This window comes from Allorhizobium borbori (genome assembly GCF_014196535.1).
GTDB lineage: Bacteria > Pseudomonadota > Alphaproteobacteria > Rhizobiales > Rhizobiaceae > Ectorhizobium > Ectorhizobium borbori.
The window spans coordinates 56,951-138,160 of the sequence record NZ_JACIDU010000014.1 but is presented as its reverse complement, the minus strand read 5'-3'; the positions used below and the strand labels follow the sequence as shown (position 1 = coordinate 138,160).

Sequence of the window (81,210 nt, the reverse complement as noted above, 5' to 3'; positions counted from 1 at the left end):
ATAGCCCCCGCTGAAAACATGCGAGGGAAAGTTGGAACATGGGTCAATTCTCAATGGAAATATCAGGCAACGCCGGGTCAGTTCTCAGTGGCAATTAACAGGCATAATATTTCAATCCTATGAATTGAGCGTAATTCTGAATGATAAAATTGTAAATTCATGGCTCCAAGCAGCACTATGTGCTTTGACATGTTGCGCATGTTTGACCACCAAACTTACAGAAATCACAATCACAATTTGACTATCGCCAGCATGCATACTTCTTTTCGCGGAAACGAAATGGATGCACCGGAGCACTCGCATACTTTTCAATAATGACGATGTAAATTTTTATACGTTTCTTATGCAAGCTTCGGATTTTATTCTAGAGTTGCCATATTTTACAATATCATCGCTAAACGACCTGGAACGTCTCTCGTATTTTTCTTTATAGAATTTTGATCTTGGTCGCCTGTCCGACATAATACACGTTTGACACGATTGCGAATATGGCACGGCATTAAAGTTCGGTGTCACTCCGAGACGTGAGTTTATGTCTGGGAAAGCGCGAGCGAGGTGAAAATCGCAAGGGTGAAGCCGGTAAAGACGGCAATGAATTTGCGCATAAGACAGTCCCTTTGATCGCCATGCTCCTTTATGATCGCGACCGTCATTTTCGCTAGGCGGCGAAGATGACCGTGCAACCTTGTGGTTCGTCACGGACCGGCTTTGACAGTCAGCGGCCGAAGTCGGGGGCCGTGTCCACGCGCATTCACGGGCAATTGTGTTGTGCACCGCCGCAAAATACGCGATCGCATCGGCATGGACCATCGCTCCACTTCGAGGAAACCATGATCGTCAGCCGTCGCGGCCTTATCAAACTGGCAGGCGTCTCCTCGCTTGCCGCAGCATTCCAGTTCGCCCGCTCGGCGGAAGCGCTCGCTACCGGTCCGGTAGCTCTACCCTTCGCGCTTTCAACACCGGTTCATGTCGAGGCCGCAGCGCTCAAGGTGCGCGATCTCGATGCCATGATTGCCTATTACCGGCAGGTCCTTGGCCTTTCCGTCCTGATCCGCGACGCAGACGCCGCAACGCTGGGTGCAGGCAACACGGCGCTTTTACATCTGGAACGCAGGCCGGGCACCGCCCTTGAAGCACCGGGGGCAGCCGGTCTGTTCCACATTGCCTATCTCATGCCGACGCGGCAGGATCTCGCCCGCTGGCTGGTGCATGCCGCCATGATCCAGGTTCCCGTCGATGGCTTTGCCGACCACCACGTTAGCGAGGCCATTTACCTGACCGATCCGGAAGGCAATGGCATTGAGGTCTATTCCGACCGTCCGAAGGAGCGCTGGGAATGGCGCGATGGTTTGGTGACCATGGGCACCGCCGAGCTCGACATCGACGGCATCGTAGCGCTGGCCGACCGCACCCGCGACACCTACAGTCAGTCGCCCGAGGCCCTGCGCATCGGCCACATTCACCTGCGGGTCGGTGATGTCGCGACGGCGCGGGATTTCTACGGCACCCTCCTCGGCCTCGATTCCACCCGCGGAAACCGGCCGGACGCGGCTTTCCTGTCATCTGGCGGCTATCACCACCATGTTGCCGTGAATAGCTGGAACAGCCGTGGCGCTGAACGGCGTAATCCCGCGGAAACCGGCCTCGACTGGTTCTCGCTCACCGTGGCTGACACGGCCGTGTTCGATGCACAGACCACGCGGTTGAAGAGTGCTGGTATCGGCACGCTGGAAGCCAATACCTACACTGCCGATGACCCCTGGGGTACTCGTATTCGTCTCATTCACTCAGCATGAAAGCAGCTTGATCATTTCAAGCTGCTGAACGGCCTTCGCCGCACCCGAACGCATGAGGAAGGTGCCGAAAGCCCGGCCAGCAGAACCCGCGCAAGACTGCACACGCCTGCCATCAGCCCGAACCGCGAGCTGGAAAACCATGCCGCTGGCCGCATCCATTGGTGAATAAGCCTCCGGGTCGTGTCCATCCCGGCACACGAGGCAAAGAAGTCGAGCATGTAATTCGTCAAGGGCGCCCGTCGCGTTCGGCCAGATCGGCTGCCAATCCACGAAACCGAAGCAGGTCGCAAATCCCATCCTGCGGTAGGCGGCTAGCGTGCCGGCATCGGCACTCATGGCCTCCAGCAGCAACGCCGTGACGCCGGGCTCGGCAAGCAAGGTTCCGCTGCAGATCAGATAGGCGTCGCCCGCCCGCCGGCCACTCAGCCAGAAGGCCGTCACACCCGCGGGCAAAAGCGCAATGGACGAAACGTGGCACGAAAGAACGCTGCGCCGGCAGGTCTTCGAATTGCGCAAACGTCCATTGCCTCGGCAGGGCTTAATCGGTAAAGGCTGCGAGCATCCCCGGATGCAGGCTTGACGCGCGCAACTTCTCCGCACCTCACACGATCAAGCGGTCACGCATGCGGCCTCTCGCTTCTCCACCGGGGAAACAGGCATGAGCGAAGCCGTCAAACGCTCGCAACCACTGTCACTGTCGCCGCGCGGGCTACCGCGCGGTGGTGGATGACGTCGCCGAAACCGGATCGCTGGCCGGGAATGTATCCTCCAGCCCCTCATCCAGCTCTTCCTCCAGCATATCGACATCATGGGCCGTACGGGCGCTCGGCCGGGCCGCAAGTTCACTGGAGGAAAGAAGCAGGGTTTCCTGCGGTCGAGCGCGCGCGAAATCGACAAGCAGCGCCCGTGCCGCCGCCAACAGCCGGTTATCGGTGGCACCAGCGGGCGCCTGGAACTGCACGGTGGCCACAGCCCCGGTTTCGGAGATGAATTCAACGACGAGCCCTTCGGGCCTGTCGCGCAGGATGCGTGTATCGGTAATGAACATGGTTTTTCTCCCTGTCATCAGGAGAAACGCAAATGGGGGGCGAAAGGTTTCACCCCCCATGGAAGAAAACTGTCGGCAATTATTGCGCTATGGCGTAGGCGACATTCACCGTCACGCTATAGCTGTTTTCGCCAGCAGCCACCGGTACGGCTTCCGGCATGTCTTTTGCCATGGCGGCACGCATCATCATCTGGGGCGCCGGCATGGGCCGCATGAAACTTTCATTGATGCTGATGACGCGGCCGAGCTTGACCCCGGCAGCCTCCGCCAGCGTGCGGGCCTTGGCAACGGCTTCGGCCATGGCATTGCGCCGCGCCTCCTCGATGGCGGCATCGGGCTTGTCATTGGTAAAGCGGATGTTGCCGCCTTGATTGACGCCGAGCTTCACCGAACGATCGATGACGCCGCCAAGCTTGGCCAGATCACGCACCTTGACCGAAAGGCCGTTGGTCACCTGATAGCCGACAACAACGGGCGGTTCGAAGCTGCCATCCTTGCGAGCGTCCTGACGATATTGCGGTTCGACGGAAAAGCCGGACGTCTGCATGTCCTTCGCTTCAATCCCCTCCTGCGCAAGTGCCTGCAGCACGTCGGCCATCGCCTTGTTGTTGGCGGCAAGCGCCTCCGCTGCCGTCTTGGCCTGCTGCAACACGCCGAGATCCAGAACAGCCATATCCGGAGCAAGCGTGGCAGATCCTTCGCCGGAGACACTGATAACCGCCTCGCTCAAGGCCGCAGTCTCGGCGCTGGCCGGTAACGCTGCCATCCCAAGGCCACCAACGGTAACTGCTGCCAGCATGAAATGGCGAAATGTCCGTGAACGCATGCTTTCCTCCTTCATAGGTTGAACCGAATTCCTGCCCGGTGATTGTGTGTGCATTACGGCGCGCTTGAGCCATACGAAAATTTAGGCTAGAGCAACCCCGTCCGGCGACCATTGCGCCGGCCACCCGCGGTTTTCTCCGCCGGGCCTGTAGCTCAATGGTTAGAGCCGGCGGCTCATAACCGCTTGGTTGGGGGTTCGAGTCCCTCCGGGCCCACCACATCTCAAAAACCACATCATCCGCCCGCAGTTTGCCAAGGCGGTTTACGTTGGTCGGGCTTTCAACTGCCGGCGTGCGGGACGCAGGCTGTCTCGGCAGGGAGGCCGGCCTTGAGAAAGGCGCAGATGGCGTCCGGGAACATGGGGCGGGCATAGAAATAGCCCTGGGCGTAGCGAATGCCGGCGTTACGCAGCAGGTCGACCTGGGCCTGGGTCTCGATGCCTTCGCCCACCATCTCGACGCCGATCGCTTCCATCAGGCGGTTGAGACCATGGAGAATTCGGGCAGCCCGTTGTGATTCGCCGATCCCGGTGAGCAGAATCTTGTCGAGTTTGAGCAGATGGAATTCGATTTGCATCAGGCGGTGTACATTCGAATAGGCCTTGCCGAAATCATCGATCGCCAGCGGAATACCCGCCTGACGCAAGGCCTCGAGATTGGCGCTTACCGTGTCCGACCCCCTGTCATCGAGATCGGCATATTCCACCAGCTCGAAACAGATCGTGCCGGGCTTCATGGCCTCGCGGTTCAGTGCCGCAATCACGTCCCCGGCAAAATCCGGCTGAATCAGCATGGACGGTGTGAGATTGACGGCAATGGGTGTCGCATATCCTTCAGCCTCGATACGCTTGCTGAGCCGCATCGCCTGCTCAAGCATCGCAAAGGTCAGGTCACTGACAAGACCGGCGCGCTCGGCAATGGCAACGATTTGATCGGCGGGCACCGGCCCGAGTTCCGGCGGCGACCAGCGCACCAGCGCTTCCAGATAGGCGACGCCGCCGGCCTTGAGATCAATGATCGGTTGAAAGGCCGCCTCGAGTGCCCCTGCCCTGATGGCCGGTGGCAGCAATGTCTCCGTGCGGGTCTGCCGGTCATGACGCTCTTTGAGGTCGGGAGAGAAGACGACAAGACGATTTCGCCCGCCATGCTTGGCAGCATAAAGGGCGAGATCAGCGTTGCGCATCAGTCGACCGGACTGTTGCGGCTTGCTCTGCTCGATGCACTGGCTGGAATGACAGAGCCCGATGCTGCCGGACACAATCACACCGGGCTCCAGCATCGGGGCGAACCCGATCTGTTCCAGGACCTTCGCCATGAGATCGGTTGCCCTTTCGATCGGGCCGGGAAGAAGAGCGGCAAACTCATCGCCACCCAGCCGCGACACTGCATCACCTTCCCTCGCCGCCGCGCGCAGCACTTCGGCGATATAGCGCAGAAGGGCATCACCCGCTGCATGGCCCAGCGTATCATTGACCGTCTTGAAACCGTCGAGATCGAGATAGACGACGGTGAAGCCCTGCTCGGGCGCCGCATTGCAGAGTTCCAACAGATCCGCCTCAAAGGCGGAACGATTGGCAATGCCGGTCAGAAGATCCGTCCTGAGCAGCACCTGCTTTTCGGCGATCATCGTATTCAGGCTCCGGTTCGCCCGCCGCGCCGATAGCAGTTCGAACATCACATAAAGCAGAATGAACAGCGACAGCGCCGCAAAACCGATCTGGATATTGCGCAACACGGCAACATTGGCGAGATTGCGCTGGGTGAACTCCGCCACGACCTTGCGACGCGTCATCCAGGCAACTTCGTTGATGCGGTGCAGGCGCGGGCCATACAAATCCTTGAGCGCCATCAGAGCGGCAAGGCTGGCCGGCTGGCCGAGTACAAGGGCGTTCACCGCCGCCTCAAACCGGGGCAAGGCCTGAAACAGCTCCAGCGGCAGGTTGAGATCGACATTGGCCGCCCCCAGAACCGTCATGTAGCTTGGGGTTTTCGTGGCATCCACCCGCCCCCAGAAAATGTCGAGAAGCATCGTGAGGTCTTCACGGCTCACCCCGGCATCTCCCGCCACGAAACGGCTGGCCGCATCAAAAAGCTGCGTTGCTTCCAGGTCCATCTTGCTGACTTCATCGAGCCGGGCAGAGTAATAAAGGGGCTGGTCGACACCCCGCGCCAGCCGGTCGATGTTGAGTTCCATCAGCGCCAGCACAGGCAGGGTCAAGGTAAACAGCAGCGGTAACCGGAGCCTCTGCCAGGATGTGGCTCTGAACCAGCGCGATAACGTCATTTAACGATGATGTCCTTCACCTGCCAAACGCTGCGGGCCGCATAACCATCACCCTGGAATTCGGGAAATTCCACGGAAGGATAGGCAATCCAGGCCGGTCCGCGGTCGCGGCGGGTCAGGCGCTTGCCGTTCGTTTCGATAGCCAAGATGACATCGTTCTTCATATAGTCGTCACCGGGAATGTCCATCTCATAGCCATCGAATGCCTGCACCGTGACAGAACTGCCCTTGAAACCCGAGGCCGCAACGATATCGCGCAAAAGGGGGCCGCGCACGACATAGAAGGGCTCGTCGGTGGAAGGAAGGACCGATTTGAAGCTGGTCGTGCCCACTTTGTCGATGACTTCTTCCGTCACGGCAAATTGTTTCTGGCCGTCTGCGGACAGAACCACAAAAAGCGTTTCCGCCAACGCAGGCCGCAATCCCGCCACGCCAAGAACAAACAGGCAGAAAAAGACCGCTTTGTACAAACGGCGGGATATGCTCGGCATGGGATATCCTCCAGCGACCCGCCATCGGGTCTTTCGATTAAGTCATACCATCGAGAACGATAAAGATTACCACATGACAAAAACAGCGCCCGAAATCTGGCGTCGGGTGATATTTTTCGCGATCTTCGCCGGCCTGTCGCTTGAACGGATAATAAAATACATAGTCCATGTTTTTTATGTAGATATTCGCACTCCTTTCGGCTATGCTCGTTATCGACGCTGATGAACCGATATGGTGGGTCCGCACCGCGAAAGCCGCGGGTGCGGATGTTTTTGCGCTTGGCGCTTGCGATCGGGTGACATTTGCTCCTATTCCCCTGCGGGTAGGAACCCGTTTTCTGTCTTTCATCTCTCCGGCAAACGATACTGAGGCTCGATCAAGAAAGCCTGCCGCCCGCAATTTCCGGAGATGACCGATGCAGACCAGCCTTCCCGACGCGGAAGTCCATCATACGCAGACGACCAAGCCGCCGCTCGATCCGCATCTGAAGGCCCTTGAAAGCGAAGCGATCCATATTTTCCGCGAGGTGGCCGCCGAGTTTGAAAAGCCGGTCATGCTCTATTCGGTGGGCAAGGATTCCTCCGTTCTGTTGCACCTTGCCCGCAAGGCCTTCTTCCCCGGCCGCGTCCCGTTCCCGCTTCTGCATGTCGATACCGGCTGGAAGTTCAAGGAAATGATCGCCTTCCGCGACGAGATGGCGGCGAAATACGACCTTGACCTCGTGGTGCACACCAACCCGCGCGGCAAGGCCGAGAATGTCTCGCCTTTCACGCACGGTTCCTCCATCTATACCGACATCATGAAGACCGAAGCTCTGCGGCAGGCGCTAGACGCAGGCCAGTATGACGCGGCTTTTGGCGGTGCCCGCCGGGACGAGGAAGCCTCGCGCGCCAAGGAGCGCATCTATTCCTTCCGCACGCCCGATCACCGCTGGGACCCGCGCAACCAGCGCCCGGAACTGTGGAACATCTATAACGGCATGGTGAAGAAGGGCGAAAGCGTGCGCGCTTTCCCGCTCTCCAACTGGACGGAAGTCGACATCTGGCGCTACATCCAGCTCGAAAACATCCCGCTTGTTCCGCTCTATTTTGCCAAGCCGCGCCGCTATGTCGAACGCGATGGCATGATGATCCTTGCCGAAGATCCGCGCCTGCCGCTTCAGCCGGGCGAAGAGGTCAAGGAAGGCCTTATCCGCTTCCGCACGCTCGGCTGTTTCCCGCTGACCGGCGCCATCAACTCCGAGGCGACGACGCTCGATGAAGTCATCGCCGAACTCGAAATCGCCACCGTTTCCGAGCGTCAGGGCCGCGCCATAGATCGCGACCAGTCCGGCTCCATGGAAAAGAAGAAGCGCGAGGGTTATTTCTGATGAACGTCGCCACCGAAGCCGTGGGACACGGCACCGCCACCATCATTCCGTTCGCGGAACCGGGCCGTCCGGGCCGCGACACCCGCCCGTTGCGCCTCATCACCTGCGGCAGCGTCGATGACGGCAAGTCCACCCTCATCGGCCGTCTTCTCTGGGATACCAAGGCGGTGAAGGAAGACCAGGCTGCCTCGCTGAAGCGCGAAGGCTCGCGCCAGAACGATCTCGGCCTGCCGGATTTCGCGCTTCTGCTCGATGGCCTTCAGGCCGAGCGCGAACAGGGTATCACTATTGATGTCGCCTATCGCTATTTCGCCACGGACCGCCGGTCCTTCATCGTCGCCGATACCCCCGGTCATGAACAATATACCCGCAACATGGCCACCGGCGCCTCGACCGCCGATCTCGCCGTGCTTCTGATCGACGCCCGCGCCGGCCTGCTGGAACAGACACGCCGCCACGCCACCATCGCCTCGCTGATGGGCATCCGTCAGTTCGTGCTGGCTGTGAACAAGATCGACCTCGTGGGCTACAGCCAGTTCCGTTTCGACGAAATCTCGGCCGCCTTCCGCGAATTCGCCAAGAGCCTCGGACCGGTCAAGGTCACGGCCATTCCCATGTCGGCTCTCAAGGGCGAGAACGTTGTGCACAGCGCCAACGAAAACATGGCGTGGTATGAAGGCCCGACGCTGGTGGAAACGCTGGAACTCGCCCCTGCCCGCTCCGCCCAGGCCGGCGGCTTCCGTCTGCCGGTGCAGCGCGTGGCGCGTCCGGGTGAAAGCTTCCGCGGCTATCAGGGTACGGTCGCCGGCGGCTCGGTGAAGCCCGGCGACACCGTCACCATCCTGCCCTCCGGCGAGACGGCGAATGTCCGCCAGATCGTCACCTTCGACCAGATCCGTAACGCCGCCGTGGCCGGTGACGCCATCACGCTGGTTCTCGACCGCCAGGTGGATGTGGCACGCGGTGACATGATCGTCTCGCTCGAAAGCCCGCCGATGACCGGTCGTGCCTTCACCGCCAAGCTCGTGGCGCTGCAGCCCGATGGCATCGAGCCTGGCAAGCGCTACTGGTTGAAGTCCGGCAGCCGCCGCCAGCGGGTGACGGTGGAGCCGCAGAGCGCGCTCGACCTTTCGAGCGGCCAGTGGAACCCAGCCCTGCAATTGCCGATGAACGCCATCGGCAGCGTGCGGCTGGATTTCGAGGAACTGGCGATCTTCGACACCTATCATGATAACCGCTCGACCGGCGCGTTCATCCTGATCGATCCCGAGACGCACAACACCATTGCCGGCGGCATGATTTCTGCCCGCCTGGAAACCGACGCCCTTTCGGACGATGGCGACCGTGTGCTGCTGTCACTTCCGGCCGATCTCGCCGAGGAACTGCTGGCAAGCGATCTGCTCGCCGCCTACCGCGACCGCATCAAGGTGCGCAAGGTGAGCGCGGATGAAGCCAAGGCGGTATTCAGCACCGAAGAATGATCGTGACGGGCCGGATGTGACGCATCCGGCCCTCATGACCGAACAGGGTGTCACTCCGTCGGGAGCCCGCGTGCCGCGCGCTCGTCGCGGGTCAGTTTGTGATCGCCCAATCGGTAATTGAAGCCGGTCACCTGCATCTTTTCGACATTTACCGAGCAGCGGAAGGAAATGTCGAACCACTCGCCGGCCATGGTGCGATAGGCGCCGCCCGAGGCCGTCAGCGTATCGTTTTCAATCTTCCCGTCCTGATCGCCGAAGGGCACCATGCCGTGAAGCATCGTGCCCGGACGGGCCGCCATGATCTGCGACAGCGCTTCAACGGTGCAAAGCTGCACGATACGGCGCGGACGCGGCAATTGTCCCAGCGCCTCACGCATCATCGGGTCCGCCAGCCGGGCATTGGAAAGCAGCTTTTCGGCGGGCTTCAACGTTTCGGTCTGGCCGGTACCCGGCACCTTGCCCTTTGCGCCGGAAACTGGCGGCTGCGGCCTTGGCTCAGGCACTGGCGGGTGCTGCGGTGCCGCGGCGACCGCCTCGCCGGCATCGGCTGAATCAGAAGTCGAGGCCAGAATGTCCGGTGCAGCCGGCGCCTTCACCGTCCCCTCATCGACCTGATCGAGATTGTCCTTAGCCGTTTCTTCCGCCTGCGGAGGCGTCTCTGCCGGCACGGCAGCGTCGGGAACAGGATCGCCCATTGCCGGCGCAACATCCTGCCGCTCGCCGGCTTCCGCCTTCGGTCCGGTCTCGACCGGCGATGGCTGGTCTGGTGGTTTGGTGTCCCCCAACGCATCGTCCCGCTCCGGTGCATCCGAAACGGGCGGTGGCACGGCAAGCATGGTTGCGGCAGGCGCGGGCGGCGGCGGTTGCTCCTGCGCCTTTTCCGGCTCCGGCGGTTTCTCGGGTTCTGCGGGCTCGGCCGGCTTTTCGGGCTCGGCGGGTTTCTCGGGTTCGGGAACCACCTCCACGGAAATCGCCTCCTCCTTCGGCGGCTCGAAGGAAGGAACCGGCCAATGGATGAGCAGGAGCACGACAGGCAGAACATGCAGCACCACGGAGCCGATAAGGCCCCATGCCAGTCCCTGCCTGTCATGCTCCGTATGTTCCTGCATGCGCTGCATGTAAGACCACCACCCGGCGACATCCAATGGATAGGTCCGGAAAAAGTTGGCTACACCCCGATTCTTTTTGAGAGACCATACTCTGCGCCGCGAAGCGCCGATGAATTACGCAACGGCAAAATAAATAGGCACAACCAACCATTTTGACCGGAACCACCCTTGTCGAATGCTTCATAATCTTCGATCCTGCCGCTCGACGCGAAAGAGCCGCAAACGGCCACGCGTTTGCCGAGGTCCCGTGATGCGGGGCCGGTTGCGGTCCGTGCATGGGAGACGACCGCGCCCATAGCGGATATTCATCCGCCCAAGGAGAAAGACGTGAAAATCAGTCATTTGTTCACTGGCGCAGCCCTCGCCGCGCTTATCGCAGCATCGCCGGCGCGCGCCGATATTGTCATCGGCCTCATCGCGCCGACCACCGGCCCGGTTGCCGCCTATGGCGATCAGGTAAAGAACGGCGCCCAGACCGCGGTCGACGTGATCAACGCCGCCGGCGGCATCGCCGGTGAAAAGCTGGTTCTGAAGATTGCCGATGACGCCGGCGAACCCAAGCAGGGCGTTTCCGCCGCAAACCAGTTGGTCGGCGAAGGTATCAAGTACGTCGTCGGTCCCGTTACCTCCGGCGTTGCCGTGCCGGCCTCCGACGTACTGGCCGAAAACGGTGTGCTGATGGTGACACCGACAGCAACCGCACCGGCGCTCACGACACGCGGCCTTCCCAATGTTTTCCGCACCTGCGGCCGTGACGACCAGCAGGCCGAAGTTGCCGCCGCCTATGTGCTGAAGTCCTTCAAGGACAAGAAGGTCGCGATCATCGATGACAAGGGCACCTACGGCAAGGGTCTTGCCGGTGCCTTCAAGGCGGCCCTGAATGCCGGCGGCGTCAAGGAAGTGCTCGACGATTCGCTGACCTCGGGCGAACGCGATTTCTCCACCCTCGTCGCCCGCCTGAAGCAGGCCGGCGCGGAAATCGTCTATTTCGGCGGCTATCACCCGGAAGCCGGCCTTCTGGCCCGCCAGTTCGCCGATGCCGGCCTGAAGGCCACGATCATTGGCGGTGATGGCCTCTCGAACACCGAGTTCTGGACACTGGGCGACAAGAACGCCACCGGCACCGTCTTCACCAATGCAACCGACGCACTGAAGAACCCGGCCTCGCAGGCCGCCGTCGAAGCGCTCAAGGCCAAGAACATCCCGCCGGAAGCCTTCACGCTCAACGCCTATGCTGCCGTTGAGGTCATCAAGGCCGGCATCGAAAAGGCAGGCAGCGCTGAAGACCCGGAAGCCGTCGCACTGGCGCTCAAGAGCAAACTCGAAATCCCGACCGCCATTGGCACCCTGTCCTATGGTCAGACCGGCGATCTGGCCTCCCAGGCCTTCTCGCTGTTCAAGTGGGAGGACGGCAAGATCGTTCCGGTAGAGTAATCACCGCACAGCATTGAAAATACGAAAGGCCGGCATTTCTGCCGGCCTTTTTCAAATCGTGCCATGAGTTACAAAGCTTAGCTATCCAGGAACGAGCGCAGCTTGCGCGAGCGGCTCGGATGCTTCAGCTTGCGCAGCGCCTTCGCCTCGATCTGGCGAATACGTTCGCGCGTCACCGAGAACTGCTGACCGACTTCTTCCAGCGTGTGGTCGGTGTTCATGCCGATGCCGAAGCGCATGCGCAGCACGCGCTCTTCGCGCGGCGTGAGCGAGGCGAGAACGCGGGTCGTGGTTTCGCGCAGGTTTGCCTGAATGGCGGCGTCGATCGGCAGAAGCGCGTTCTTGTCCTCGATGAAGTCGCCGAGATGCGAATCCTCTTCGTCACCCACCGGGGTTTCGAGCGAAATCGGCTCCTTGGCGATTTTCAGAACCTTGCGCACCTTTTCAAGCGGCATGGCAAGCTTTTCTGCAAGCTCTTCCGGCGTCGGCTCGCGACCGATTTCATGCAGCATCTGGCGCGAAGTGCGGACGATCTTGTTGATCGTCTCGATCATGTGCACCGGAATACGAATGGTGCGGGCCTGGTCGGCGATCGAGCGGGTGATCGCCTGCCGGATCCACCAGGTGGCATAAGTCGAGAACTTGTAACCGCGGCGATACTCGAACTTGTCGACCGCCTTCATCAGGCCGATATTACCTTCCTGAATGAGGTCGAGGAACTGCAGGCCGCGGTTCGTGTACTTCTTGGCGATGGAAATCACGAGGCGCAGGTTGGCCTCGACCATTTCCTTCTTGGCGATGCGGGCTTCGCGTTCGCCCTTCTGCACCATGGATACGATACGGCGGAACTCGGCGATGGAAATGCCGGTTTCGGTCGCCAGATTCTGGATCTCCTGACGGATGTCACGGATCATCTGGTTTTCGGACTTGGCGAATTCCTTCCAGCCACGGGCCGACAGGTTGCCGATAGACTTCATCCAGTTCGGATCAAGTTCGGCGCCCTGATACTGCTCAAGGAACGAGTCACGCTTGACGCCGTAGGATTCGGCGAGGCGCAGCAGGCGGCCTTCGTTCTGCATCAGGCGCTTGGAAATGTCGTAGAGCTGCTCGACGAGCGAATCCACGCGGTTCTGGTTCAGCGACAGCGACTTGACCGCCGTGATGAGCTGATCCTTCAGTTCCTTGTAGCGGCGTTCCTGCGCGGAAGAGAGCGTACCGGTCGCGGCGAGACGCGCTTCCACCTGCTGATCCTGCAACTTGCGCAGCTTCTTGTAGGTGTCGGCGATGATGTCGAGCGTCTCCATCACCTGCGGACGCAGTTCCGCTTCCATCGCGGCGAGCGAGAGGTTGGATTCGTCCTCGTCCTCTTCCTCTTCTTCCGGCGGCAGGCCATCGCCGCCGACATTGGTGATGTCGTCGTCATTGGCAGCGGAAGGACGCGGCTTGCGGGTCTTTTCCTTTTCCTCGGCAGCCTTGCGGTCGGCCTCGATCTTTTCCGGGCTCTGGAACTGCGGGGCGGCCTTGGCTTCCGGACCGGAATAGGTGGTTTCGAGATCGATGATCTCGCGCAAAAGCGTCGTGCCTTCGTTCAGTTCATCACGCCAGATGATGAGCGCCTGGAAGGTCAGCGGGCTCTCACAGAGGCCCGAAATCATGGTTTCGCGGCCGGCCTCGATGCGCTTGGCGATGGCGATTTCGCCTTCGCGCGACAGAAGCTCCACCGACCCCATTTCGCGCAGATACATGCGCACCGGGTCGTCGGTCCGGTCGGTCGGCTCTTTCTTCTTCGCGGTGGCAAGCGCCGTGCCGGTGGCCGGCGCAATTTCTCCGCCGTCGCTTTCCTCGTCGTCGCTGTCGTCGTCGGGCGCTGCCGCTTCCTCGACGTCCTCATCCTCGATGACGTTGATGCCCATGTCGTTGAGCATCGCCATGATGTCCTCGATCCGGTCGGGATCGACCTGATCCGACGGCAGGACTTCATTCAGCTCGTCCATGGTCACATAGCCGCGCTTCTTGGCGGCCTTGATCATCTTTTTGACGGCGTCATCAGAAAGATCGAGAAGCGGACCATCGGGAGAACCTTCGCGTTCGTTCTCGGCTTCTTCGTTTTCTTTGACTTTGGTTGCCATTTCGTCGCTTTCCCTGACGCCTATGTTCTTCGCGGGTTCCGGGCCAAACCGGGCTTTCGGAACCGCTCCAACTGCATGCCGCAACTCGCAAATACAGGCCGTCGCATTGCGTTGCGCCGGCCTGCCTACCGAATCACGTGTCCGACACTATCGGATTGATCTTTAATTCCTGCTTAACCACCGCCGCCGTCCAACCCAAGTCCAGTTCTTCGCAAAGAGACTGACCGGTCATGATCCTGCGGCCTGCCCGGCCTCTGCATTTCTGACTCAAATCGTGATTCCCACAATTCACCGTCCCGTCAAGCCTTTCCGGTGGAAAACTTAACGAAAAATGAACAGATGCCCGAAAAGCGGCACTTCATCCGTCTTTCATGGCAATTCAGACCCTATATTTAGGGAGGACCTCGCCAAAAACAAGAGCAGGTCGATTCTTCACGAACTGGAGGTCGCCGGTCCCTTGATCCGGCCCGAAAGGACTCCGAACCCGTCGATGATCGCCTCCTGATTTTCCATGCGGCTGATTTCCAGATGTACCTCCTGCAGCGCCCGGTAAAGCGGCGTCAGCCGCTCCGCATCCTCGGCTTCGGTCGCCTCGGCAATGGAGCGTTCGAGCTCAATTTTCTGGCGCCTCAGATCGATCGCCCGCTTGTGCAGCGAATAGGCCTGCGTATAGCCCTCGCGTGCGTCCTCGAAGGCCGCATTGGTGGTTGCCGTCCACAGCCGCGCATTGCGCACCTGCTGGTCCATCGCCGCAATCAGAGGGCCGAAGCCCTCCGCCTCCAGCGCCTCGACCAGTGTTTCCGCCGAAAGCCGGTGGCCGAGCAGCGCCGCCGCCGACAGCAGGGCCGACCAGAAGCGCGTCAGTTCGCGGTTCTCGAATTCGATGCCGGCGATCTCGTCATAGGTTTCCTGCATCAGGGCCGGATGGTTGACGACGGTCAGCGCCAGCACGCTTTCGCGCAGCGATGGGTGCTCGTAAGCCCCCTTCACCAGCGCCGATCGGGTGAGCCGATCGGAAATCCCGCCGAGAAAACCCGAGGGCGAGGCCGGCGCACCGCCTCGACCACCGCCCTGCCCGCGGAAACCGCCGCGCCCGTTGCCGCCGCGCTGGAAGCCACCCTCGCCGCTCCGCTGCTGGCGGGCCGGCGCAAAGAAGGCATTCAGCCGGTCGCGCATGTCCTGCTGGTAGTGGCGGCGCACATTCTCGTCGGCGATGACAGACACGATCTGTTTCAGCCGCGCCTCAAGTTCCGCCCGCTTTTCCGGTGTGTCGAAGGAACCGGTGGCCTCACGGGTCCAGATCATTTCGGCAAGCGGCTTGGCTTCCGCCATCACCCGGTCGAAGGGCGCACGCCCGTCATGCTTGACGAGATCGTCGGGGTCCTTGCCATCGGGCAAAAGCGCAAAGCGCACGGTGCGACCGGGCTTGATATGCGGCAGCGCCAGATCGGCGGCGCGCGCGGCGGCGCGAAGCCCCGCACCATCGCCGTCGAAGCACAACACCGGTTCCGGCGTCATGCGCCACAGAAGTTCGAGCTGGTTTTCGGTGAGCGCCGTGCCAAGCGGCGCCACGGCATTCTCGATGCCCGCCTGCGCCAGCGCGATCACGTCCATATAGCCTTCGACGGCAATCACCGTGCCGGGTTCGGAACGTCCGCCAACCGCTTGCGAAGCCCGGCGCGCCCGGGCAAAATTGTAAAGCACGTTGCCCTTGTGGAAGAGTTCCGTCTCGTTGGAATTGAGGTATTTCGCCGGTGCGTCCGGCGACAGCGCGCGTCCACCGAAGGCGATCACCTTCTCCCGCGAAGAGAGAATGGGGAACATGATGCGGTCGCGGAACCGGTCATAGGAAACGGGAATCTCCGGCCCGTGCACCACGAGCCCGCAGGCCTCGATCTCTTCCTTGCCCACGCCCTTCTCTGCCAGGAAGCCTTTCAGCGCGTTGCGGCTGTCGGGTGCATAGCCAAGCCGGAAAGTGTCGATCGTGCGGCCGGAAAGCCCCCGCTCGCGCAGGTAGGCCCGCGCTTTCGCGCCCGCCGCCGTCTGCAACTGGTCCTGAAAGAACTGCGCCGCCATTTCCATGACGTCGATCAGCCCGGCGCGTTCCTTCTCGCGTTTTTCCGCCTGCACATCCGGCTGCGGCATCGGCACGCCAGCCAGATCGGCAATCTGCTGCACGGCTTCAGGGAAGTTCATGCCCTCGAGATCGGTCAGAAACCGGAAATGATCGCCGGAGACGCCGCAACCGAAGCAATGATAACGACCCTTCTTGTCCTCGCAATGGAAGCTCGGGCTCTTCTCGCCATGGAAAGGGCAGCAGGCCCAGTAATCCCCGCGCGAAACATTGGTCTTCTTGCGATCCCACGTCACGCGGCGGCCGATCACCTGGGAGATCGGCACGCGGTCGCGTATCTCGTCGAGAAAGGTCGGGGAAAAGCGCATGGGGTCCTCTGGGCTGACCTTGCTATATAGGTCATGCCGCCCTGACGCGCCAGCCGCACGTCAGGGCATACCCGCAATCCACAAGCGGGAAATTACTTCAACAGTTCCTTCACCACGCCGGAGGCCTTGGCGAAATCGAGCTGGCCGGGATAGCGCTCCTTGAGAACACCGATCACCTTGCCCATATCGCGCAGCCCCTGCGCGCCGGTCTCGGCAACGAGCGCCGTGATGATCGCGCGCACTTCATCGTCATCAAGCTGCTTCGGCATGAAACCGCGGATGACCTCGATTTCGGCGCGCTCCTGGGCGGCGAGTTCGGCGCGGGCACCCTCGTCATAGATCTTCGCCGATTCCTCGCGCTGCTTGATCATCTTGGTGAGGATCTGGAGAATGTCGTCATCGCTGACGGAATCCTTGCCGGCGCCGCGATTGGCGATATCGCGATCCTTGATGGCCGTCAGAATGAGGCGAACCGTTGAAAGCCGAAGGTTATCCTTCGCCTTCATCGCGTCCTTCATGGCGTTCGTGAGCGTTTCGCGGATCATTTCTTGCGTCTCCTCGAAAAGCCGGGTGCAGGGGATGAAATGTGGCTTTTCCTTGTCAAACTGGCCCGTCATATCCCAGGCACGGGGCGAGATGCAAATGCAATCCGGCAAGGCATTGAAAAGAAAAGATTCCTTTTCCGGGGAATCTGCCCTCCCGCAATTGACCCGGAAGGCCGCTTTGTCTATTTTCCCGCACCTAGCACGAAATCCGAAAATCCTGCTGCCGCCGGGGCAAATGCGCCCGCGCGCACGGCTGCATGAAAACAAGGTTTGCCGGGTATCCCGTTCGGGCAACCGGTAAAAACCGGAAAGGTGAGAGAACATGACCGCAACCCAAGGCTGGACCACAACCAAGGCCACCGCCCTTCTCGTTCTGGCCGATGGCACCGTCATCGAAGGCTTCGGCATCGGCGCCACCGGCAAGGTTCAGGCGGAAGTCTGCTTCAACACGGCGCTGACCGGCTATGAGGAAATCCTGACGGACCCCTCCTATCTCGGCCAGATCGTTACCTTCACCTTCCCCCACATCGGCAATGTCGGCACCAACGAGGAAGACATTGAAGACCTGACCCCCGCCGCCCGCCGCGGCGCCGTCGGCGTCATCTTCAAGGCCTCGATTACCGATCCCTCCAATTACCGCGCCCTCAAGCATCTCGACCAGTGGCTGAAGGCCCGCGGCGTGATTGGCCTTTGCGGCGTCGACACCCGCGCGCTCACCGCATGGATCCGCGAGAACGGTGCGCCGAACGGCGTCATCGCCCATGATCCGAACGGCGTGTTCGACATCGAGGCGCTGAAGAAGGAAGCCCGCGAGTGGAGCGGCCTCGTCGGCCTCGACCTCGCCATCGTCGCCACCTCCGGCCAGTCTTCGCAGTGGACCCAGAAGCCGTGGGTCTGGAACGAAGGCTACAGCGAACTCGACGCTGGCACCGCCAAGTATCACGTCGTCTGCGTGGATTACGGCGTCAAGCGCAACATCCTGCGGCTCTTCGCCGGGCTTGATTGCCGCGTCACGGTCGTTCCGGCCAAGACCGCCGCCGAAGACATTCTGGCGCTGAACCCGGATGGCATCTTCCTGTCGAACGGTCCTGGCGACCCGGCGGCCACCGGCGAATATTCCGTTCCGGTCATCAAGGCGCTGGTCGCAAGTGGCCTGCCGGTCTTCGGCATCTGCCTCGGCCACCAGATGCTGGCGCTGGCGCTCGGCGGCACCACGGTGAAGATGCACCAGGGCCACCACGGCGCCAACCACCCGGTGAAGGACTACACGACCAACAAGGTCGAGATCGTTTCGATGAACCACGGCTTCGCAGTCGACAAGAACAGCCTGCCGGAAGGCGTTGAGGAGACTCACGTTTCGCTCTTCGATGGCTCCAATTGCGGCCTGCGCCTCGTCGGCAAGCCGGTCTTCTCGGTCCAGCATCACCCGGAGGCATCGCCCGGCCCGCAGGACAGCCACTACCTCTTCCGCCGCTTCATCAACATGGTGCGCGAGAAGAAGGGTGAACCGGCGCTTGCAGAGCGTTGAGAAGACTCAAACAATCCAACATGCAAAAGGCCCGCGCGAAGCGGGCCTTTTCCGTTTCAGGCTCTGGCCAGAAGCACGAGCCGTTCGCGCCGCAAAAGCATGATGAAGCGCAGGCACAACATGGTCGAGGCGCCGATAAGGCCGAAAACGATACCCAGCCAGACCCCCAGCCCGCCGAAACCGAGCGGAAAGGCCAAAGCCCAGGCCATGGTGAACCCCACGGGCCAATAGGCGATCAGCGCCAGCACCATCGGCACCCGCGCATCCTTCAACCCGCGCAAAAGGCTCGCGAAGATCGCCTGCTGCCCGTCGAAGAGCTGGAACAGTCCGGCCGTTACGATCAGCGGCCCGGCATAGGTCAGAACCGCAGCGGCGTTCGGCGTTTCCGGGTTGAGGAACCACACGGCAAGCTTTTCCGGGATCGTCGCAAAGGCGATGCCGCCGGACAGCGAGATGATCGCAGCGAGGATGACCACGGTAATCGCCGCGCGGCGCACACCGACGAAATCGCCACGCCCGTGGGCGACACCGACCCTGACCGTCGCCCCCTGCCCCAGACCCAACGGGATCATGAAGGTGATCGAAGCCAGTTGCAGGGCAATGCCGTGCGCGGCCAGCTCCACCGTGCCGATTGCCCCCATCATCAGCGAGCAGGCCGAAAACAGCGAGACTTCCGCCAGAATGGTGATGCAGATCGGAAAACCGAGACGTAGCACTTCCTTCAGCGCCAGCCAGTCGGGCCGCCAGAAGCGAACGAACACCTGATAGGACCGTGTTTCCGGCACCCGCTGAATATAGGTTATCAGCACAGCCAGGCCGGCAAACTGCACCAGGACGGCAACGATGGCCGCGCCATCCATGCCCATCGCCGGCAGGCCGAAATGGCCGAGCACCAGCACATAGGCGAGTGCAGCATTGGTGACCAGCATGAACACGGTGGCCCACAGCACGACACCGGCCCGGTTGATGGCCGAGACCATGGAGCGCAGCGCGATGAAGAGCAGGCCCGGCAGAAGGCCGAACTCCGCCATTGCCACATAGCGCCCGGCAAGGGCTGCCGTTTCCGGCTGCTGACCCAGATGGATGAGAATGGCTTCAGCGCTGAAGAATACCGGCTGCATCAAAAGCCAGTAGCCGATGGCGACCCACAACCCCATGCGCAGCGACCGCCGCACGCTGGTCACATCACCGCGCCCATAGGCCTGTGCCACCATGGGCACCACGGCCATGGAAAACCCGGTGCCGAACACGAAAACCGTGAACAGGAACTGCCCGGCCAGCACGATGGCTGCCAGATATTGTGCGCCGAATTGGCCGAGAATGACGACGTCGGTGGTATGGATGCCAAGCTGCGCAAGCTGTGCGCCGATTAGCGGAATACCGATCGCGAATGTGCCGCGAATATGCGACCACCAGGAATTGTCGGGCGAAACAGCGTTCGTCTTCACCTGATCATGCATGTCTAATCTCCAGACGACAAAAGGCCGCTCCCTGAAAGGGTGAGCGGCCTCGGGGCTCTGGATATTCGACCGGCAATCGACTGGCAAGGCTTGAAAGGCATCAAGCAGAATTATTGATCGATACCACCATTCCGCGTGATGGGTCGCGAAACGTGTCCTTAGAGCCGTTCGTAGGGCGTATCGAACGTGTTGCAGGCCGTGACCTTGCCGTTATCGAACCCCTGCTTGAACCAGCGCATACGCTGGGCGGAAGTGCCGTGGTTGAAGCTGTCGGGCACGACATAACCCTGACTACGCTTCTGAAGCGTATCGTCGCCGATCTGTTTGGCGGCGTTCAGCGCCTCTTCCAGATCGCCATTTTCCAGAATGCCCTTCTGGTCGGTAAAGCGCCCCCAGATCCCGGCGAAGCAGTCGGCCTGAAGCTCGACCCGCACCGACATGCGATTGGCTTCGGCCTCGCTCATCGACTGGCGGGCGCGGTTGAACTTGGGCAGGATACCGGTGAGGTTCTGGATGTGATGCCCCACTTCATGGGCGATCACATAGGCCTGTGCGAAATCGCCGGAGGCGCCGAACTGCTGCTGGAGCTGGCGGAAGAAATCCGTGTCGAGATAGACCTTGCGGTCACCGGGGCAATAGAACGGACCGGTCGCAGCCGAAGCCAGACCGCAAGCCGAACTGACCCGGCCGCTAAACAGCACGAGTGTCGGTTCGGTGTAGTTTTCGCCGGCCGCCTTGAAGATGCCGTTCCACGTATCTTCGGTATCGGCCAGAACCGTGCGCACGAACTGCGTCATCTGGTCGTTGGCCGGCGGACCGGCGGGCGCAGAACTGTCGGCCTGCTGGCCGCCGCCGCCCAGATTGATGTCGCCGCCGGACAGCAGCGTCAGCGGATTGATGCCGAGCACCCATGAAATGATGAGAATGATGACGATGCCGCCGATGCCGAGACCACCGCCGCCCTTGCGACCCACGGGCACACGAAACCCGCTGCGACCGAAAGGATCGCCACCCTGCCCGGCCCGACCGACCGATTCATTGCGCCGGTCCTCGACATTGTCCGACTGCCTGCGACCTTCCCACTTCATGCGAGATTCCCCCGATGCGTCTGCGAATGTATCCGGTTAGATAGAGCATCTATCGCAGATAGCCAGCCCCTTTGCCATGCGTTGGTTGCAGGCACCGTTTGCCGGCGGTGGAAAAAGCCTATTTCCCGGCATTGACCACCTGCGGAAGGGATTGCAGAGCCTCGGCACCCCATCGGGCCGAAAACCTCGGAACGAACTGCGTCACAAACAGATAGGCCGCCGTAACGACGAGCGCCGACACATAACCGTCGATGGCATAATGCCAGCCAAGCAGGACCGAACTTGCCATGATGATCATGAGATAAAGCGCGCCGATAACGGCGTGGACCTTCGATAATCCGCCGAAGAAAAGCACATTCAGCGTCATCAGCCCGACATGCACGCTCGGAAAAGCCGAAATGCCGGACCCGAGGCCCGACATACCGTTCTCATAGAGGTTCCACAGATAGTTCTGGTAGATGGAGGGGGATTCCGGGCCCGTCATGCTGTCGACAAAGGCCCTGAGAGCCGCGAAACGCTCATCGTCGCCGGTGACATGCCTGTAATAGACCGGTCCCGCCGAAAGAAGCAGGCCCGCCAGCAGGTTGCCGCAAAACACCCAGACGAACATGAAAAGTCCGAGATACCGGGCGCGGATTGCAGCGGCTCTGGGCGAAACGACAACGAAAAAAAGCGCCCCGAAGCTCAGCATGAACCACATGACCGTGTAGTTCCACTGCAGGAAGCTGAGAACGGCGGGCGAGCCGATCACACTGTAGAGCAGCTTGAAGGGCTGATTGCCCATATGCAGCCAGCGATCGAAATCCGCCAGCGCCTTGTCGAACGGAAAACCACCTCCGATGATGGGCAGCACATTCTTGATCGAGGTGAAACTTCCCATGAACAGCATCATCGCCATCAGCAGCACGGTTCCGCTGAGCGCGTGGGCCACATGTCGGGGCGAGAAGACCCGCCTGTAGATGCCGGGGCGCCGGAACCCGATGCGGAAATAAATGCTCAGCGTCTCGAAAATGACGAGCATCACGGGCAGAACCAGCAGGAACAGGCTGAAACCCTGCATGAGATAATTGTCGAGGGTCGAGAGGTCGGGACGGCCCAAAGCCCTCAGCAGCCACACGGAAAAGGCTGCATACGCCAGAATGAAGGCATAGGCGCTGCGGTCTCCATGGAACCTGCGGACGCAATAGCCGATGCATTCCTGGAAATAGGTTCCGGACCTGATCGTCCCCGACATGCCATCCGCTCCGTTCGATTGTGCAGATTACTGCAACCGGGCGACAGCCATCAAGCGTCACCACGACCGTAAGGATCAGAAAAAGTCATTAAAACCCGATTAAACTGCCAATCAAATCGATGGCAGCCCGGCAAACCAGGCTGGTTCGCCCGCCCGGTCGGAAACGGAATGCGTCGATAGAAATGAAGAGGAGGATTTTTGTGTCGAAGGACGGAGATTCGGGGTTCCGTTCCCGAACACATTTGCCTATAAGCCCCTTCTAGCCTGAAATAGATAAGAGCCTGTGCCCGGCCCGTGCGAGAATGCGTCGCGCTGGCTGGTTTTCCGCACGGCATCAAGACGGGAAATAGGAAGCCATGCCCAAGCGCCAAGATATCAAGTCCATCCTCATCATCGGCGCAGGGCCGATCGTCATCGGCCAGGCATGCGAGTTCGACTATTCTGGCACCCAGGCCTGCAAGGCTCTGAAGGAAGAAGGCTACCGGGTCATTCTGGTGAACTCCAACCCGGCGACGATCATGACCGATCCGAACCTCGCGGACGCCACCTATATCGAGCCGATCACGCCGGAAGTGGTGGCTAAGATCATCGCCAAGGAACGCCCGGATGCGCTGCTTCCGACCATGGGCGGCCAGACGGCGCTGAACACCGCGCTCTCCCTGAAGCGCATGGGCGTTCTCGACCGCTATAATGTCGAAATGATCGGCGCCAAGCCGGAAGCCATCGACAAGGCGGAGGACCGCGCCCTCTTCCGCGAGGCCATGGCCAAGATCGGCCTTGAAACGCCGCGCTCGATGCTGGCCAACGCCACCGAGATCAAGGATGCCGACCGCAAGAAGCATGAGGCTGCCCGCAACGAGGTGAAGGCCCGCCTGTCCGGCGCCGAACTCGACAAGACGCTCGATGAACTTGAAAACCAGTGGAACCTTGGCGAGACCGACCGCAAGCAGCGCTATATCAGCCACGCCCTGGCGGTTGCCGCGCAGGCGATCGATGTGGTCGGCCTGCCCGCCATCATCCGCCCGTCCTTCACCATGGGCGGCACCGGTGGCGGCATTGCCTATAACCGCTCGGAATTCTTCGACATCATCGGCTACGGTCTCGACGCCTCGCCCACGACCGAAGTGCTGATCGAAGAATCGGTGCTCGGCTGGAAGGAGTACGAGATGGAAGTTGTTCGCGACCGCGCGGACAACTGCATCATCATCTGCTCCATCGAAAACATTGACCCGATGGGTGTTCACACCGGTGACTCGATCACCGTCGCGCCGGCGCTGACGCTGACCGACAAGGAATACCAGATGATGCGCAACGCCTCGATTGCGGTGCTGCGCGAGATCGGCGTCGAAACCGGCGGCTCGAACGTGCAGTTCGCCGTCAATCCGAAGGACGGCCGCCTCGTCGTCATTGAAATGAACCCGCGCGTCTCGCGCTCCTCGGCGCTGGCATCGAAGGCCACCGGCTTCCCGATCGCCAAGGTCGCGGCCAAGCTCGCCGTCGGCTACACGCTGGACGAACTGGAAAACGACATCACCGGCGGCGCAACGCCCGCCTCTTTCGAACCCTCAATCGACTACGTCGTCACCAAGATCCCGCGCTTCGCCTTCGAGAAGTTCCCGGGTGCCGATCACGTCCTGACCACCGCCATGAAGTCGGTCGGTGAAGTCATGGCCATTGGCCGCACCTTTGCCGAATCGCTGCAGAAGGCGCTGCGTGGTCTCGAAACCGGCCTGACCGGCCTTGATGAAATCGAAATTCCGGGTCTCGGCGAAGGCGATGATCACAACGCTATCCGCGCCGCCATCGGCACGCCGACGCCCGAACGTCTGCGCATGGTTGCCCAGGCGCTGCGCCTCGGCATGTCGGAAAAGGAAGTGCACGAAGGCTGCAAGATCGACCCGTGGTTCATCGCCCAGTTCAAGGCGATCGTCGACATGGAAGCCCGTGTTCGCGAGCATGGCCTGCCGACCGATGCCGAAAACCTGCGCATGCTCAAATCCATGGGCTTCTCCGACCAGCGCCTCGCCAGCCTCACGCACAAGCGTCCGAAGGAAGTGGCGGAACTGCGCAACAGCCTCAACGTTCGCCCGGTCTACAAACGTATCGACACCTGCGCCGCCGAATTCGCCTCGCCTACCGCCTATATGTATTCGACCTACGAGACGCCCTTCGTCGGCGCCGCCCGCTCCGAAGCCCAGATTTCCGACCGCAAGAAGGTCGTCATCCTCGGCGGCGGCCCGAACCGCATCGGCCAGGGCATCGAGTTCGACTATTGCTGCTGCCATGCCGCCTTCGCGCTGAAGGACGCCGGCTATGAAGCCATCATGGTCAACTGCAACCCGGAAACGGTTTCCACCGACTACGACACCTCCGACCGCCTCTATTTCGAGCCGCTGACGGCCGAAGACGTGATCGAGATCATGCGCGCCGAACAGGAAAACGGCACGCTCGTCGGCGTCATCGTGCAGTTTGGCGGCCAGACCCCGCTGAAGCTTGCCGAAGCGCTGGAAAAGAACGGTATCCCGATCCTCGGCACCGCGCCGGACATGATCGACCTGGCCGAAGACCGCGACCGCTTCCAGAAGCTTCTGATGAAGCTCGACCTCAACCAGCCGAACAACGGCATTGCCTACTCGGTCGAGCAGGCGCGCCTCGTGGCTTCCGAAATCGGCTTCCCGCTGGTGGTGCGCCCCTCCTACGTTCTGGGTGGCCGCGCCATGCAGATCATCCATTCCGAAGCCATGCTCCAGACCTACCTTCTGGACACGGTGCCGGAGCTGGTGCCGGAAGACATCAAGCAGCGTTATCCGAACGACAAGACCGGCCAGATCAACACGCTGCTCGGCAAGAATCCGCTTCTGTTCGATAGCTACCTGACCAACGCCATCGAAGTCGACGTCGATGCGCTGTGCGACGGCAAGGATGTCTTCGTCTGCGGTATCATGGAACACATCGAAGAGGCCGGCATCCACTCGGGCGACAGCGCCTGCTCGCTGCCGGTTCATTCGCTGTCGAAGGAAATCGTCGATGAACTGGAACGCCAGACGGTGGCGCTGGCCAAGGCGCTTCATGTCGGCGGCCTGATGAACGTGCAGTACGCCATCAAGGACGGCACGATCTACATTCTCGAAGTGAACCCGCGCGCCTCGCGCACCGTGCCCTTCGTCGCCAAGACCATCGGCGCGCCGATCGCCAAGATCGCCGCCCGCGTCATGGCTGGCGAAATGCTCGATCCCGCGATTGCCGCCTATGGCAGGAAGCCCGATCCGCGCAACCTCAAACACATCGCCGTCAAGGAAGCCGTGTTCCCCTTCGCCCGCTTCCCGGGCGTCGATACGCTGCTTGGCCCGGAAATGCGCTCGACCGGTGAAGTCATGGGTCTCGACACCGATTACGCACTGGCCTTCGCCAAGTCGCAGCTCGGCGCCGGCGTCGAACTGCCGCGCGATGGTTCGGTCTTCGTTTCGGTACGCGATGAGGACAAGGAACGCGTCCTGCCCGCCATCCGCCTTCTGTCCAGCATCGGCTTCAAGGTTCTCGCCACCGGCGGCACCCAGCGCTTCCTCGCCGAAAAGGGCATCGAGGCCGTCAAGATCAACAAGGTTCTGGAAGGCCGCCCGCATATCGAGGACGCCATCCGCAACCGTCAGGTCCAGCTCGTCATCAACACCACCGATGGCAACAAGGCTGTGTCGGACTCCAAGTCACTGCGCCGCGCCACGCTGATGCAGAAGGTGCCCTACTACACCACCATGGCCGGTGCACAGGCTGCCGCTGAAGCCATCGAGGCGCTGAAGAAAGGCCAGCTCGAAGTCCGCACGCTGCAGAGCTACTTCTGATCCTGACATCAAAGGCCGCCGGTCCGCCGGCGGCCTTTCTACTTCCACAGGGAGCCTGCCGATGACCGAAAAGATCGAGATCCTCAGCGAGCGGCTTTTCCCCGTCGATGCTCAAACGCTGTTTTCCACCTTTGCCGATCCCGCAAAGCTTGCCGAATGGTGGGGCCCGCACGGCTTTACCAACCGGATCGATACCTTCGATCTTCGCCCCGGCGGCACCTGGCGCGTCACCATGATCGCCTCAAACGGTACGGATTTCGACAACCACTCCACCTTCGAGATCGTTGAACCCTTCACACGCATCGCCTTCATCCACCACGGCCCCATCCATCTTTACCGCATGGACATGGCCTTCAAGCCGGAAGAACAGGGCACGCGCCTTGTCTGGCGCATGGAGTTCGATGCAAGCGAAGAACTGGCAATGCTTGAAAAGTTCATCGCCGCCGCCAACGAACAGAACTTCGACCGGCTGGAGGCGGCGCTGGGGCTGAACTCTGGAATAGAGGCGTAAGGCACCCCTCAGACTATGCGGCTTTCCTCGAAGCGGGCCGTTTCCTTGATCTGCCAATGCGACTGGTAGGCCGGACGGGGATGATCGGCCAGCACCAAGCCTTCCGCCGCTTTCTCGCGCGTCGGAATCGCCGTGCGGTCGATGCCCCCTTCTAGGGTCATCGCGAGATCGCGGGCGAAAACCCGGTCGCTGATATACCAGGAATGCGTCCAGGATCGTTCATCCCAACCCGCCGGCGGCTTCAGCGCGTTGAAGTAGGGGCCGCAATTGACATCGACCGCCTTGTGCGGCGCGTCCTTGGGTAGGCCGCTGCGACCGGCGCGAGGCGAGATGCCGAGCCGCTTCGCGTTCGAAACGGCCAACGCCGCATCATAGGGACTGTAGTAGTTGGTAAAGCGCATGATGCGCTTGAAAAACGGCCCGCTCCATTCACTCTTTTCCGAAAGGCTGGCAGTGGAAACATCACCGGCAATGAACACCACCTGACCGATGCGCCAGTCGGCCCTGAAAAGCTCCCCTTTCTTCTCAGCCTGCACGAAGGCTTCCATCGTGACATAGCCGCCCGCGGAATGGGCAATGATGTGAACGTTCGTCGGGCAGTTGCGCTTCTGCCCCTCGCTCAACAATCGGATGGCCTTGGTGACCAGTTCGCTGGCCACCGATGCGCCATCGTGCCGGTCCTCCAGATAGTTGAGCGTCTGGTTGGCGCTCGGCCAGTCGAACGCGACAACCTCACCGCGCCACCCTTCCGCCAGCAGGTTCTTGCGAAGCATGCGCATGCGTTCCAGCACATGCGAAATGGCGTTGTTGTAGCCGTGAACGAAAATCAGCACATCGCCGGAAGGGCTGATCGAATTCGGGTTTTCATTGCCGTCTGCCACATCACGAACCTCCGCTGCCCATTGCCCCGGTGAACCGACGACATGCCTCGCATCATAAAGCGTGGCGTCACGCGGCACCTTCACGAAACGCAGCGGGCCGGGCTCATTGGTAAAACCCCGCTCCTTTGAGAGGGTGCGGGCAGTCATGATATAATCAAACGGCATCGTTTCATCGCGGCAATCTTAAGATGAATTATGTCAATAGATAACCATAGATTGCATTTGTAAGTCAACATCACCTTGCCCGAGCCCGAGCCATTCATTCAAATTTGTGATTTGTTTATTCGGGAGCGAGACGGTTGATTGCCGTCCTCAATCGGAGTGACAGGCATGAACACAACAATCAGACAGACCGCCGGCCGTCGCGAATGGATCGGGCTGATCGTCCTGTCCATCGCCTGTCTCGTCTATTCCATGGACCTCTCGGTCCTTTTTCTCGCCATGCCCGCCATCGTCGCCGATCTCGATCCGAGCGCGGCGGAACTGCTGTGGATCAACGACATCTACGGCTTCATGGTCGCCGGCTTTCTGGTCACCATGGGCTCGCTCGGAGACCGTATCGGCCGCCGGCGGATTCTGTTGATCGGGAGCGCCGCCTTCGGCCTCGCGTCCATCCTGGCGGCTTTCGCCACCACCGCACAGCAGCTCATCATCGCCCGTGCGCTGCTCGGCATCGCCGGCGCCACCATCGCACCCTCGACACTGTCGCTTGTCGTGAACCTCTTTTCCGTCGAGGCCGAACGCAACCGCGCCATCGGTGTGTGGGGAACCGCCTTCGCTCTCGGCGGCCTTGTCGGCCCGCTGATCGGCGGCGTTCTGCTCGAATTCTTCCACTGGAGCTCGGTCTTCCTGATCAATGTGCCGGTCATGCTCGGCTTACTGATCCTCGGCCCCCTACTCCTGCCAGAGTTCAGGGCGGAACGGGCCGCTGCCATCGACCTGCCGAGCGTCGCCCTGTCGCTCGGTACTGTCCTGCCTGTCATTTACGGCCTGAAGCACATCGCCATGGACGGCTTCCTGCCCGTCTACCTGCTGCCCATCATCACTGGCCTGGCGCTCGGCTTCATCTTCATCACCCGACAGAAGCGGCTGACCGATCCGTTGATCGACCTTTCGCTTTTCGGGATTCCGGCCTTCACCGCATCGTTGCTCGTCAACCTGTTCGGAGTCTTCTTCGTGTTCGGCATCTTCCTGTTCCAGAACCAGTTCCTGCAACTGGTGCTGAACAAGACGCCGCTTGAAGCCGCCCTCTGGTCAGCGGCCCCCAGCCTGGTATTCACTGTCATGTCGCTGCAGGCCTATCGTGTCACGAACCGCTTCGGGCCGGTGCAAACAGTGCTTGGCGGCCTTGCCGTCAATGCGCTTGGCACGCTGGTCATGGCCTTCGCCGCCTATCAGCAGAGCCTTGCCGCCCTTCTGGTCGCAAGCGCCCTGATCGGTATCGGCTTCGTGCCCGTGGTTCTGACGACAACGGGCCTGATCGTCGGCTCCGCTCCGCCGGAACGTGCCGGCGCCGCTTCAGCCATTTCCGAAACCGGAGCGGAATTCGGCGGTGCCATGGGTGTGGCCCTGCTTGGCAGCCTTGGCACCGTCATCTATCGCTTCACCATGGTGGATGTAGATCTTTCGATGCTCCCGGCGCCCGTGGCACTAGCGGCGCGCGGCACGCTGGCGGCGGCGGTGGAAAACGCCAAGGCGCTCGACATGGAAGGGGAACCCTGGCTCGCCATCGCCCGCGAAGGTTTCGCACTCGGCTTTGTCGTCTCCAGCATTGCCGCTTCACTAACGCTCCTGCTCCTGGCGGCGCTCGCCCGACGGGTTTATGCGGGAAGCGGGCCCATATCGGTTTCCAACAGCCATTGAGCGTGTCTGCGGCATCATGCAGCGCACATACGAAAAAAGTGGCTTTTTGCGGCGGCAATCTGTTATAAGGTTCGGAACATTGATTTGAAACTGGTTCCGAGGCTCTGCTTCGGGACCTGTTTTCTTTTGTGTCCGCCGCTGCGCGACGAGAAGACAGAAGGACTAGGAAATGGTTGAAAAAGTGCCCATGACGCAGAGCGGCTTCGTCAAGCTGCAGGAGGAACTGCGCTGGCGGCAGCAGGAAGAGCGTCCTCGCATCATCGAAGCGATCGCCGAAGCGCGTGCCCATGGCGACCTCTCCGAAAATGCGGAATACCACGCTGCCAAGGAAGCGCAGAGTCACAACGAGGGTCGCATCGGCGAACTCGAGGACCTGACCGCGCGCGCCGAGGTGATCGACCTTTCCAAGATGTCCGGCTCCAAGATCAAGTTCGGCGCAACCGTCAAGCTGATGGACGAGGACAGCGAAGAGGAAAAGGTCTACCAGATCGTGGGCGATCAGGAAGCCGACGTGAAGGCCGGCCGCATCTCCATCTCCTCGCCCATCGCCCGCGCGCTGATCGGCAAGGAAGTGGGCGACTCGATCGAAGTCAACGCCCCCGGCGGCGCCCGCGGCTACGAAATCCTCTCCGTCAACTGGGGTTGATACGAGATGCTCCGCACGCGATAGGGCGGCAGGGTCATGCCGGACATGCCGTGCGGGGTTTCCCAAGGGCGTGTCCGGTCTTCCAAAGGTTGCGGCAATCATGACAACCATTCAGTCGTTGCGAATTCTCATCGTCGCGGATTTTGCGCGTTCGAAAGCGCAACGGACTTTTTTCAGCGTTGAACGAAAGCTGGCAAATGGCTTCATAAGGCTCGGGCACAACGTCGTCTGTTTTTCTGACCGTGATACGGCGCGCGAGTCGTCCTTCTTCGGCTCCAGCAAGCACGGTTCCGGCAAGATGAACACCAGGCTCATCGAAACGGCGGAACAATATCAACCACATATCATTCTCGTTGGGCACGCTGACCTGATCTCCGGCACGACCTATTCCGCCTTGCGGGACAAGGTGCGAGGTGTGCGGCTTGCACAATTTAATGTCGACCCCACCTTCCGTCCCGAAACAATGGCAACGTTTGCACAGCGAACAGCATGGGTCGACAAATCGTTCATCACAACGGCCGATTCCGAAGCCATCGCGGCTATTCAGCCTCCGGCTTCAAACGTGCATTTTTTTCCAAACCCGGTTGATTCTTCGGTCGAGACAGGCCGCGTCTTCGAAAAAGATCGTGAAAGCTTGGAACTTGATCTGTTGTTCCTAGGCACTGGAATTGGCACACGCAACGAACAATTGGATGCTCTTGATTCCCGTTTGCCTGAGAATGTGCGTCGCCGATTTTCAGGTGGTATTCACGGCTCTCCGCGCATTTCGGGTTGTGCTTTCCTGCGAGCACTCGAAACAGCCGCCCAGAATCTGAACACGCCCATCGATGACCGGCGTCCTGAAGCGTTTCTTTACAGCTCGGACCGTATCGCTCTTCTGCTCGGTCAAGGAACGCTCGTTCATACCAGCGCCGCAGCGCATCTGGAGACCCTCTACGAAGACGGTCTTGTGATTTTCTCCAGCCGGGAGGAACTGGCGGAGAATGTAATAGCCCTGACAAAAGACGACGAACGACGCAGGGCAATTGCCGCCAAGGGCTGGCAGATTGCCCACAGCCGGACGAATGGTACCCGCATTGCCAAATACATGCTGGAAACCCTGCTTGAGAAAACGCTCTCCGAAGACTACGGATGGCCGACGCGCGAACTCAGCAGCTCCCGTAAATAATTGACTTTCATGGAAGTGCGCCGGGGAAAAATCCGGAGCAGCCGTCACCAGACGCAGCCGATAGAATCACAATGGTTGAAGAACGACGCCACTCCGGCAGTCGCTTCAATGAACCTCGGAAATACAGTTTGAATGCTCTTACGATGACCGACACGCCCCTATCAGCAGCGAATGCAATCAAAGTCAAAGTCGTCAGCAGAAGCCTGCGATCCGACCCGCGAAGCCCGCTTGCCCGGCAAATGCTATCGGGCTGGGCCGAGAAGAGAGGACTTCACTTCATATTTGATGTGGACGCACCTGAATATGACTGGCTCGTTGTTTATGAGAACCTGCCTGCGGCGCGTGGCGAACGGCGACCGATGCGAATTGAGCAACTCGCTTGCCCTCGTGAAAACACGATCCTGCTGACAACCGAACCAAGTTCGATCAAGATCTACAGCCGCGCCTTCACACGCCAGTTTGGTTATGTGGTGACAAGTCAGGAGCCATTCGCCTTGCGGCACCCGCGGCGGATCTGGAGTCAGGCTGGCCTTCTGTGGTTCTATGGAATTGGTCAGGATCACAGCCTCACGGCAGACGAGATCGCCGCGACCTTTCCTGAAAAGACGCAGATGCTTGCGACGGTATGCTCGACCAAGCGGCAAGGTCACACATTGCACCGGCTTCGCTACGATTTCACACAATACGCCGCCAGCAAAGTTCCTGAAATGCAGATCTTCGGGCGCGGTCACCACCCCCTGGACGACAAAGCGGAAGCCATTGACAGTTTTCGCTACCACCTCGCCATCGAAAATCATGTGGCGCCACATCATTTCACCGAAAAGCTGGCGGATCCGTTTCTGGGGCTTTCCTTGCCGTTTTATTTTGGCGCCCCCAATGCCGCAGACTACTTCCCCCCCGACAGCTTTATTCCCATCGACATACGACAGCCGGAGAAAGCGATCGAAGTCATGCGGGAAGCGATGGCCAATAATGAGTACGAAAAACGGCTACCAGCTATAAAAGAAGCGCGCCGCAGGATTCTGGAGGAGCACAGCCTCTACCCGCTGCTGGAGCGCATAATTCTGGCACATCCACAAAGCCGGACAGAAACTGAGGTTAGCGGTGTGTTGAGAAGCCACAGGGCATCGCAGCGCTCCGCTCCGTTGAGCTCAGCCATGGATTTTCTTTTCCGCGAAGCGCTCCACCTGAAAAATCGAATAACGAACGCTTTTTAGTATGACCGTTGCATCGGGAAATTAGCGCCAGTGCTCGGTAATCCACGGCGTTGGCTTCACATGCTTGTAAAGTCGCTTCCACGGGGAACTGACCGGCCATTTGCCGATTTCCGCCTCATCCGGGTCGGGCTTCCCGGTAAAGGCAACGACCTTGGTGCCTTCGGGAAGCGGCACGGATTTGAAAAAGTTCATTGGCCATTTCGGCATGAGCGTGTGCTTGAAACTTACACACCATTCCGAAGGCCAGAACTGCATTTCATCCACAAGCGCCGATATGTATTGCTGCTCGATGCGGTAGTTCCTGAGAACCGTTTCCGGATCGGCATTGAACTGCTCGAAAATATTCGTGTGCTGACCGACATGCCAACGGTATATGGATGTGTTGCCTATTCCACTGCCCGGTTGGGTCCAGTTTTCTGCAACACAGAAACTTCCCGGTTTGTAATCGAAGAAGGGATCCAGAGATCCGGTGATGACAACATCCAGATCCAGATAAAGCACATCACCCGAAAGATCGGCGAGCGGCGCCTGCCACATGGAAAGTTTACGCCATGGAAGCCACATGACTCGCTCCGGCAGATTGATGGAAGGAAGCGGCTGAACGATCACGTCCTCCGAAATGCCATTACCATCGTCCGTAAAGCACACGAGACGCGTTGGGCGCGTGGTGTTCCGCTTGATCATCGACCACAACCGGTTGGTATATTCAGCCGGATAACGCGTTCCCCACTTCATGCAGACGATTGTTTGCATCTCGAACATTCCTTGTTTCGCGCATCGTGTACGCCGTTCGCTTCGTGCATAAACAATTGCCATCGCGAGAACAACGCCATATCGACAGGACAAGGCGACGCTTGCGAGTAACAGGCACAGTTGTTACAGCAGCCCGAGACAACCGCATGCCCGGCGCCGGGAACTCCATCCGGCGAAAGCGAAAAATCAGGCACAGCAAGCGGCAAGAGGGACGCAAATGCCTATGATACAGAAGCGTAACGTCCTGATCCTCACCCAGTGCTTTCCACCCGATGTGGGCGGCATCGAGAACATGATGGGAAGCCTTGCGCACGCGCTTGCCGAAGCCGGAACAAACCTGACCGTTCTGGCCGATGGCCCCAAGGACAGCAAGGACGACCAATTTCCCTTTCTCCTTCGCCGCTTCGACGGCTTCAAGCCACTGCGGCGCTGGCGCAAGGGGCGCGCCGCCACACACGTAATTCGCAGCGGTAATGCAGACGTAATCATCGCCGACAGTTGGAAAAGTCTGGAGTATCTGGACAAGGGCGCTGCCCGGCAAGCCGGCGCCAAGGTTATCGTTTTGGCCCACGGCATGGAGTTCCCGGCCAAGGTTTCCGGCAAGAAGGCAGCACGCATTCGTAGCGCTTTCGCCAAGGCCGATGAGATCGTTGCCAATTCGCACTACACCGCTGCGCAATGCGCGCCCTACCAGCAGCGCAACGTTCTGCGTGTCGCAACGCCTCCCATCCTTCCGCAACCAGCCCCTTCGCCGGAACGCCTTGATGCTCTGCGCTCCCGGTATGGCGACGCCTTGAACATCATGAGCCTGTGCAGGCTGGAACCGCGTAAGGGTATAGACAAGCTTATTGAAGCTGTAGCGGCACTGCGTCAGGATTTTCCGCAAATCAAACTGCATGTCGCGGGCAGCGGCCCGGACAGGGAGAGGCTGCAATCGCTGGCGCAGCGCCTGGAAGTCGGCGACGCGGTTGTGTTCCACGGACGTGTATCCGACGCGGAAAAGGCCGCGCTCTACGCCATTTCGGATATTTTCGCCATGCCGGCCCGCAGAGAGGGCTCTTCCGTCGAAGGATTCGGCATCGTCTATCTCGAAGCCGCCTGGTATGGTACGCCCTCGATTGCTGGAAGCGAGGGGGGCGCGTCCGACGCCGTTCATGATGGCGAAACCGGCATCATCTGCGACGGGCAGGAAGCGACGGCAGTCAGGCAAGCGCTGCAGACACTGCTCTCTTCTCCGGAACTTCGGGCTCGGCTCGGAGAAAATGCCCGACGAAGGGCACACGCTCAAATCTGGTCTGAACGCCTCGTCGATTATTTGCCGCCGCAAACAAACACGGCAAAGCCCCGCATTCTGCAACTCCTTCCCGCGCTTGGCGATGGCGGCGTTGAGCGCAGCGCCGTGGAAATGGCCGGCTATCTCTCCTCAAAAGGCATTGCCAATTGGATCGCCAGTGCCGGTGGACCGCTGGTGGCACAGACCGAGAAGCTGGGTGCTAGGCACGCGCAGATTGCCGTCGGCTCGAAATCACCCATCGGCATGTTCGCAGCCGCCCGCAAGATCGCCCGTCTGATCGATGAAGAGCAGATCGACATCGTTCACGCCCGCAGCCGCGCGCCGGCCTGGGTGGCCTTGATCGCGCTGAAACTTGCCCGCCGCAAAGCGCACTACATCACGACATTTCACGGCGTCTACAGTCACGGCAATGCGCTGAAGCGCTTTTATAACAGCGCCATGCTGCGCACGCCGGTCGTCATCGCCAACTCGCTGTTCATCCACGATCACATCATCTCGGTCTACGGTTATCCGGCAGCGCAAATTGTCGTTGCCCCGCGCGGCATCGAACCGGCGCTTTTCGACCCCGCGACGATTTCGGCGGAACAACGAGCGCGCGTGAGGGCCGAACTCGGTGGTTCCGAGCGTCCGCTGGTCGTCATGGTCGGCCGGATCACGGGCTGGAAGGGTCACACTGTTCTGGTCGACGCGATTGCACGGCTCACCCACAAGGATGTGGATTTCGCCTTTATCGGCAGCGGCATCGATAACGTGATTGCCGAGTTGAAGACCAAAGTCACAACCCTTGGCATTGCAGACCGGGTGCATTTCGCCGGAAGCCGGCGCGATATCCCAGCCGTCCTCGCCGCCGCCGATCTGGCCATATCGGCATCCACCCGCCCGGAAGCCTTCGGTCGCGCCGCCATCGAGGCACAGGCCATGGGCGTGCCCGTCATCGCCACCGATCACGGCGGCAGCCGCGAGACGGTCATTCCGGGGAAGACCGGCTGGCTCGTCACCCCCGGCGATGCCGACGCCATGGCCAGCGCCATCGATGAAGCACTGGCCGACCCCGCGCGCCGCGCCGAAATGGGCGCCAGCGGTCGCGCAAACGTACTCGCCCACTTCACCACGCAGGCCATGCTGGAGAAGGAGTTTTCCGGCTATACCCGCGTTCTCGCACGGACAGTGCCAAGATGAGTGATCGCCCAGTTCCCACCGTCTGGGTGCTGACCGACGGCAAGGCCGGCGACGAGCAGCCGCTGATCGGCGTGGCGGCGGCACTCGGTGCCGAACCCGAACTGCGGCGGGTTTCGCCCCGCCCGGCCTTCGCGTTTCTCATGCCGGGCGGGCCGATCGACTGGAAAGACCGCCCTTCCAGACCGGGTTCGCCGCTGGCCCCGCCCTTTCCGGATATCTGTCTTGCGACGGGCCGGCGCGCCATTGCCTATCTGCGCGCATTGAAGAAGGCCTCTCCGGAAACGCTGACGGTCTGCTTCAAGGACCCGCGCACCCAGCGGCACGGCGCGGACCTGATCGTGGCGCAGCAGCATGACCGGCTTTTCGGCAAACGGGTCATGAACGTCATCACCGCCCCCAACCGTATCGACCTCGAAAGGATAGCGGCGCTCCGAGACCTGCCGCCGGCTGAGCTGGCGGCCCTGCCCCATCCCCGCCTTGCCGTCCTCATCGGCGGCGATAGCCGACACCATCGCTTCACAGCAGACGACATCACGCGGTTGATGGAAGGGCTCGAAGCACGCCAGGCAGCCGGTGCCGCACTCATGATCACCGCTTCGCGCCGCACGCCGGCAGCGCTCAAATCCGCGCTCGAAGCGCTTGGCCGTCTTCCACACGTCACCGTCTGGAACGGCACCGGCGACAATCCCCTGCTGGCCTATTTGGCTCTGGCGGATGAAGTGATCGTGACGGCGGATTCCACCAACATGCTCGGCGAAGCCGCCTCCACCGGCAAACCGCTGCAGGTGTTCCACCCGAGCGGCGGTCACCGCAAGATCGACCGCTTTATTGCGGCCTTGTCGGAAATCGCGACGGTCGGGCGCTTTCCTGATGCCGAGGCCAAGGGCGACTATCCGCCGGTCAACACCACCCGTGAAATCGCCACCGCAATCCGTCGCGCACTGGAAGACCGTCGCAATCCGGCCTGATCAGATCTCCACGATCCCCAGACGCTTGACCTGACGGATGGTCAGCATCGTGCGCACGGTGTCGACATGCTCATTGGCGGTCAGAACCTCGATGACGAAATCCTGAAACCGGGTCAGGTTCTCGGCAACGCAATGAAGCAGGAAATCGCTGTCGCCCGACACCATCCACGCCTGGCGCACGATCTGCCACTGGGCCGTGACGGCCGCAAACGCCTTGAGATTGGCTTCGGACTGGTGCTTGAGGCCAACCATGCAGAAGGCAACGAGATCGTAGCCCAGCCGCGGTGCGTTCAACATTGCGTGATAGCCTTCGATCACGCCAGCCTCTTCCAGCTTGCGCACACGCCTCAGGCACGGCGGCGGCGAGATGCCGACGCGCTCGGCCAGCTCCACATTGGTCATGCGGCCATCGGCCTGCAGTTCCCGCAAAATCTTGAGATCAATGGCATCGAGTTCGGCGCGCAAGACATGGTTCCTCGTTCGGATGCCGCCAGAGTGAGCGAAATCGGCGGGATTCGCAAGAATATGACACGGTGACGGAATATAATGTCCCCACCGTGGAATAGTCGGTGGATTGCCTTGTTGGAAATGCAAGGCTGATCTTGAATAAACGCATGGAAAAACACTAAATGAAGGGTCAATACAGGCCCGGTCGAATGGCTGCTTCCCTCCCCGCAGCCCGCCTCTTTTGCCGTGCCTTGAAAGGAAGCGCAAATGTCTGCCCAGCATACCAAGGTTCTCATCATCGGCTCCGGCCCTGCGGGCTATACGGCCGCAATCTACGCCGCGCGCGCCATGCTGAAGCCTGTCCTCATTGCCGGCCTCGATCAGGGCGGGCAGCTCATGATCACCACTGATGTTGAAAACTATCCGGGCTTTGCCGATCCGATCCAGGGGCCCTGGCTGATGGAGCAGATGCTGGGTCAGGCCAGGCATGTCGGCGCCGAGATCGTCAACGATCTGGTGACGACGGTGGACGTTTCCAAACGTCCCTTCACCGTCACCTGCGATTCCGGCGCGGTTTGGACCGCTGACACGCTGATCATCGCCACCGGCGCCAAGGCCAAGTGGCTCGGCATCGAAAGCGAGCAGATCTTCCAGGGCTTCGGTGTCTCCGCCTGCGCCACCTGCGACGGCTTTTTCTACCGTAACCGCGATGTGATCGTAGTCGGCGGCGGCAACTCCGCTGTGGAAGAAGCGCTTTACCTGTCGAACATCGCAAAGAGCGTCACGGTCGTTCATCGTCGCGACACATTCCGTTCGGAAAAGATCCTGCAGGAACGCCTGTTTGCGAAGGAAAACGTGAAGGTTCTGTGGAACACCGAAGTTGCTGAGATTACCGGCTCCCCGGCAAAGCCGCCGATGCCCCCCTCCGTGACCGGTGCGAAGCTGCGCGACACGAAGACCGGTGAAATCCGCGACGTGGTGACGGACGGTGTCTTCGTCGCCATCGGCCATGCACCGGCCGTGGAACTCTTCAAGGACAGCCTGAAGCTCAAGGATAATGGCTACCTGTGGACCGCGCCGGATTCGACAGCGACCAATGTCGAAGGCGTGTTCGCCGCCGGCGACGTGACCGACGATACCTTCCGCCAGGCGATCACCGCGGCGGGCATGGGCTGCATGGCCGCGCTCGAAGCCGAGCGCTACCTGACCGCCCATTCGAGTTGATGCCGCAAGACGCCTGAACAATAAAAAGGGGAACGATAATGCCTTTGGACTGGGACAAGCTGCGTATCTTCCACGCCGCGGCGGAGGCTGGTTCGTTCACCCATGCGGCCGAAAAGCTGCATCTGTCGCAATCTGCCATAAGCCGCCAGGTCAGCGCGCTGGAACAGGATGTGGGCATCAAGCTCTTCCACCGCCATGCGCGCGGCCTGATCCTGACCGAACAGGGCGAATTGCTTTACCGCACGGCCCATGATGTGTTGCTGAAGCTCGAATCGGTTCGCGTGCAACTGACGGAAAACACCGAAAAGCCGAGCGGCCGCCTGCGCGTGACCACCACGGTCGGTCTCGGTCAGGGTTGGTTGACCGACAAGATTCAGGAGTTTCTCCAGCTTCATCCGGACATGCAGATCCAGCTCATCCTCGACAATGAGGAACTGGACGTGAACATGCGCCACGCCGATTGCGCCATCCGGCTGCGCCAGCCACTGCAATCGGACCTCATCCAGCGCAAGCTCTTCACCGTGCACATGCATGTTTATGCGGCCCCCTCCTATGTGAACCGCTACGGCGAACCGCAGTCGATCGAGGATCTCGACAATCACAAGATCATCACCTTCGGCGAACTCGCCCCCGGCTATCTGATGGACCTGAACTGGCTGGAAACCGCAGGCCGCACCTCCGACAATCCCCGCACGCCCATCCTGCAGATCAACAGCCTCACGTCCGTGAAGCGCGCCTGCCTTTTGGGAATCGGCATCGCCATGCTGCCGGACTACATTGTCGGTCGCGACCCCGGCCTTCTCCAGCTCTTCACCAGTGCTGACGTACCCTCGTTCGACACGTATTTCTGCTATCCGGACGAAATGAAGAATGCTGCCAAGTTGAAAGCCTTCCGGGACTTCATCGTGGCCAAGGCCCGCAACTGGAATTTTTAAACCTGATACAGCCGCTAAACCGAGAATTTCATTCGAAAATTCGAATAGATGGTGAAATAATCCAGAAGACATGCGAATTCCACATGGCAGGTTTGCGCTTTTAACTATTGTGAAAGCAGACCTGCGGCACCATATCCCCCATAGCTGATGCATCGCGTGGCGGCTTAGGCCGGTTCCACCGCAGCAGCTGTTCCCCTCTGGAGGTTATAGACCTTCAAAACTTGAAAAGGGCCCTGGTCTCCAGTGGCCCTCTTTTTTTGCCTATGATTTTGTCCAGTCGGTAAATAATTCGATTACGCATGGCAGACATGCACAAAAATGCATTGTGTTCTGCCCAAAAAACCATCATATCGCACCCAGCTGATGCACATGGCGACCTTCTCCCAATGTCGCCGCAGCAGCTGTTCCCCTCTGGAGGTCACAGACCTTCAAACTTGAAAAGGGCCCTGGTTTCCAGTGGCCCTCTTTTTTTGCCTTTTTCAGATTTCGGCGCTCTCCCTCTTGAAGACGCAATGCGGCCCCACCACATCGATCATCGTAAATTCAAATATCGTGAATTCTCGATATAGGAAAACCGATGGACCGCGACGAAATTCTCAAGGCACTCGCTCATCCCGCCCGGGTTGAAATGCTGAAGTGGCTGAAGGAGCCGAAGCTTCATTTCACCGGGCAGGAACACCCGCTGGAAATGGGTGTCTGCGCCCGCCAGTTCGAGCGCTGCGGCCTGTCGCAATCCACCGTCTCCACCCATCTGGCCCAACTCCAAAAGGCTGGCCTCGTGACCACCCGCAAGGTCGGCCAATGGGTTTTCTACAAGCGCAATGACGCCGTCATCGACGCTTTCCTGCAACGCATGTCGCAGGACATCTGATCCCGCTCCCAACTGCCTGTTCAAAAGGACATTCCCATGAGCACACTTTTCGAGCCCGTCACCATTGGCGATATCGCGCTGACCAACCGCATTGTCATGGCGCCGCTCACCCGCAACCGTTCGCCGAACGCCGTTCCGGGCGATTTGACGGCCACCTATTATACGCAACGCGCCAGCGCCGGCCTGCTTGTCTCGGAAGGGACGCCGATCACGCAGCAGGGGCAGGGTTATGCGGATGTGCCCGGCCTCTACAAGCCGGAATCGCTGGCCGGCTGGCGCAAGGTCACGGATGCCGTGCACGCCGCCGGCGGCAAGATCGTCGCCCAGATCTGGCATGTCGGCCGCATCTCCCACACCAGCCTTCAGCCCAATGGCGGACAGCCGGTTGCGCCTTCAGCCATCACGGCCAAGTCGAAGACCTATGTCATCAATCCGGACGGCACCGGCGGCTTCGTGGAAACCTCGGCACCCCGTGCGCTCGCGCTCGATGAAATTCCCGGCATTCTGGAAGATTACCGCAAGGCCGCTCGCGCCGCCGTTGACGAGGCCGGTTTTGACGGCGTCGAAATTCACGCCGCCAACGGCTATCTGATTGACCAGTTCCTGCGTTCCAGTTCCAACCACCGCACGGACGCCTATGGTGGCTCCATCGAGAACCGCACCCGCTTCCTGTTCGAGGTGGCTGAAGCCGTGGCAAAGGAAATCGGCGGCGGTCGCACCGGCATCCGCATTTCGCCGGTCACGCCCTCCAACGATGTGGAAGACAACCAGCCGCAGCCGTTGTTCAATCGCGCGGTAGAGCGCCTTGCCCCGCTTGGCCTTGCTTTCATCCATGTCGTTGAAGGTCAGACCGGCGGTGCACGCGACTTCCAGCAGGGCGACAGCGCTTTCGACTACGTCGCACTCAAGGCCGCCTACCGCAATGCCGGCGGCAAGGCAGCGTGGCTGGTGAACAATGGCTACACGGGCGAAGCAGCGGCCCATGCCGTCGAGAGCGGCTATGCCGACCTCGTCTCCTTTGGCCGTCCCTTCATCGCTAATCCCGATCTGGTGCGCCGCCTGAAGGAAAAGGCGCCGCTCAATGGACTGGATGCCGCAACGCTCTATGGTGGCGGCGCCAAGGGCTACACGGACTATCCGGCCCTGGCCTGATTTTCAAAGCCGGCAGGCGGAGCCCAAACTCCGCTTGCCATCCTCTCCGGCGCTTGACCGCCTCTTTTCAGAACCGATCCTCGATGGCGGTCTCGATAGGATCGCTGCCATCGTCGAATTCGCGACGCCAGATACCCTTGCCGTCCTGATAGACGATCTGCTTGGCTTCCCCGGCCTTCATCTGCGCCGCCGCGACGATGCGCGCCGCCTCCAGCGCTTCGGCATGGCTTGGGAAGGATTCCGAATAGGCCCCGTTCTGGCGATACGCCCAGCCGCCATCATGGGGGACGACTTCGTAAACGATCCTGGTCATGCATTCCTCCGTTTTTCGTTGAAGGAGCAGGCCACTTTCCAGCGCAACCGTTCGGTTCCGAACCGCTGCCCTTCGGCGACGCGCGTCCTTGCCGATACTATCCACTGAAATGACAAGGAGCGCAAATGCGGCGAAGCGGCGCGCTCCGCGCGAAGGCGAAACGATTCCGAATTCAAGACGATAGCGGTTACAGTGGAATCGATCTGGCAGGCCGTTGAAGTCGGGATTGAACGCCCGCATCACCCCGAATGCAAAAAGGCCCGCCGAAGCGGGCCTCGTCACTATTTCTCGTCGACCTGCTTATTTGCAGGCAGCGGCAAAGCGCTGGATGCGCTTGCAGGCTTCTTCCAGAAGCTCTTCCGAGGTGGCATAGGAAATGCGGAAGTTCGGGCCAAGGCCGAAGGCCGAGCCATGAACCACGGCAACACCTTCCGTTTCCAGAAGCTCGGACACGAAGTCCTCATCCGTTTCAATAACCTTGCCCGACGGCGCGGTCTTGCCGATCAGGCCGGCGCAGGACGGGTAAACGTAGAAGGCACCTTCCGGCTTGGGGCACACGATGCCCGAAGCCTGGTTGAGCATCGAGACGACGAGATCGCGACGGCCTTCGAAGATTTTCTTGTTTTCCGGAATGAAATCCTGCGTGCCGTTAAGCGCCTCGACGGCCGCCCACTGGGCGATCGAGCAGGCGCCAGAGGTCTGCTGACCCTGGATCATGTCCATGGCCTTGATGAGGTTCAGCGGGCCGGCCGCATAGCCGATACGCCAGCCGGTCATGGCATAGGCCTTGGAAACGCCGTTCATGGTCAGCGTGCGGTCATAGAGCTTCGGCTCGACTTCCACCGGCGTGGCGAACTTGAAGTCGCCATAGGTCAGGTGTTCGTACATGTCGTCGGTCAGAACCCAGACATGGTCGTGCTTGACGAGAACGTCGGTCAACGCCTTCAGCTCGTCATGTGAATAGGCTGCACCCGAGGGGTTGGACGGCGAGTTGAAGATGAACCACTTCGTCTTCGGCGTAATGGCCTTTTCAAGGTCTTCAGCGGTCAGCTTGAAATTGTTTTCCTGCTTGGTGGAAACGAAAACCGGCGTGCCGCCGCACAGCGATACCATTTCCGGGTAGGACACCCAGTAGGGTGCTGGAATGATGACCTCATCGCCCGCATTCATGGTGGCCATGAAGGCGTTGAAAAGAATCTGCTTTCCGCCGGTACCGACAATGGTCTGCGCCGCCGTGTAGTCGAGATTGTTTTCGCGCTTGAACTTGGCGACGATCGCCGCACGCAGTTCGGGGATGCCGGCAACCGGCGTGTACTTGGTTTCGCCGCGGTTGATGGCGTCGATGGCGGCTTTCTTGATATTGTCGGGCGTGTCGAAATCCGGCTCGCCGGCACCGAGACCGATCACGTCACGGCCCTTTGCTTTCAGGTCGCGGGCTTTCTGCGAAACGGCAATGGTAGCGGAAGGTTTCACGCGGGAAAGGGCATCGGCAAGGAAGGCCATGACATCGGGTCCTGATTGGTTGAAAACGGTCCGGAAGGCCGCCCCTCCGGAGACACCGCTTCTATGGAGAATGTGGGGTCCGGTTTCAAGTCAAAATCAACCTTTCCGGGGTTGAAATGCATCGGCACGCACCTGCCTCAGTCGTTGCCGAAGTCTTAACGGTTTAAGGCTATCATTCTGTGTCAGGAGCGCAATGATTGACGTTCAGGGTACCATGAGAAGCACGAGCATATTTTCCAATCTCGTCCGGGCGGACGACGGCACGTTCTGCACTTCCTATCGCAAGGCCTTCCTGCAATCCGCCCTCCAGCCGATCTTCCGGCGAAACGAAAGCGGCGCGTTCGTCATCGATTCCGTCGAAGGTCTCGTGCGCGCCAGCCATGATGGCGCCCCCTGCCCACCAGCGCAGTTCTTTGCCAGCGTGGCGAAGGACGACATAGGCCTCATCGACAGCATGCTGCGCACCATCCACATTCTCAACACAGGCCGCCTCGGCCGGCCGGGCGTTCGCGTCTTCGTGAACTTTACCCCGGGGCTTTATCGCACCGAACAGGATGTAAAGCAGGAAGCGGACCGCATTCGCATTGCCACCCATGAAGCCGGCATGTCGCCCGGACAGATCGTCTGCGAAATCTCGGAAAAGAGCAATTCGAGCCAGGACCTTCCCGTCTTCCTCGTCGACCAGCTTCGCGACAGCGGCTTCCGCATTGCCGTCGATGATTACGGCGCAGGCGATTCCGACATCGAACGCGTCAAGCGGCTGAAACCCGACTATGTGAAGTTCGAGGCAGGCTGGGTGCGGGAAAGCATGACCAGTTCCGCCGGCGCCGGATTGATGCGGATGCTGGTGGAACGTTTCCAGGAAACCGGCATAGAGACCGTCTTTCCCGGCCTCGAGGAACTGTGGCAGCTCGATCTGACCATGGAAATCGGTGTCGCGCTCATGCAGGGCTATGTTCTGGCGCGTCCGGAACTGGCGCCGACGACCTTCAACGAACGCTTCCCCGAAGGCACAAGCGTCGCCGGAAAGCGCCCGGAACCAGCACCTCCCGCCTTCCGTACCCCCGCTGGTGAACCGCGTCCGGCCCTCGGCGGCCTGCGCCCGGCGAAGACCTTCGGTCGGCGTGCAACGCAGTAACATTTATTAATATTTATTCATAAATTTTAATAAATTAACCATATTGTGCAGTGCCACAATATCGCCACAGGAAATGCCGGGAACTGCCTTTTTTCGGTCCCCCTGAGGTCTCTTTCGGCAGGCTTTCTATTCTCGTTCGCAAACAAGCCGACGAGGATCACACGATGGAACGCAAAGCCGCTGCAGAAACCCGCCGCCACACGCCGGAAAACGGCGCGACCGTCTGGGCCGTCGCCGCAATCGTTGCATGGGCTGCGGTGCTGATCGCCGCCGCCGCCATTTCCGGCATCTTCGGTGAACTGAGCCGCCACACGCTGTTGATCGGCGCGCTCGGCCTCGGCTTCGTGGTCATGGCAACCGCCAGCGTCTCCCTGCTGCGCCATGACCTGCGCGACTATTTTTCGACCGCCCGCGGCCAGAGCCGCAACATCCGCCGCTGACCGAACGGACCCGCACAACCATGTCCACGCTTTCGCACCCCAAGACCGCCACCCACCGTCAGACCGGCTTTTCCGCCATGGAAAAGTGGGTTCTTGCCGCCCTGCTGACCCTGCCGCTGTCGAGCGTTCTCCTCATCACCGACGGTTTCCACGGCATCGCCAGCCACTGGCTCTGAACCATAGCCCGATCATCGGGCGATCACCGCCTTGTCATCGGCAGCCCCTTGCCGCTGACCGCTTCCGGCCCCACCTCGACCGTAACAAGGTGAACAGGGAAGCAGTGCAATGACCGAAAGAAGACGATCGTTTGCCGGGTATGGCGCCCTTCTCGCGCTTATGATGGCAAGCGCACCCGCCCAGGCCATCGATACTGTCGCCCAAAAGACGACGGGCGTTCCCATCGCCGTCGAAACGCTCGCCACGGGCCTTGAAAATCCGTGGTCCGTCGAAGCCCTGCCGGATGGCGGCTTCATCGTAACCGAACGGCCCGGCCGGTTGCGCATCGTGCGTGATGGCAAGCTGTCCGCTCCCCTGTCCGGCCTGCCGGAAGTCCGTGCCTCCGGTCAGGGTGGCCTGATGGATCTGGCGCTCGCTCCCGACTTCACGAAAAGCAGACGCCTTTATTTCACCGCCGCCATTCCCGGCCCCGGCGGTCAGGGTACGGCCGTCTTTACCGCCCGCCTTGCGGAAAACGAGAAGGGTCTCACGCAAGTCACGCGCCTGTTCGCGATGAACAAGTTTACCGGCAAGGGCCAGCATTTCGGCTCCCGCATCGCCATCGCAGCAGACGGCACGCTGTTCTTCGGCATCGGCGACCGCGGCGACCGCGACCGCGCACAGGATGGCGCCGACCATGCCGGCTCCATCCTGCGCATCAATACCGATGGCTCCGCCCCCTCGGGCAATGGCGGCTTCGCCGCGCCGGAAATCTGGTCCATCGGTCATCGTAATCCACAGGGCCTGACCTTCGATCCCGCCGATGGCACTCTCTATTCCGTTGAACACGGCGCGCGTGGTGGCGACGAGATCAACACGCCGAAGGCCGGTCGCAATTACGGCTGGCCGGTCATTACCTACGGGCGCGACTATACCGGCTTCCGGATCGGCGTCGGCACGGCGAAGGACGGACTGGAACAGCCCCTGCACTACTGGGACCCCTCCATTGCACCCGGCGCCATCGCAGTCTATCGCGGCGCGATGTTTCCCGAATGGGGCGGCGATTTTCTGGTCGCCGCGCTGAAGTTCGAACTTCTATCCCGCCTCGATCGGGACGCCTCCGGCAAGGTTGCCGGTGAGGAGCGATTGCTGCGCGGCGAATATGGCCGCATCCGCGACGTGACGGTCGCTCCTGACGGCGCGGTCCTGATGGTGACTGACGAGGCAAAAGGCGCGCTGCTGCGCCTCTACCGCCCCGCGGGTGGTTGACCCTTATCTAACGGCGGCTCTTGCGATATATCGCTCCGCCTGCTAGAGCCGGACCAAGATCGATGCGGCCGGGAGGGCCGCTCGCCGTTGCGGCCTTTACGAGCGCCTGCCGGCAGGTTCGCGCGAAAAGGCTCAGACATGACCCGCATACAGGCCAATCTGGTTCTGCTTCTGACCGCCGCCATCTGGGGCGGTGGCTTCATCGCCCAGGCAACGGCCATGGACGAAATGGGGCCGTTCTGGTTCGTCTGCGTGCGTTTCTTGGTGGCGGCCATCATTACACTGCCCTTTGCGTTGGCCGAGGCACGACGCGCGACCCGCCCGCTGACCCGTGGCGACCGCTGGTCGTTTACCGGCGTGGGACTGGCGCTGCTTGGCGGCGCCGGCCTGCAACAGGCCGGGTTGCTGACGACGACGGTCACCAATGCCAGCTTCCTGACCGGGCTTTACGTGGTCTTCGTTCCGGTCATCTCGCTGCTGGTCTTCCGCCGCGCACCGCACTGGATCGTCTGGCCCGGCGCCCTGATGGCGTTGACCGGCATATATCTGCTCAGCGATGGCGATCTGGCCGCCCTCCAGATCGGCGACCTGCTGATGATCGCCTGCGCCCTGTTCTGGGCCATGCAGATCATCCTCGCCGGCAACGCCATGCAGAGCGCGGGTCGTCCGTTGGCGCTGTCCGTCTGGCAGTTCGTGATCACCGCTGTCGGCGCCGGCCTCTTTGCCCTTTTTACCGAGCCGTTCCACATCGACGCCGTAAAGGGGGCCGCCCTCGAAATCCTCTATGCCGGCCTGCTCTCATCCGGGCTTGCCTTCGTTCTCCAGAACATAGCGCAGCGCTACACAACAGCGCCGCAGGCGGCCATCTTTCTCTCCACGGAGGCTCTGTTTGGCGCGCTGTTCGGCGCGATCTTCCTTGCCGAAAGCCTGCCGGGCGGCGGCTATGTCGGTTGCGCCCTGCTCTTTGCCGCTATTCTCGTGGTGGAGCTGGTGCCCGAGTGGCACCGCAAACGCCGGGAAAACACGGCCAGAGCCGCCGAGATCGCCTGAACTGCGGCGGTTTCAAGGCAAAAAGCGCGACTTTGCGACGTGCCGATATATCCGCAAAAGCGGGCTTGCGGCTGCGGTTTTGCAGCGCGACAACGACCTAAAACGCATCACGCGTTAAAAAACGGGCCAAAATCCGCAAAAAACGCCGATTTTCCGCATTCAGGTCACAACGCCCGGTGTTGTTTCCGGACAGAAGTTAAAAAACTTTTGCTTGCCAATTTTAGATAAACACAGCACTCTATCCAAGTTCGGGCAATTTGCGAGCATGGGAAGACCTATAAATGATGCGCGCCGGAGACGCTTATAGTTCCGGGCGAGGTGCTACTTGAGGATTTTAAGTTCTACGAGAAGTAACTCGCGATAAAGACGGGCCCCTTTCCTCACATTTCAAGAACTGCCTGCCCAAACGCCCCCTGGGGCAAAAATCGCAATGCTGTCCGCCGGAAACGGGCAGAGAGAAAAGGACCTGATGCATGGCCGAAACTGGCACCGTTAAATTCTTCAACACCGATAAAGGCTTCGGCTTCATCAAGCCTGACAACGGTGGCGCCGATATCTTCGTACACATTTCCGCGGTCCAGGCTTCCGGCCTGAATGGTCTGTCGGAAAATCAGAAGGTAAGCTTCGACACGGAACCGGATCGTCGCGGCAAGGGCCCCAAGGCCGTTAATCTCCAGATTACGGGCTGAGGCTGTTCTTACGGCTTTCAATTCGAGTTGAGGCCCGGCATGCTTGCCGGGTTTTTTTGTTCAGTCCGCATTCAGGCAGAAGTCGTTAATCCTTTGACATGACGTTGCGCGAGAACATCGCCGCATCGTTCACGGAGGTAAAACGCCATGAACCATCTGATCCGCAATACCCTTCTCTCGCTGGCCATTGGCGCAACCGCATTGGCAAGCGCGACACCGTCGCTCGCCGATGGCTGGCGCCGTCCCTATTATGGCCCGCCGCCGGTCGAGCGTCGCCATCACGGCGGCGATGCCGCCGCTCTCGGCGTGATCGGCCTTGCGACCGGCCTTATCGTCGGCTCGGCTATTGCCAGCAGCCACCAGAATGACGGCCCGGTCTACGAACCCTATCCGGTCGATCCTTACCGCCGCGCGCCTGCACCGGCCCCCTACTATGACAATCCTGACCGGGTTTACTATCCCGCCGCACCGCGCCGTGTCGCTGTTCCGGATTATCGCGTACAGACGCTCGAGCCCTGGACTCCGGCCTGGCAGGATTATTGCGCCAGCCGCTACCGCAGCTTTGACCCCGCAAGCGGCACCTACGCCGGCTATGACGGCAACCGTCATTTCTGCACGGCGGGCTAAGGACATGCCGGATCGCGGTCCGCGCCCGTCCCTCCCGGGACAGGCCGCATCGCGATCCTCAATCCCGCAGGGCATGACGTGACATTGCACGCCACGCGGTAACCAAGACCTGCAAAAGTTGCAGGGAACCCCGGCCCTGTCATTGACTTGACCCCGCCTCTCGGGCACCTCAGCGCCAGCTCAACTGTGCTGCGTACCGGCGGGAGATGACATGATCGGAAAGCCTTGTCTGTCTGATAGACCGAGGATTTCGGCTGACCGAGGCACCCGGCGCGCCGCCGCGATAACCGCGGCCCTTGCCAGCCTGACCCTTGCAGGCGAAGCCCGGGCCGCCTGCCTTTCCCCGCAAGCACAGGGCTTCACCCGCCAGATCGCCGCAATCCGGGCCAGCGCTGAAAAGCGCGGTTGCACCGGCACAGAAACAGGCTTTTTCTCTGCCTGCGCCAGCTATCGCCAGCGAATAGCGGAGGCCCAGCGCAATCTTCTGGCCCTTGGGGGCGACGCCTGCGGCGCAAGGCAGCAGCGCCCGGACGACAGCGCTACCGTCGAAACACGCGACGAGGATCGACGCCAGCCGCGCAGCCCGCGCACAGCATCCGGGCAGGTTTCCGGCTCGAAAAACATGATCGCCACCATGTGCGTTCGCCTTTCCGATGGCTATTACTTCCCCTCGCCGAACTCCGGCTACACGAGTGCGGAAAAGGAACCCGTCATCGCGGCCCAGTGCCGCCTCATCTGCGATACGCAGGCGATGGACGTCTTCCGCGTCGATGGTACGGAGCGTACCGAAGATTCCATGGTGTCGCTGACCTCCGGCAAAGCCTATGCCGAACTGCCGGTAGCGGGTGCGTTTCGCAAGGATCCGACCCTCAAGCGCTGCGACCTCACCCGCTACTACCGATTGGGCGGCAAGGCCGCCGACGGGCCGAGCTCCCCGTCCGCAGGACCAGATCCCTTTGCCCCGGCGGAACCCGCAGTCAGCCTGGCGATCAACGCGCAATTGCGCGGCTCGCTCGGGGAAACCCGGCTGCACAACTGGTCCAACGATCAGGGCGCGGTCGCCGCCTATCGGGACTGGTCGCGATCCGAGCGCATTCGCGTCATAGGTCCGGAGTTTCTCCCCGAGAGATAAGGGCGCTGAGGCGGGGTAACGCAACGGGCTCGTCCCGCCAATCCGAAGGCAGCAGAAAAGTGTCGGCAAATCCCGCCTCACCTTTGCGGGTGATGGTCAAAGCCCGCCCCTCCGGTGCGCGGATGAGCCACCCGCGATCGAGGCAATGCGTGAGAAGCTGCGCGCCCAACCGCCCGCCGATATGAGACCGCCGTTCGCTCCAGTCGAGACAGGTGCGGCAGAGCGGACGCTTCGAACTCTTCTCCTCCTCCGGCGTCAGACCGAAATCGCAGAAGAAGCGATGCCCCTCATCCGTCACGAGCCCCGCCCCTTCGGCAAAGACGATGAAACCGCGTTCGGCAAGGTTATCCGCCACCGCCACGGCCAGACGTCCGGCCATGTGGTCGTAGCAGGTGCGGGCGAGCCGCAACGCCGCATCGCGCGGTCCGATGGGATGATGCCGCGCGGGAGCTGCAGCGGCGAGTGTCATCAGTGACTGCATCGCATCCGCCACCTCCGGTGAGGCCAGCCTGTAATAGCGATGACGCCCCTGCTTTTCGACGAGCACAAGTCGCGCTTCGAAAAGCTTCGCCAGATGGCCGCTCGCCGTCTGCGCCGTCACCCCGGCGATACGGGCCAGTTCGCCTGCCGTCAGCGCCCGCCCGCCCATCAGGGCGGAGAGAATGCCGGCACGCGCCACATCGCCGATCAGGGCGGCAACCTCGGCAATGGTGTTTGCGGAAATCATGTTCGACATGGGCGAACAATAGCATGGGGCACCTTCGCCGCCATCTCGGAACCCTTCGGTGGCGACCGAAGCATTTCCGCGCCGGGACAGGCTAGGCAAAGGCCCCGATCATGCGATGAACAGGACTTTCCATGCTCGCAAAACCGAAGCTTTCCACCGAACTGGCGCTGCTCCTGATGCTTTCGAGCCTGTGGGGCGCGTCCTACACCTTCATCAAGATCGGCGTCGAAACCATTCCGCCCGTTACCCTTATCGCCGCGCGCACTCTCATCGCCGGTCTGGTTCTCGCCCTGATCCTGCGCTGGCGCGGCGTGCGCTGGCCGCGCGACAGGGCCACCTGGGCCCGTTTCACCGTTCAGGCCTGCCTGAACAGCGTCGTGCCCTTCACCCTGATTGCCTGGGCGGAAACCGCCATCGACGCCAGCCTCGCCGTCATCCTCAATGCAATGACACCCATCTTCACTTTCCTGCTGACGGCCTTCGTGACCCGGCACGAGGCGATCACCGCTCGCAAGGGCTTCGGTGTCGCGGCTGGACTGATGGGAGCAAGCCTGATCGTCGGGTTCGAGGCATTCGGCGGACTGGGGAAAAATCTCTGGCCGCAACTGGCCATCGTCGCCGCCACCATATCCTATGCGGGGGCCGCCATCTTCGGCAAAAGCTTTCGGGATTTCGATCCCATGGTTCCGGCTGCGAGTTCGCTGGTGACCGGTGCGGTTCTGCTTCTGCCGCTCTGCATCATGATCGACAGGCCATGGACGCTGGCACCCTCCGGCCGCTCCCTGATGGCGCTGGTGGCGCTCGCCGTCGTTTCCACGGCGCTTGCCTTCTCGATTTATTTCCGCCTCATCCAGACGCTGGGTTCGGTGGGGGCCACCGCGCAGGCCTATCTGCGCGTGCCGGTGGGCATGGCGATCGGCATGGTGTTTCTCGATGAACAGCCACAACCGGCCGTCTGGTTCGGCCTCGCCTTCGTAATGGCCGGCGTGATCGCCATGACCCTGCCGGCCCGCATGAGCCTGCGCGTCAAAGCCCTTTGAGATAGGGGTTGTTCAGCCGCTCCTCGCCGATCCGCCCACCCGGTCCGTGGCCGCAGAGAAAACCGACATCGTCACCGAGCGGCAGAACCTTGTCGCGGATCGAGGCCAGCAACTGTTCATGATTGCCGCCCGGCAGATCCGTCCGTCCGATCGAGCCGTTGAACAGCACATCGCCGGCATGCAGCAGCTTGTTGGCCCGGCAGAAATAGACGACATGGCCCGGCGCATGGCCGGGGCAATGGAGAACCTCGAAACGGTGATCGCCGAAAGAAAGTACGTCGCCCTCCTCCAGCCAGCGGTCGGGCACGACATTGCGCAGGCCGGGGACACCATACTTGGCGGCCTGCGCCTCGATCTTTTCGAGCAGCGGCAGATCGTCCCGGTGCGGGCCGATAATCTCGAGGCCAAGCTTTTCCTTGAGTTCGGCGGCCCCGCCGGCATGGTCGAGATGGCCATGGGTGAGCCAGATCGCCTGAAGCTTCAATCCGTGCTCCTGGACGATACCGAGGATTGTATCCACATCGCCGCCCGGATCGACGATTACCCCTTCCTTCGTTTCGTCATCGAAGAAGATGGTGCAATTCTGCTGAAACGGTGTCACCGGAATAATCCCGGCCTGAAGCATGCCCATGAAACGCTCCTTGTAATCTCCGGTTTCATATAGGAGCAAAGTGGCGCGCGGGAAACCGGGGACGGCGAGAAACGTCGGTTCGCGTCGCCAATTGGTCGCAGGAACCGATGTCACACCGTAAAACCCGAAATCAGGTGTTGATTGTTGGCTTTTTTCCCGGTTAATCCAGTGCCGGAAGCATCGCGCCGCGCCCGTTCGCCCATTGGTGACATGGCCGCAAACCGGCCGCGCGACGTGATAATGTAAGGATAAGCTCGCGTGACGCCACCGCCCGAAACCGGTTCAGCCAAGAAAGCGCCGCCTGCGCTGCCCGCCGTCAACGACGGCAGCATCGACTTCGAGATCATCGAGCGCCTCTTCTTCGCCTACCGCGATTTCACATCGGACCCCGACGCCATTCTGGAAGGTCTGGGGTTTGGTCGTGCGCACCATCGCGTCGTCTATTTCGTCAGCCGCCAGCCCGGCATGACCATCGCCGATCTGCTCGACACATTGCAGATCACCAAGCAGAGCCTTGCCCGGGTGCTGAAGCAGTTGATCGACAGCGGCTATATCCGCCAGATGGCGGGCCCCGAAGACCGCCGCCAGCGCCGTCTCTATCCCACGCTGTCCGGCCGGGAACTGGCGCTTGCCTTGTCCGAGCCGCAATCGCGGCGCATTGCCCGCGCCACCGATGGCATGTCGGCGGCGGAGAAAGAAACGATCCGCCGCTTCCTGTCAGGCATGTGCGACAAGAAGGATTGAGGCGAACGGTCCCGCAGGAGAGGCAGGCATGAGCGTAAAACCGATCCCGACCGACGATGCCGCCCACCTTCTCGTGGTCGATGACGATACGCGTATCCGCAACCTCCTGAACCGTTATCTGATGGATCAGGGGTTTCGCGTCACCATGGCTGCCGATGCAGCCGAGGCCCGCCGCAAGCTGGAGGGCCTGCATTTCGACCTCCTCATTCTCGACGTGATGATGCCCGGCGAAAGCGGCCTGTCGCTGACCGAATCGCTCAAGGCCAGTCGCGGCGATATTCCCGTCATCCTGCTCACCGCCCGTTCGGAAGCCGACGCCCGCATCGCGGGTCTCGAAGCGGGCGCCGAGGATTACGTATCCAAGCCCTTCGATCCGCGTGAACTGGTGCTGCGCATCAACAATATCCTGCGCCGCGCCGCCGCCACCAATGCGCCGAAAATCGATCAGGTGATCTTCGGTCCCTTCACCTATTCCGTCGCCCGCAAGGAACTCAGACGCGGAGCCGAACCGATCCGGCTGACGGACCGCGAACAGGACATCATGACGCTGTTTGCCCTTAGAGCCGGTGAAACCATTCCCCGTCACGAGTTGATCGGCGATGACGCGGAGGTGGGAGAGCGCACCATCGACGTGCAGATCAACCGTCTGCGCCGCAAGATCGAGGACGACCCGGCCAACCCGGCCTGGCTGCAAACCGTGCGCGGCATCGGCTATCGGCTGAACATGGAGTGAGATCGCCGGAGCCGAAAGCGATTCCCGCGCAAGGACTTGCCGCTTTTTGCTGAATCGTCGTGCCAGCCACTTGAATCAGTTTCGGAAGTGGCAACCTTGAACGGATGGAAAGCGAGGAACGGGCAAAGTGGAATTCATCAAGCGCATGAGGGAGGAACTCGGTCGGCTGAACGGTCGCATTCCCTGGCATGTGCTGGGCCTGCCCGGACGCTTCCTGCACCGGCACCTGCCGCGTGGCCTGTTCATTCGCTCGGCGATGATCATCATCATTCCGATGCTGCTGCTGCAGATCGTCATCGCCTTCGTCTTCATGGAGCGCCACTGGCAGCTTGTGACCCGCCGCCTTTCAGAGGCGATGACGCGCGATATCGCTGCCATCATCGACCTCGTCGAAAGCTTCCCCGGTGACGGCGATGACGACGAGATCACTCGCATCGCCCGCAGCCGGATGGACCTGATCGTCTCCATCGAAAAGGGCGACGAACTGCCGCCGCCCCGCCCCAAGCCGTTCTTTTCCATCCTCGACGGTATCCTTGCCGACCAGATCAACCGCCAGATCCGCCGCCCCTTCTGGATCGATACGGTGGGCGACAGCAACCTCGTGGAAATTCGCATAAAGCTGGAAGACCGGGTGCTACGCGTTCTGGCGCGCCGCAGCCAAGCCTATGCGTCCAACACCCATATCTTCCTGATCTGGATGGCGGGCTCCTCATTCGTGCTGATCCTGATCGCCATCCTCTTCCTGCGGGGGCAGATCCGGCCCATTCTGGCACTGGCCCGCGCCGCCGAAAGCTTCGGCAAGGGCCAGAAACTGACCGAACCCTACCGTCCGCGGGGTGCCGATGAAGTGCGCAAGGCAGGCCGCGCCTTCATGCTCATGCGCGAGCGCATCGAACGCCAGATGGAGCAACGCACCGCCATGCTCGCGGGCGTCAGCCACGACCTGCGCACCATCCTCACCCGCTTCCGTCTTCAGCTTGCGCTGGCAGGCGACCTGCCGGAACTGGCCGGCATGGAGCAGGATGTGAACGACATGCAGTCCATGCTCGAAGGCTACATGGCCTTTGCCCGCAACGAAGCGGAGGAAGATGTCGGTTCGCTCAATCTGCACACCCTGCTCGACAAGCTGAAGGCCGACTGCGCACTGGTCGACCTGCCGCTCGAATGGCAACTGACGGGTGACGAAACCATCGCGGTTCGCCCCAGTGCCTTCACCCGGCTGATGAACAACATCATTTCCAACAGCCAGCGCTATGCGGATTTCATCCGCATCGATGCCGTTCACAGTGCCCGCTGGCTGACTGTCACAATCGATGATGACGGTCCCGGCATTCCCGAGGAATCCCGCGAGGATGTGTTCAAGCCGTTCTTCCGGCTGGATGAGGCCCGCAATCTCGACACGTCCGGCACCGGTCTTGGCCTCGCCATCGCCCGCGATATCGTTCGCAGCCATGGCGGCGATATCACGCTGGCAACAAGTCCGATGGGGGGATTGCGAACGGTGGTGCGATTGCCGGCCTGATCTGCGAAATGTCCTGAGCCTGCCTCCGGGGCAACGGCTATGTCAGCACATCTTCCGGCCGTTCGGCGTGCCGCGCTCCACGGCCGCCAGTACGATGGCGTCAGCCTCATCCTCGAAACCGAGCGTCAGAACCTCGGAGCGGAAAGGGCCGATCTGGCGCGGCGGAAAATTGACGACGGCAAGCACCTGCCGGCCGAGCAGCGTTTCCGGCGTATAATGAACGGTAATCTGCGCCGAGGATTTCTTCACGCCGATTTCAGGCCCGAAATCGATCTTCAGCTTGAACGCCGGCTTGCGCGCTTCGGGAAAGGGCAAGACCTCGACGACGGTTCCGGTGCGAATATCGACCTTTTCGAAATCGGCCCAGGAAATTTCACCGCTCATCGAAACACCTCAGGCCGAAAGCTCTTCGGCCCGCTTGCGCGCGGCCTCGACAGCCTTGTCGAAAATGGGCTGAATACCGTCTTCCGCCATCAGAACGGCCAGAGCCGCAGCGGTCGTACCACCTGGTGACGTCACGTTCTTGCGCAGGGTAGCGGCGTCATCGGGGGACTGGTGAAGCAATTCACCAGCCCCCGAGACGGTTTCCCGTGCGAGACGCATGGCGAGGTCCGCCTGCAGGCCGGCTTTGCGGCCTGCCTCCGCCAGGCATTCGACGAGATAGAAGACATAGGCGGGACCGGACCCCGAAACGGCGGTCACGGCATCGATCTCGGCTTCGCTGCCCACCCACTCGACGGGGCCGGACACCTTGAGAAGCGTATCGATAACCTTGCGCTGCTCTTCGCTGACGCGGGCATTCGCAAAGGCGCCCGTCACACCGCGACCAACCATGGCCGGCGTGTTGGGCATGGCGCGCACCGTGGCGGTTGCACCGAAAAATTCCTCGAAGGAGGCAATCGTCTTGCCGGCGGCGATGGAGACCACCACCGTCTCAGGCCCGACAAGCACCTTGAGGGCCGGAGCGACAGCCGCCATCACCTGCGGCTTGACCGCGAGAAACAGGATTCCGGCCTTAACGCCTTCCGGCGGCGCGGTCACATGCTTCGCACCGGCCTTGGAAATCGTGGAGCGCATGGCATCGGAGGGAAGCGGATCGAGCACGATAACCTGGGCGCCGGGCACACCCTGCTTGAGCCAGCCGGAGAGAAGCGCGCCGCCCATATTGCCGGCACCGACGAGAACAAGCGGACCTGCCTTGAACATGGAAGATGCCATCAGGCTTCTCCCACCGTCTCGAACAGCACGGCATCGAGCGCGCTCTTGGCTTCCATGCCCGACCAGACAACGAACTGGAACGCCTGAAAATAGGCCTCGCAGCTATCGAGCGCGTTGGACAGGAGAACCTCGACCTGACGGTTCGTCGGCTCGGCACCACCGGCCAGAAGCAGGGACTGGCGGAAAATCACCACATCTTCCTGCCGCCACAGATCGAAATGCCCCATGAGCACCTGACCGTTGACGAAAGACAGAAGCCGCATCACCTCGGTCACGCGCAGTTCCGGCACGCGAATATCGAAGGCGCAGGCAAGGTGCAGGGCCTCCACATCTTCCATCCACGAGAAGGAGACGTGATAATCCGTCCACTTGCCAGCCACCGTCATCGCGATTTCGTCTTCGCCAGACCGCTCGAACGACCAGTCGTTCGTTGCGGCGACGAACTCGATCATATCGACCGGGTTTGACTGGCGTCGTTCGATTTCAAATTCACTAAGGCTCATGCGGCACCTTCTCGACCGGATAGAATGCGTAGCTCGTGCGCGAACACTCGAAAAACACAGACAACTTTACCGGAGACAACACTTCTCGATGATTGCCAACAGCCCTTCCGATAACGCACGCACCCTGTCCGAAGCTTTCGTGCCGTTTCGAATCATCATTTAAAATCAGTGTATAACGCCGGAGTCGCCTCGCCAGCCCCCCTTGGCCGCTTTTTGGGTCCCGGTCTGTGGACAGCGCTTGCGGCAGCGCGTCAGAGCCAGCCGTTAAATGACTCTGGAAATTGGCTTTTTGGGGCATGTCCACAGGCGTGGAAAACCCTTAGAAAAAATTAATGCGGGGCCCCGCCGAAACGAAAAAAGGGGAAAGGCACCGGCCCTTCCCCTTCATTCCGGTCGCCTGGCAGAGGCCAGACGATTCACGCCTTGGCAGCGAGTTGTGCCTCGAGTGCTTCGATACGGGCCTTGAGCGCATCGTTTTCGTCACGCGCCTTGATGGCCATTTCTTTCACCACCTCGAATTCCTCGCGCTTCACGAGGTCGAGACCGTTCAGCCAGCGGTCGGCCTGGGCGTGGAATGCGGTCTCCGCTTCTTTTTTCAAACCCTGCGCCGCGCCCGCGGCATCGGTCATCAGCTTTGCGAATTCATCGAAGATGCGGCTCGGTCCGGTCGTCATGATGCTGGGCTCCTCAGTTCCTCCGCAATTGGCGGAGATATCTGCATCTGAGTTAGGCCGTCATCCGGCCGGTTGCAAGACCGTTCACGATGCATTTGCCGCCCGACACCTTGACCGTTTCATTTGGGAACGCCATGTTCCCGCCAACGAAAACAGACGGATGCCAACGACGTGCTTTCAGCCGCCGCCTTCTTCTCCCTGATCGCTTACCCGGAAATCAACCCGGTGGCCCTTTCTATCGGCCCGCTGGCAATCCGCTGGTACGGTCTGGCCTATGTCGCGGGCATCATGCTCGGCTGGGTCTACGCCCGCAATCTCGCAGCGAAAGCGACCCTCTGGCCGGGCGACAAAGCGCCGGCAACACGCGAACAGATTGATGATTTCGTGGTCTGGGCCACGCTCGGCATCGTGCTTGGCGGCCGCCTCGGCTATATCCTTTTCTACGATCTCGGCGCGATCCTGGCCGATCCGCTGAGCGCGTTTGCGGTGTGGAATGGCGGCATGTCCTTCCACGGGGGCTTCCTCGGCGCCACCTTTGCGATGATTCTTTTCGCCCGCAAGCACGGGATCAGGATATGGAGCCTGTTCGATATAGTCGCTTCCGTCGCGCCCATCGGGCTTTTCTTCGGGCGTATCGCCAATTTCATCAATGGCGAGCTTTGGGGGCGCATCACCGATGTGCCCTGGGCCATGATCTTCCCGACCGGTGGCCCCTTCACCCGCCACCCGAGCCAGCTTTATGAAGCCGGCCTCGAGGGCGTCGCCACCTTTCTGGTGCTCTTCCTCATCACGCGCTTCACCCGCGTTCTGAAAATGCCGGGTTTCACCGCCGGCTTTTTCGTATGCCTTTATGCCGCATCCCGCATTTTCGTGGAGTTTTTCCGGGAACCGGACGAACAGATCGGCTATCTTGCGGGAAACTGGCTGACAATGGGCATGATTCTGTCGCTGCCGATGCTCGCCGCAGGGATTTGGGCCATGGCGCGCGCCAAGCGCAGCGCCGCAGATGCAGCTTAACGGAATCGAGGCTACGTGATTGTGACAACGCCGCTCGCTGAAAAGATCAAGTCCATCATTCGCATGAACGGGCCAATCAGCGTCACCGACTATTTCGCGCTATGCCTGGCCGATCCGGATTACGGCTATTACAAGACCCGCGACCCCTTCGGTCGGGCCGGCGATTTCGTCACCGCACCGGAGGTCAGCCAGCTTTTCGGCGAAATGCTCGGCATTTTCCTCGTCCATGCCTGGCAGCGCCATGGTTCATCGGAAAAGGCGCGGCTGGTGGAAATCGGCCCCGGTCGCGGCACGATGATGGCCGACATGTTGCGCGTCATCGCCCGCCTTGCACCGGAACTCTATACCGGCATGACCATCCATATGGTCGAAACCAGCGAACGACTGCGCGGCCTCCAGCGCACGGCACTGTCCGCCCATGACGGGCGTGTGAGCTGGCACGACGGCTTCGATGAAGTACCGGACGGTTTCACGCTGATCGCCACCAACGAGCTGTTCGACGCCATTCCCATCCGCCAGTTCGTCAAGACTGCAACCGGCTTCCGCGAACGGCTCGTCGGCCTTGGCGCCGATGACGAACTGGCCTTCGTGACGGGCGCCGCCGGCATCGATCCCGCCCTTCTGCCCCACGGCAATCCGCCCCCGGACGGCACGATCTTCGAAGTTGCGCCCGCCCGCGCCGCCGTCATGCAGGCCATGAGCGAACGGCTGCGCGGCTTCGGCGGCTGCGCCGTCATCATCGACTACGGCCACACCGTTACCAATTACGGCGACACGCTGCAGGCCGTTCTCAAGCACGAATACGATCCACCGCTTGCCCACCCCGGCGAAGCGGACCTGACCAGCCATGTGGATTTCGAAACGCTGACCGCCGTCGCCTCTGCCTGCGGCCTTCACGTCAACGGTTGCGTGCCCCAGGGTGATTTCCTGCTCGGCCTCGGCATTCTGGAGCGTGCCGGCCAACTCGGCCGCGGCAAGGATGCAATCACCCAGGAAGAGATCACCGCCGCCGTCGAACGGTTGGCCGGTAGCGGCGAAGGCCGAATGGGCGAACTCTTCAAGGTTCTGGTGGTCTCCAGCCCGGAAGTCGAACTCTCCCCCTTTCGCCGACCCGCCGGCGTGTGACGCAAGGAACGGCCATGTCGATCGATCTTCGCCCGGAACCGCTTGAAAGCCCGCTTCTTAACGAGCGCGCCGGCCAACGCATCCGCCACGGCTTCTTCACCCGCAAGGGCGGCGTATCCGAAGGCATCTATCGCGGGCTGAATGTCGGCCTCGGCTCGAACGACGACCGCGCCGCCGTGCTGGAAAACCGCACCCGCGTCGCCAACTGGTTCGGCCAGCCGCTGGAAAATCTGGCGACCGTCCATCAGGTTCATTCGCCGGATGTGCAGGTGATCGACAAAAGCTGGACAGGCGACCGAGCCACGGTGGATGCCATGGTAACGGCTACCCCTGGCTATGTGCTCGGTGTGCTGTCCGCTGATTGCGGCCCCATCCTGTTTGCTGATGCCGAAAACGGCATCATTGGCGCAGCCCATGCCGGCTGGAAGGGGGCGCTGACCGGCGTTCTCGAAAACACCGTCGAAGCCATGATCGGGCTGGGCGCAAGGCGCGAAGCCATCGTCGCGTGCCTCGGCCCCTCGATCTCGAGCGCGAGCTATGAGGTCGGCCCGGAATTCGTGGAACGCTTTCTGGCCATCGATCCGGATTACGCCACCTTCTTCACGCCCTCGCAGAAGCCCGGCCACGCGATGTTCGATCTGCCCGGCCTTACCCTGCTTCGGCTTGCCCGCGCCGGCGTCACGGGCACGGCGCTCGGCCTCTGTACCTATCCGGATGACGAGCGCTTTTTCTCCTACCGCCGCACCACCCATGCCGGTGAACCGGATTATGGTCGCCAGATCTCGGCCATCGCCCTGACGCAGGGCTGAAAAGTCCCCCCTTAAATGACAGGGATTATGCCGCAATTGACAGGCGGCCCACCCGCCCCCTAGATTCGCCGGATGAAGTTCCATCGAGACAGGGAGGACTGGCGCGGTGAAATATCTCAGAGCGGCTCTTTTGGCTGCACCCTTGCTTCTGGCCGGATGCAACACGAACGACGCTCTCATCCCGCGCGAAGACATCGGCACCGGTGGCTCGACGGCCTCGCCATCCCGACCGGTCACGCAGGAGGATACCAACCGCCTCGCCCATAGTCCGCGCCCGGAAACCGGCGGCGTTACCTATCAGCAGCCCCTGCCACCGCCGCAGAACTCACTGGAAGCGCAGGCACAGGCCCTGCAGAGCGGTGCCTCCGTATCGCCCGTGGCCTCAGCACCCCTCGACGGTGACGGCGCCGGTTCACACGGGGCGCCGGCAGCACAGCCGCCCTCCGGCCAGATGGCCGCCGCGCCTCAGTCAAGTGCCACCGCCAGTGGCACCATCCGCTTCCTGCCGATCATCGGCGCACCGGTTCAGGCGGTGACGCCGCTCTCGCGGCAACTGGGCGCTGCCGCCCGCTCCAGCGGCCTCACCATCAAGAGCACCAGCGACACCGCCGCCACCCATGCACTGAAGGGCTATCTCTCGGCTTTTGCCGATGGCGGCAAGATCAATGTCGTCTATGTCTGGGATATTCTTGACGCCAGCGGCGCGCGCCTACACCGCATTCAGGGGCAGGAAAGCGTGCCCGGCAGCGGATCGGACCCCTGGGCCGCCGTGCCGGCACAAACGATGGAAACCATCGGCGTGAAAACCATTTCCGCCTACACGCAATGGCTCTCCACGCATCAAGGGTGAAACACTTATGACCGCGACTTTAACGAAGTCGCCGGAAAAACGCGAAAAAGCTGGGAATCCCCTTGCAATCACAGGCTGGACCGGTAAAAAGCGGCCCATCCAGCATGACAACAGGCGGACCCCAATGAAGGTTTTCGCAGGCAACTCCAATCGGCACCTCGCCGAGTCGATCTGCAATTATCTCAACGTTCCTCTCGGCAAAGCGGTCGTGAAGCGCTTCGCGGATCAGGAGATTTTCGTTGAAATCCAGGAAAACGTCCGTGGTGAGGACGTTTTCGTCATTCAGTCCACCTCGTTCCCCACGAACGATCATCTGATGGAACTTCTCATCATGATCGACGCGTTCCGCCGCTCCTCGGCGAAGCGCATTACGGCGGTCCTCCCCTATTTCGGCTATGCCCGTCAGGACCGAAAGCCCGGCCCCCGCACGCCGATTTCGGCAAAGCTCGTCGCCAACCTGATCACCGAAGCCGGCGCCGACCGCGTTCTGACGCTCGACCTGCACGCCGGCCAGATCCAGGGCTTCTTCGATATCCCCACAGACAACCTCTATGCCGTGCCGATTCTCTCGCGCGACGTGAAGGAACATTACGACCTGAAGAACCTCATGGTCGTTTCGCCGGATGTCGGCGGCGTGGTGCGCGCCCGTTCATTGGCCAAGCGCCTCGACTGTCTGCTTGCCATCGTCGACAAGCGCCGTGACCGTCCTGGTGAATCCGAAGTGATGAACGTCATCGGCGACGTGCGCGGCAAGGATTGCATCATGATCGATGATATCGTCGATTCCGGCGGCACGCTCTGCAACGCCGCCGAAGCACTTCTGAAGCATGGCGCGACCAGCGTGACCGCCTACATCACCCACGGCGTTCTGTCGGGTGGCGCGGTGGCCCGCATCTCCTCGTCCATGCTGAAGGAACTGGTCATCACCGACAGTATCCAGCCGACGACCGCCGTTCTCTCGGCGCCGAACATCCGCGTCGTCTCGACCGCGGTTCTGCTCGGCGAAGCGATCAACCGCACGGCCCAGGAACAGTCGGTTTCGAGCCTGTTCAACTGACCGGTTGAATCAGAATCTGAACAGCAAAAGGCCCGGATAACCACTTGGTTATCCAGGCCTTTTTATTATTCGTCGCTCAGGATGCGATACCGGGGATGGCGCAGGCAACCTCGCCGCCGCCAAAGATCTTCGAGCGGGTCAGGAACCGCCGCTCCCGCCCGTTATCGAGCGAGAACATGCCGCCGCGACCGGGCACCACATCGAGAATAAGCTGCGTGTGCTTCCAGACCTCGAACTGGCTGCGGCTGATATAGACCGGCACACGATCCACCTCGCCCAGCTTCACATCCCCGTCGCCCACGATATAGTCGCTGGCGGGGTAAAGCATGGGGGATGAACCGTCACAACAACCGCCGGACTGGTGGAATAATACATTCGGATGATCCCGCCGGATTTCGCGCAGAAACGCGATTGCCGCATCAGTCGCGAGCACGCGCGGCTCACCGTTCACCGTCTCTTCCATCACCTTGGCCTCCAGACTGAAAAACCCTCGGACGCCATAACGCCCGAGGGAAGAGGAAGTTGCGATCGTCCGGGCTGCCCCGCATGGGGGCAGCCTCCTTTTCGGGAGGAGATCAGAAGAAGCCGAGCGCGTTCGGGCTGTAGCTCACAAGCATGTTCTTGGTCTGCTGGTAGTGGTCCAGCATCATCTTGTGCGTTTCGCGACCGATACCCGACTGCTTGTAGCCGCCGAAGGCAGCGTGGGCCGGATAGGCATGGTAGCAGTTCGTCCACACGCGGCCGGCCTGGATGTTGCGACCGAAGCGGTAGGCGCGGCTGCCATCGCGGGTCCACACGCCGGCGCCGAGACCGTACAGCGTGTCGTTGGCGATCTCGAGCGCTTCCTTTTCATCTTTGAAGGTCGTGACCGAAACCACCGGCCCGAAGATTTCTTCCTGGAAGATGCGCATCTTGTTGTGGCCGGCGAAGATGGTGGGCTTCACGTAGAAACCGTTGGCCAGATCACCTTCGAGCGTATTGCGCGAACCGCCGGCGAGAACCTTTGCGCCTTCCTGACGACCGATGTCGAGATAGGCAAGGATCTTTTCGAGCTGTTCGTTGGAAGCCTGCGCACCGATCATCGTGGACGGATCGAGCGGGTTGCCCTGCTTGATGGCTTCGACACGCTTGACGGCGCGTTCCATGAAGCGGTCGTAGATCGATTCCTGAACGAGAGCGCGGCTGGGGCAGGTGCAGACTTCGCCCTGGTTCAGCGCGAACATCGCAAAGCCTTCGAGCGCCTTGTCGAGGAACGCGTCGTCTTCGGCCATCACGTCGGCGAAGAAGATGTTCGGCGACTTGCCGCCCAGTTCCAGCGTGACCGGAATGAGGTTCTGGCTGGCATACTGCATGATCAGACGACCGGTGGAGGTTTCACCGGTAAACGCGATCTTGGCGATGCGCTGGCTGGTGGCCAGCGGCTTGCCGGCTTCCAGGCCGAAACCGTTGACGACGTTCAGCACGCCCGGCGGCAGAAGATGGCCGACGAGTTCCATGAGAACGAGGATCGACGCCGGGGTCTGTTCAGCGGGCTTCAGCACCACGCAGTTGCCGGCGGCCAGAGCCGGAGCAACCTTCCACGCGGCCATGAGGATCGGGAAGTTCCACGGAATGATCTGGCCGACAACGCCGAGCGGCTCATGGAAGTGATAGGCCACGGTGTCGTGGTCGATTTCGCCGATGGAGCCTTCCTGTGCACGAATGCACGAGGCGAAGTAGCGGAAATGGTCGATGGCGAGCGGAATGTCGGCTGCCATGGTTTCGCGGATCGGCTTGCCGTTATCCCAGGTTTCGGCGCGGGCGATGAGTTCGAGGTTATCCTCCATCACCTGGGCGATCTTCATGAGGATGTTGGAGCGCTCGGCAGCCGAGGTGGTGCCCCACTTGTCCTTGGCGGCGTGGGCGGCATCGAGTGCAAGCTCGATATCCTTCTCGTCGGAACGGGCCACTTCGCAGAGCACGCCGCCGGTCACCGGCGTGGTGTTTTCGAAATAGCGGCCGTTCACCGGCTCGCGCCATTCGCCGCCGATATAGTTGCCGTACTTCAGCTTGAACGGCGATTCCACGATTTTCTGATGCAACATGATTTCATCCTCCCTGATGAAAAACCAGTCATTAAGCTCCTGATGACGACAAGGTTGCCGCGAAACCGTTCAGGAAGAAAGTCCTTATTTTCGGCTTCTGCGTAAAGTTGTCGCAGATGTGAGACAGGCGATGCCTTTTTCAAAAGCAGGCCGCATCCCCAGAAATTTCGCGACCTAATCGTTTTAATCAAACGATGACGCCCGACTGCGGCAAAGGCCGGTCGGGTCATCGCTCGTGCACGCAAGGGCACGAATAAGAATGATTTCCTGTATTTCAGTGCATCGAAAGACGCTTCATCTTCCGATGCAACGTGGCCCGGCTGATCCCGAGCAGAACGGCGGCTTGCGAGACATTGCCGTTCGTTCTGGACAGAACGCGCCTGAGGGCCGCCCGTTCCGCCTCCAGCAGATCCGCCCCCGACTCGCCGCGATTTTCCGCCAGCACATCCGAGGCCGGCACCCCCTGAGCGATGCGGGCATCGTCCAGTTTCAGCGCCAGCCGCGCCGCCCGCGTCGCGCCCAGAATGAGGTCGTCGCGGTCCACAGCCAGAATGGCTGCGGACGAACCGGACGCCGTGGGCACCAGCACGAAACGGCTGCCAGCGAAAGCGCGTCGGAAGAGGTTTGTTTCAATGCGGATGGCCGAGTCCTTCACTGCCTGCGCAAGAATCGACAGCGTCATTTCGTTGACGTCGTCCCGGCAGGTGGAAATGTCGATGGCCGCGGCAATCTGGCCGCGATGATCGCGCACCGGCGCCGTTGCGCAGGAAAGCCGCGCATTGGCGGAAAGGAAATGCTGGTCGCGAAAGATCATCACTGACCGCTCGTCGGCAAGCGCGGTTCCGATGCCGTTGGTGCCAACGCTGGCCTCGCTCCACACCGCGCCCTGCCCGAGGCCGACACGATGAAAATCCCGCTCGTCGCCGGCCATGTTGCGCTGCTCGAGAATGGCGCCGGTCTCATCCGTCAGCACGAGGCAGCAACCCGACTTGCCAACGGTTAGAAACAGGCGATCCAGCTCGTCCTGAGCTTCTGAAACGAGCGCCATGCTGCGCTCACGCGCAGCAGCGAACTCACCACCCGACAGACGAATGGGATCACGCGCCACTTCCGGGGCAAGATTGTGCATGGTCATGCAGCGCCGCCACGAGGCGACGATCGGCGAGCTGGCTGCTGCCGAGTTTTGTCGGGCCGTTGCATAGACCCGATCCGCATGGGCTGAATCATTCAACATCCGCTCCTCCCAAAGCTTCCGAAGAAATATGGACGCACCGGCATATCTTTCAACTGCGGCCGACTGATACAAGTAGGCCTTTGGTCGGCACGATGATAAGAGTGTAGCACATTTGAAACAAGGATGCGCGCTCTTCCGAAAAATTGGTTCACGAAGCCACTTTTTACCGGAACTGAATTGATTCTGGACAAATCAAAATGGCACACCCCTGCCCTCACACCGGAAATGCCGCGAAAAGCCCTGCTTTTCCTTGCGTTCACATGGGGATTGGTCTATAGCGCCCCCGTCCGCGCAGACACCCTTGGAGGCAACGCGGATGGGACGCACAAGCGCCCCGGTCCTTCCGGCGCCCTCTGAATTTGCCGGCTGGGCTCTCCATAACTTTATAAAGGACAAAGCCATGAGCCACGCATCCTACACGCTCAAGGCCGAAGCGCGCGAACGGGTTGGTAAGGGGTCCTCCCGTGAACTCCGCCGCAACGGTTTTATTCCCGCCGTCATCTACGGCGACAAGCAGGCCCCGATTGCCATCGCGCTCTCGACCAATGAAGTCACCAAGCGCATTCACGCCGGCGGCTTCATGACCACCGTCGCTGAAATCGAAGTGAACGGCGAAACGATCCGCGTCCTCCCGAAGGACTACCAGCTCGATCCGGTTCGCGATTTCACGATGCATGTCGACTTCCTGCGCGTTTCCGCAGACAGCCTCGTCACCGTCGAAGTTCCGGTTCACTTCATCAACGAAGAGAAGTCCGCGATCAAGACCGGCGCCGTCCTGAACGTCGTTCGTCACGAAGTCGAACTCAACGTTCCGGCCAACGACATCCCGGAAGCCATCACGGTCGACCTGTCCGGCTTCAAGGTTGGCGACGCCGTTCACATCTCCCATGTGAAGCTGCCGGCCAACGCTTCCCCGGTCATCTCCGATCGCGATTTCACCATCGCCACGATCGTTGCTCCGGCTGGCGGCATGGAAGCTTCTGCCGAAGAATAATCGGCCCAGATCAGACAAGAATAAAAGGCGCTCCGTCGAAAGGCGGAGCGCTTTTTTTGTGTATTCGGGAATGGCAGGACCACAACCCACGGATACTTGCGCCCGTCAAATCTTTTATCATACATTATGTATGACATTGTTGCTTCGCCAATCTCATTGATTGAATAATGATTTTAGAACAACTTTATGTTGCGCAATACATGGTGCGCCGAACGTATTGTGCAGGTCTATGGGCATGAGCCCGTGAACGATGGCGCTCTCGCCACCGTTCTTGATGACAAAATGGCAGATTGCTGGTGACAGCAGAGGCAGATCCCGGAGGGCTTTCTTTGGTTTCGTGCAATCTTCCCGCCGGGCACAGAGTGCGGCACGAAGACGATCGATGGACGGAAGTGGGGCTGCTGTCCCCATGACACGCTCGGTTGAACGGCGATTTCTCCTCATCATCAGCGGCGCCTTGCTGCTTGTCGTCGCTCCGCTTTTCACTCTCTTTCTGGTTCTCTCTTCAGAACAATTTGCCAAAAGTCAGACCCAGCACCTCGCCGTCCTGATTACCAGCAACAGCGAGGCCCTTGCCAAACCGCTCTGGGATTTCGACATCGAGTCGATCGAGCGGGTAGTCGCAACACTGATATCCGATCCGGTTGTGCGGCGGGTCAATGTGCGCGACACTTCCGGCCTGTTCGACCTCACCAAGAACCGGCCGGGCATCGTGAATGCCGCTGAGCTTGCCAGCATCTCGCGCCCCATTCATTACAAAAGCCTGAACGGTCAACGCCACGTCGGCTGGGTGGAAATCTTCTTCGAACCCGTCGGCCTGTTTTCCGCCTTCGACACGTTCACCGCCATTCTCTCCGGCATTTTTCTGGTGACTATCTTTCTGGTGACATGCGCGGCGGTGATCGGAAATCGCCTTATGGTTGTCAAGCCGCTTTTGAAGCTGACGGAGGCCATTGATGCCACGCGCCTGAACGGCTCGCACCATCAGGTCGACTGGAGTTCCAACGACGAGATCGGGCGGCTTGCCCAGAGCTTCAACGAGATGCAGGCCCAGCTCGAGCGTGAGGAGCAGGAGCTGAAATGGGCCCACGAGCATACGACCGAGATTTATAACCGCACACCCGCCATGCTGTTCTCCACCGATCCGCAAGAGCGCATCACGACGGTCAGCGACTACTGGCTGCTCGCCACCGGCTTCGAGCGCGCTGCGGTCATCGGCCGCCCTTTCAGCGCGCTGTTGCATGAAGACGACCGCGCGCTTTACGCCGAACGCTTCAGCCAGAATGCCCTGGACGGGGAACAGCGGGATATCACGGTCCGCTTCATTTGCGCCGATGACCGCCTCATGGATGTGCTGATTGCCGGTACCCTGCTGCCAGCCACGGGTCAGCGCCCCGCCGCCTCGCTCAGCGTCATGACGGATGTGACCGAGCTGCGTCAGTCGGAGCAGCGCAACCGCCGGCAGGCCATCACCGATCACCTGACCGGGCTCCTGAACCGTCAGGGTTTCGAAATGGCCCTGGAAAACAGTATTTCCGCAGCAGATTCGACCGAGACGGAACTTTCCTGTCTTTTCATCGACCTCGACCGTTTCAAGGGCGTCAATGACCGTCTGGGCCATGCGGTCGGTGATGCCGTGCTGCGGCAGTTCGTCCAGCGCCTGCATTCCATCCTGCCCGCCGGCGAAGTGGCTGGACGGCTTGGCGGCGATGAATTCGCCGTTCTCGCCGGCGGCCAACAGGCGGGAGCGCTCGGCCGAGCCTTGGCCACCCGCATCGTCGCGCTCTTCGAGAGCCCGTTCCTCGCCGATGGGCAGGAGGTGCGCCTCAGCGCCTCCATCGGACTGGCGCTCTATCCGCAACAGGCGGGCAATGCAGCCGAACTCCTGCGCAAGTCGGATATGGCGATGTATACGCGCAAGCGTGCGGGCCGCAATGGCGCCCATATATTCGATCCGTCCATGCTGGATGACACGATCCATCGTTCGGAAATCGAATCGCATATCGAACAGGCTCTGAAGCACGACTGGTTCGAGGTTCACTTCCAGCCCATTCACGATCTGGCGACCGGGAGCATTCAGGGCTTCGAAGCCCTGCTACGGCTGCGTCACCCGCAAAAGGGCCTCATCTCGCCTGCCGCGGTCATTCCCGTTGCCGAAGAGACGGGCATGATCGGGCGGATCGGTGCCGTCGTCCTCGATAAGGCCGTGGCGCAGCTTGCCCGGCTTTCGACCTTTCCTTCGCTGGAACATGCCTATGTCGCGGTCAATTTTTCCGCGCTCCAGTTCGATCCCGGGCTGAGTGCGCGCATCGCGGCGGTCATTTCCCATCACGGCCTGCAACCGCACCGTCTCGTTGTGGAAATCACCGAAGCCGTGCTGATGGAGGACAACCCGCAGATCCGTGCGACGCTGGAAGAGATCGCCCGGTTCGGATGTCGCATCGCGCTCGACGATTTCGGCACCGGCTATTCCTCGCTCAACTATCTCAACCGCTTCCCGGTCAACATCGTCAAGATCGACCGTTCCTTCGTCAGTGCCAGCGCGGACCCCTCGCCATCCGTCGCCTTCAAGAGCCGCCTGCTGATCGAGGGCATTACAATGATTTCCCACAAGATGGATTGCCAGGTCATTGCCGAGGGGGTCGAAACCGAGGCGCAGGCCCGCACGCTGGCGGAAGCGGGCGTAAACTTCGGTCAGGGCTATCATTTCGCCCGGCCCATGCCGTTCGAAACCCTGCTGGAGCGCTTTGCCACCCCGGCGGTGGCGCCGGATGTCGTGGCCGGATAACCCGCCCGGCGGACAGGGCGAACAGACGAGACTGACCAGAGGCGGCCCCGCCGCATCCACGCCACCAAGGGCGGAAAGCCCGCAACCCGAAGGAACCTGACATGCGCAGGCTGCTGTTGATCCTAACCTTCCTGCTTCCGGGTTCACTCCTTCGGGCTGAGATGCTGACGCTGGCAACCGAGCCCTACCCGCCCTTTGTCGTCGTTGAGGGCAACAAGATCACGGGCGGGGGTATCGCCGTGATCGACCTGATCATGAAGGATACAGGACAGGATTATCGCATCGAGGTCATGCCCTGGGCGCGGGCGTTGGTGCTGGCGCAGAAGGAACCGATGCGGTGCGTCTTCGCGACCGCTCGCACGCCGGAGCGACAGGATCTCTTCAAGTGGGTCATACCGCTCCTCGTGGTCAAGAGCTACCTCGTCGCCGCCGCCGGTTCCGGCGTCAAGGCCACCACGCTGGATGAGGCCAAGCGCTACATTGTGGGCACGCAACTGAATGACAATCGCCACCGCACGTTGATGCGGCTCGGCTTTCCACGCATCGATCCGACCTCCGACATCAACCTGTCCCTTCGCAAGCTCGCCAACCACCGTATCGACCTGATGCCAATGACGGAAGAGGCAATGGAGGTTCTCACTGCACGCGGCGAGAAACTGGAAAAGGTCGTGCAACTGACCGAGGAACAGCTCGGCATCGCCTGCAATCCGAGCGTTCCCGACAGTCTCATCGAAACCATGAACGCCAATCTGAAGCATCTGCACGAAACCGGTACGGTGCGCCGCCTTCTCATGGGCGACACGAAAACTTCGCCGTGATGTCTTGACAGACAAGGCCCTTCGGCGCTGAAAGCAAAGGCCCATTTCGCCTTGAAGGACGCTCCCATGCTGATCATCGCCGGCCTCGGCAATCCCGGCAACCAATATGCCGGAAACCGCCACAATATCGGCTTCATGGCCGTCGATGCCATCCACCGCGCCAGCAGCTTTGCCCCATGGTCGAAGAAGTTCAAGTCGGAGATTTCCGAGGGCACGATCGGTTTTGAGAAGGTGCTCCTGATGAAGCCGCAGACCTTCATGAACCTCTCCGGCGAGGCGGTCGGCGAGGCCATGCGCTTCTACAAGCTGGAGCCGAAGGATATTCTCGTCATCCATGATGAACTCGACCTGCCTGCCGGCAAGGCCCGCATCAAGGTGGGCGGCGGCCATGGCGGCCATAACGGCCTGAAATCCATGGACGCCCATTGCGGCCGGGACTACCGCCGCCTGCGGCTCGGCATCGGCCATCCCGGTTCGAAGGAGGCCGTGCACGGGCACGTTCTCGGCAACTTCGCCAAGGTGGATGCCGATTGGCTGGACACGCTGCTGGACGAGATCGGCCGCAATGCCGACATGCTGGTCAAGGGCGAGGATTCGCAGTTCCTGAACAAGATCGCGCTGGCGCTCGGCGGGACCGCCGAAGAGGAGAAGCCAAAGCCGGAGAAAAAGCCGGCGGCGAAGTCCCACATCCATCAGGCCCGCGGCGGCGCGCAGGTGAAACTGCCGGAAACCAGTCCGATGGCCGAAATGCTGAAGAAGATGTTCGCCAACAAGGAGAAGTGAGCGGAAGGGGCATCAAACGCGCCGGCCCTCTTGACCTTGCCCGACCCTTTCCGCAAAAGGCTTCCCAACGGAATTCTTAAACGGACAGGACCCTGACCATGGGCTTCAAATGCGGTATCGTCGGACTGCCGAATGTCGGCAAGTCCACCCTCTTCAACGCGCTGACGAAGACGGCGGCGGCTCAGGCCGCCAACTATCCGTTCTGCACCATCGAGCCGAACACCGGCGAAGTAGCGGTTCCCGATCCGCGCATGAAGAAGCTCGCGGATATCGCGGGCTCCAAGGAAATCATCCCGACGCGCATCTCCTTCGTCGATATTGCCGGCCTCGTGCGCGGCGCATCGAAGGGTGAAGGCCTCGGCAACAAGTTCCTCGCCAATATCCGCGAAGTCGATGCCATCGTGCATGTGCTGCGCTGCTTCGAAGACAGCGACATCACCCACGTCGAAGGCCGCATCGACCCGGTGGGCGATGCCGAAACCATCGAAACCGAACTGATGCTCGCCGACCTCGAAAGCCTGGAACGCCGCGTCGAACAGACCCGCAAGCGCGCCACCGGCAAGGACAAGGAAGCGCTGGCGCAGCTCCCGGTCATGGAAGCCGTCATCGGTCTTCTGAACGAAGGCAAGCCGGCTCGCCTTCTGCTCAAGACCCTGCCGCCGGAAGACGTGCCGACCCTCAAGAGCCTCAACCTCCTGACCTCGCATCCGGTTCTCTATGTCGGCAACGTGGCAGAGGCCGACGCGGCAACGGGCAACAACTACACCGAGGCGGTCGCCAAGATGGCCGCCGAACAGGGTGCAGAGTTCGTTGTGATCTCCGCAGCCATCGAATCGGAAGTGGCCCAGCTTCCGGAAGACGAGGCCAAGGACTTCCTCGATGCGCTTGGCCTGAGCGAAGCCGGTCTCGACCGCCTGATCCGCGCCGGCTATCACCTGCTCGACCTCATCACCTATTTCACGGTCGGCCCGAAAGAATGCCGCGCCTGGACCATCGTGCGCGGCACGAAGGCCCCGCAGGCCGCTGGCGTCATCCACACGGATTTCGAACGCGGCTTCATCCGCGCAAACACCATCGCCTATGAGGATTTTGTCGGTCTGGGCGGTGAAGTACCTGCCAAGGAAGCCGGCAAGGCCCGCGACGAAGGCAAGGAATACGTGGTGCATGACGGCGACGTCATCCACTTCCGCTTCAACACCTGATCGTCCACCCGCTCCGACTCAGAAACGCCGCCCATCGGGCGGCGTTTTCGTTTGCGTCGGTCGGCTTGTCATCATTCCGGCTGGAGCAGATGCCCGTCGAACAGGGCTTTCAGCGTCCGCGCTGTGACAACCGCCAGAATGGCCGAGGCGGCAGCAAGCACGAACCACAGGGCAGGCGCCTGCCAGTCGGCGGAATAGCTTTCGGCGGCCAGAAGCGCGGCAACGGTGAAGGTCGCCGTCGGGAAGGTCAGTCCCCACCACGACATGGCGAAGGGCACGCGGAGGAAATCCCGGATCATGACGAGATAGACCAGAACCAGAAAGGTGGCATAGCCGAAGAGCGCCAGCGATACCGGCCCGAAACTGCCCGTCAACTGCGCCAGCGCCACACTGGAGACCGCCGGCGGAGCGAGGAAGATCACCAGCGTCGGACGCAGCCGCTCCGGCAACGGCGGACCGCTGAAGATGCGACCAAGCAGAAGCGGCTGAACACTCACCCACAGCACGATGCCAATGCCGAACAGCATCCACGAAAGGCCTGTAAAGCCAAGCCGGGCACCAAAGATGGGCGCAACGACATTGCCCACCAGCGGAATAAGAAGCGGCGGGGTAAGCGCCGCCGCTTCGCGCGGTGCGTTCAGCAGGCTGCGAAACAGCCAGACGCCAACACCGAGATGCAGCACGACCGCGATGCTCCAGATCGACGCCGCCAGATCCGGCGCATAGGGAATGGCGCCGCCAGCCACCAAGCATCAGGCCGATCGAGATGGCTCCGGCAAAAGCCGAGCGAACGGGATGTGTCAGGTCGCCAGCCAGAGCCGCGGGGTGGCGCAGCGCCCGCATCGCATGCAGAACGGCCACGAGAACCCAGATGATCGCGGCTGCCGCCAGCAGGGCCTCGCCAATCACAACCGGCGCGCCCAAGACCCGGCTTGCCTCACGCCAGCCCAGCCCAAGGCCGCCAAAGCCCATCGGCACGGCAAACAGCGGAAATGGCAGATGCGCGAGCTTTTCAGCCCGCGCTCCACCAGTGGATACAGCTTCACTCATGGTCAGCGCTCATCCGATCATCGGTCAAGGCCCGCTTATGCCCGATCAAACCTTCTTCACCGGGCAGGTGTTCAGGCCAAGAATGGAATAGAGCGGGCACGTCGACAACAGGCCGGTCGCCAGCGGTACGATGCCGATCAGCGTCCAGTAACGCCAGGAAGCATCCGGAAACAGGAAGAACATCGCCAGAAGAACGATACCGACGAGAATACGCAAGACGCGGTCAATGCCGCCGACATTCCGGGAAAACATGACATCACCTATGGGTGCGGGTTAAGAATGACTTAATCTACGCTCCCTGCCCCCATCCTGTCTGTGACATAGTCACGGTGGGCGCGATTCAGGCGGCGTCCGCCAACCGGGCGAGACCGGCCCGGTCGATAATGCTGATGTGGCCCCGATCGACCGCAATCAGCCCGCGCACCGCCAGCGTATCCAGCCGGCGTGAAACAACCTCGCGGGCCGAACCGATGACGGTCGCAAGTTCCTGATGGGTGGTGGACACCACACCCCGCGCATCCGCGCGGGAAAGAAGCGCCATGGCCAGCCGCTCCTCCACCTTGAGAAAGGCGACACACTCCAGAAGGAAGGTCACATCCGCCAGCCGGTCGGCAAAGGCCTTGAAGACAAAGGCCCGGAATGCATCCGATTCACGCACCAGTGTGGAAAACTGCGCGGGCGGGATCATCACCGCGACGAGATCGGTATCGGTAATGGCCTCGCCGGTATAGGGCGCGCCTCCCAGCACACCGAGCGTGGTCTGCACACAGGTTTCCCCCGGTGCGACGGTGTAGAGCAGAAGCTCTCGCCCCGTCCGCCCGGTCAGATGCACGGAAACCCGTCCCTTCAGAACGATAAGGAACTGCGCCGCGGTATCGCCCGGGCGAAACAGCACCGTCTTGGCCGGTACGCGCACGGGTTTCAGGGCATCCAGCAGCGCACGGGCCTTCGGGTCCAACCCGTGGATGAAGGAAACGCTTGCGGTCCAGTCGGTCATGCCCCCCTCCCTCTCAAACGACCGGCGGCAGAGCGACACTGACCGACGGGGGCAGAAGACCGATCACCCTTCGGCGCAGCGCCCGCCAGCCGACCCCGATGGTCAGCACCAGAAGACCGACGAGCAGGAGCGCCAGAAAGATGGTGTTATCGGCCTGCAACTGCCCGTGCCGCAGCAGCGCGACCAGTGCGGCAATCAGCGAGACAAGACCGGAGGTGACGAAGGCGCGACGGTCTATGATGACCCCGATGGCCATCAGCAGGAACACGACGGAAATGATGATACCCGCCGCCTGCCACAGGGTTTGCGACGAAACGAAGAAGGGCATCACGCTATCGCCACGCAGAAACAGCGACAGCGTGGCCGAAAGGAGCGCCGGCGCCGTCACCAGATGGAGCCAGAAGGCAATATCCGATCGCCGGGTCTCGCGGCGCGGGTCGGAAAGGTCATAGCGCATCGCCAGCGCAAACAGCAGCAGGGCCGCGACGAAGAAGATGGCCACCGCCAACCCGTGCCTGTCGTCGAAAATATCGTCCGTCCCGAACGCAGCCCCGAGCCCCCAGAAGACCGCAGCCAGCACCATGGTGGCCAGGGTCAGAAACAGGCCGGCCAGTGCCATCGGCACGCGATAGCGCCAGGCAAACAGACCAAGCGTCACGGCCAGCGGCGCAAGCGTCACCAGCGCGCGTGGAGCCGGGGCGATGTTGTCCAGGAAAGGCCCGTCCATCAGCGTCACCGTCAGCATGATCGTTGCCACCACTGTGGCGATGGTCAACGCAACGGCGGGCAGCGCCAGCCGCTGGTGGCGAACGAGGATTTCGGCAAGAATGACGATAGCGGGCGACGTCGCGAAAACGGAGGCGATACCGGTTATGCCGGTCAGTGCGATCGCCACGCCGATCGTGATGAGGACATCGTGAAAGCCGCGGATGAAGCGCGGCGTTTCCGTATCCGGCACTTCATCCGGCGATGCCGCTGCGGGCGCAAAATAGGAAACGAGCCTGCCGGCCTGCTCCACCGTGATGACACCATCGGCAGTGGCACGATCCAATACGGTTTTCACCTCGTTCACGCAGCCATCTCCTTGAGCAGAACAGGCGTCATGGGTAAACGCTGGCACCGGTGTGATCAAGTCTTCCCCCTGACAATTGCCCGGGCAACTTGACCGCGTTCGCCATTCCGGTGTCAATTCACCAATGGAGAAACAGGGAGGAACGATATGGAGGACTTTGTCCTTTCATTCGAGGATTTTACGGTTGGGCGGCGCTTCCCGCTCGGCCCCATGGCAATGCCCCGCGAGGCGGTTATTGCCTTTGCGGAAGAGTTCGATGCGCAGCCGATGCACCTCGATGAAGAAGCCGGGAAGGCGAGCCTGCTGGGAGGGCTGGCCGCTTCCGGCTGGCACACCAATGCGGCGGTGATGCGCATGATGTTCGAAAGCTACATCGGACACTCGACCTCGCAGGGTTCGCCCGGGATCGATCATCTCGCATGGAAGCGACCCGTCATGGCCGGCGACACGCTGTCCGGGCACTCAATCGTGCAGGAGAGCCGGCCACTCAAGTCCCGGCCCGGTCTCGGCATCGTCCGCTTCCGCAATGAAATCGAAAACCAGTCAGGCGAGTTGGTCTGTCTGTCCGAATTCTCGGTCATCTTCCGGATGCGGGACGAAAGCCGGGGGGCCGCCTGATGCGCATGATCGAGCTATATCCCATCGGCCAGCGCATCGTTCTGGGTGATCTCCTGTTCACTCCCGAAGACATCGTCCGGTTCGCATCGCAATTCGATCCGCAGCCCTTCCACATGGATGCGGAAAAGGCGCGCGATACGATGTTCGGCGGCCTCTGCGCCTCCGGCTGGCACACCTGCGCCGGGTGGATGAAGATGATGGTCGCCTTCCACAAGGCGGAAGCAAGACGCTTCGCAGCCGAAGGTATCGCCCCGCCACGCATGGGCCCCTCACCCGGCTTCAACGATCTGAAATGGCTGAAACCCGTCTTTGCAGGCGACACCGTCACCTATTCGCAGACGCCGCTGACAAGCCGTGCATCGCAATCGCGCCCCGGCCTCATCATCAATACCGGCCTTGCCGAAGGTGTGAACCAGAAGGGCGAGCCGGTACTGCGTTTCGAAAGCAGCGTCATCGAATACGCCTGATCGTTCCCCCTGTCCGAAACGAAAGAAGGCGGCCCGAAAGCCGCCTTCTGCATGAATACGCCAAGCGTTCGAACGCTCAGTGTTCCTTGTTCGAATAGACCGCGCGCTTCGTCAGGTAGAGGAAGCCGGAGAAGATGACGAGGAACATCATCACCATGAAGCCGGTCTGCTTGCGCTGCTCCAGATGCGGCTCGGCGGCCCACATCAGGAAGGCGGAAACGTCGCGGGCGTAGTTATCCAGCGTCGGCTTGGTGCCGTCGGTGTATTCCACCGCTTCATCGGAGATCGGCGGCGCCATGGCGAGCGTCGCGGCGCCGGCAAAGTGCGGGTTGAAATAGGCGCCTTCCGGGACCGTAAAGCTTTCCGGCGCTTCCACATACCCGGTCAACAGGTTGTAGATGTAATCCGGACCGCCTTCCTGATACTGCGTGAAGATATCGAAGATGAAGGTCGGGAAGCCGCGTTCCACGCCGCGCGCCTTGGCAAGCAGCGACATGTCCGGCGGAGCCGCGCCGTTGTTAGCGGCGGCGGCCGCAGCCGTGTTCGGGAACGGCGACGGGAAGTGGTCGGAGGGAACGGCGGGACGTTCATACATTTCGCCATCGCCATTCGGGCCATCCGTCACCGTGTACTGGGCCGCGAAGGCCTTGACCTGTTCTTCCGTGTAGCCGAGTTCGCCCAGCATGCGGAAGGGCACAAGCTTCATGGAATGGCAGGCCGAGCACACTTCCTTGTAGACCTGCAGGCCGCGCTGAAGCTGTGCCTTGTCATACTTGCCGAACGGGCCGGCGAAGCTCCACTTCTGCGGCACCGGCTTGTAGACCGGGAAGTGACCGCCGGCGACGGCGTGTTCCACATCGGCCGCCAGACCATGGCCTTCGGCGGCAGCGGCGGAACCCGCGCTGAAACCCGCAACGGCGGCGATCAGAGCGATGCTTGCAACAAGCTTTTTCATCGTTTCAATTCCTTTTTGCCGCTGTCTCAGGCCTGAACGTCGGTCGGCAGCTTGCCGCTCTTGGCCAGAACCGCTTCCGTGATGGAATTCGGGATCCGGCGCGGCTTCTCGAACTTGCCGAGGATCGGCATGATGACGAGGAAGAAGCCGAAGTAATAGAGCGTGCCGAGCTGCGAGAGGCCGACATAGTTGCCCCAGATGTTGCCGGTGAACAGGCCGAAGAGGCCGGTACCGTCAGCCGGGCGCGAGCCGAGCCAGCCGAGGAAGATCGCATTGACGACGAACACCCAGAACAGGACCTTGTAGACCGGGCGGTAGACGGCAGAGCGAACCTTGGACGTGTCGAGCCAGGGCAGGAAGAACAGGACGATGATCGCACCGAACATGACCAGAACGCCACCGAGCTTGGAGTCGATCGGGCCGACGTTGAAGGTGATGGCGCGCAGCATGGCGTAGAACGGCAGGTAGTACCATTCCGGAACGATGTGGGCCGGGGTCTTCAGCGGGTTGGCTTCGATGTAGTTGTCCGGATGGCCGAGATAGTTCGGCATGTAGAAGACGAACCAGACATAGGCGATGAGGAAGATCGAGACGCCCACGGCATCCTTCAGCGTCGCATAGGGCGTGAAGGGCACGGTATCGGTCTTCGACTTGACTTCAACGCCGGTCGGGTTGGTCTGGCCGGTCACATGCAGCGCCCAGACGTGCAGGATGACGACGCCGGCGATCATGAAGGGCAGCAGATAGTGCAGCGAGAAGAAGCGGTTGAGCGTGGGATTGTCCACGGCGAAGCCGCCAAGCAGAAGCTGCTGGATCCACTCGCCGACATAGGGGAAGGCGGTGAAGAAGCCGGTGATGACGGTCGCGCCCCAGAAGGACATCTGGCCCCAGGGCAGAACATAGCCCATGAAACCGGTCGCCATCATCAGCAGGTAGATGACCACGCCGAGAATCCAGAGGATTTCGCGGGGCGCCTTGTAGGAGCCATAGTAAAGACCGCGGGCGATGTGCAGATAAACGGCGATGAAGAAGAACGATGCGCCGTTGGCGTGCATGTAACGCAGCAGCCAGCCGTGGTTGACGTCGCGCATGATCTTTTCAACGGAGTTGAAGGCAACCGTCGTTTCGGCGGAATAGTGCATGGCAAGCACGACGCCGGTCAGGATCTGGATGATCAGCATGACCGACAGCATGGCGCCGAAGGTGTAGGAATAGTTCAGGTTCCGCGGAACCGGATAGGCGACGAAGCTGTCGTAAACGAGACGCGGCAGCGGAAGGCGCGCGTCGACCCATTTGCCAAGGCCGGTCGTCGGCTGGTAGCTGGAATGACCACTCATGTAATTTATCCCCCGAAAGCTTCTTAGCCGACCTTGATGACGGTGTCGGACGTGAATGCGAAGACCGGAATGTGCATGTTTTCCGGCGCCGGGCCCTTACGGATACGACCCGAGGTGTCGTAAACCGAGCCATGGCAGGGACAGAACCAACCGTTGTATTCGCCGGACGTGCCGAGCGGAATGCAGCCGAGGTGGGTGCAGACACCGACCATGACGAGCCAGTTTTCCTTGCCCTCGCCTGCCGAACGGGCAGTATCGGTGGCTTCGGCAGCGGCATCGAGATTGGCGTTGCGCGCGATCGGGTCTTTCAGTTCGGAAACCGGGACGGTCTTCGAAGCCTCGATTTCCTCTGGCGTGCGGTTGCGGATGAAGACGGGCTTTCCGCGCCACTTCACCGTCAGGGACATGCCCGGTTCGAGGCTCGACACATCGACCTCAACCGAGGCGAGTGCCAGCGTCGATGCGTCCGGGCGCATCTGGTTCACAAACGGCCAGGCCACGCCCACCGCACCGACGGCGCCAAGCGCGCCGGTCGTCAGATAAAGAAAATCGCGGCGGGTCGTCCCACCCGCAGTCACGCTATTACCCTCGTGTTCGCTCACGGTTCAAAATCCCTCTGCGAAAGTACCGAATTCCACCGCATCCTTCCGGGTTTCGTCTCCCCGCCCGGAGGGAATTGGACGCATTCCAATCAACGCGCCTTCTAGGCTCGATACAATATTATGTCCATATCGAACGCCCCCACAAGGGCACTATGTCGCGGGGGAAATCCTTTTATCCCCGGCATCAAGCATAATTTAATTGCACTGCATCAAGTGTATTTGACAATGATCAAGCAAATAACATTTTCAACCTCGAGAGCTCGGAAGACTCTGTGCGCCAGCCTGTGCATTGCACAATTGTCGCACGGCATGTTAAACGCAAACGACAGTCACGGACCCCGGCAGGAAATATTGAATGCGACATTCCTTTTCCTGCATTTCATGCACACTTGCCGCAGTCCTCATCGGCGTGCTGGCAACCCGCTACGTCCATGTCCTATCATATTTTTCACCGTTCTACAGCGCGCAGACCCACATGGCCCTGCTTGCTGCTGCACTTGCCGGCTCCAGCCTTCTCTTCCGGCGTAATCTGCCGGCGGTTGTGCTGCTGCTGGTTGCGCTGGCCATGGCCGTGCACATTCCGGCGAGGCTCTACGCACTGAGCGATCTCGCAACCGCCTCGCAAGGCACCGGCAAGACGAGCCTGCGGATCATGAGCTTCAATATTCTTGGCGACAACTTCACCGGCGGCCCGGCAATCCGCGACGAGATCACCCGTTCTGGTGCCGATGTCGTCGTGATTCTCGAGGCTGAGCCGCTGCAAAGCCAGTTGAAGTCGCTTGAGGCCACCTATCCCTATCGGCTCGGCTGTGGCGAGGGAACGGCGACCTGCGACCTCATGGTCATTTCCCGACATCCCTTCGTGGAAAAGAGCATCGGCACGCTGAGCGAGCTGCGCGCCGAACGCTACATGCAGGTGGCAGTGGAGATCGACGGCAAAAAAGTGAATGTCGTGGCGTCCCACCTGAGCAAGCCCTACTTCGACCACTTCCACACCGCCGAACTCTGGCGCCTCTGGCGAAAGCTCGGCCGCATCGAGGGACCGCTGGTTCTGGCGGGCGATTTCAACGCCTCCAGCATGGCGCCGGACATGATGTGGTTTCTGAACAACACAGGGTTGCGTCGCGCGCCCCTTGAGCCATCGACCTGGCCCATCAGGCTCGGCCCGATGGGCATCGCCATCGACCACATCTATGCCCGCGCACCGATGCGGCTGACATCACTGAACCGCATTGGCGATTCGCATGGCTCGAACCATTATGGCCTGATGGCCGATCTCATCCTCGACTAAGCGACCGGCATATCGCGCGAGCCGATGAAGCCGCCCGATTGCCGTGCCCAAAGCTCGGAATAGAGCCCGCCGGCGGCAATGAGTTCGGCATGTGTGCCCTGCTCCACGATGCGGCCCGCGTCGATCACCACCAGCCTGTCGAGCGCCGCGATGGTCGAAAGCCGGTGCGCGATGGCGAGAACCGTCTTGCCCCGCATCAGCCGATCGAGGTTGGACTGGATCGCCGCCTCCACCTCGGAATCGAGCGCCGATGTTGCCTCATCCAGCACCAGAATGGGTGCATCCTTCAGCATGACACGGGCGATGGCGATACGCTGGCGCTGGCCACCGGAAAGCTTCACCCCGCGTTCCCCCACCTGCGCTTCGAGCCCCTTGCGACCCCGGTGGTCCTCAAGCTGCCCCACGAAACCGTCGGCTTCGGCCCGCTGCAAGGCTGCGGCCAGATCCTTGTCGCTGGCGCCGGGGCGACCGATCAGGATGTTCTCGCGGATCGTACGATGAAGCAGCGACGTATCCTGCGTGACCATGCCGATGGCCGAGCGCAAGGATTGCTGCGTCACGGCGGCAATATCCTGCCCGTCGATCAGGATGCGTCCGCCATTGACGTCGTAGAAGCGCAGCAGAAGATTGACGAGTGTCGACTTGCCCGAGCCGGAACGTCCGACGATCCCGACTTTCTCGCCCGGCCGGACCACCAGATCGAAGCCGTCGATGACGGACCGGTCCCGCGTATAGCCGAA

Annotated in this window: 76 protein-coding genes, 1 tRNA gene and 1 pseudogene (1 of these 78 running past the window's edge); 43 read left to right on the top strand and 35 right to left on the bottom strand. The window is 61.1% G+C overall.

The annotated features are described in order from the left end of the window. Positions 1-830 precede the first annotated feature (830 nt). Complete coding sequence (locus GGQ66_RS16745; RefSeq protein WP_183793875.1) at positions 831-1,796, top strand: VOC family protein; 966 nt, start codon at positions 831-833, stop codon at positions 1,794-1,796. Here the strand turns inward: GGQ66_RS16745 and GGQ66_RS16740 are convergent. From GGQ66_RS16740 to GGQ66_RS16730, 3 genes are all read right to left on the bottom strand, one after another. Further along, the gene (locus GGQ66_RS16740) at positions 1,788-2,237 is read right to left on the bottom strand and encodes a hypothetical protein (RefSeq protein ID WP_183793874.1); all 450 of its coding nucleotides are present in this window, start codon (positions 2,235-2,237) and stop codon (positions 1,788-1,790) included. The genes GGQ66_RS16745 and GGQ66_RS16740 overlap by 9 nt on opposite strands. 268 nt (positions 2,238-2,505) lie before the next feature. After that, positions 2,506-2,844, bottom strand: a complete 339-nt coding sequence (locus tag GGQ66_RS16735; RefSeq protein ID WP_183793888.1) for a hypothetical protein — start codon at positions 2,842-2,844, stop codon at positions 2,506-2,508. Between the two features lie 79 nt (positions 2,845-2,923). Next, positions 2,924-3,670, bottom strand: coding sequence for an SIMPL domain-containing protein (locus tag GGQ66_RS16730; protein ID WP_183793873.1), 747 nt, complete (start codon positions 3,668-3,670; stop codon positions 2,924-2,926). A 141-nt stretch (positions 3,671-3,811) separates the two neighbouring features. Between GGQ66_RS16730 and GGQ66_RS16725 the strand changes: the two genes are divergently transcribed. Next, positions 3,812-3,887, top strand: a tRNA-Ile gene (locus tag GGQ66_RS16725). 61 nt (positions 3,888-3,948) lie between these two features. Here GGQ66_RS16725 and GGQ66_RS16720 read toward each other — a convergent pair. Together GGQ66_RS16720 and GGQ66_RS16715 are read right to left on the bottom strand one after the other, a co-directional pair. Continuing rightward, on the bottom strand, positions 3,949-5,952 hold the full coding sequence (locus GGQ66_RS16720) for a putative bifunctional diguanylate cyclase/phosphodiesterase (protein WP_183793872.1): 2,004 nt from the start codon (positions 5,950-5,952) through the stop codon (positions 3,949-3,951). Continuing rightward, positions 5,949-6,443 carry a putative pterin-binding protein gene (locus GGQ66_RS16715; RefSeq protein ID WP_183793871.1) on the bottom strand — a complete coding sequence of 165 codons (495 nt, stop codon included), beginning with the start codon at positions 6,441-6,443 and terminating at the stop codon, positions 5,949-5,951. The genes GGQ66_RS16720 and GGQ66_RS16715 overlap by 4 nt, the downstream gene beginning before the upstream one ends. A 416-nt stretch (positions 6,444-6,859) precedes the next feature. Here GGQ66_RS16715 and cysD point away from each other — a divergent pair, with 416 nt between their 5' ends. Together cysD and cysN are read left to right on the top strand one after the other, a co-directional pair. Continuing rightward, complete coding sequence (cysD, locus tag GGQ66_RS16710; RefSeq protein WP_183793870.1) at positions 6,860-7,813, top strand: sulfate adenylyltransferase subunit CysD; 954 nt, start codon at positions 6,860-6,862, stop codon at positions 7,811-7,813. Further along, positions 7,813-9,294 (top strand): sulfate adenylyltransferase subunit CysN, encoded by a 1,482-nt coding sequence (gene cysN, locus GGQ66_RS16705; protein ID WP_183793869.1) that lies wholly within the window; start codon positions 7,813-7,815, stop codon positions 9,292-9,294. The genes cysD and cysN overlap by 1 nt, the downstream gene beginning before the upstream one ends. 50 nt (positions 9,295-9,344) lie before the next feature. Here the strand turns inward: cysN and GGQ66_RS16700 are convergent, their stop codons facing one another. Beyond that, positions 9,345-10,412, bottom strand: a complete 1,068-nt coding sequence (locus GGQ66_RS16700; RefSeq protein WP_183793868.1) for a DUF930 domain-containing protein — start codon at positions 10,410-10,412, stop codon at positions 9,345-9,347. A gap of 324 nt (positions 10,413-10,736) precedes the next feature. Here GGQ66_RS16700 and GGQ66_RS16695 point away from each other — a divergent pair, with 324 nt between their 5' ends. Further along, positions 10,737-11,837: a branched-chain amino acid ABC transporter substrate-binding protein gene (locus GGQ66_RS16695; RefSeq protein WP_370686370.1), complete on the top strand. Its 1,101-nt coding sequence runs from the start codon at positions 10,737-10,739 to the stop codon at positions 11,835-11,837. Between the two features lie 77 nt (positions 11,838-11,914). Here GGQ66_RS16695 and rpoD read toward each other — a convergent pair whose 3' ends face one another. From rpoD to GGQ66_RS16680, 3 genes are all read right to left on the bottom strand, one after another. Then, positions 11,915-13,966 carry an RNA polymerase sigma factor RpoD gene (rpoD, locus tag GGQ66_RS16690; RefSeq protein WP_183793866.1) on the bottom strand — a complete coding sequence of 684 codons (2,052 nt, stop codon included), beginning with the start codon at positions 13,964-13,966 and terminating at the stop codon, positions 11,915-11,917. 432 nt (positions 13,967-14,398) lie between these two features. Beyond that, positions 14,399-16,408: a DNA primase gene (dnaG, locus tag GGQ66_RS16685; RefSeq protein ID WP_183793865.1), complete on the bottom strand. Its 2,010-nt coding sequence runs from the start codon at positions 16,406-16,408 to the stop codon at positions 14,399-14,401. Between the two features lie 92 nt (positions 16,409-16,500). Next, complete coding sequence (locus tag GGQ66_RS16680) at positions 16,501-16,953, bottom strand: GatB/YqeY domain-containing protein (RefSeq protein ID WP_183793864.1); 453 nt, start codon at positions 16,951-16,953, stop codon at positions 16,501-16,503. A 322-nt stretch (positions 16,954-17,275) separates the two neighbouring features. Between GGQ66_RS16680 and carA the strand changes: the two genes are divergently transcribed. After that, positions 17,276-18,481: a glutamine-hydrolyzing carbamoyl-phosphate synthase small subunit gene (carA, locus tag GGQ66_RS16675; protein WP_183793863.1), complete on the top strand. Its 1,206-nt coding sequence runs from the start codon at positions 17,276-17,278 to the stop codon at positions 18,479-18,481. Between the two features lie 56 nt (positions 18,482-18,537). Here carA and GGQ66_RS16670 read toward each other — a convergent pair whose 3' ends face one another. The 3 genes from GGQ66_RS16670 to GGQ66_RS16660 all read right to left on the bottom strand — a co-directional run bounded on the left by GGQ66_RS16670 (position 18,538) and on the right by GGQ66_RS16660 (position 22,263). Next, positions 18,538-19,941 carry an MATE family efflux transporter gene (locus tag GGQ66_RS16670; RefSeq protein WP_183793862.1) on the bottom strand — a complete coding sequence of 468 codons (1,404 nt, stop codon included), beginning with the start codon at positions 19,939-19,941 and terminating at the stop codon, positions 18,538-18,540. Between the two features lie 158 nt (positions 19,942-20,099). Beyond that, on the bottom strand, positions 20,100-21,029 hold the full coding sequence (gene ypfJ / locus GGQ66_RS16665; RefSeq protein ID WP_183793861.1) for a KPN_02809 family neutral zinc metallopeptidase: 930 nt from the start codon (positions 21,027-21,029) through the stop codon (positions 20,100-20,102). Positions 21,030-21,147: 118 nt separating this feature from the next. Next, the gene (locus GGQ66_RS16660) at positions 21,148-22,263 is read right to left on the bottom strand and encodes a phosphatase PAP2 family protein (protein WP_183793860.1); all 1,116 of its coding nucleotides are present in this window, start codon (positions 22,261-22,263) and stop codon (positions 21,148-21,150) included. 356 nt (positions 22,264-22,619) lie between these two features. On the opposite strand from GGQ66_RS16660, the gene carB reads away from it, so the two are divergent. Together carB and GGQ66_RS16650 are read left to right on the top strand one after the other, a co-directional pair. Continuing rightward, on the top strand, positions 22,620-26,102 hold the full coding sequence (gene carB / locus GGQ66_RS16655; protein ID WP_183793859.1) for a carbamoyl-phosphate synthase large subunit: 3,483 nt from the start codon (positions 22,620-22,622) through the stop codon (positions 26,100-26,102). A 61-nt stretch (positions 26,103-26,163) separates the two neighbouring features. Continuing rightward, positions 26,164-26,613 carry an SRPBCC domain-containing protein gene (locus GGQ66_RS16650; protein WP_183793858.1) on the top strand — a complete coding sequence of 150 codons (450 nt, stop codon included), beginning with the start codon at positions 26,164-26,166 and terminating at the stop codon, positions 26,611-26,613. Between the two features lie 8 nt (positions 26,614-26,621). On the opposite strand, the gene GGQ66_RS16645 is transcribed toward GGQ66_RS16650, so the two are convergent. After that, complete coding sequence (locus GGQ66_RS16645) at positions 26,622-27,641, bottom strand: alpha/beta fold hydrolase (RefSeq protein WP_237358958.1); 1,020 nt, start codon at positions 27,639-27,641, stop codon at positions 26,622-26,624. Positions 27,642-27,824: 183 nt separating this feature from the next. Here GGQ66_RS16645 and GGQ66_RS16640 point away from each other — a divergent pair, with 183 nt between their 5' ends. The 4 genes from GGQ66_RS16640 to GGQ66_RS16625 all read left to right on the top strand — a co-directional run bounded on the left by GGQ66_RS16640 (position 27,825) and on the right by GGQ66_RS16625 (position 32,388). After that, entirely contained in the window at positions 27,825-29,357 is a 1,533-nt protein-coding gene (locus GGQ66_RS16640) for an MFS transporter (RefSeq protein WP_183793856.1), read from the top strand. 169 nt (positions 29,358-29,526) lie between these two features. Beyond that, entirely contained in the window at positions 29,527-30,003 is a 477-nt protein-coding gene (gene greA / locus GGQ66_RS16635) for a transcription elongation factor GreA (protein ID WP_183793855.1), read from the top strand. 100 nt (positions 30,004-30,103) lie between these two features. Continuing rightward, positions 30,104-31,171, top strand: coding sequence for a glycosyltransferase family protein (locus tag GGQ66_RS16630; protein ID WP_183793854.1), 1,068 nt, complete (start codon positions 30,104-30,106; stop codon positions 31,169-31,171). A 143-nt stretch (positions 31,172-31,314) separates the two neighbouring features. After that, a complete protein-coding gene (locus GGQ66_RS16625; protein WP_183793853.1) occupies positions 31,315-32,388 on the top strand; it encodes a glycosyltransferase family 10 domain-containing protein in 1,074 nt (357 codons plus the stop codon). A 21-nt stretch (positions 32,389-32,409) separates the two neighbouring features. On the opposite strand, the gene GGQ66_RS16620 is transcribed toward GGQ66_RS16625, so the two are convergent. Beyond that, positions 32,410-33,204, bottom strand: a complete 795-nt coding sequence (locus GGQ66_RS16620) for a hypothetical protein (RefSeq protein WP_237358957.1) — start codon at positions 33,202-33,204, stop codon at positions 32,410-32,412. Between the two features lie 154 nt (positions 33,205-33,358). On the opposite strand from GGQ66_RS16620, the gene GGQ66_RS16615 reads away from it, so the two are divergent. Then, positions 33,359-35,614 carry a glycosyltransferase gene (locus GGQ66_RS16615; protein ID WP_183793852.1) on the top strand — a complete coding sequence of 752 codons (2,256 nt, stop codon included), beginning with the start codon at positions 33,359-33,361 and terminating at the stop codon, positions 35,612-35,614. Continuing rightward, on the top strand, positions 35,611-36,582 hold the full coding sequence (locus tag GGQ66_RS16610; protein ID WP_183793851.1) for a mitochondrial fission ELM1 family protein: 972 nt from the start codon (positions 35,611-35,613) through the stop codon (positions 36,580-36,582). The genes GGQ66_RS16615 and GGQ66_RS16610 overlap by 4 nt, the downstream gene beginning before the upstream one ends. On the opposite strand, the gene GGQ66_RS16605 is transcribed toward GGQ66_RS16610, so the two are convergent. Further along, the gene (locus GGQ66_RS16605; RefSeq protein WP_210287298.1) at positions 36,583-37,047 is read right to left on the bottom strand and encodes an Lrp/AsnC family transcriptional regulator; all 465 of its coding nucleotides are present in this window, start codon (positions 37,045-37,047) and stop codon (positions 36,583-36,585) included. 249 nt (positions 37,048-37,296) lie between these two features. Here GGQ66_RS16605 and trxB point away from each other — a divergent pair, with 249 nt between their 5' ends. The 4 genes from trxB to GGQ66_RS16585 all read left to right on the top strand — a co-directional run bounded on the left by trxB (position 37,297) and on the right by GGQ66_RS16585 (position 41,211). Further along, the gene (trxB, locus tag GGQ66_RS16600; RefSeq protein WP_183793850.1) at positions 37,297-38,253 is read left to right on the top strand and encodes a thioredoxin-disulfide reductase; all 957 of its coding nucleotides are present in this window, start codon (positions 37,297-37,299) and stop codon (positions 38,251-38,253) included. 38 nt (positions 38,254-38,291) lie between these two features. Then, on the top strand, positions 38,292-39,188 hold the full coding sequence (locus GGQ66_RS16595) for a LysR family transcriptional regulator VtlR (protein ID WP_183793849.1): 897 nt from the start codon (positions 38,292-38,294) through the stop codon (positions 39,186-39,188). A gap of 577 nt (positions 39,189-39,765) precedes the next feature. Further along, on the top strand, positions 39,766-40,059 hold the full coding sequence (locus GGQ66_RS16590; RefSeq protein WP_183793848.1) for an ArsR/SmtB family transcription factor: 294 nt from the start codon (positions 39,766-39,768) through the stop codon (positions 40,057-40,059). A gap of 36 nt (positions 40,060-40,095) precedes the next feature. Continuing rightward, on the top strand, positions 40,096-41,211 hold the full coding sequence (locus tag GGQ66_RS16585; protein WP_183793847.1) for an alkene reductase: 1,116 nt from the start codon (positions 40,096-40,098) through the stop codon (positions 41,209-41,211). 67 nt (positions 41,212-41,278) lie between these two features. Here the strand turns inward: GGQ66_RS16585 and GGQ66_RS16580 are convergent, their stop codons facing one another. Both GGQ66_RS16580 and GGQ66_RS16575 read right to left on the bottom strand, forming a co-directional pair. Next, positions 41,279-41,524, bottom strand: coding sequence for a DUF2188 domain-containing protein (locus GGQ66_RS16580; protein WP_183793846.1), 246 nt, complete (start codon positions 41,522-41,524; stop codon positions 41,279-41,281). 300 nt (positions 41,525-41,824) lie between these two features. Continuing rightward, entirely contained in the window at positions 41,825-43,027 is a 1,203-nt protein-coding gene (locus GGQ66_RS16575; protein ID WP_183793845.1) for a pyridoxal phosphate-dependent aminotransferase, read from the bottom strand. A gap of 214 nt (positions 43,028-43,241) precedes the next feature. On the opposite strand from GGQ66_RS16575, the gene GGQ66_RS16570 reads away from it, so the two are divergent. The 8 genes from GGQ66_RS16570 (at position 43,242) to GGQ66_RS16535 (ending at position 49,528) form a co-directional block, all read left to right on the top strand. After that, positions 43,242-44,165, top strand: coding sequence for an EAL domain-containing protein (locus GGQ66_RS16570; protein WP_183793844.1), 924 nt, complete (start codon positions 43,242-43,244; stop codon positions 44,163-44,165). A gap of 164 nt (positions 44,166-44,329) precedes the next feature. Next, the gene (locus GGQ66_RS16565) at positions 44,330-44,605 is read left to right on the top strand and encodes a hypothetical protein (protein WP_183793843.1); all 276 of its coding nucleotides are present in this window, start codon (positions 44,330-44,332) and stop codon (positions 44,603-44,605) included. Between the two features lie 20 nt (positions 44,606-44,625). Next, positions 44,626-44,781 (top strand): hypothetical protein, encoded by a 156-nt coding sequence (locus GGQ66_RS16560; protein WP_183793842.1) that lies wholly within the window; start codon positions 44,626-44,628, stop codon positions 44,779-44,781. 109 nt (positions 44,782-44,890) lie between these two features. Next, complete coding sequence (locus tag GGQ66_RS16555; protein WP_370686368.1) at positions 44,891-46,030, top strand: PQQ-dependent sugar dehydrogenase; 1,140 nt, start codon at positions 44,891-44,893, stop codon at positions 46,028-46,030. Between the two features lie 138 nt (positions 46,031-46,168). After that, on the top strand, positions 46,169-47,080 hold the full coding sequence (locus GGQ66_RS16550; protein ID WP_183793841.1) for a DMT family transporter: 912 nt from the start codon (positions 46,169-46,171) through the stop codon (positions 47,078-47,080). Between the two features lie 473 nt (positions 47,081-47,553). Continuing rightward, the gene (locus tag GGQ66_RS16545) at positions 47,554-47,769 is read left to right on the top strand and encodes a cold-shock protein (protein ID WP_183793840.1); all 216 of its coding nucleotides are present in this window, start codon (positions 47,554-47,556) and stop codon (positions 47,767-47,769) included. Between the two features lie 147 nt (positions 47,770-47,916). Beyond that, on the top strand, positions 47,917-48,396 hold the full coding sequence (locus GGQ66_RS16540; RefSeq protein ID WP_183793839.1) for a BA14K family protein: 480 nt from the start codon (positions 47,917-47,919) through the stop codon (positions 48,394-48,396). Between the two features lie 211 nt (positions 48,397-48,607). Further along, entirely contained in the window at positions 48,608-49,528 is a 921-nt protein-coding gene (locus tag GGQ66_RS16535) for a DUF2865 domain-containing protein (protein WP_183793838.1), read from the top strand. Here GGQ66_RS16535 and GGQ66_RS16530 read toward each other — a convergent pair. Continuing rightward, on the bottom strand, positions 49,497-50,264 hold the full coding sequence (locus GGQ66_RS16530; protein WP_183793837.1) for an ArsR/SmtB family transcription factor: 768 nt from the start codon (positions 50,262-50,264) through the stop codon (positions 49,497-49,499). The genes GGQ66_RS16535 and GGQ66_RS16530 overlap by 32 nt on opposite strands. A 122-nt stretch (positions 50,265-50,386) precedes the next feature. Between GGQ66_RS16530 and GGQ66_RS16525 the strand changes: the two genes are divergently transcribed. After that, positions 50,387-51,295: a DMT family transporter gene (locus GGQ66_RS16525; RefSeq protein WP_183793836.1), complete on the top strand. Its 909-nt coding sequence runs from the start codon at positions 50,387-50,389 to the stop codon at positions 51,293-51,295. On the opposite strand, the gene GGQ66_RS16520 is transcribed toward GGQ66_RS16525, so the two are convergent. Continuing rightward, positions 51,282-51,926, bottom strand: coding sequence for an MBL fold metallo-hydrolase (locus GGQ66_RS16520; protein WP_183793835.1), 645 nt, complete (start codon positions 51,924-51,926; stop codon positions 51,282-51,284). The two genes, GGQ66_RS16525 and GGQ66_RS16520, sit on opposite strands and share 14 nt — an antisense overlap. Before the next feature lie 258 nt (positions 51,927-52,184). Here GGQ66_RS16520 and GGQ66_RS16515 point away from each other — a divergent pair, with 258 nt between their 5' ends. The 3 genes from GGQ66_RS16515 to GGQ66_RS16505 all read left to right on the top strand — a co-directional run bounded on the left by GGQ66_RS16515 (position 52,185) and on the right by GGQ66_RS16505 (position 54,925). After that, positions 52,185-52,670: a MarR family winged helix-turn-helix transcriptional regulator gene (locus GGQ66_RS16515; RefSeq protein ID WP_183793834.1), complete on the top strand. Its 486-nt coding sequence runs from the start codon at positions 52,185-52,187 to the stop codon at positions 52,668-52,670. 28 nt (positions 52,671-52,698) lie between these two features. Beyond that, positions 52,699-53,403 carry a response regulator gene (locus tag GGQ66_RS16510; RefSeq protein WP_183793833.1) on the top strand — a complete coding sequence of 235 codons (705 nt, stop codon included), beginning with the start codon at positions 52,699-52,701 and terminating at the stop codon, positions 53,401-53,403. A gap of 256 nt (positions 53,404-53,659) precedes the next feature. After that, positions 53,660-54,925 (top strand): ATP-binding protein, encoded by a 1,266-nt coding sequence (locus tag GGQ66_RS16505; protein WP_237358961.1) that lies wholly within the window; start codon positions 53,660-53,662, stop codon positions 54,923-54,925. Positions 54,926-54,967: 42 nt separating this feature from the next. On the opposite strand, the gene GGQ66_RS16500 is transcribed toward GGQ66_RS16505, so the two are convergent. The 4 genes from GGQ66_RS16500 to GGQ66_RS16485 all read right to left on the bottom strand — a co-directional run bounded on the left by GGQ66_RS16500 (position 54,968) and on the right by GGQ66_RS16485 (position 57,323). Beyond that, on the bottom strand, positions 54,968-55,309 hold the full coding sequence (locus GGQ66_RS16500; RefSeq protein ID WP_183793832.1) for a tRNA-binding protein: 342 nt from the start codon (positions 55,307-55,309) through the stop codon (positions 54,968-54,970). A gap of 9 nt (positions 55,310-55,318) precedes the next feature. Continuing rightward, positions 55,319-56,143, bottom strand: coding sequence for a pyrroline-5-carboxylate reductase (gene proC / locus GGQ66_RS16495; RefSeq protein ID WP_183793831.1), 825 nt, complete (start codon positions 56,141-56,143; stop codon positions 55,319-55,321). Next, positions 56,143-56,646: a type III secretion system chaperone family protein gene (locus GGQ66_RS16490; RefSeq protein WP_183793830.1), complete on the bottom strand. Its 504-nt coding sequence runs from the start codon at positions 56,644-56,646 to the stop codon at positions 56,143-56,145. Before GGQ66_RS16490 ends, proC begins: the two co-directional genes overlap by 1 nt. A 416-nt stretch (positions 56,647-57,062) precedes the next feature. Then, positions 57,063-57,323 carry an accessory factor UbiK family protein gene (locus GGQ66_RS16485; RefSeq protein WP_183793883.1) on the bottom strand — a complete coding sequence of 87 codons (261 nt, stop codon included), beginning with the start codon at positions 57,321-57,323 and terminating at the stop codon, positions 57,063-57,065. Between the two features lie 168 nt (positions 57,324-57,491). Between GGQ66_RS16485 and lgt the strand changes: the two genes are divergently transcribed. From lgt to GGQ66_RS16460, 5 genes are all read left to right on the top strand, one after another. Beyond that, positions 57,492-58,337, top strand: coding sequence for a prolipoprotein diacylglyceryl transferase (gene lgt / locus GGQ66_RS16480; protein ID WP_183793829.1), 846 nt, complete (start codon positions 57,492-57,494; stop codon positions 58,335-58,337). 21 nt (positions 58,338-58,358) lie between these two features. Then, a complete protein-coding gene (locus GGQ66_RS16475) occupies positions 58,359-59,462 on the top strand; it encodes a class I SAM-dependent methyltransferase (RefSeq protein ID WP_183793882.1) in 1,104 nt (367 codons plus the stop codon). A 14-nt stretch (positions 59,463-59,476) separates the two neighbouring features. Beyond that, the gene (gene pgeF, locus GGQ66_RS16470) at positions 59,477-60,271 is read left to right on the top strand and encodes a peptidoglycan editing factor PgeF (RefSeq protein ID WP_183793828.1); all 795 of its coding nucleotides are present in this window, start codon (positions 59,477-59,479) and stop codon (positions 60,269-60,271) included. 106 nt (positions 60,272-60,377) lie between these two features. Then, the gene (locus tag GGQ66_RS16465; RefSeq protein ID WP_183793827.1) at positions 60,378-61,121 is read left to right on the top strand and encodes a hypothetical protein; all 744 of its coding nucleotides are present in this window, start codon (positions 60,378-60,380) and stop codon (positions 61,119-61,121) included. A gap of 124 nt (positions 61,122-61,245) precedes the next feature. Beyond that, on the top strand, positions 61,246-62,178 hold the full coding sequence (locus tag GGQ66_RS16460) for a ribose-phosphate pyrophosphokinase (RefSeq protein WP_183793826.1): 933 nt from the start codon (positions 61,246-61,248) through the stop codon (positions 62,176-62,178). 76 nt (positions 62,179-62,254) lie between these two features. On the opposite strand, the gene GGQ66_RS16455 is transcribed toward GGQ66_RS16460, so the two are convergent. From GGQ66_RS16455 to GGQ66_RS16445, 3 genes are all read right to left on the bottom strand, one after another. After that, positions 62,255-62,641: a DUF779 domain-containing protein gene (locus GGQ66_RS16455; RefSeq protein ID WP_183793881.1), complete on the bottom strand. Its 387-nt coding sequence runs from the start codon at positions 62,639-62,641 to the stop codon at positions 62,255-62,257. Positions 62,642-62,753: 112 nt separating this feature from the next. Further along, positions 62,754-64,262 (bottom strand): aldehyde dehydrogenase, encoded by a 1,509-nt coding sequence (gene adh, locus GGQ66_RS16450; protein WP_183793825.1) that lies wholly within the window; start codon positions 64,260-64,262, stop codon positions 62,754-62,756. Positions 64,263-64,536: 274 nt separating this feature from the next. Next, positions 64,537-65,496: a helix-turn-helix domain-containing protein gene (locus GGQ66_RS16445; protein ID WP_183793824.1), complete on the bottom strand. Its 960-nt coding sequence runs from the start codon at positions 65,494-65,496 to the stop codon at positions 64,537-64,539. Between the two features lie 400 nt (positions 65,497-65,896). Here GGQ66_RS16445 and GGQ66_RS16440 point away from each other — a divergent pair, with 400 nt between their 5' ends. The 5 genes from GGQ66_RS16440 to ychF all read left to right on the top strand — a co-directional run bounded on the left by GGQ66_RS16440 (position 65,897) and on the right by ychF (position 72,081). Then, positions 65,897-66,490: a 50S ribosomal protein L25/general stress protein Ctc gene (locus GGQ66_RS16440; protein ID WP_183793823.1), complete on the top strand. Its 594-nt coding sequence runs from the start codon at positions 65,897-65,899 to the stop codon at positions 66,488-66,490. Between the two features lie 409 nt (positions 66,491-66,899). Continuing rightward, positions 66,900-69,278 carry a putative bifunctional diguanylate cyclase/phosphodiesterase gene (locus GGQ66_RS16435; protein ID WP_183793822.1) on the top strand — a complete coding sequence of 793 codons (2,379 nt, stop codon included), beginning with the start codon at positions 66,900-66,902 and terminating at the stop codon, positions 69,276-69,278. 101 nt (positions 69,279-69,379) lie between these two features. Beyond that, a complete protein-coding gene (locus GGQ66_RS16430; RefSeq protein ID WP_183793821.1) occupies positions 69,380-70,096 on the top strand; it encodes a substrate-binding periplasmic protein in 717 nt (238 codons plus the stop codon). A 66-nt stretch (positions 70,097-70,162) separates the two neighbouring features. Then, positions 70,163-70,879, top strand: a complete 717-nt coding sequence (pth, locus tag GGQ66_RS16425) for an aminoacyl-tRNA hydrolase (RefSeq protein ID WP_183793820.1) — start codon at positions 70,163-70,165, stop codon at positions 70,877-70,879. Positions 70,880-70,977: 98 nt separating this feature from the next. Further along, positions 70,978-72,081 carry a redox-regulated ATPase YchF gene (ychF, locus tag GGQ66_RS16420; protein WP_183793819.1) on the top strand — a complete coding sequence of 368 codons (1,104 nt, stop codon included), beginning with the start codon at positions 70,978-70,980 and terminating at the stop codon, positions 72,079-72,081. 71 nt (positions 72,082-72,152) lie between these two features. Here the strand turns inward: ychF and GGQ66_RS16415 are convergent, their stop codons facing one another. The 5 genes and pseudogenes from GGQ66_RS16415 to GGQ66_RS16395 form a co-directional block, all read right to left on the bottom strand. Next, on the bottom strand, positions 72,153-72,827 hold the full coding sequence (locus GGQ66_RS16415; RefSeq protein ID WP_370686369.1) for an SLAC1 family transporter: 675 nt from the start codon (positions 72,825-72,827) through the stop codon (positions 72,153-72,155). A gap of 61 nt (positions 72,828-72,888) precedes the next feature. Next, positions 72,889-73,053 (bottom strand): annotated as a pseudogene (locus GGQ66_RS23390) (dicarboxylate transporter/tellurite-resistance protein TehA); the annotation flags it as partial. 123 nt (positions 73,054-73,176) lie between these two features. Continuing rightward, entirely contained in the window at positions 73,177-73,383 is a 207-nt protein-coding gene (locus tag GGQ66_RS16405) for a YgaP family membrane protein (protein ID WP_183793817.1), read from the bottom strand. Between the two features lie 88 nt (positions 73,384-73,471). Beyond that, on the bottom strand, positions 73,472-74,128 hold the full coding sequence (locus GGQ66_RS16400) for a Crp/Fnr family transcriptional regulator (RefSeq protein WP_183793816.1): 657 nt from the start codon (positions 74,126-74,128) through the stop codon (positions 73,472-73,474). Positions 74,129-74,141: 13 nt separating this feature from the next. After that, positions 74,142-75,200 (bottom strand): hypothetical protein, encoded by a 1,059-nt coding sequence (locus tag GGQ66_RS16395; RefSeq protein WP_183793815.1) that lies wholly within the window; start codon positions 75,198-75,200, stop codon positions 74,142-74,144. Between the two features lie 147 nt (positions 75,201-75,347). Here GGQ66_RS16395 and GGQ66_RS16390 point away from each other — a divergent pair, with 147 nt between their 5' ends. After that, positions 75,348-75,818 carry a MaoC family dehydratase gene (locus GGQ66_RS16390; RefSeq protein WP_183793814.1) on the top strand — a complete coding sequence of 157 codons (471 nt, stop codon included), beginning with the start codon at positions 75,348-75,350 and terminating at the stop codon, positions 75,816-75,818. Continuing rightward, on the top strand, positions 75,815-76,285 hold the full coding sequence (locus GGQ66_RS16385; protein WP_183793880.1) for a MaoC family dehydratase: 471 nt from the start codon (positions 75,815-75,817) through the stop codon (positions 76,283-76,285). Before GGQ66_RS16390 ends, GGQ66_RS16385 begins: the two co-directional genes overlap by 4 nt. A 76-nt stretch (positions 76,286-76,361) precedes the next feature. Here the strand turns inward: GGQ66_RS16385 and GGQ66_RS16380 are convergent, their stop codons facing one another. Genes GGQ66_RS16380 through petA form a run of 3 tightly spaced genes read right to left on the bottom strand, consistent with a single transcriptional unit; the run spans position 76,362 to position 79,179 of the window. Then, the gene (locus tag GGQ66_RS16380) at positions 76,362-77,240 is read right to left on the bottom strand and encodes a cytochrome c1 (protein WP_183793813.1); all 879 of its coding nucleotides are present in this window, start codon (positions 77,238-77,240) and stop codon (positions 76,362-76,364) included. Between the two features lie 26 nt (positions 77,241-77,266). Continuing rightward, positions 77,267-78,577 (bottom strand): cytochrome b, encoded by a 1,311-nt coding sequence (locus GGQ66_RS16375; protein ID WP_183793812.1) that lies wholly within the window; start codon positions 78,575-78,577, stop codon positions 77,267-77,269. 23 nt (positions 78,578-78,600) lie between these two features. Continuing rightward, positions 78,601-79,179, bottom strand: coding sequence for a ubiquinol-cytochrome c reductase iron-sulfur subunit (gene petA / locus GGQ66_RS16370; protein WP_183793811.1), 579 nt, complete (start codon positions 79,177-79,179; stop codon positions 78,601-78,603). 355 nt (positions 79,180-79,534) lie between these two features. Here petA and GGQ66_RS16365 point away from each other — a divergent pair, with 355 nt between their 5' ends. After that, a complete protein-coding gene (locus GGQ66_RS16365; protein ID WP_183793810.1) occupies positions 79,535-80,470 on the top strand; it encodes an endonuclease/exonuclease/phosphatase family protein in 936 nt (311 codons plus the stop codon). On the opposite strand, the gene GGQ66_RS16360 is transcribed toward GGQ66_RS16365, so the two are convergent. Further along, positions 80,467-81,210, bottom strand: the final stretch of a protein-coding gene (locus GGQ66_RS16360) for an ABC transporter ATP-binding protein (protein WP_183793879.1). Its footprint extends 1,128 nt past the window's final position; the window shows 744 of its 1,872 coding nt (coding positions 1,129-1,872); the start codon falls outside the window, past its right edge; it ends in the stop codon at positions 80,467-80,469. The two genes, GGQ66_RS16365 and GGQ66_RS16360, sit on opposite strands and share 4 nt — an antisense overlap.

Bases quoted from the DNA above. Each gene is read 5' to 3' on its own strand.
- GGQ66_RS16745 (WP_183793875.1), top strand. From the start codon at position 831: ATGATCGTCAGCCGTCGCGGCCTTATCAAACTGGCAGGCGTCTCCTCG.
- GGQ66_RS16735 (WP_183793888.1), bottom strand. From the start codon at position 2,844: ATGTTCATTACCGATACACGCATCCTGCGCGACAGGCCCGAAGGGCTC.
- GGQ66_RS16730 (WP_183793873.1), bottom strand. From the start codon at position 3,670: ATGCGTTCACGGACATTTCGCCATTTCATGCTGGCAGCAGTTACCGTT.
- GGQ66_RS16720 (WP_183793872.1), bottom strand. From the start codon at position 5,952: ATGACGTTATCGCGCTGGTTCAGAGCCACATCCTGGCAGAGGCTCCGG.
- GGQ66_RS16715 (WP_183793871.1), bottom strand. From the start codon at position 6,443: ATGCCGAGCATATCCCGCCGTTTGTACAAAGCGGTCTTTTTCTGCCTG.
- cysD (WP_183793870.1), top strand. From the start codon at position 6,860: ATGCAGACCAGCCTTCCCGACGCGGAAGTCCATCATACGCAGACGACC.
- cysN (WP_183793869.1), top strand. From the start codon at position 7,813: ATGAACGTCGCCACCGAAGCCGTGGGACACGGCACCGCCACCATCATT.
- GGQ66_RS16700 (WP_183793868.1), bottom strand. From the start codon at position 10,412: ATGCAGCGCATGCAGGAACATACGGAGCATGACAGGCAGGGACTGGCA.
- rpoD (WP_183793866.1), bottom strand. From the start codon at position 13,966: ATGGCAACCAAAGTCAAAGAAAACGAAGAAGCCGAGAACGAACGCGAA.
- dnaG (WP_183793865.1), bottom strand. From the start codon at position 16,408: ATGCGCTTTTCCCCGACCTTTCTCGACGAGATACGCGACCGCGTGCCG.
- GGQ66_RS16680 (WP_183793864.1), bottom strand. From the start codon at position 16,953: ATGATCCGCGAAACGCTCACGAACGCCATGAAGGACGCGATGAAGGCG.
- carA (WP_183793863.1), top strand. From the start codon at position 17,276: ATGACCGCAACCCAAGGCTGGACCACAACCAAGGCCACCGCCCTTCTC.
- GGQ66_RS16670 (WP_183793862.1), bottom strand. From the start codon at position 19,941: ATGCATGATCAGGTGAAGACGAACGCTGTTTCGCCCGACAATTCCTGG.
- ypfJ (WP_183793861.1), bottom strand. From the start codon at position 21,029: ATGAAGTGGGAAGGTCGCAGGCAGTCGGACAATGTCGAGGACCGGCGC.
- GGQ66_RS16660 (WP_183793860.1), bottom strand. From the start codon at position 22,263: ATGTCGGGGACGATCAGGTCCGGAACCTATTTCCAGGAATGCATCGGC.
- carB (WP_183793859.1), top strand. From the start codon at position 22,620: ATGCCCAAGCGCCAAGATATCAAGTCCATCCTCATCATCGGCGCAGGG.
- GGQ66_RS16650 (WP_183793858.1), top strand. From the start codon at position 26,164: ATGACCGAAAAGATCGAGATCCTCAGCGAGCGGCTTTTCCCCGTCGAT.
- GGQ66_RS16645 (WP_237358958.1), bottom strand. From the start codon at position 27,641: ATGACTGCCCGCACCCTCTCAAAGGAGCGGGGTTTTACCAATGAGCCC.
- GGQ66_RS16640 (WP_183793856.1), top strand. From the start codon at position 27,825: ATGAACACAACAATCAGACAGACCGCCGGCCGTCGCGAATGGATCGGG.
- greA (WP_183793855.1), top strand. From the start codon at position 29,527: ATGGTTGAAAAAGTGCCCATGACGCAGAGCGGCTTCGTCAAGCTGCAG.
- GGQ66_RS16630 (WP_183793854.1), top strand. From the start codon at position 30,104: ATGACAACCATTCAGTCGTTGCGAATTCTCATCGTCGCGGATTTTGCG.
- GGQ66_RS16625 (WP_183793853.1), top strand. From the start codon at position 31,315: ATGACCGACACGCCCCTATCAGCAGCGAATGCAATCAAAGTCAAAGTC.
- GGQ66_RS16620 (WP_237358957.1), bottom strand. From the start codon at position 33,204: ATGGCAATTGTTTATGCACGAAGCGAACGGCGTACACGATGCGCGAAA.
- GGQ66_RS16615 (WP_183793852.1), top strand. From the start codon at position 33,359: ATGCCTATGATACAGAAGCGTAACGTCCTGATCCTCACCCAGTGCTTT.
- GGQ66_RS16610 (WP_183793851.1), top strand. From the start codon at position 35,611: ATGAGTGATCGCCCAGTTCCCACCGTCTGGGTGCTGACCGACGGCAAG.
- trxB (WP_183793850.1), top strand. From the start codon at position 37,297: ATGTCTGCCCAGCATACCAAGGTTCTCATCATCGGCTCCGGCCCTGCG.
- GGQ66_RS16595 (WP_183793849.1), top strand. From the start codon at position 38,292: ATGCCTTTGGACTGGGACAAGCTGCGTATCTTCCACGCCGCGGCGGAG.
- GGQ66_RS16590 (WP_183793848.1), top strand. From the start codon at position 39,766: ATGGACCGCGACGAAATTCTCAAGGCACTCGCTCATCCCGCCCGGGTT.
- GGQ66_RS16585 (WP_183793847.1), top strand. From the start codon at position 40,096: ATGAGCACACTTTTCGAGCCCGTCACCATTGGCGATATCGCGCTGACC.
- GGQ66_RS16580 (WP_183793846.1), bottom strand. From the start codon at position 41,524: ATGACCAGGATCGTTTACGAAGTCGTCCCCCATGATGGCGGCTGGGCG.
- GGQ66_RS16575 (WP_183793845.1), bottom strand. From the start codon at position 43,027: ATGGCCTTCCTTGCCGATGCCCTTTCCCGCGTGAAACCTTCCGCTACC.
- GGQ66_RS16570 (WP_183793844.1), top strand. From the start codon at position 43,242: ATGAGAAGCACGAGCATATTTTCCAATCTCGTCCGGGCGGACGACGGC.
- GGQ66_RS16565 (WP_183793843.1), top strand. From the start codon at position 44,330: ATGGAACGCAAAGCCGCTGCAGAAACCCGCCGCCACACGCCGGAAAAC.
- GGQ66_RS16560 (WP_183793842.1), top strand. From the start codon at position 44,626: ATGTCCACGCTTTCGCACCCCAAGACCGCCACCCACCGTCAGACCGGC.
- GGQ66_RS16555 (WP_370686368.1), top strand. From the start codon at position 44,891: ATGACCGAAAGAAGACGATCGTTTGCCGGGTATGGCGCCCTTCTCGCG.
- GGQ66_RS16550 (WP_183793841.1), top strand. From the start codon at position 46,169: ATGACCCGCATACAGGCCAATCTGGTTCTGCTTCTGACCGCCGCCATC.
- GGQ66_RS16545 (WP_183793840.1), top strand. From the start codon at position 47,554: ATGGCCGAAACTGGCACCGTTAAATTCTTCAACACCGATAAAGGCTTC.
- GGQ66_RS16540 (WP_183793839.1), top strand. From the start codon at position 47,917: ATGAACCATCTGATCCGCAATACCCTTCTCTCGCTGGCCATTGGCGCA.
- GGQ66_RS16535 (WP_183793838.1), top strand. From the start codon at position 48,608: ATGATCGGAAAGCCTTGTCTGTCTGATAGACCGAGGATTTCGGCTGAC.
- GGQ66_RS16530 (WP_183793837.1), bottom strand. From the start codon at position 50,264: ATGTCGAACATGATTTCCGCAAACACCATTGCCGAGGTTGCCGCCCTG.
- GGQ66_RS16525 (WP_183793836.1), top strand. From the start codon at position 50,387: ATGCTCGCAAAACCGAAGCTTTCCACCGAACTGGCGCTGCTCCTGATG.
- GGQ66_RS16520 (WP_183793835.1), bottom strand. From the start codon at position 51,926: ATGGGCATGCTTCAGGCCGGGATTATTCCGGTGACACCGTTTCAGCAG.
- GGQ66_RS16510 (WP_183793833.1), top strand. From the start codon at position 52,699: ATGAGCGTAAAACCGATCCCGACCGACGATGCCGCCCACCTTCTCGTG.
- GGQ66_RS16505 (WP_237358961.1), top strand. From the start codon at position 53,660: ATGATCATCATCATTCCGATGCTGCTGCTGCAGATCGTCATCGCCTTC.
- GGQ66_RS16500 (WP_183793832.1), bottom strand. From the start codon at position 55,309: ATGAGCGGTGAAATTTCCTGGGCCGATTTCGAAAAGGTCGATATTCGC.
- proC (WP_183793831.1), bottom strand. From the start codon at position 56,143: ATGGCATCTTCCATGTTCAAGGCAGGTCCGCTTGTTCTCGTCGGTGCC.
- GGQ66_RS16490 (WP_183793830.1), bottom strand. From the start codon at position 56,646: ATGAGCCTTAGTGAATTTGAAATCGAACGACGCCAGTCAAACCCGGTC.
- pgeF (WP_183793828.1), top strand. From the start codon at position 59,477: ATGTCGATCGATCTTCGCCCGGAACCGCTTGAAAGCCCGCTTCTTAAC.
- GGQ66_RS16460 (WP_183793826.1), top strand. From the start codon at position 61,246: ATGAAGGTTTTCGCAGGCAACTCCAATCGGCACCTCGCCGAGTCGATC.
- GGQ66_RS16455 (WP_183793881.1), bottom strand. From the start codon at position 62,641: ATGGAAGAGACGGTGAACGGTGAGCCGCGCGTGCTCGCGACTGATGCG.
- adh (WP_183793825.1), bottom strand. From the start codon at position 64,262: ATGTTGCATCAGAAAATCGTGGAATCGCCGTTCAAGCTGAAGTACGGC.
- GGQ66_RS16445 (WP_183793824.1), bottom strand. From the start codon at position 65,496: ATGTTGAATGATTCAGCCCATGCGGATCGGGTCTATGCAACGGCCCGA.
- GGQ66_RS16440 (WP_183793823.1), top strand. From the start codon at position 65,897: ATGAGCCACGCATCCTACACGCTCAAGGCCGAAGCGCGCGAACGGGTT.
- GGQ66_RS16435 (WP_183793822.1), top strand. From the start codon at position 66,900: ATGACACGCTCGGTTGAACGGCGATTTCTCCTCATCATCAGCGGCGCC.
- GGQ66_RS16430 (WP_183793821.1), top strand. From the start codon at position 69,380: ATGCGCAGGCTGCTGTTGATCCTAACCTTCCTGCTTCCGGGTTCACTC.
- pth (WP_183793820.1), top strand. From the start codon at position 70,163: ATGCTGATCATCGCCGGCCTCGGCAATCCCGGCAACCAATATGCCGGA.
- ychF (WP_183793819.1), top strand. From the start codon at position 70,978: ATGGGCTTCAAATGCGGTATCGTCGGACTGCCGAATGTCGGCAAGTCC.
- GGQ66_RS16405 (WP_183793817.1), bottom strand. From the start codon at position 73,383: ATGTTTTCCCGGAATGTCGGCGGCATTGACCGCGTCTTGCGTATTCTC.
- GGQ66_RS16400 (WP_183793816.1), bottom strand. From the start codon at position 74,128: ATGACCGACTGGACCGCAAGCGTTTCCTTCATCCACGGGTTGGACCCG.
- GGQ66_RS16390 (WP_183793814.1), top strand. From the start codon at position 75,348: ATGGAGGACTTTGTCCTTTCATTCGAGGATTTTACGGTTGGGCGGCGC.
- GGQ66_RS16380 (WP_183793813.1), bottom strand. From the start codon at position 77,240: ATGAAAAAGCTTGTTGCAAGCATCGCTCTGATCGCCGCCGTTGCGGGT.
- GGQ66_RS16375 (WP_183793812.1), bottom strand. From the start codon at position 78,577: ATGAGTGGTCATTCCAGCTACCAGCCGACGACCGGCCTTGGCAAATGG.
- GGQ66_RS16365 (WP_183793810.1), top strand. From the start codon at position 79,535: ATGCGACATTCCTTTTCCTGCATTTCATGCACACTTGCCGCAGTCCTC.